The sequence below is a fragment of the Mesorhizobium qingshengii genome (genome assembly GCF_900103325.1).
GTDB classification, from domain to species: domain Bacteria; phylum Pseudomonadota; class Alphaproteobacteria; order Rhizobiales; family Rhizobiaceae; genus Mesorhizobium; species Mesorhizobium qingshengii.
In genome coordinates this window covers 1-115,343 of record NZ_FMXM01000016.1, presented here as the reverse complement: position 1 = coordinate 115,343, position 115,343 = coordinate 1, and the positions used below count along the sequence as shown (strand labels likewise).

General features: G+C 61.1%; 94 protein-coding genes, 2 tRNA genes and 2 pseudogenes (1 of these 98 running past the window's edge). 55 read left to right on the top strand and 43 right to left on the bottom strand.

Features of this window, described 5'->3' with window-relative positions; all coding sequences use genetic code 11:
* The 6 genes from BLS48_RS23450 to BLS48_RS23425 all read left to right on the top strand — a co-directional run.
* Nucleotides 1-233, top strand: the 3' portion of a protein-coding gene (locus BLS48_RS23450) for a helix-turn-helix domain-containing protein (RefSeq protein WP_091582782.1). The gene continues 1,210 nt to the left of window position 1, outside the view; 233 of the gene's 1,443 nt are visible here — the last part of the coding sequence; its start codon lies off the left edge, out of view; its stop codon occupies nucleotides 231-233.
* 135 nt (nucleotides 234-368) lie between these two features.
* On the top strand, nucleotides 369-1,322 hold the full coding sequence (locus BLS48_RS23445; RefSeq protein ID WP_091582779.1) for a DMT family transporter: 954 nt from the start codon (nucleotides 369-371) through the stop codon (nucleotides 1,320-1,322).
* 350 nt (nucleotides 1,323-1,672) lie between these two features.
* On the top strand, nucleotides 1,673-2,770 hold the full coding sequence (locus BLS48_RS23440) for a polyamine ABC transporter substrate-binding protein (RefSeq protein WP_091582777.1): 1,098 nt from the start codon (nucleotides 1,673-1,675) through the stop codon (nucleotides 2,768-2,770).
* An 83-nt stretch (nucleotides 2,771-2,853) separates the two neighbouring features.
* Complete coding sequence (locus BLS48_RS23435) at nucleotides 2,854-3,993, top strand: ABC transporter ATP-binding protein (RefSeq protein WP_091582774.1); 1,140 nt, start codon at nucleotides 2,854-2,856, stop codon at nucleotides 3,991-3,993.
* A gap of 9 nt (nucleotides 3,994-4,002) precedes the next feature.
* On the top strand, nucleotides 4,003-4,977 hold the full coding sequence (locus tag BLS48_RS23430; RefSeq protein WP_091582772.1) for an ABC transporter permease subunit: 975 nt from the start codon (nucleotides 4,003-4,005) through the stop codon (nucleotides 4,975-4,977).
* The gene (locus tag BLS48_RS23425) at nucleotides 4,974-5,792 is read left to right on the top strand and encodes an ABC transporter permease (protein ID WP_091582769.1); all 819 of its coding nucleotides are present in this window, start codon (nucleotides 4,974-4,976) and stop codon (nucleotides 5,790-5,792) included. Before BLS48_RS23430 ends, BLS48_RS23425 begins: the two co-directional genes overlap by 4 nt.
* Before the next feature lie 6 nt (nucleotides 5,793-5,798).
* On the opposite strand, the gene BLS48_RS23420 is transcribed toward BLS48_RS23425, so the two are convergent.
* The gene (locus BLS48_RS23420; protein ID WP_091582766.1) at nucleotides 5,799-7,652 is read right to left on the bottom strand and encodes an AsmA family protein; all 1,854 of its coding nucleotides are present in this window, start codon (nucleotides 7,650-7,652) and stop codon (nucleotides 5,799-5,801) included.
* Nucleotides 7,653-7,967: 315 nt separating this feature from the next.
* Here BLS48_RS23420 and BLS48_RS23415 point away from each other — a divergent pair, with 315 nt between their 5' ends.
* Nucleotides 7,968-9,926, top strand: coding sequence for an acetoacetate--CoA ligase (locus BLS48_RS23415; RefSeq protein ID WP_091582762.1), 1,959 nt, complete (start codon nucleotides 7,968-7,970; stop codon nucleotides 9,924-9,926).
* A 337-nt stretch (nucleotides 9,927-10,263) separates the two neighbouring features.
* On the opposite strand, the gene BLS48_RS23410 is transcribed toward BLS48_RS23415, so the two are convergent.
* Nucleotides 10,264-14,130: a PAS domain S-box protein gene (locus tag BLS48_RS23410; protein WP_091582759.1), complete on the bottom strand. Its 3,867-nt coding sequence runs from the start codon at nucleotides 14,128-14,130 to the stop codon at nucleotides 10,264-10,266.
* A 249-nt stretch (nucleotides 14,131-14,379) separates the two neighbouring features.
* On the opposite strand from BLS48_RS23410, the gene BLS48_RS23405 reads away from it, so the two are divergent.
* The 3 genes from BLS48_RS23405 to BLS48_RS23395 all read left to right on the top strand — a co-directional run bounded on the left by BLS48_RS23405 (nucleotide 14,380) and on the right by BLS48_RS23395 (nucleotide 15,708).
* Entirely contained in the window at nucleotides 14,380-14,838 is a 459-nt protein-coding gene (locus tag BLS48_RS23405; protein WP_091582756.1) for a phasin, read from the top strand.
* Between the two features lie 348 nt (nucleotides 14,839-15,186).
* Nucleotides 15,187-15,263, top strand: a tRNA-His gene (locus BLS48_RS23400).
* Between the two features lie 160 nt (nucleotides 15,264-15,423).
* Nucleotides 15,424-15,708, top strand: a complete 285-nt coding sequence (locus BLS48_RS23395; RefSeq protein ID WP_091582753.1) for a hypothetical protein — start codon at nucleotides 15,424-15,426, stop codon at nucleotides 15,706-15,708.
* 1,139 nt (nucleotides 15,709-16,847) lie between these two features.
* On the opposite strand, the gene BLS48_RS23385 is transcribed toward BLS48_RS23395, so the two are convergent.
* From BLS48_RS23385 to BLS48_RS23370, 4 genes and pseudogenes are all read right to left on the bottom strand, one after another.
* Complete coding sequence (locus BLS48_RS23385) at nucleotides 16,848-17,060, bottom strand: hypothetical protein (RefSeq protein WP_143019483.1); 213 nt, start codon at nucleotides 17,058-17,060, stop codon at nucleotides 16,848-16,850.
* 70 nt (nucleotides 17,061-17,130) lie between these two features.
* Nucleotides 17,131-17,351, bottom strand: a pseudogene (locus tag BLS48_RS23380) (DUF768 domain-containing protein).
* 868 nt (nucleotides 17,352-18,219) lie between these two features.
* Nucleotides 18,220-18,295 (bottom strand) — tRNA-Asn (locus tag BLS48_RS23375).
* Nucleotides 18,296-18,644: 349 nt separating this feature from the next.
* The gene (locus tag BLS48_RS23370) at nucleotides 18,645-19,595 is read right to left on the bottom strand and encodes a LysR family transcriptional regulator (RefSeq protein ID WP_091582746.1); all 951 of its coding nucleotides are present in this window, start codon (nucleotides 19,593-19,595) and stop codon (nucleotides 18,645-18,647) included.
* Nucleotides 19,596-19,686: 91 nt separating this feature from the next.
* Between BLS48_RS23370 and BLS48_RS23365 the strand changes: the two genes are divergently transcribed.
* The 10 genes from BLS48_RS23365 to BLS48_RS23320 all read left to right on the top strand — a co-directional run bounded on the left by BLS48_RS23365 (nucleotide 19,687) and on the right by BLS48_RS23320 (nucleotide 29,429).
* Nucleotides 19,687-20,550, top strand: coding sequence for a dioxygenase family protein (locus tag BLS48_RS23365; RefSeq protein ID WP_091582744.1), 864 nt, complete (start codon nucleotides 19,687-19,689; stop codon nucleotides 20,548-20,550).
* Complete coding sequence (locus BLS48_RS23360) at nucleotides 20,547-21,608, top strand: maleylacetate reductase (RefSeq protein WP_091582742.1); 1,062 nt, start codon at nucleotides 20,547-20,549, stop codon at nucleotides 21,606-21,608. The genes BLS48_RS23365 and BLS48_RS23360 overlap by 4 nt, the downstream gene beginning before the upstream one ends.
* 39 nt (nucleotides 21,609-21,647) lie before the next feature.
* On the top strand, nucleotides 21,648-22,928 hold the full coding sequence (locus tag BLS48_RS23355; protein WP_091582739.1) for an ABC transporter substrate-binding protein: 1,281 nt from the start codon (nucleotides 21,648-21,650) through the stop codon (nucleotides 22,926-22,928).
* 162 nt (nucleotides 22,929-23,090) lie between these two features.
* Nucleotides 23,091-23,810 carry an ABC transporter ATP-binding protein gene (locus BLS48_RS23350; RefSeq protein WP_091582881.1) on the top strand — a complete coding sequence of 240 codons (720 nt, stop codon included), beginning with the start codon at nucleotides 23,091-23,093 and terminating at the stop codon, nucleotides 23,808-23,810.
* Nucleotides 23,810-24,514 (top strand): ABC transporter ATP-binding protein, encoded by a 705-nt coding sequence (locus BLS48_RS23345; RefSeq protein WP_091582736.1) that lies wholly within the window; start codon nucleotides 23,810-23,812, stop codon nucleotides 24,512-24,514. Before BLS48_RS23350 ends, BLS48_RS23345 begins: the two co-directional genes overlap by 1 nt.
* Nucleotide 24,515: 1 nt before the next feature.
* Nucleotides 24,516-25,379, top strand: coding sequence for a branched-chain amino acid ABC transporter permease (locus BLS48_RS23340; protein ID WP_091582734.1), 864 nt, complete (start codon nucleotides 24,516-24,518; stop codon nucleotides 25,377-25,379).
* A 5-nt stretch (nucleotides 25,380-25,384) separates the two neighbouring features.
* On the top strand, nucleotides 25,385-26,473 hold the full coding sequence (locus tag BLS48_RS23335) for a branched-chain amino acid ABC transporter permease (RefSeq protein WP_091582731.1): 1,089 nt from the start codon (nucleotides 25,385-25,387) through the stop codon (nucleotides 26,471-26,473).
* Nucleotides 26,466-28,220, top strand: coding sequence for an FAD-dependent oxidoreductase (locus tag BLS48_RS23330; protein ID WP_091582729.1), 1,755 nt, complete (start codon nucleotides 26,466-26,468; stop codon nucleotides 28,218-28,220). Before BLS48_RS23335 ends, BLS48_RS23330 begins: the two co-directional genes overlap by 8 nt.
* Nucleotides 28,221-28,228: 8 nt before the next feature.
* The gene (locus tag BLS48_RS23325) at nucleotides 28,229-29,113 is read left to right on the top strand and encodes an intradiol ring-cleavage dioxygenase (RefSeq protein ID WP_091582726.1); all 885 of its coding nucleotides are present in this window, start codon (nucleotides 28,229-28,231) and stop codon (nucleotides 29,111-29,113) included.
* A gap of 94 nt (nucleotides 29,114-29,207) precedes the next feature.
* Nucleotides 29,208-29,429 (top strand): hypothetical protein, encoded by a 222-nt coding sequence (locus tag BLS48_RS23320; RefSeq protein ID WP_091582723.1) that lies wholly within the window; start codon nucleotides 29,208-29,210, stop codon nucleotides 29,427-29,429.
* Between the two features lie 108 nt (nucleotides 29,430-29,537).
* Here BLS48_RS23320 and BLS48_RS23315 read toward each other — a convergent pair whose 3' ends face one another.
* Genes BLS48_RS23315 through BLS48_RS23305 form a run of 3 tightly spaced genes read right to left on the bottom strand, consistent with a single transcriptional unit; the run spans nucleotide 29,538 to nucleotide 33,107 of the window.
* Nucleotides 29,538-30,359, bottom strand: coding sequence for an alpha/beta hydrolase (locus BLS48_RS23315; RefSeq protein WP_091582721.1), 822 nt, complete (start codon nucleotides 30,357-30,359; stop codon nucleotides 29,538-29,540).
* 11 nt (nucleotides 30,360-30,370) lie between these two features.
* A complete protein-coding gene (locus tag BLS48_RS23310) occupies nucleotides 30,371-31,858 on the bottom strand; it encodes an NAD-dependent succinate-semialdehyde dehydrogenase (RefSeq protein ID WP_091582718.1) in 1,488 nt (495 codons plus the stop codon).
* Between the two features lie 19 nt (nucleotides 31,859-31,877).
* On the bottom strand, nucleotides 31,878-33,107 hold the full coding sequence (locus BLS48_RS23305; protein ID WP_091582716.1) for an iron-containing alcohol dehydrogenase: 1,230 nt from the start codon (nucleotides 33,105-33,107) through the stop codon (nucleotides 31,878-31,880).
* Between the two features lie 174 nt (nucleotides 33,108-33,281).
* Between BLS48_RS23305 and BLS48_RS23300 the strand changes: the two genes are divergently transcribed.
* Nucleotides 33,282-33,980 carry a GntR family transcriptional regulator gene (locus BLS48_RS23300; protein WP_091582713.1) on the top strand — a complete coding sequence of 233 codons (699 nt, stop codon included), beginning with the start codon at nucleotides 33,282-33,284 and terminating at the stop codon, nucleotides 33,978-33,980.
* A gap of 168 nt (nucleotides 33,981-34,148) precedes the next feature.
* Entirely contained in the window at nucleotides 34,149-34,742 is a 594-nt protein-coding gene (locus BLS48_RS23295; protein ID WP_091582710.1) for a DJ-1/PfpI family protein, read from the top strand.
* 46 nt (nucleotides 34,743-34,788) lie between these two features.
* Here BLS48_RS23295 and BLS48_RS23290 read toward each other — a convergent pair whose 3' ends face one another.
* Nucleotides 34,789-35,685 (bottom strand): GntR family transcriptional regulator, encoded by an 897-nt coding sequence (locus BLS48_RS23290; protein WP_091582708.1) that lies wholly within the window; start codon nucleotides 35,683-35,685, stop codon nucleotides 34,789-34,791.
* A 169-nt stretch (nucleotides 35,686-35,854) separates the two neighbouring features.
* Between BLS48_RS23290 and BLS48_RS23285 the strand changes: the two genes are divergently transcribed.
* From BLS48_RS23285 to BLS48_RS23265, 5 genes are all read left to right on the top strand, one after another.
* Nucleotides 35,855-36,907, top strand: coding sequence for an ABC transporter permease (locus tag BLS48_RS23285; protein ID WP_244529802.1), 1,053 nt, complete (start codon nucleotides 35,855-35,857; stop codon nucleotides 36,905-36,907).
* Nucleotides 36,904-37,689 carry an ATP-binding cassette domain-containing protein gene (locus BLS48_RS23280; protein WP_091582705.1) on the top strand — a complete coding sequence of 262 codons (786 nt, stop codon included), beginning with the start codon at nucleotides 36,904-36,906 and terminating at the stop codon, nucleotides 37,687-37,689. The genes BLS48_RS23285 and BLS48_RS23280 overlap by 4 nt, the downstream gene beginning before the upstream one ends.
* 142 nt (nucleotides 37,690-37,831) lie before the next feature.
* Nucleotides 37,832-38,698: a sugar ABC transporter substrate-binding protein gene (locus BLS48_RS23275; protein WP_425284735.1), complete on the top strand. Its 867-nt coding sequence runs from the start codon at nucleotides 37,832-37,834 to the stop codon at nucleotides 38,696-38,698.
* 69 nt (nucleotides 38,699-38,767) lie between these two features.
* Entirely contained in the window at nucleotides 38,768-39,781 is a 1,014-nt protein-coding gene (locus BLS48_RS23270; RefSeq protein ID WP_091582878.1) for a zinc-binding alcohol dehydrogenase family protein, read from the top strand.
* 412 nt (nucleotides 39,782-40,193) lie between these two features.
* Complete coding sequence (locus BLS48_RS23265; protein ID WP_091582699.1) at nucleotides 40,194-40,625, top strand: hypothetical protein; 432 nt, start codon at nucleotides 40,194-40,196, stop codon at nucleotides 40,623-40,625.
* Between the two features lie 167 nt (nucleotides 40,626-40,792).
* Here BLS48_RS23265 and BLS48_RS23260 read toward each other — a convergent pair whose 3' ends face one another.
* The 3 genes from BLS48_RS23260 to BLS48_RS23250 form a co-directional block, all read right to left on the bottom strand.
* Nucleotides 40,793-40,960 carry an RraA family protein gene (locus BLS48_RS23260; protein WP_208604662.1) on the bottom strand — a complete coding sequence of 56 codons (168 nt, stop codon included), beginning with the start codon at nucleotides 40,958-40,960 and terminating at the stop codon, nucleotides 40,793-40,795.
* 124 nt (nucleotides 40,961-41,084) lie between these two features.
* The gene (locus tag BLS48_RS23255) at nucleotides 41,085-41,870 is read right to left on the bottom strand and encodes an SDR family NAD(P)-dependent oxidoreductase (RefSeq protein WP_091582696.1); all 786 of its coding nucleotides are present in this window, start codon (nucleotides 41,868-41,870) and stop codon (nucleotides 41,085-41,087) included.
* 13 nt (nucleotides 41,871-41,883) lie between these two features.
* Nucleotides 41,884-42,618 (bottom strand): FadR/GntR family transcriptional regulator, encoded by a 735-nt coding sequence (locus tag BLS48_RS23250; RefSeq protein WP_244529801.1) that lies wholly within the window; start codon nucleotides 42,616-42,618, stop codon nucleotides 41,884-41,886.
* A gap of 193 nt (nucleotides 42,619-42,811) precedes the next feature.
* Here BLS48_RS23250 and uxuA point away from each other — a divergent pair, with 193 nt between their 5' ends.
* Nucleotides 42,812-43,996, top strand: coding sequence for a mannonate dehydratase (uxuA, locus tag BLS48_RS23245; protein ID WP_091582693.1), 1,185 nt, complete (start codon nucleotides 42,812-42,814; stop codon nucleotides 43,994-43,996).
* A gap of 108 nt (nucleotides 43,997-44,104) precedes the next feature.
* Here the strand turns inward: uxuA and BLS48_RS23240 are convergent, their stop codons facing one another.
* Nucleotides 44,105-45,160, bottom strand: a complete 1,056-nt coding sequence (locus tag BLS48_RS23240) for an ornithine cyclodeaminase (protein WP_091582691.1) — start codon at nucleotides 45,158-45,160, stop codon at nucleotides 44,105-44,107.
* A gap of 2 nt (nucleotides 45,161-45,162) precedes the next feature.
* Nucleotides 45,163-46,095, bottom strand: coding sequence for an arginase (gene rocF, locus BLS48_RS23235; RefSeq protein WP_091582688.1), 933 nt, complete (start codon nucleotides 46,093-46,095; stop codon nucleotides 45,163-45,165).
* 136 nt (nucleotides 46,096-46,231) lie between these two features.
* Between rocF and BLS48_RS23230 the strand changes: the two genes are divergently transcribed.
* Complete coding sequence (locus BLS48_RS23230; protein ID WP_091582685.1) at nucleotides 46,232-46,672, top strand: Lrp/AsnC family transcriptional regulator; 441 nt, start codon at nucleotides 46,232-46,234, stop codon at nucleotides 46,670-46,672.
* A 94-nt stretch (nucleotides 46,673-46,766) separates the two neighbouring features.
* Here BLS48_RS23230 and dgoD read toward each other — a convergent pair whose 3' ends face one another.
* Nucleotides 46,767-47,915, bottom strand: a complete 1,149-nt coding sequence (gene dgoD / locus BLS48_RS23225) for a galactonate dehydratase (protein ID WP_091582682.1) — start codon at nucleotides 47,913-47,915, stop codon at nucleotides 46,767-46,769.
* Nucleotides 47,916-47,929: 14 nt separating this feature from the next.
* On the bottom strand, nucleotides 47,930-48,619 hold the full coding sequence (locus BLS48_RS23220; protein WP_091582875.1) for a FadR/GntR family transcriptional regulator: 690 nt from the start codon (nucleotides 48,617-48,619) through the stop codon (nucleotides 47,930-47,932).
* Nucleotides 48,620-48,877: 258 nt separating this feature from the next.
* On the opposite strand from BLS48_RS23220, the gene BLS48_RS23215 reads away from it, so the two are divergent.
* The 4 genes from BLS48_RS23215 to BLS48_RS23200 all read left to right on the top strand — a co-directional run bounded on the left by BLS48_RS23215 (nucleotide 48,878) and on the right by BLS48_RS23200 (nucleotide 53,284).
* Entirely contained in the window at nucleotides 48,878-49,870 is a 993-nt protein-coding gene (locus BLS48_RS23215) for an arabinose ABC transporter substrate-binding protein (protein WP_091582680.1), read from the top strand.
* A 70-nt stretch (nucleotides 49,871-49,940) separates the two neighbouring features.
* The gene (gene araG, locus BLS48_RS23210) at nucleotides 49,941-51,452 is read left to right on the top strand and encodes an L-arabinose ABC transporter ATP-binding protein AraG (protein WP_091582677.1); all 1,512 of its coding nucleotides are present in this window, start codon (nucleotides 49,941-49,943) and stop codon (nucleotides 51,450-51,452) included.
* A gap of 11 nt (nucleotides 51,453-51,463) precedes the next feature.
* A complete protein-coding gene (gene araH, locus BLS48_RS23205; protein ID WP_091582675.1) occupies nucleotides 51,464-52,414 on the top strand; it encodes an L-arabinose ABC transporter permease AraH in 951 nt (316 codons plus the stop codon).
* A gap of 90 nt (nucleotides 52,415-52,504) precedes the next feature.
* Entirely contained in the window at nucleotides 52,505-53,284 is a 780-nt protein-coding gene (locus BLS48_RS23200) for an SDR family oxidoreductase (protein WP_091582672.1), read from the top strand.
* A 104-nt stretch (nucleotides 53,285-53,388) separates the two neighbouring features.
* Here BLS48_RS23200 and BLS48_RS23195 read toward each other — a convergent pair whose 3' ends face one another.
* Nucleotides 53,389-54,294, bottom strand: a complete 906-nt coding sequence (locus BLS48_RS23195) for an SMP-30/gluconolactonase/LRE family protein (protein WP_091582670.1) — start codon at nucleotides 54,292-54,294, stop codon at nucleotides 53,389-53,391.
* A 116-nt stretch (nucleotides 54,295-54,410) separates the two neighbouring features.
* Here BLS48_RS23195 and BLS48_RS23190 point away from each other — a divergent pair, with 116 nt between their 5' ends.
* The 9 genes from BLS48_RS23190 to BLS48_RS23150 all read left to right on the top strand — a co-directional run bounded on the left by BLS48_RS23190 (nucleotide 54,411) and on the right by BLS48_RS23150 (nucleotide 67,401).
* The gene (locus tag BLS48_RS23190; protein ID WP_091582873.1) at nucleotides 54,411-55,115 is read left to right on the top strand and encodes a FadR/GntR family transcriptional regulator; all 705 of its coding nucleotides are present in this window, start codon (nucleotides 54,411-54,413) and stop codon (nucleotides 55,113-55,115) included.
* Complete coding sequence (locus tag BLS48_RS23185; protein WP_091582667.1) at nucleotides 55,112-56,314, top strand: mandelate racemase/muconate lactonizing enzyme family protein; 1,203 nt, start codon at nucleotides 55,112-55,114, stop codon at nucleotides 56,312-56,314. The genes BLS48_RS23190 and BLS48_RS23185 overlap by 4 nt, the downstream gene beginning before the upstream one ends.
* Before the next feature lie 25 nt (nucleotides 56,315-56,339).
* Complete coding sequence (locus BLS48_RS23180; protein WP_091582664.1) at nucleotides 56,340-57,317, top strand: sugar ABC transporter substrate-binding protein; 978 nt, start codon at nucleotides 56,340-56,342, stop codon at nucleotides 57,315-57,317.
* A 78-nt stretch (nucleotides 57,318-57,395) separates the two neighbouring features.
* Nucleotides 57,396-58,373: an ABC transporter permease gene (locus BLS48_RS23175; protein ID WP_091582661.1), complete on the top strand. Its 978-nt coding sequence runs from the start codon at nucleotides 57,396-57,398 to the stop codon at nucleotides 58,371-58,373.
* Nucleotides 58,374-58,376: 3 nt separating this feature from the next.
* Nucleotides 58,377-59,108, top strand: coding sequence for an ATP-binding cassette domain-containing protein (locus tag BLS48_RS23170; protein WP_091582658.1), 732 nt, complete (start codon nucleotides 58,377-58,379; stop codon nucleotides 59,106-59,108).
* Between the two features lie 16 nt (nucleotides 59,109-59,124).
* Entirely contained in the window at nucleotides 59,125-59,880 is a 756-nt protein-coding gene (locus tag BLS48_RS23165; protein ID WP_091582870.1) for an SDR family oxidoreductase, read from the top strand.
* Between the two features lie 16 nt (nucleotides 59,881-59,896).
* Nucleotides 59,897-60,766 carry an aldose 1-epimerase gene (locus BLS48_RS23160; protein ID WP_091582656.1) on the top strand — a complete coding sequence of 290 codons (870 nt, stop codon included), beginning with the start codon at nucleotides 59,897-59,899 and terminating at the stop codon, nucleotides 60,764-60,766.
* Nucleotides 60,767-61,253: 487 nt separating this feature from the next.
* The gene (locus BLS48_RS23155; RefSeq protein WP_091582653.1) at nucleotides 61,254-63,026 is read left to right on the top strand and encodes an adenylate/guanylate cyclase domain-containing protein; all 1,773 of its coding nucleotides are present in this window, start codon (nucleotides 61,254-61,256) and stop codon (nucleotides 63,024-63,026) included.
* A 139-nt stretch (nucleotides 63,027-63,165) separates the two neighbouring features.
* Nucleotides 63,166-67,401 (top strand): cytochrome P450, encoded by a 4,236-nt coding sequence (locus BLS48_RS23150; RefSeq protein WP_091582650.1) that lies wholly within the window; start codon nucleotides 63,166-63,168, stop codon nucleotides 67,399-67,401.
* 21 nt (nucleotides 67,402-67,422) lie between these two features.
* Here BLS48_RS23150 and BLS48_RS23145 read toward each other — a convergent pair whose 3' ends face one another.
* Nucleotides 67,423-68,109: a Crp/Fnr family transcriptional regulator gene (locus BLS48_RS23145; RefSeq protein ID WP_091582647.1), complete on the bottom strand. Its 687-nt coding sequence runs from the start codon at nucleotides 68,107-68,109 to the stop codon at nucleotides 67,423-67,425.
* Nucleotides 68,110-69,991: 1,882 nt separating this feature from the next.
* On the opposite strand from BLS48_RS23145, the gene BLS48_RS35100 reads away from it, so the two are divergent.
* A complete protein-coding gene (locus BLS48_RS35100; protein WP_143019482.1) occupies nucleotides 69,992-70,240 on the top strand; it encodes a hypothetical protein in 249 nt (82 codons plus the stop codon).
* Nucleotides 70,241-70,572: 332 nt separating this feature from the next.
* Here the strand turns inward: BLS48_RS35100 and BLS48_RS23135 are convergent, their stop codons facing one another.
* On the bottom strand, nucleotides 70,573-72,471 hold the full coding sequence (locus BLS48_RS23135) for a DUF4838 domain-containing protein (RefSeq protein WP_167365218.1): 1,899 nt from the start codon (nucleotides 72,469-72,471) through the stop codon (nucleotides 70,573-70,575).
* Between the two features lie 440 nt (nucleotides 72,472-72,911).
* On the opposite strand from BLS48_RS23135, the gene BLS48_RS23130 reads away from it, so the two are divergent.
* Nucleotides 72,912-73,127: a hypothetical protein gene (locus tag BLS48_RS23130; RefSeq protein ID WP_143019481.1), complete on the top strand. Its 216-nt coding sequence runs from the start codon at nucleotides 72,912-72,914 to the stop codon at nucleotides 73,125-73,127.
* A gap of 695 nt (nucleotides 73,128-73,822) precedes the next feature.
* On the opposite strand, the gene BLS48_RS23125 is transcribed toward BLS48_RS23130, so the two are convergent.
* Nucleotides 73,823-74,248 (bottom strand): hypothetical protein, encoded by a 426-nt coding sequence (locus BLS48_RS23125; RefSeq protein WP_143019480.1) that lies wholly within the window; start codon nucleotides 74,246-74,248, stop codon nucleotides 73,823-73,825.
* 235 nt (nucleotides 74,249-74,483) lie between these two features.
* Between BLS48_RS23125 and BLS48_RS35745 the strand changes: the two genes are divergently transcribed.
* The 5 genes from BLS48_RS35745 (at nucleotide 74,484) to BLS48_RS23105 (ending at nucleotide 79,172) form a co-directional block, all read left to right on the top strand.
* Nucleotides 74,484-74,654 (top strand): hypothetical protein, encoded by a 171-nt coding sequence (locus BLS48_RS35745; protein WP_167365217.1) that lies wholly within the window; start codon nucleotides 74,484-74,486, stop codon nucleotides 74,652-74,654.
* A gap of 156 nt (nucleotides 74,655-74,810) precedes the next feature.
* Nucleotides 74,811-75,227 carry a Ros/MucR family transcriptional regulator gene (locus tag BLS48_RS23120; protein ID WP_091582632.1) on the top strand — a complete coding sequence of 139 codons (417 nt, stop codon included), beginning with the start codon at nucleotides 74,811-74,813 and terminating at the stop codon, nucleotides 75,225-75,227.
* 199 nt (nucleotides 75,228-75,426) lie between these two features.
* Complete coding sequence (locus tag BLS48_RS23115; protein ID WP_167365216.1) at nucleotides 75,427-77,022, top strand: FAD-dependent oxidoreductase; 1,596 nt, start codon at nucleotides 75,427-75,429, stop codon at nucleotides 77,020-77,022.
* A gap of 483 nt (nucleotides 77,023-77,505) precedes the next feature.
* On the top strand, nucleotides 77,506-78,279 hold the full coding sequence (locus BLS48_RS23110; RefSeq protein WP_091582626.1) for a LuxR C-terminal-related transcriptional regulator: 774 nt from the start codon (nucleotides 77,506-77,508) through the stop codon (nucleotides 78,277-78,279).
* A 218-nt stretch (nucleotides 78,280-78,497) separates the two neighbouring features.
* Nucleotides 78,498-79,172 carry a Crp/Fnr family transcriptional regulator gene (locus BLS48_RS23105; protein WP_143019479.1) on the top strand — a complete coding sequence of 225 codons (675 nt, stop codon included), beginning with the start codon at nucleotides 78,498-78,500 and terminating at the stop codon, nucleotides 79,170-79,172.
* 40 nt (nucleotides 79,173-79,212) lie between these two features.
* On the opposite strand, the gene BLS48_RS23100 is transcribed toward BLS48_RS23105, so the two are convergent.
* Complete coding sequence (locus tag BLS48_RS23100) at nucleotides 79,213-80,409, bottom strand: acyltransferase family protein (protein ID WP_143019478.1); 1,197 nt, start codon at nucleotides 80,407-80,409, stop codon at nucleotides 79,213-79,215.
* 579 nt (nucleotides 80,410-80,988) lie between these two features.
* On the opposite strand from BLS48_RS23100, the gene BLS48_RS23095 reads away from it, so the two are divergent.
* The gene (locus BLS48_RS23095) at nucleotides 80,989-83,079 is read left to right on the top strand and encodes an acyltransferase family protein (protein WP_091582617.1); all 2,091 of its coding nucleotides are present in this window, start codon (nucleotides 80,989-80,991) and stop codon (nucleotides 83,077-83,079) included.
* Nucleotides 83,080-83,093: 14 nt separating this feature from the next.
* On the opposite strand, the gene BLS48_RS23090 is transcribed toward BLS48_RS23095, so the two are convergent.
* The 7 genes from BLS48_RS23090 to BLS48_RS23060 are packed head-to-tail and all read right to left on the bottom strand — an operon-like array spanning nucleotide 83,094 to nucleotide 89,970.
* Nucleotides 83,094-84,197 carry a NeuD/PglB/VioB family sugar acetyltransferase gene (locus BLS48_RS23090; protein WP_091582614.1) on the bottom strand — a complete coding sequence of 368 codons (1,104 nt, stop codon included), beginning with the start codon at nucleotides 84,195-84,197 and terminating at the stop codon, nucleotides 83,094-83,096.
* A 6-nt stretch (nucleotides 84,198-84,203) separates the two neighbouring features.
* Complete coding sequence (locus BLS48_RS23085) at nucleotides 84,204-85,136, bottom strand: alpha-ketoacid dehydrogenase subunit beta (protein ID WP_091582611.1); 933 nt, start codon at nucleotides 85,134-85,136, stop codon at nucleotides 84,204-84,206.
* A 3-nt stretch (nucleotides 85,137-85,139) separates the two neighbouring features.
* Nucleotides 85,140-86,147 carry a thiamine pyrophosphate-dependent dehydrogenase E1 component subunit alpha gene (locus BLS48_RS23080; RefSeq protein WP_208604661.1) on the bottom strand — a complete coding sequence of 336 codons (1,008 nt, stop codon included), beginning with the start codon at nucleotides 86,145-86,147 and terminating at the stop codon, nucleotides 85,140-85,142.
* Nucleotides 86,147-87,322, bottom strand: a complete 1,176-nt coding sequence (locus tag BLS48_RS23075) for a DegT/DnrJ/EryC1/StrS family aminotransferase (RefSeq protein ID WP_091582604.1) — start codon at nucleotides 87,320-87,322, stop codon at nucleotides 86,147-86,149. The genes BLS48_RS23080 and BLS48_RS23075 overlap by 1 nt, the downstream gene beginning before the upstream one ends.
* A gap of 22 nt (nucleotides 87,323-87,344) precedes the next feature.
* Nucleotides 87,345-88,022, bottom strand: coding sequence for a PIG-L deacetylase family protein (locus tag BLS48_RS23070; protein WP_091582601.1), 678 nt, complete (start codon nucleotides 88,020-88,022; stop codon nucleotides 87,345-87,347).
* Nucleotides 88,019-88,681 carry a sugar transferase gene (locus BLS48_RS23065; RefSeq protein WP_091582598.1) on the bottom strand — a complete coding sequence of 221 codons (663 nt, stop codon included), beginning with the start codon at nucleotides 88,679-88,681 and terminating at the stop codon, nucleotides 88,019-88,021. The genes BLS48_RS23070 and BLS48_RS23065 overlap by 4 nt, the downstream gene beginning before the upstream one ends.
* Nucleotides 88,678-89,970, bottom strand: coding sequence for a polysaccharide biosynthesis/export family protein (locus tag BLS48_RS23060; RefSeq protein WP_167365213.1), 1,293 nt, complete (start codon nucleotides 89,968-89,970; stop codon nucleotides 88,678-88,680). The genes BLS48_RS23065 and BLS48_RS23060 overlap by 4 nt, the downstream gene beginning before the upstream one ends.
* A 132-nt stretch (nucleotides 89,971-90,102) precedes the next feature.
* On the opposite strand from BLS48_RS23060, the gene BLS48_RS35095 reads away from it, so the two are divergent.
* Complete coding sequence (locus tag BLS48_RS35095; RefSeq protein ID WP_143019476.1) at nucleotides 90,103-91,416, top strand: glycosyltransferase; 1,314 nt, start codon at nucleotides 90,103-90,105, stop codon at nucleotides 91,414-91,416.
* Nucleotides 91,417-91,440: 24 nt separating this feature from the next.
* Nucleotides 91,441-92,613, top strand: coding sequence for a glycosyltransferase family 4 protein (locus BLS48_RS23040; RefSeq protein WP_091582586.1), 1,173 nt, complete (start codon nucleotides 91,441-91,443; stop codon nucleotides 92,611-92,613).
* Nucleotides 92,614-92,659: 46 nt separating this feature from the next.
* Here BLS48_RS23040 and BLS48_RS23035 read toward each other — a convergent pair whose 3' ends face one another.
* The gene (locus BLS48_RS23035; RefSeq protein ID WP_091582583.1) at nucleotides 92,660-94,951 is read right to left on the bottom strand and encodes a GumC family protein; all 2,292 of its coding nucleotides are present in this window, start codon (nucleotides 94,949-94,951) and stop codon (nucleotides 92,660-92,662) included.
* A gap of 349 nt (nucleotides 94,952-95,300) precedes the next feature.
* On the opposite strand from BLS48_RS23035, the gene BLS48_RS23030 reads away from it, so the two are divergent.
* Nucleotides 95,301-96,542, top strand: coding sequence for an O-antigen ligase family protein (locus tag BLS48_RS23030; protein ID WP_167365212.1), 1,242 nt, complete (start codon nucleotides 95,301-95,303; stop codon nucleotides 96,540-96,542).
* A 94-nt stretch (nucleotides 96,543-96,636) separates the two neighbouring features.
* Here BLS48_RS23030 and BLS48_RS23025 read toward each other — a convergent pair whose 3' ends face one another.
* From BLS48_RS23025 to BLS48_RS22985, 9 genes are all read right to left on the bottom strand, one after another.
* The gene (locus BLS48_RS23025) at nucleotides 96,637-98,085 is read right to left on the bottom strand and encodes a hypothetical protein (RefSeq protein WP_167365211.1); all 1,449 of its coding nucleotides are present in this window, start codon (nucleotides 98,083-98,085) and stop codon (nucleotides 96,637-96,639) included.
* A 20-nt stretch (nucleotides 98,086-98,105) separates the two neighbouring features.
* Entirely contained in the window at nucleotides 98,106-100,262 is a 2,157-nt protein-coding gene (locus BLS48_RS23020) for a nucleoside-diphosphate sugar epimerase/dehydratase (protein WP_091582572.1), read from the bottom strand.
* Nucleotides 100,263-100,512: 250 nt separating this feature from the next.
* Nucleotides 100,513-101,361, bottom strand: a complete 849-nt coding sequence (locus BLS48_RS23015; RefSeq protein WP_091582569.1) for a sulfotransferase family protein — start codon at nucleotides 101,359-101,361, stop codon at nucleotides 100,513-100,515.
* 37 nt (nucleotides 101,362-101,398) lie between these two features.
* A complete protein-coding gene (locus BLS48_RS36810) occupies nucleotides 101,399-102,595 on the bottom strand; it encodes a glycosyltransferase family 4 protein (protein ID WP_091582566.1) in 1,197 nt (398 codons plus the stop codon).
* Nucleotides 102,596-102,601: 6 nt separating this feature from the next.
* Nucleotides 102,602-104,533, bottom strand: a complete 1,932-nt coding sequence (gene cysN, locus BLS48_RS23005; RefSeq protein WP_091582563.1) for a sulfate adenylyltransferase subunit CysN — start codon at nucleotides 104,531-104,533, stop codon at nucleotides 102,602-102,604.
* Nucleotides 104,533-105,498 (bottom strand): sulfate adenylyltransferase subunit CysD, encoded by a 966-nt coding sequence (cysD, locus tag BLS48_RS23000; protein WP_167365210.1) that lies wholly within the window; start codon nucleotides 105,496-105,498, stop codon nucleotides 104,533-104,535. The genes cysN and cysD overlap by 1 nt, the downstream gene beginning before the upstream one ends.
* A complete protein-coding gene (locus BLS48_RS22995; protein WP_244529811.1) occupies nucleotides 105,499-106,872 on the bottom strand; it encodes a lipopolysaccharide biosynthesis protein in 1,374 nt (457 codons plus the stop codon).
* A gap of 376 nt (nucleotides 106,873-107,248) precedes the next feature.
* Nucleotides 107,249-108,067 carry a sulfotransferase domain-containing protein gene (locus tag BLS48_RS22990; RefSeq protein ID WP_244529810.1) on the bottom strand — a complete coding sequence of 273 codons (819 nt, stop codon included), beginning with the start codon at nucleotides 108,065-108,067 and terminating at the stop codon, nucleotides 107,249-107,251.
* A 23-nt stretch (nucleotides 108,068-108,090) separates the two neighbouring features.
* Nucleotides 108,091-109,284 (bottom strand): glycosyltransferase family 4 protein, encoded by a 1,194-nt coding sequence (locus BLS48_RS22985; protein WP_091582865.1) that lies wholly within the window; start codon nucleotides 109,282-109,284, stop codon nucleotides 108,091-108,093.
* 192 nt (nucleotides 109,285-109,476) lie between these two features.
* Between BLS48_RS22985 and BLS48_RS22980 the strand changes: the two genes are divergently transcribed.
* Complete coding sequence (locus BLS48_RS22980) at nucleotides 109,477-110,379, top strand: formyltransferase family protein (protein ID WP_091582555.1); 903 nt, start codon at nucleotides 109,477-109,479, stop codon at nucleotides 110,377-110,379.
* 96 nt (nucleotides 110,380-110,475) lie between these two features.
* Here the strand turns inward: BLS48_RS22980 and BLS48_RS22975 are convergent, their stop codons facing one another.
* The 4 genes from BLS48_RS22975 to BLS48_RS22960 form a co-directional block, all read right to left on the bottom strand.
* Nucleotides 110,476-111,504: an NAD-dependent epimerase/dehydratase family protein gene (locus BLS48_RS22975; RefSeq protein ID WP_091582552.1), complete on the bottom strand. Its 1,029-nt coding sequence runs from the start codon at nucleotides 111,502-111,504 to the stop codon at nucleotides 110,476-110,478.
* A complete protein-coding gene (locus BLS48_RS22970) occupies nucleotides 111,501-112,850 on the bottom strand; it encodes a UDP-glucose dehydrogenase family protein (RefSeq protein WP_091582549.1) in 1,350 nt (449 codons plus the stop codon). The genes BLS48_RS22975 and BLS48_RS22970 overlap by 4 nt, the downstream gene beginning before the upstream one ends.
* Nucleotides 112,851-113,111: 261 nt before the next feature.
* Nucleotides 113,112-113,813 (bottom strand): hypothetical protein, encoded by a 702-nt coding sequence (locus BLS48_RS22965; protein WP_143019475.1) that lies wholly within the window; start codon nucleotides 113,811-113,813, stop codon nucleotides 113,112-113,114.
* Nucleotides 113,814-113,848: 35 nt separating this feature from the next.
* Nucleotides 113,849-114,526 carry a hypothetical protein gene (locus BLS48_RS22960; protein ID WP_091582544.1) on the bottom strand — a complete coding sequence of 226 codons (678 nt, stop codon included), beginning with the start codon at nucleotides 114,524-114,526 and terminating at the stop codon, nucleotides 113,849-113,851.
* Between the two features lie 536 nt (nucleotides 114,527-115,062).
* Between BLS48_RS22960 and BLS48_RS22955 the strand changes: the two are divergent.
* Nucleotides 115,063-115,343, top strand: a pseudogene (locus BLS48_RS22955) (molybdate ABC transporter permease subunit); the annotation flags it as partial.

The following is a 115,343-nucleotide window of genomic DNA, read 5'->3' as shown; positions in this document are numbered from 1 at the left end:
CGGCGCTGCTGCTCGGTTGCGACATCGGCTTTCGTGACGACATCGTCTATGGCGCGGCACTTCCTGGCGCGGCAACCACCGCAAAGGCCGGCAACGTTGCGGCGACGCCGGTCGGACCTGCCTGCCGGCTTTGCGAACGTGTCGGCTGCCTGGCGCGCGCCGAACCGCCGGTGACGCGTCCACTCGGCCTCGACGAGATGGTGACGGGCTTGAGTGCCTTCGACTTCCAGTGACGCCGTGGCAGGGTGCCACAATTGTCGCCGGTCTCTGGCTCACCCCTGGCCGTCGCCTTTGCGTTACGCGAACAGGGTACTTTTCTGTCGTCCCTTGCGCATCGTCCCGTCCACAAAAGCTCGACAGTCGCGCCCATGACCGACACAGCATCATCGCCGAGCCTTGTTTCAGCGCCCGCCCCGCAGCGGGAGGAGCGGATCGGCTTCCTGCTGGTGTTCCTGTCGGCGCTGATGTGGAGTTTTGGCGGCACCATCGCTCGCTTTATCAGCGTCGACGACAGCTGGACCGTGGTGTTCTGGCGCTCCGTGTGGGCTGCCGCCTTCCTGCTCTGCTTCATGGTCTGGCGCGACGGCTGGCGCGGCACGCTGAAATTGTTTCGCGACATGGGCCTTCCAGGCCTTGCCGTGGGGTTCTGCTTCGCCACCGCATCGACCGCGTTCGTCGTGGCACTTGCCTACACCACCGTCGCCAACATCCTGTTGATGCAGGCCGGCGTGCCGCTTCTGGCGGCGCTCTTTGCCTGGGCACTGTTTCGCGAAAGGGTGACTGTCTCGACCTGGCTGGCGATTGCCGCAGTCATCACCGGGGTCGCCATCATGGTGTCGGAATCCCTTGACGGCGCCGTCTCACCGATCGGCGACGGGCTGGCGTTGCTGATTGCGTTCATGTTCTCGATCGCCACCGTCATCACGCGGCGGTTTTCAAGCGTGCGGATGACGCCGGCGACCTGTCTCGGCACGATCCTGGCGGCGGGCTTTGCCGCCTCGCAGGCTTCGACCTTCACCGTATCGGCCGGCGACATGGGCTTTCTCTTCGCTTTCGGCGTGGTCAATCTCGGCCTCGGCCTTGCCTTCTTCGCCACCGGCGCACGGCTGATCCCGGCGGCCATCGCGGCGCTGCTCGGCACGTTCGAGCCGATCCTCGGGCCGATATGGGTCTGGCTCATTCATTCCGAGGTGCCGTCCGGGCGCACCATCGTTGGCGGCGCGGTGGTGGTCACGGCGCTGCTCGTCCATATCGGGCTTGAGTTCAAGCGCCAGGCACGGCCCGAGCGCGCAGGGGTCACCGGAGTGCCATCGCCTAATTGACGCGGTCTGCAGCTTTGCCATTGACAACGTCGTTGCCGCGCGGGCAGGCTGGGAATACGGCAACAACAAGACAGGCGTATCTTGCCAAGTCTCCATGCCGGTCAGATCGAGGCCGGACCACATCGTCGTATCTCTGCCCACGCCACGGCGAAAGCCTCTGACGGCATCGGCACGCCACCCAGGTCGAGACAGGGGCACGGAGCCATCACCCGCCGCGCATCGAACCATCCCCATGGTGTCGGCAGTTCGCGCTTGTCGCCCCCTGGAAAGCCCAATAGTCTGAAACAAATGCCCGGTCGCGCGGGGTCCGCGACGAGCCGGCGAAGGAACACTCATCAAAGGAGAATAGCATGATCCGCAAAGCGCTCTGGCTTTCGGCAACCTCGGCATTTCTGACGCTTTTCACTGTCGGTGGTCACGCGGAGGACCGTGTCGTCAACGTCTTCAACTGGTCGGATTACATCGACAGCTCGATCATCGATGATTTCACCAAGGCAACCGGCATCAAGGTCGTCTACGACACCTTCGATTCCAACGAAATTCTTGAAACCAAACTGCTTGCCGGCGGCAGCGGCTACGACGTCGTCGTGCCCAGCGGCAACTTCCTTGCGCGCCAGATCCAGGCTGGCGTGTTCCAGAAGCTCGACAAGTCGAAGCTGCCGAACATCTCCAACATGTGGGATACGGTTTCGGAGCGAACCGCCAAATACGATCCCGGCAACGAATACTCGGTCAACTACATGTGGGGTACGGTTGGTCTCGGCTACAACATCAAGAAGGTGCAGGCCGCGCTCGGCACCGACAAGATCGACAGCTGGGATGTGTTCTTCAATCCCGACAGCCTGGCCAAGTTGAAGGACTGCGGCGTCTACGTGCTGGACTCGCCGGCCGACATCATTCCGGCGGCGTTGAAATATCTCGGCCTCGACCCGAACAGCACCTCGCCCGACGATATTGCCAAGGCCGAAGAGGCCTTGCTCAAGGTCCGGCCTTACATCAGAAAGTTCCATTCTTCCGAATACATCAACGCACTCGCCAACGGCGATATCTGCCTGGCGGTCGGCTGGTCGGGTGACGTCTTCCAGGCCCGCAACCGCGCGGTCGAGGCCAAGCAGGGTGTCGAGATCGGCTATTCCGTACCGAAGGAAGGCGCGCAGATGTGGTTCGATCAGATGGCGATCCCTGCCGATGCGCCACATGTCGCCGAGGCGCTCGAGTTCATCAACTACATGATGAAGCCGGAAGTCATCGCCAAATCGTCGAACTACGTGCTTTACGCAAACGGCAACAAGGCTTCGCAGCAATTCGTCGACAAGGCGCTGTTGGATGATCCTTCGGTCTATCCCGATGCCGAGACGATAAAGAAGCTCTATACGGTTTCGCCCTACGACCCCAAGACCCAGCGCGTCATCACGCGCACCTGGACCAAGATCGTCACTGGCCAGTAGGCAATCCGACACGGTCCCGGCAGCCACCTGCCGGGACCAATTCTTTTCCGGGGCAAGAAGCAAGAACAAGACGGAGTGGGGACATGAAATCGCTTGGCAGCATCCGCAGGGATTTCGCGCCATGGAATGATCCGAACGCCAAGCCATATATCCAGTTCGACAACGTCACCAAGAAGTTCGGGGACTTCACCGCCGTCAACAATCTGTCGCTGACCATCTTCGAGCGCGAGTTCTTCGCTTTGCTCGGCGCCTCTGGTTGCGGAAAATCGACGCTGCTGCGCATGCTCGCCGGCTTCGAGGAGCCGACTTCCGGCCGCATCCTGCTCGATGGCCAGGATTTGCGCGGCATCCCGCCCTATCGGCGGCCGGTCAACATGATGTTCCAGTCCTATGCCCTGTTTCCGCATATGACTGTCGAGAAGAACATCGCCTTTGGTCTCAAGCAGGAAGGCATGTCCGCGCCCGATATCGAAAAGCGCGTCGCCGAAATGCTCAGGCTGGTCAAGCTCGAACAGTTCGCCAAGCGCAAGCCGCATCAACTGTCCGGCGGACAGCGCCAGCGTGTCGCGCTTGCCCGCTCGGTCGCCAAGCGGCCGAAGGTGCTGCTGCTCGATGAGCCGCTCGGCGCGCTGGACAAGAAGCTGCGCGAGGAAACGCAGTTCGAACTGATGGACCTGCAGCAGAATCTCGGCCTGACCTTCGTCGTCGTCACCCACGACCAGGAAGAAGCCATGACCATGGCCGATCGCATTGCCATCATCGACAAGGGCGAGGTGATGCAGGTGGCAACGCCGGCCGAAGTCTATGAAGCCCCGACCTCGCGCTTTGTCGCCCACTTCGTCGGCAACGTGAACATGTTCGAGGGCAAGGTTGCCGAGCGGACGGCAAAGACAACACGCATCGCCGGTGCCAGCGGAGCCCAGATCGTCGTCGACAACGCCGTCGACACCGCCGCGGGCGCCGACATCGTCTTCGCCATCCGGCCGGAGAAGATCAAGATTTCGTCGAAGAAGCCGGTCGACGCCGTCAATGCGCTCGAGGGCGAGGTCTACGACATCGCCTATCTCGGCGACATGACCGTCTATCATGTCAGGCTCGACGACGGGCAGATGGTGCGGGCGAGCACGATGAACGCGGCACGCATCACCGAGGATCCGCTGAGCTGGAACGACCGGGCCTGGGTTTCTTTCCGGCCCGACGCCGGCGTCGTACTGACGCGGTAGGGGGCGATCATGTCGAACGCCGCCGTCACCGCCGCATCAGCCTCCCCGGCAACCAGTCCCGGAAAATCCATTCTGGCCAGATTGGGGGCGGCCTTCGTCAGCCGTCTGGTCATCATCATTCCCTATGTCTGGCTGCTGTTTTTCTTTCTCATCCCCTTCATCATCGTCTTCAAGATTTCGCTGTCGCAGACGGCGATCGCCATGCCGCCCTATACACCCGTGCTTGATTTCAGTGGCGGCATTTCCGGTTTTTTCGGCCAGTTGAAGCAGCTCAGCATCGATAACTACGCGTGGTTGACGCAGGACGCGCTGTACTTCAATGCCTATGTGACAAGCCTTATCATTGCCGCGATCTCGACGGTCCTGACGCTGCTCGTTGGCTACCCAATCGCCTATGGCATGGCGCGCGCGCCGGCAACGATCCGCCCGACATTGCTGATGCTGGTGATCCTGCCGTTCTGGACCTCGTTCCTGATCCGGGTCTATGCTTGGATCGGCATCCTCAAGCCCGAGGGCCTGCTCAACCAGCTGCTGCTCGCCACCGGCATCATCAGCCAGCCGCTGATCATCCTCAACACCTACACGGCGATCTTCATCGGCATCGTCTACTCCTACCTGCCGTTCATGGTGCTGCCGCTCTATTCGTCGCTCGAAAAGATGGATTATTCGCTGATCGAGGCGGCCAAGGATCTTGGCTGTCCGCCGACCAGCGCGTTCTGGAAGATCACCTTCCCGCTGTCGCTGCCCGGCGTCATCGCCGGCTGTCTGCTGGTGTTCATCCCTGCCGTCGGCGAGTTCGTCATTCCCGACCTGCTTGGTGGATCGCAGACGCTGATGATCGGCAAGACGCTGTGGAACGAGTTCTTCGCCAATCGCGACTGGCCGGTGTCGTCGGCTGTTGCCGTCATCCTTTTGCTGCTGCTGACCGTGCCGATCATGCTCTTCCAGCAGGCCCAGGCGCGTGCCCAGGAGCAAGACAAATGAACGCCACCTGGAGCCGCTTCAACATCACCTCGATCGTGCTGGGCTTTGCCTTTCTGTACCTGCCGATCGTCCTGCTTATTGTCTTTTCTTTCAACGAGTCGAAACTGGTCACCGTCTGGGGCGGCTTCTCGACCAAATGGTACGTCTCGCTGTTCCACAACCAGGGCCTGATGGACGCCACCTGGGTCACGGCACGCGTCGGCGTCATTTCGGCCACGGTGGCGACCGTGCTCGGCACGCTGGCGGCGTTGACCTTGACGCGCTACACGCGGTTCAGGGGCAGGGTGCTGTTTTCCGGCATGGTGTTTGCGCCGCTGGTCATGCCTGAGGTCATCACCGGCCTTTCGCTGCTGCTGCTCTTCGTGGCCGTCGGTCTCGACCGCGGCTTCCTCACCGTCACGCTCGCCCACATCACCTTGACCATGTGCTTCGTCGCCGTCGTGGTGCAGTCGCGCCTGATCAGCTTCGACCGCTCGCTGGAAGAAGCCGCGATGGATCTGGGCGCAACGCCGGTGAAGACCTTCTTCCAGATCACGCTGCCGGTCATCATGCCGGCGATCGTGTCCGGCTGGATGCTGGCCTTTACGCTTTCGCTCGACGATCTGGTCATCGCCAGCTTCACCTCCGGGCCTGGCGCCACCACGCTGCCGATGAAGATCTACAGCCAGGTTCGCCTCGGCGTGACCCCGGAGATCAACGCCGCCTGCACCATCCTGATCGCCGTTGTCGCGGTCGGCGTCATCATCGCTTCGGTGGCCAACAAGCGGCGCGAGGTGCAGCGTCAGCTCGACGAACAGGCCGCGCAACGCGGGTGATGCGGTCTATTCCCCCGAAACGCCGCGGCTGATCGGGGAAATGAACGGCGTGCTCCACGTCCCGCCGACGAAGAACGACGACTGGTTGGGGCCTTGCTGGCCATTGGCCTGCGCTGCCGCCTGGTCCGCCTGAATGACGCCGCCGGACAGGGCCAGTCCCCGTCCCGCGTAGGACGCGATCCCGGAAAGCCAGATCTTGTACTTCGCCGAATTGGCTTCGGCCTTGTCGATCCGCGCAACGCCTTTCGAAATGCTGGCCTTGATCTCGGCGCCGTCGATCGGCAGCGTTCCGTCGGAGACGTCGTCGAGCGCGAAGAACCCGCCTTGTTCGGTATGCTTGAGGAAGGCCGGCAGATTGAGCTTGCTCAACGCACCGGGTCCGAAGGTTGCCGTGACCGAGCCGTCGGCATTGTCGAAGATGGAGTCCCAGGTTCTGCCGGGTCCCTTGAGGATGACCGAGACGGTTCCCGTGCCGACCGGCACCAGCCGCGTCATCCCCGCCGCGGTGGCGAAAGCACCGCCGTCGATGTCGGAGGCCAGCAGCCGGATCTCGACCTGCGTGCCTTCCGGTTTGCGGTCGAAACGAAGGCTGCTCTGGATGTTGCCGCCGAAGGCCGAGGCATCGGAGATATCGAAGACGGAAAGCCCATCCTTGACCTGGGCGGTGGCGGCGACGTCGGCGAGCTGAATGGTGCCCGCCGTGGCGTGCGCCGCCGACAATCTGAGATCAAGGTTGATCCGGTCGGCGAAACTTGTGTCGATTTCGGCCTGACCGGCCCCAGCGGTTGGCGCCAGCGGCGTGAAGGCGGACAGGAACGACCTGAGGTCCAGTGTATCGAAGGCGAGCGTGCCCGAGACCACCGGTTGTGCCTCGCCGAGCGAGAGGTCCAGCGCCCCCATCCCCGGATTGTTGTCCAGGGAGAGCGCGGTGTCGTCGAACTTGACGCGCCCGGCCGTTGCCGTGACCTTGCTCGAAATGCTGACGGAGCCGATCGCGGCGCCCGGAGCGATGCCGGCCTGCGCCCATTCCAGAACCCGCCGCAACGACGGCGCCGAGAACTTCGCCTGACCATCGAAATAGGCGTTTTCGGACATGCTGGCGGTGCCGTCGAAAGAGAAGGTGGCGGGCGCTGCCTTGAAGGACAGCGTGAGCGGCGCCGTGCCGCCGGCAAACAGCACCAGAGGTTTCGGCGAGGCGACGTCCAGGGCGACGCTTTCGCCGCGCCAGATTCCGGTCGCCGACATCGTCGCATTGCTGTTCATCGCCGCCCAGGTCGCCTGGCCGGTCAGGCTGCTCAGGACCTCGACATCCTTGCCGCCGACGGAAGCCACCATGCGGCCGTCACGGAACTCAACGGTGCCGAAAGTGTCGGCCGGCAGCTTGTCGAGATCCGGCTTGGCGGGGTCGGCATTGACCACGCCGCGCGCCGTGTCGATGGAACGCGCGATGCGTCCGCCGGTCGGGACGGCGGGCAGGAAGAGGCCGGTCGCCATACGCTGGACCCGGATCGTCGGCCGCACCAGCCGCGCCGTCGAGAACACCACATCGCCGCGCAGTGCCGCCATCGCGGAGAGATCGACCTCGACCCGTTCGGCCTCGACGACCGGCGGTGCGTCGGTGTCCGTCCATTGCGAAAGCGTCACATCGGTCAGGATCGCCCGGAAATTCGGCCAGACCTCGATGCGGGGCGAGCCTTCGATGGCGACCCGGAAGCCGCTCCACGCACTCATTTCCCAGGCGATGCGGTCGCGCACGATACGGGTGGAAGCGATCAGCGGCAGCGCGGCAACGATCAGCGCGATGACGATCACGGCGGTGCCGATCGCCCATACGCCGCGCCGGATCAAAGGAGATGGCATCTCGCCTCGTATGCTTTCATTCCGACAAAATCGCCTGACGGGTGTAACCCCAGTCGTCACTACGACCTAGGGCTGACGCATTTCAAGTCTTTATGGCCCGGCGATGGCATTTGCGCACATCTGGCTGTATCGGCCGAACAAAATCTTGCTCTGCTGCGCTGCGATATGCATAAGCGATGCAGCCTGATGCATGTCGCCCAAAGCCTGCGCCGAGAGGGTTCGTGGCGGTTTTGGGACAGCGGCATGCCTAAAGCAGAGTTTAAAGCGCGTTGCATGGATTCTCTCAGACGCGACACGCTTTAAGGAGGAAAGATCATGGCTGCCGACGCACCACTCTGGACCCCGACACAAGACCAGATTGACGCCGCGCCGCTGACCGCTTTCATGGAGGCTGCCATGGCGAAAGCCGGCGGTACCTTCTCCTCCTACGCCGACCTTCACCGCTGGTCGGTCGACGATCGCGAGGCATTCTGGAGCCTGGTGTGGGATTTCTGCGGCATTGTCGGCGACAAGGGCGAACTCGTGCTCGCCGACGGCGACAAGATGCCGGGCGCCTCCTTCTTCCCTGACGCAACGCTGAACTTCGCCGAGAACCTGTTGAAGAAGACCGGGCCCAGTGACGCAGTCGTCTTTCGCGGCGAGGACAAGGTCGAACGCCGGCTGTCGTGGAACGAGTTGCATGCGCTGACCTCGCGTTTGCAGCAGCTTTTCCTGTCGCTCAAGGTGAAAAAGGGTGATCGCATCGCGGCTATGATGCCCAACATGCCGGAGACGGTTGCCGCCATGCTGGCCGCCGCCTCGATCGGCGCCGTCTGGTCATCCTGCTCTCCCGATTTCGGCGAGCAGGGCGTGCTCGATCGCTTCGGCCAGATCGAGCCTGTCGTCTTCATCGCGCCGGACGGCTACTGTTACAATGGCAAGGCGATCGAGGTCGCCGACAAGATCGCCGCGGTTGCGGCCAAGCTTGGCACGGTCCGCAAGGTTCTCGTCGTAGACTATCTCGGCACCTCGACCGATGTTGCCGCAACCATTGACAAGGCGGTAGCGCTGGAAGAGGCGCTGTCGCCGTTTGCCGTCAAGCCCGTCGGCTTCGAGCGGCTGCCGTTTGCGCACCCGCTCTACATCCTGTTTTCTTCCGGAACGACGGGCATTCCCAAATGCATCGTCCATTCTGCCGGCGGAACGCTGATCCAACATGTCAAGGAACACCGGTTGCACGCCGGGCTGATCGAGGGCGACCGCTTCTTCTATTTCACCACCTGCGGCTGGATGATGTGGAACTGGTTGGTGTCGGGCCTCGCTTCAGGCGCGACGCTGCTGCTTTATGACGGCTCGCCCTTCCATCCCGACGGCAATGTGCTGTTCGACTTCGCCGATGCCGAAAAGATGACCTTTTTCGGTACCTCGGCCAAATTCATCGATTCCGTGCGCAAGGCCGGTCTCAAGCCGATCCGCACCCATGATCTGTCGACCGTGCGGGCGATTTCCTCCACCGGCTCGCCGCTGTCGCCGGAGGGTTTCCGCTTCGTCTATGACGGCATCAAGAAGGATGTCCACCTGGCCTCGGTCTCCGGCGGCACCGACATCGTCTCCTGCTTCGTGCTCGGCGTGCCGACGCAACCGGTGTGGACCGGCGAGATCCAGGGTCCCGGCCTCGGCCTGGCCGTCGATGTCTGGGACGACGACGGCAAGCCGGTCAGGCAGGAGAAGGGCGAACTGGTCTGCACCAAGGCCTTTCCGGCGATGCCGATCGGCTTCTGGAACGACCCCGAGGGCAAGAAGTACCAGGCGGCCTATTTCGAGCGCTTCGACAACGTTTGGTGTCATGGCGATTTCGCCGAATGGACCATCCATGGCGGCCTGATCATACACGGCCGTTCCGATGCCACGCTCAATCCGGGCGGTGTGCGCATCGGCACGGCGGAAATCTACAATCAGGTCGAACAGATGCCCGAGATTCTGGAGGCGTTGTGCATCGGCCAGGATTTCGACAATGACGTGCGCGTCGTGCTGTTCGTGCGGCTGGCCGCGGGCGTGCGGCTGGACGATGATCTGGAAAAACGCATTCGCTCCAAAATCCGCACTGGGGCGAGCCCCCGCCACGTGCCGGCCAGGATCGTCGCCGTCACCGACATCCCGCGCACCAAATCAGGCAAGATCACCGAGCTGGCGGTGCGCGACGTGGTGCATGGCCGCGCCATCAAGAACAAGGAGGCGCTGGCCAACCCCGAAGCGCTGGAACTGTTCAAGAACCTGCCGCAACTGGCCGAGTGACCGGGCAGTCGTCATGGTTAACGAAACCTGTCGGTAGAATTTACCTAGATTTCATGAGTGGTACACATTCGTAAACTTTCCGCAGCGCCAGTAAGGAGTTGTTAAGGCCCGGCGGCGATAGTCGCATGTAACTTGAGGGAGAAATCCCGTTCCTCCACAATCCCCGGAGGATCTGAATTCGCTCAAGCCCCCGTTGTGACAGCAATCCCATCTCTTAAGGCGTCCTTTGGGCGCCTTTTCTTTTGCCGGGGCAATTCCAGGAAAAGTGCGAACGGGTTTCCGTCCGGAATTGCGTCCAGAATATAGAGATAGATCAAACTGTTGGAAGAGGGCGCGGTTATTCCGCGAGCACGCGGGTCGACGGAAACGCGACCTCGACCAGGGTGCCTTCGCCCGGCGTCGAATTGATGGTGAACCGGGCGCGGTTCGCCTCCACCATCGCCTTGGTCAGCGGCAATCCAAGCCCGGTGCCGTCACCGCGTCCGCGCTTCAGGGCGTTGATCTGCTTGAACGGCTTCAGCGCCTGCTCGATCTCGGCCTGGCTCATGCCGATGCCGGTGTCGCGCACCCGCATGACGACGTCGCCCGACGTCTCATAGGCGGTCGAGACGATCACCTGGCCGCCAGCCTGGGTGTAACGGATGGCATTCGACAGGATGTTGAGCGCGATCTGGCGCACGCTGCGCAGGTCCGCCACCACTTCCGGCAGTCGCGAAGCGAAGCTGGAGCGGATGATGACGCGTTCGCGGTTGGCCTGCGGCTGCATCATTGCCACCGTCTCTGCCAGCGTGTCGTTGAGCGACACCGCCTCGTAAGCCATCTCCTGCTGGCCGGCCTCGATCTTCGAGATGTCGAGCAGGTCGTTGACGAGGTCGAGCACGTGATTGCCCGAGCGGTTGATGTCGCGCAGATAATCGCGGTAACGGTCGTTGGCGACAGGGCCGAACTTCTCGTCGACCATCAGTTCGGAAAACCCGATGATGGCGTTGAGCGGCGTGCGGATCTCGTGGCTGATGCGGGCGAGGAAATCGGTCTTCTGCGAGGACGCGCGTTCGGCCACCGCGCGCGCTTGCGTCAGGTCCTCTTCGGCCCGCTTCCATTGGGTGATGTCGCGCACGACGGCGCAGAAGCCGCTGTCGTTGGGCAGTCGGCCGATGGTCATGAACAGCGGAATGAAGCGCCCTTGCGCCTCGCGCCCGATAACCTCGCGGCCGTCATTCATCACACTCGCCACGCCGGGCTCGGACAGTCCGTTGAGATAGTCGCGCGCCGCACGCTGGCTTTCGATGGCAAACAGCGAGGCGAACGGCTTGCCGGTCACCTCGTCGCTGTCGAAGCCGAACAGCGCTTCGGCCGGGCGGCTGATCGAGCGGATGGTGCCGTCACGGCCGATCAGCACGACGCCGTCGGTCGCGGTGTCGATGATGGTGCGCATCTCGGCGATGCGTGCCTTGAGCTCCGAAACGTCCGGCTGTGTCTGCTCGTCGCCGACCGCATGCGGGGCTGCCGGCGTGTCATCCTCGCCGGAGCGGCGCACGACCAGCATCAGCGCCTTGCCGTCGCGCCAGGGAACCGAGCGCAGGATGGCCTCGATCGGGAATTCCTCTCCGCCACGGGTCTTCAGCCGCAGCGCGCGATCGGTGCCGTCGGAGGCGCCGTCATCGGCGTAGGGGTCGGCAAACAGTGCGCCGAGACCGCCGGCATCCGCCAGGTCATCGAGCGCCTCGTAGCCGGTCAGGTCGAGGAATTCCTCGTTCGCATAGTGCAGCTGATCGCCCGAATGGATCAGCAGCGGCACCGGCAGCTTGCTGAGAAGCGAGGTATCAGGGCCCCGGTTTTCATCCCCGGCCGAAAACGCCGACGGCACGAACCCTTCGACCTTGAGCGGTGGCACCTGCAGGCGTGGCCGCTCGACGCGCGCCTCCAGGGCATCGCTCGCGTTGTCAGTCTCCTCGGCGGACGCAACGGCCTGTTTATCAGGCGCGGCGCCCTCGTCGGGCTGCGCCCAATCCTCATTGTCCTCGGCGTCGCGAAAATCCGCCGACGTCATACTATCGTCGTCCGCAGCCGGGTCGTTCGCCTGTGATGTGCTGCTGGCCGCCGGTTGCGCTTCAGCGTCGCGAGCCTCGGCTTTGGCTCGACCTTCCGTCGCTTCCGCAGATACCGGCGCATCGTCGCTGTTGTCGGCGACATAGGTCGGTTCATCGTCGCGGTCGGCAAGGTTGAGCAGCGAGCCCGAAGGACTGGACCGAACGGTTTCCTCTCCCGCCGTCTCATCCGGATGTTCGCCGTCGAGCCGTGCCAGATCCTTCTCGTCCTCGGCATCGATATCGGCGGGCTCGGCTGTGCTTGCCTCGTCCGCGGCGTCAGTTGCCGGCTCGAGGTCCGCATTCACTGGTCCAGCATTCGGGGTGGCGGCGTCCTCTGTCGAGCCGCCATCTTGCGTCGACAGGATCGTGCCGGCGGCCTCGGATTGCGGCTCTGCCTGGACTGCTGGCGCCAGCTCAGGCTTCTCGGCCTCTGGGGGCTCAACCGGGGAACTGTCCTTCTTCAGCCGTTCGCCGATCTCGCGGAACGCACTGCGTTCCAGCGTCGACAGACCCTTGTCGTTGGCTGGCTGCCGATGTTCGGCCAGCCGGATCACCTTGTCAGCAAAGCGCCGCTCCGGTTTCGGCACGATGGTCAGCGCCGGCACCTCGCCCTTGAAGGGGTCTGGCGTCTTCGGCGCCTCGGGCGCGGGTTCGACGGTTTCCGGTTCTTGCGCCGGCGCATCGCCATTGGGAACGAGCGCCATGCCGATGGCCTCGGGATCGACGACCGCGTCGCCGGTGCGGGCAACGCCGAAGCCGCGGAAACCCTCGAAGGCACGGCTGCGGCCATAGACGGGCAGGGCGGCCAGGTCGACAGGTATCTTGAGATCGGTACCGACGACCGGCCACAGCACGGAGCGGCCGGACCAGGTGTCGCGCCGCTCCAGCAGACCGGCGATCTCGCCGGAGGCATCGAGGCCGAAGGCTGCCGCGACATCCTTGAAACGCCGGCCGATGACGTCGGCAGCGGGCTTGCCGACGATCTCGGCGAATTCGGGCGACAGCGCGCTGAACTTGCCGTCGGCATCGGTACGCCAGACGAAGCGTATCGGCGCCGCGGCGCGGTCTATCGCCGGAGCGGCCGGCGTCGCGGTCGGCAAGGGGGTATGGACATCATTCCGCTTCGTGCTTTCCTCGGGGCTCTCGGGGACAGCCTCTTCGGCCCGCGCATCGGGTTCGGGCGGTCGGCGCACCTGTTGCCCCTCGTCCTCGTCGGTGTTGAAGTACCAATGATCGTGCTGCGCCGGCGTGTTCCCTGCCGCCGGAGCTTGCCCGGCCGCGTCGGCGACCTCATGCAGTTCCGATGCCGGGATAGCTTCGGCCGGTTGCGTGGCGCCCGGTTCGTCCGTCGCTGTCTCGGTGCGCAGGCTCGGCTCCGACTGGTCAACAGCGTCGCCAGCCGGCGCGGTCCCGGCAGTGGGTTCGGGGCGTTCGCCGGTTGTGGTCCTGTCGTCGAGTTGGTCCTCGTCGATCACCACCAGCAGATGCCGTTCCTCGGTCAATCTTGCGAGACCAGCCGGAAAGGAGGCAGTGCGGCCGGGCACGAGGCGCTTGACGATGCGGTCGCTCTCTGCTGCGACGTCAGCGACGAGGGCAGCCAGCGTCCCCGGCAAGATGCCCAGTGCCGAAAACCCTTCCGACGCCGCCTCGATGTTGCCCTTGGCATCGATGAAGGCGATGAAATGACCATCTTCGGTAAAACCGCTGATGGCGCGAGCGGCGATCTCGCCGGCACTGCGCGAGCCTGTCTGCGCCGCCGGCACCGCCAGCATGATCGCTTTCTCAGCGTCCGGCATGGTCACCGCGCTGGCCAGGAAGCCGACCGCGCGGCTGGTCATGCCGGTTGCCAGCCGCACCATGATAGCGCGGTCGCGGCCGATCTCGGGAAATCCGCTGGTCGCCATGATCTGGCGTCTCGCGATCAACGGCAACTGCGCCGAGGCGCCGATGATGGCCTCGATGTCGGGATAGCCGAACACCGCCGCACCTGGCCCGTTGGCCCAGATCACCTGCTCCAGATCCTCCGACAGGATCGCGATCGCGTCGCCGGCGGCAAAGCGCTGGCGGACCGCATCGAGCACGGCGACGTCGAGGAAGGAATATTCGGACGGCATGCGCTTGGCGAACCCTCACGGAGCGGCGAATTTGCAGTTAACGCTTTGTTAATAAAAGCCGGAGGCGCGAAGGTCCACAAGCCAGAACGTGCAAAGGTCGGAATTTGGGCTCTTGGTTAACGGCCGTGAAAAATTTATGGTGCACTGCAACAAAGATATTGCAATGCACAAAAATTGCCTTTATATTGCCATCATAACTGAACGAGACGGCTTTCTGTCAAAGCCGCTGCCGCTGAAAAGGATGGAAAAATGTCCAGGACCAAGACCGCCGAGACCATCGAAAACGTTGAATTCCCGAGCTTCGACGCTTCCAAGGCCACCGACCAGATCCGCGCTTTCGCCGAAAAGGGCGTTGAGCAGTCGAAAGAGGCCTATGCCAAGCTGAAGACCGGTGCCGAAGAGACCCAGAAGGCTCTGGAGTCGAGCTACGAGACCGCCAAGACCGTTTCCAGCGATCTGTCGCTCAAGACCATTTCCGCCCTGCGCGCCAATGCCGAGGCCGGCTTCTCGCATCTGGAAGCCCTGATCGGCGCCAAGTCGCTGTCGGAAGTCGTCGAGCTGCAGACCGCGTTCCTGCGCAAGCGCGTCGAGATGACCGTCGAGCAGGCCAAGGACTTCCAGACCGTTGCCACCAAGGCGGCCGAGGACGTCTCCAAGCCGATCAAGACCGCCTTCGAGAAGGCGATGAAGGAAATCAAGGTTGCCTAACATTTACGCATGATCGGAAGATGCAACAAAAGGTCGCATTTTCTTAAAAACGATCAGGCATATGATGGTAGCCATCAAGGAATACCCGGCAAGTGGAACCTCCTCCCTCTGCTCTCCGGGGTGACCAGCCAGCACCTCCTCCCGCTGGCTCGTAACAGGAAAAGGCCGGCACCTCCTCCCGCCGGCCTTTTTCTTTGTCCGACGAAAAGTCGATGCCGTTGTGGGGAAGAGACCTTTGCCGAGCAAAAGTCTTGAATTAAGATCCATTAGCCCGTAAGGACGCATCGCCGAACGACAGAGCGGATCATGGAGAGCGAACTTTCCACCTTGGTCTGGCTCGGCAAACGTGCCGTTGTAGCTCAGATGGTTAGAGCGCCGGATTGTGGATCCGGAGGTCGCTGGTTCGATCCCAGCCAACGGTACCACCACTTTCCCCAATAAAATCAAACACATATGCGGGTGACAAGTTGGCCGTTGCATCCTCCCATGTCGCGTCCATGTTGCAAGTGGCTACCGTTGATTTCCAAGGGTTCCCTGTCACACTCCGCTAGTCCATGCGACATGGATGCGACATGGGGACGATCTATGGAATTCGTGAAATGCAATGTCCCATATGCTGAGAACGGCGACATCCAAGATCAGTTTGAGCGGCTGTTTGTCGCTTACGGCTGCCCTGAGGAGATGGCTCTCATTTGCCGCACTACCGAAGATCGCAAGGCGGTTGTGTATCTTTTGACGCCGACTGCATCAGAACTGTACGGGCAAATTCCTGCGATATGGGAATCGGCGCACGACGTTGCCAATCACAGGTGGATGTTCCTCGCAGGCCATGAAAAGACGCGAATTGCATACGCCAGCCTCCAGAACTAGATGCCCGCCACCGTGCGGGTCTGAAACGGATGCGCCGAGGCGGCGCCCGTCAGCTTAAAATGCAACAAACATCATTATATCGCGTTGAGGCTCGTTCGAGATGGAGCTTCAAAGATGGATCCGACCTCTGCTGCAGTGATGGTTTTGCTCTCTTGCAGTCCCGGCCATGCTGTCTGCAAACCTTTCGAACCTTCACCGGCCAAGTTCGTATCCCTTGACGAATGCCAGGTAGCTTTGGCCAACAGGCTCGCAGGTGCCCCCAAACGGGGAAGTTCTCGGAAGATGCCGCTCGGTCGACCCGTCCGCTGCTGGTTCCCTCCCTGCCGGGTATAGGACGGTCGTCGTCACGCGGGGCACAGGGGTGGATGTGGTGAGCAGTCGGTATATCGTCCTGCACAAGGAATAAGCCCGCCACCGTGAGGCAGCAGGCTTGCGCTTGGCAAGAGCTGCCGGGAATATCTGGCTTCGAAGAATAAACCTACGACTTGACCGCCTGCCGGCATCCGTTTCGTCAAGCGCGCCCTTGCGGGGGCGGAGCTTGCGCGCGCGATGCTTCAACAATGAAAGCGATGCTCTGTTCGTTGGTGATGGCTGCGACAGTCTGCGCCGCGGGCGCTGAAACTACCAAGCGAGAAGCCTTCGAAGGCTGCCTTGGCGCCGGCATCGACAAATTCAAGGATTTGTGTGAACCGGCTGACCTGGTGGCACGGGCGATATTGTTCGAATGCAAGCCACAGCTTTACGACCGATCATGTCCGGGCCTTCGATGCCGCCGCCGTTGGATGCTCGCTCTTAGCAAGGGGTTTTCTGGACGTGCACGCGGCCACGCTATCCCGCACGTGATCGCGCCATAAACGCATTCCGCGACCACACAAGAGACAGCACGCTAGCGCTTCTTCGGCTTCGGCGTGATCTCCTCCACTCTCACCTTGTCGCCGATCTCCTTCGCCCGCCGCCCCATTCACGGCAGCGGCGGGCCGATCTAGGTGTTTAGACCCGATCTTCGGCAGACGAAACTGAGGGAGCATCGGCCGCCGCAAGCACAAACCTTTGTCGATCACTTACGTTCCAATGCACTTCGATCGAAGGTCGGCTTCCAGTCGCGATTCCGCTCCCGCTCTGGCCTTCGTAATCAGGAACTACCGTGAAGAAGACCGGCCGACGATCTCGGCCCGCGGCCTTGCAACTCGAGCAGCTGAAGAGCCCGACGAGATCCTGCCATGATCGGCGCCGAGCCGGTCGATCAGCGCCTGGATGTCGAGTTCAGTCGATTTGCAGCACATCGGATGCCCGCAATCGACGTACATCGTCTCACGGGCGGCCAACGTGTCGGCGAGGGTCTTTTGGGACATGGCGATCTCCATTGAAGGGGTCGCCGCAACGGAAGGACTATATTCCTCGTCTGGGGCTCGGTGGCAACGGCTATTCGGTCAAGCCAGGCTCGAAATGCACAATCGCGTCGAGGATCGTTTGATAGAGGCTGTCGACCTCCTCGTCGATCTCTTCTCGCTTGAGCCCGAGCGCCTTGGCGTCGGCAATCAGCTTATGCGTGAGCTCATCGACGGAGATGACATCCGCCTCCGTCGTCTCAGGGACGTTGTGGCAAGCCATTGATGGAGGAAGTTGATACCGCGTGTGCTCATGCGGCGATAAGCTGCGCGCGAATATTAGGTTCCAGATGCGGCTGCGCCAGCGCGCGTTTCTTGCTGGCCGCTATCCTCTACGCCGCCGAAGCGCCCCGCGCGTCCTGGCGCTTCCCTGTGGCCAGCGCCATGCACTGCTGTTCCGGTTCGCTGAAATCGTCAGGCGCGCCCTTGCGGGGTTCGATTCCTCTTCTGCCTGACCGGAAGGGATCCGTCATTAGCGGCACCGCTCGTTGAGTTTGCCGGTTTCGAGATCACCTGCCGAAAGAGAAGGGCGAAACGGTAGTCCCTTGACGGGACAGGTCGGTTGAGAGCACGCGAAAGTGCGTCCGCAGTGCGCTGGTCGAGTTCAAGCATCACGTTGTCGTACGTGTCGGAAACCCCGCAATTGGGGCAAGATAAGAGGTCAAGCCCGTGCGGCCTACTGACGTTGCAAAGTGGCCCTTTGCAACGATTGCAGCCGATTCGGGGAGCGCTTTCGATCATCTGAATCCATCTAATCCGAATGGCGCGCCTCGGTCTTGATGTAGATCAACGAACGTCGCATAGCCCCCAGCGAGCTCACGGCTCCGGCTTTCTGCAAGTCCATGAACTTTGCATGTCTTGCGCGTAGAAAAAGGGGGTGCCTTGGTCAAAGCGGCAGATTGCGGCCCCGACTTGCAAATCGGCGACGTTGCTCTTGCCTTTCAGATGCCGCCCGTCGGGGTCGATCTGATAGGGAGCGAGTCTAGTGCAGCGGATTGAAGTGGGAGATGTCGAAATACGGATCGCCAGGTCCAACATCAAACACCTGCAGACGCTCGCCACGGAGCAAGGCGGCTCTGGAGTGGAACCGCGTGCAAGCGGCGTTCGCAGTTTTGATCTGAAGTGGCTCCCCGGGCCGGATTCGAACCAGGCGACCAACCGGTTAACAGCCAGTTGCTCTACCGCTGAGCTACCGGGGAATAGTGGCTCGCATATATATGGCGCTGCTATAGCAAATTCGTTTGGCCTTGCAAAGGACAACGTCCTCGTTTCGAAAGATTTTTATACGGAAATCTGTCGAAATCAATGTCTATTGCGCTGGTCCTTGCAGGCATTGTTGTGGTTTCCCGCCGATTTTTGCAAAACGTGTCAAAAGATTTCAAAATGTTTCTGTATTGGTATGGAGAAACACTTTGTTGCCAACTTCGTGTTTGCAAAATTCCTCGGTAATGCCTGTTTCGGTGTTGGCTTATCAACTCGAGACGAGCAGCGATCCACGCTCGAAGGGCATGTTTTACAAAGAACAACCGGTCTAGATAGCGCCAGGCACTAAGCGCCCCAGACAACCGCCTGCTCATGGCGCTTGATCAGGTGCTTGAGGTTGTCGAAACCCAGACGGATGTGCTTGGCGAAGGCATCGACGGCCGGCGCACGTGGCGTATCGGCGAGCCTGAGCAGGCCGAGCGCCCGCTCGGGGTGCGGGATCGCGACCGGCAGTGCGGTGATCGCCTTGTCCTTGCGAAAGGCGAAGACCACGCTGTGCGGCAGCACGGTCAGCGCATCGGTTTCCTTCATGTAGTTGATGGCACTGGTCAGCGAACCGCCGGAATAGCGGATCTTTATCTCGGTGGCGCCAAGCGACAGCAGCAGGCTACGCATATCCTCCAGCAGCGGGCTGCCGGGCGGCGGCGCGATCCAGGGATAGTCGAGCAGGTCTCCGGTCTTCAGCTTGCGCCGCAGCAGCAACGGATGCGTTGCGCGACAGGCAACGACATTGCGGCCGGGCAGGATTTCGCGGAATTCCATGCCCGACCCTTCTTCCAGGATGTCGATCGGACACACGGCAAGATCGATGCGGTCGGCGTTGATCGCGGCGCGCAGATCCGAGAGATAGCCGTAGCTCTGGTCGACGCGCACATCCGGATAGGCGTTCTGGAAGTCGGCGATCATGCCGGAGATCAGCGCGTCCATGAAGAACGGCGTGCCACCGACTCGCACCACGCCGGAGCGGCCCTGGCTGAAATTGGCCACGATGTCGGAGGCTTTGCGCGATGCCGCCAGCATCACTTGGCCATGATCGGCCAGTGCCCGGCCGAGCGGCGTCGGCTGCAAGGGTCGGCGGCCTCTGAGAAACAGTGGTTCGCCCAGCCGCTTCTCCAGCATCGACAGCGTGCGCGACACCGCCGGCTGCGACAAGCCGACAAGAGCCGCTCCCTCGGTGACGCCGCCGGCCTGCACTACGGCCGCCAGCTGGATCAAATGCCTTTCGTCGAGCTTCATAACGATATGGTATATAAAACCAGGCAGAAATCATCATTTTTGTGTCCGGCCTGCGTTATTGTTCCTCCGTGAGATGAAACCGGGGAGGAACATGTCACAGACCGGCATACCGTCGTTCAACGAGGCCAACTCCGCCGAGATGGTCGCCCAGCGCCTGTCGAAGGCTAAGGCCGGGCCGTTGCCGCGCTTCCTGGCAACCGTCGTTGACCATCTCCATCAGATCGTCAAAGAGACCCGCCCCACAGCTTCGGACTGGCGCCAGGCAATCGCCTTCCTCACTGAAATCGGCCACGCCAGCGACGACAAGAGGCAGGAATGGGTGCTGCTGTCGGATCTGCTCGGCGTCACCGCGCTGGTCGAGGACATCAATTCCCGCCGCCCGAGTGGCGCCACGCCCAACACCGGGCGCGGTCCGTTCTATCGCGCCGATGCGCCAAGGCTGCCGCTCGGCACCAACATTTCGCTCGATGGTGTCGGTGCGCCGCTCACCGTCTCGGGGCGGGTCATCGATTTGGATGGCATGCCGATACCAGGCTCGACGGTCGAAACCTGGCAAGCGAATGCGCAAGGATTCTATGAAAACCAGCAGCCCGACCTGCAGCCGGAATTCAACCTGCGCGGCGTCTTCATCACCGACAGAGACGGCCGTTTCCACTACCGCACGGTCAAGCCGACCGGCTACGGCGTGCCCGATGACGGCCCGGTCGGGCAGATGCTTGGCCGGCTGAATTATCCGCTCAGCCGTCCGGCCCACCTGCATTTTCTCATCCGCGCCGACAATTTCGAGACGCTGACCACGCAAGTGTTCGAGCGTGGCGATCCGCGTCTCGGCGAGGATGCGCTGTTCGGTGTCAAACCGGAACTGGTCGGCGACTTCAAACGCGTCGGCGACGGCTGGTCGCTCGACTTCAGCTTCGTCATGGCGATGGCACGCAAGGGGAACTTGGCGGCATGACGAGGCAATTCACCTACTCAGGCAGCCCGGCACATATCGTCTTTGGCAACGGCGCGTCATCCGAGGTCGGCACATGGGTCGAGAAACTCGGCTGCAAGCGTGCGCTGGTGCTGTCGACGCCGCACCAAGCGGCCGATGGCGAGGCGCTGGCGAAGCGGCTTGGACCCCTGGCGGCAGGGGTCTTCTCGGGTGCGGCCATGCATACGCCGGTCGATGTGACCGAGGCTGCATTGGCCAAGGCGCATGATGTCAATGTCGACTGCGTCGTCGCACTCGGTGGCGGCTCGACCACGGGCCTCGGCAAGGCGATCGCGTATCGCACCGACCTGCCGCAGATCGTCATCCCGACCACCTATGCCGGCTCCGAGGTGACGCCGATCCTCGGCCAGACCGAGAACGGCGTGAAGACCACCGTGCGTGATGCAAAAATCCTGCCGGAAGTGGTGATCTACGATCCGGAACTGACCGTCGGCCTGCCGGTGGCGATGAGCGTCACCTCCGGCCTCAACGCCATGGCGCATGCCGCCGAGGCGCTCTACGCGCAGGACCGCAACCCGGTTTCGACGCTGATGGCGACCGAAGGGCTGCGCGCTCTGAAGGCGGCACTCCCGGTGCTGGTGAAGGAGCCGAGGAACCTCGCCGCACGGGGTGACGCGCTCTACGGCGCCTGGCTGTGCGGCACCGTGCTCGGCACGGTAGGCATGGCGCTGCACCACAAGATCTGCCACACGCTGGGCGGTTCGTTCGACATGCCGCATGCCGAGACCCATGCGGTCATGCTGCCGCACACGATCGGCTTCAACGCCGTCGCCGTGCCCGAATTGCTCGAGCCGGTCGCCGACATTCTTGGTAACAGCGCCGGTAGCGGTCTGTACGATTTCGCCAAGTCCGTCGGGGCGCCACTCACATTGCAGGAGCTCGGCTTCAAACAGGCTGACCTCGATCGCGCCGCCGAGATTGCCACCAAGAATCCATACTGGAATCCGCGGCCCTTCGACCGCGCCGCAATCCGCGCCCTGTTGCAGGACGCGTGGGAGGGAAGACGCCCGCAGGACTGAAGACGAACAAAGCTGAAGGCAACAAAGGGAGGAACAGCAATGATCACCAGACGCGAATTCATCAGGAATACCGCCGCGACCGGCATGCTTGCCGGCACATCCGGTTTAGCGATGCCGGCGATCGCGCAGAATGCGCCGATCAAGCTCGGCTATGTCAGCCCGCAGTCCGGCCCGCTCGCGGCCTTCGCCGAGGCCGACAAATTCATCATCGACGGCTTCCTGGCAGCCACCAAGGCGGCTGGCCTCAACTACGAGGTCGTGGTCAAGGACAGCCAGTCGAACCCCAACCGCGCGGCGGAAGTCGCCAAGGAGCTCATCGTCAACGACAAGGTCAATCTGATGCTTGTCGCCTCGACGCCGGAGACCACCAACCCGGTCGCCACCACCTGCGAAGCCGAAGAAGTGCCGTGTCTGTCTACCGTGGCTCCATGGCAGCCCTGGTTCATCGGCCAGCAAGGCAATCCCGGCGACCCAGCCTCGTGGAAGCCGTTCAACTACGCCTATCATTTCTTCTGGGGGCTGGAGGACGTCATTGCCGTCTTCACCAACATGTGGGCGCAGGTCGAGACCAACAAGAAGGTCGGCGGTCTCTTTCCCAATGACGGCGACGGCAACGCCTGGGGCGACGGCACGGTCGGCCTCCCGCCGGTGCTGGCCAAGGGCGGCTACGGGCTGACCGACACCGGCCGCTACCAGAACCTGACCGATGATTTTTCGGCGCAGATCAGCGCCTTCAAGGGCGCATCGTGCGAAATCATCACCGGCGTGATGATCCCGCCCGACTTCACCACCTTCTGGAACCAGGCCAAACAACAGGGCTTCACCCCCAAGGTGGCGTCGATGGGCAAGGCGCTGTTGTTCCCGCAATCGGTCGAGGCGCTCGGCAAATCCGGCCACAATCTGTCGTCGGAAGTCTGGTGGACGCCGAACCATCCGTTCAAGTCGTCGCTGACCGGCGAAAGCTCGGCGCAGGTGGCGCAAGGCTTCACCAAAGCCACCGGCCGCCAGTGGACGCAACCGATCGGCTTTGTCCATGCCCTGTTCGAGATCGCCGCCGATGTCATGAAGCGGGCGGGCGAGGCCGGCGACGGTGACAAGGTAGCGGCGGCGATCGCCGCGACCAAGCTTGACACGTTGGTCGGGCCGATCGCCTGGGACGGTGCCAAGCTTCCGCCCTTTGCCGCCAAGAACATTGCCAAGACGCCGCTGGTCGGCGGCCAATGGCGGCTGAAGGACAGCGGCGGCTACGATCTCGTCATCACCGACAACAAGACCGCGCCGACCATCCCGACAGGCGGCAAGATGGAAGTGATCGGGTGAGTGGGACGGCACTTTACCCTCCCCCTTGTGGGGAGGGTTGGCGAGCGAGCTTTGCAAGGCGGAGCGAGAAAGACGGGGTTGGGGGCCAAGGAAAAATGCTGGTGCGAAGCAACCCGATCGGCTTTGCCGATCGACCCTCCCGACAAGGGGGACGGTGAGCGCATGCCCATCCTCGCGCTTTCCAATGTCTCGAAACGCTTCGGCGCCCTGACGGTCGCCGATGCGGTTTCGTTCGAGCTGCGGCAGGGCGAGGCACTCGGCATCATCGGCCCGAACGGCGCCGGCAAATCGACGCTGTTCAACCTGATCACCGGCAACATCGCCGCAGACGCCGGCACCATCGTCTTCGACGGTCGCGACGTAACAAAACTGCCGCCAATGCAACGCTGCCTTGCCGGCGTCGGCCGCTCCTTCCAGATCCCACAGCCATTCGAGAAGCTGACTGTGTTCGAAAACCTGCTGGTCGCAGGCGCCTTCGGCGCGAAAAAGACCGAAGCCGAGGTTGGCGACCGCTGCGCCGAGATCCTGGTCGAGACCGGGCTGATCGGCCGCGCCAACCATCCGGCCGGCGGCCTGAGCCTGCTGCAGCGCAAGCGGCTGGAGCTTGCCCGCGCACTGGCGACCGAGCCCCGGCTGCTGTTGCTGGATGAAATCGCCGGCGGCCTGACCGAAGACGAATGCGGCATGCTGGTCGACACGATCCGGACCATCCACAGAGCCGGCATGTCCATCATCTGGATCGAGCATGTGCTGCATGCGCTGAACTCCGTCGTCGAGCGGCTGCTGGTGCTCAATTTCGGCAAGATCATCGGCATGGGCACACCCGATGCCGTCATGGCGTCACGCGAGGTCCGCGAAATCTATCTCGGGATCGAAGTCTGATGGCCTTGCTCGAGACAAAGGGGCTGACTGCCCACTATGGCGACTTCCAGGCACTGTTCGGCGTCGACATCGCGCTCGACCCGGGCGAGACCATCGCCATCATCGGCGCCAACGGTGCCGGCAAGACGACGCTGATGCGCTCGATTGCGGGCATTCTCACCAACCAGCCGAAAGCCGTGCTCTTCGACGGCGAGGAAATCGGCGCGATGCCCGCCCCCGACATCGTCGCGCGCGGCATCGCCATGGTGCCGGAGGGGCGAAAGCTGTTTCCTTCGTTGAGCGTCGAAGAGAACCTTCTCATTGGCCGCTATGGCCGCGCCGTTGCCGGGCATTGGAGCCTCGAAACGGTCTACGAGCTGTTCCCGATCCTCAGGGAGAGGCGCGCCAATCCGGGCACGGCATTGTCCGGCGGTCAACAGCAAATGGTGGCGATCGGACGCGCCCTGATGTCCAACCCGCGCGTGCTGTTGTGCGACGAGATCAGCCTTGGCCTGGCACCAGTCGTCATCAGGGATATCTACACCGCCTTCCCGCGCATCCGCGCGGCGGGTGCTTCGATCGTCGTGGTCGAGCAGGACATCGGCCAGGCGCTGAAAGTCGCGGACCGCGTCTACTGCATGATGGAAGGTCGCATCACGCTTTCCGGTGCCCCGGCTGCGCTGACGCGTGAAAAAATCCACGCCGCTTATTTCGGGGTGGCCTGACATGGCCTGGCTCGACACCATCATTCAGGGCGTTCTGCTCGGCGGTCTCTATGCCCTGTTCGCGGCGGGTCTCAGCCTCGTCTTCGGCATCATGCGGCTGGTCAATCTGGCGCATGGCGACCTCATCGTGCTCGCTGCCTTCCTGATTCTGATGCTGGTCTCGGCCCTCGGTCTCAATCCGTTCCTTGCGGCCCTGTTGGCGATGCCGCTGATGTTCGCCATCGGTTGGGCGTTGCAGTTCTTCCTGCTCAACCGCACGCTCGGCACCGACATCCTGCCGCCGCTGCTTGTTACCTTCGGCCTCTCGATCGTCATCCAGAACGGCCTGCTCCAAGGCTTTGCCGCCGACAGCCGCCGCATCTCGGTTGGCGGACTGGAATCCGTGTCCGTGGCGCTTGGCCCGATCAATGTCGGCGTCATGCCGCTGCTGACACTGGCCTCGGCCATCGCCGTGATCGTCGGCCTCAACCAGCTCTTCTACCGCACATCGCTCGGCCGCGCCTTTCGCGCCACCTCTGATGATCCGGTCACCGCCGGATTGATGGGCATCCAGCCGAAACGAATCTTCGCCACCGCCACCGGAATCGCCATGGTGGTGGTGACGATTGCAGCACTCTATCTCGGCACGCGCGCCAATTTCGATCCGACCATCGGACCGGCGCGGCTGATCTATGCCTTTGAAGCGGTCATCATCGGAGGCCTAGGCTCGCTCTGGGGAACGCTGTTCGGCGGCATCGTCATCGGCATCGCGCAGACTTTTGGCGCCGCGATCAACCCGGAATGGCAAATCCTGGCCGGGCATCTGGCCTTCCTGGTCGTGCTCCTTGTCAGGCCGCGCGGGCTCTTTCCAAGGGCAGTGGATTGAGCGCCATGACCGACCTCACACTCACACGCTGGAAGGTTGAAACGCGGACGAAAGCATCGAGTGCTTTCGCCATCGTCGCCGCACTCATCATCCTGCTCGCCTTGGCCGCACCGCTGTATCTCTCGCGCAGCGTGCTGCAGGATCTGTTCTTCATCCTCACCCTGCTGGTGCTGGCGCAGAACTGGAACCTGCTTGCCGGCTATGCCGGGCTGGTCTCGGTCGGCCAGCAGGCCTTTGTCGGCTTTGGCGCCTACGCCATGTTTGCCCTGGTGATCCTCGGCGGGTTCGACCCGCTGGCCGCGATCCTGCTCGCCGGTATCGCCAGCGCCCTGCTCGCGATCCCGACTGCCTTCTTCCTATTTCGCCTGCAGGGCGCCTATTTCGCCATCGGCAGCTGGGTCATCGCCGAAGTGGTTCGCCTGGCGCTGGCGCAATGGAAGATGCTGGGCGGCGGCACCGGCACCTCGCTGCCGCGCGAGGCGACCCGCGATATGCCGGCGCTGAAGCTCATCGGTGAGCTGTTCGGCGTCAAATCGTCGGGTGCCGGCGACATCCTCACCTACTGGCTGGCGCTGCTCTTGGCCATCGCCACCATCGGCCTCGTCTACCGCCTGCTGCGCTCCAAGCAGGGACTGGGGCTCGCCGCCGTGCGCGACAATCAGGAAGCAGCACGCTCGGTCGGCGTCGACGCGCGGCGCATGAAGACACTGGTCTATCTGGCCGCGGCCTTCGGCACCGGGCTCTGCGGCGCGCTGATCTATGTCCAGAAAGCCCGCATCTCGCCGGACGCCGCCTTCTCCGTCATCGACTGGACTGCCTATGTCATCTTCATCGTCGTCATTGGCGGCATTGGCACCATCGAAGGGCCGATCGTCGGCGTCATCGTCTTCTATATCCTGCAGAACCTGCTGGCCGACTATGGCTCCTGGTATCTTCTGATCCTCGGGCTGATCGGCATCGTCATCATGCTGTTTGCGCCGCGCGGCCTGTGGGGCCTGTTTGCCGAGCGCACCGGCATCCAGCTTTTTCCGGTCCGCCGCCGGCTGATCGGTGGACCTGTACCAGTAGCCAAAAAGGGAGGGCCGCATGGCTGACATTTCTACCGACGTGCTGACCATCGGCACCGGGCCCGCGGGCTCGGCGACGGCAGCGCTGCTTTCGACCTATGGGGTCGAGAACATGGTCATCAACCGCTATCGCTGGCTGGCCGCGACGCCGCGCGCGCACATCACCAACCAGCGCACCATGGAAGTGCTGCGCGACCTCGGCAAGGATGTCGAGACGGAAGCCTACATGCACGCCACCGAGCAGGATCTGATGGGCGAGAACGTGTTCTGCACATCGCTCGCCGGCGAGGAGATCGGCCGCATGCGCAGCTGGGGCAAGCACCCGCTCAGCCGCGCCGAGCATCTGTTGTCATCACCCTCGCACATGAACGACCTGCCGCAGACCTTCATGGAGCCGCTGCTGTTCAAGACCGCCTGTTCGCGCGGCACGCAGTCACGCATGTCGATGGAGTATCTGTCGCATGTCCAGGACGCCGACGGCGTCACCACAACCTGTCGCGACCGCTTGACCGGCAAGGACATCACCATCCGCTCAAAATATCTGGTCGGCGCCGATGGCGGCAATTCGTTGGTCGCCGAACATGCCGGCTTGCCCTTCGAAGGCAAGATGGGTGTCGGCGGCTCGATGAACATCCTGTTCAAGGCGGACCTTTCGAAATACGTCGCCCACCGCCCCTCGGTGCTCTACTGGGTGGTGCAGCCGGGCGCCGATGTCGGTGGCATCGGCATGGGCCTGGTGCGCATGATCCGGCCGTGGAACGAGTGGCTGATCGTCTGGGGTTACGACATCAATCAGCCGGCGCCCAAGGTCGACGACGCCTTCGCCAGGAAGGTGGCGCGCGACCTTGTCGGCGATCCGGAACTCGAGATCGAGATCCAGTCGGTGTCGACCTGGACCGTCAACAACATGTATGCCACGCAGACTTCCAAGGGTCGCGTCTTCTGCATGGGCGATGCCATCCACCGCCACCCGCCGTCGAACGGGCTCGGCTCCAACACCTCAATCCAGGACGGTTTCAACCTTGCCTGGAAGCTCGCCCATGTCCTCAAGGGCAAGGCCGGTCCGAAACTGCTCGACAGCTATTCGCAGGAGCGCGCGCCGGTCGCCAAACAGATCGTCTCTCGCGCCAACAAGTCGATCGAGGAATTCGGCCCGATCTTCAAGGCGCTCGGCCTGCTCGATTCCATCGACCCGGTGAAGATGCAGTCGAACATGGATGCGCGCTGCGACGACACGTCGGCAGCCGAAGCGCAGCGCGCCAGGATCCGCGAGACCATCGCCTTCAAGGTCTATGAATTCGACGCGCATGGCGTCGAGATGAACCAGCGCTACAAGTCGAACGCCATCGTCACCGACGGCCAGAAGGAGCCGGCCTTCGAGAAGGATGCCGAACTGCACTACCAGCCGACATCCTGGCCAGGCGCCCGGCTGCCACATGTCTGGGTTCACTCCGACAAGGGCGACAAGGTTTCCACACTGGACCTGACCGGCCACGGCAAATTCACCGTTTTGACCGGCATTGGCGGCCAGGGCTGGCTGGACGCCGCCAGGACGGTCGGCAAGGAGCTGGGCATCGACATCACTGGCCATCTCATAGGTCCGCGCCAGCCCTGGCAGGACTTTTCCGGCGACTGGGCGCGTGCCCGCGAAGTGCGTGACAGCGGCATTCTTCTGGTGCGTCCGGACCAGCATGTCGGCTGGCGCAAGGATGCGATCAGCAGCGACCCGGCAGCCGACTTGCGCCGGGCTCTGACGGCAATTCTGGACAGGTGAGGACCGATATGGAAGCGCACGAGAAAGGCTTCTTCACCGAAGAGAATTCGGTCGAGGTCGTCACCGGTCGCAACAAGAATGCAAAGAGCGAACGGCTGAAGACGGTGATGGAGGTCATCACGCGGAAACTGCACGAGGCCGTCAAGGAGATCGAGCCGACGCAGGACGAATGGTTCGACGCCATCCAGTTCCTGACCAGGACCGGGCAGCTGTGCACCGATTGGCGGCAGGAGTTCATCCTGCTCTCCGACGTTCTCGGCGTCTCGATGCTGGTCGACGCTATCAACAACCGCAAACCGTCGGGGGCTTCGGAATCGACGGTGCTCGGGCCTTTCCATCTCGCCGACGCACCGGAACTGCCGATGGGGGCCAACATCTGCCTCGACCACAAGGGCGAGGATATGTTCATCCATGGCCGCATCCTCGATACTGAAGGCAAGCCGATCGCCAACGCCGTGCTCGATGTCTGGCAGGCCAATGACGAGGGTTTCTACGATGTGCAGCAGAAGGGCATCCAGCCCGACTTCAATTTGCGCGGCGTCTTCCGCACCGGCGCCGATGGCCGCTACTGGTTCCGGGCGGTGAAGCCGAAATTCTACCCGATCCCCGACGACGGCACGGTGGGCAAGCTGCTCCATGCGCTCGGCCGCCATCCCTTTCGCCCCGCGCATCTGCACTACATCCTCAAGGCCGACGGCTTCGAGACACTGACCACCCACATCTTCGACCCCGACGACCCCTACATCAATTCGGACGCGGTGTTCGGCGTGAAGGAGAGTCTGTTGGCGCAGTTCAAGCGCATCGACGATCCGGCACGCGCCAAGAGCCTCGAATTCGCCAATCCTTTCTGGGACGTGGAGCACGATTTCGTGTTGGCGGCAGAAGGAGCCTAGACGGGGCACTTCCGCACAGCTTGGCGGTCAGGCCTTCTGCCGCCTCACTTGTTACAGAGGCGTGGATTTCCGGGGGCAGCACCGAGCTCCGACCGTGCCAGGCGTTTCGGCCTCATCCATTCGCCGCGCACCCGATGCGCATGACATCGGTCACTTGACCGTGGACATTCAAGATGTCAGCAGCGTGGGCTTCCAGAAGCAGCCGTTTGCCCTGCAGATCCAGGCAGGCCGGCGAAGAGAGCCAATATTCCTGGCCGTCGATCCAGAGAGCGTCAACCTGTTCGATCCTGGCAGCGAGCAGCGCGTCGATATTTAAGGCAAGCGGGGTAGCGGAACGACGTTGTCCAACATTCAGGCATAACAGAGCGAATGCAGACAGCTTGCGTCAGCCTGCATGGGTGGCGCCGACATCTCGGCAGGTGGCTCAGCGGTTGTTTGCAATGAGTTCCGCCAGGCAATCGCCAGCCTGGGTTCCCGGCACGCCTAGATCTCTGACACTGTCCATGTGATTGCGGTTCGCAAGAACGAGCGACTTTACTGGCGATCCCTGGCGCAGCAAGCTCGCCTTGAACCGATCGGCTTGATGATGGAAAGGCGGCGTCTCATTGGCTCCGACCAAAACCGTCACCTTGGTTTGAGCATCATGGCGGTAGGCAAGCGGCGTAAACGTGGCGACTTCCTCATCGGTGATTCCAATCTCGGTGGCGAGAAAGGAATCCTGGAGCGGTTTTAAGTCGTAGAGCCCACCAAGCAGAAGGGCGGCCTTCACATTAGAGGGGGTGTGCTCACTGTTGAACAGAAACGTCGCAAGATGCGCTCCAGCCGAATGCCCACTGACGGTCAGCTTTGCCGGGCTTCCGCCATGGTCGGCAATGTTGGCCAGGACCCACTGCTTGGCGCGGCGCACCTGGTCGACGATCGTCGCCATTCTGACCTTGGGCATCAAGGCATAATCGAGGATCACGGCAATGGCCCCGGCCTTGGTAATCGTCGTCGCGACGTATGAGTAGTCGCGCTTGGAGAACATCCTCCAGTAACCGCCATGGACAAACATGTGCACCGGCAGGGCCGATCTTTTGCCCGCGGGAAAGAACATGTCCATGGTTTCGCTCGGATCCGGTCCGTAGGACACCTCCGCTGTCATCGCAAGGGTGGCGCGGGCCGCCTCGCTGCGGTCAACGATGTCCTGCACGATTTCGTCAAAATCCGCGACATGGTCACGGATACGGAAAGGATCGGCTTGCATTCTTGCTCCGCTCAGATGCTGACGGCGATGTACTTCGCCTCCAGGAACTCGGCAACGCCGTGCTTCTGACCACCTTCGCGGCCCAGCCCGCTCTGCTTGACCCCGCCGAAAGGCGCCGCCGGATCCGACATCAGGCCGCGGTTCAGGGCGATCATGCCCGACTCGATCTTCGATGCCACACGCATTCCCCTGGCCAGGTCACGCGTGTAGACGTAGGCCGCGAGACCGTATTCGGTGTCATTGGCCTTGGCGATGGCATCCGCCTCGCTGTCGAAGCGCATGATCGGAGCCACCGGACCGAATATCTCCTCGTGTACCATTGCGGCGTCGGCGGACACGTCGCGCAGCACCGTCGGCGGGTAAAAGTAGCCTTTCCCTTCAGTGACCGCCCCTCCGCACAAAACCTTGGCGCCACGGGCAACCGCGTCCTGGACGAGGCGGTCGATCTTGTCCACGGCCTTCCTGGTGATCATCGGACCGCACTCGGTGTGCGAATGGGTGCCAGCACCCACGGTGAGGGCGGCCATGCGTTTGCTCAACCCATCCGTAAAGGCATCATGGATGCCGGCCTGCACGTATAGGCGGTTGGCGGCCGTGCAGGCTTCGCCGGCGTTGCGCATCTTGGCAATCATGGCACCGTCGAGCGCTGCTTCCAGGTCGGCGTCGTCGAAGACAATGAACGGTGCGTTGCCGCCAAGTTCCATGGAACAGGAGGTGACGTGTTTCGCGGCCTCGGCAAGGAGCACGCGGCCGACGCCGGTCGAACCGGTGAATGACAGCTTTCGCACGCGTGGATCGGCCAGCATGGCCGCCGTCACCGGCCCGGGGCTCGAGGTCGTCAGGACGTTGACGACGCCGGGCGGCACGCCGGCTTCCTCGTAGAGCGCGGCAAGCGCATAGGCCGTCAGTGGCGTCTCGCTGGCGGGCTTCAGGATAACGGTGCAGCCGGCCGCGAGCGCCGGAGCGATTTTGCGCGTCGCCATGGCGGCCGGAAAATTCCACGGCGTGATGAGCACGCAAATGCCGATCGGCTGGTAGTCGACAATGATCCGGTTCGCGCCCGAGGGCGCAAGGCCGAACTCTCCGCTGATGCGGACCGCCTCCTCGGCGTTCCAACGGAAGAACTCGGCGGCATAGGCGATCTCGCCGCGCGCATCGCGTAGCGCCTTGCCGTTCTCCAGCGAGATCAGCGCAGCCAACGTCTCCGCCCTTTCGGTCATCAGTTCGAAGCAGCGCCGCAGGATTTCCGACCGCCTGCGTGGCGGGGTCTCGCGCCAGCCGGCCGCTGCCTTCGCGGCCGCGTCGACGGCGGAGGCGGCGTCGGCGAGCGTGGCATCGGGAACCGCCGCGATCACGGCTTCGGTCGATGGATCAACCACTTCGATCACGCGGCCCTCCGACGAGGGCTGCCAGCGGCCACCAATGTAGAGACCGTGCGAGAACGTCGCGTAGTCGAACATATCTTGATCCTCATCGGATATGCCTGCGGAAATGTTCATTGGATGACCTCCTGGCCGATCACATCATGGTGGCGGACATGTCGCCGTCATAAGCAGCCCTGACCAGACGTCGCATCGCGGCGAGGTCGAACGGACGCGGATTGTTCTTGATCAACCGGTCGATGCCGAGCGCCTGCTCAGCCGTCCAGTCGATCTTGTCCTCGGGAAGCCCCAGTTTCGCCAATGTCGGTGTGATGCCGATGGCGCCAAACAGCCGGCTCACCTCCCGAATGGTGGCGTGTGCCAATGCATCGACATCGCGGCCGCTCAGAGGGGAAAGGCCGAGAGCAGTGCCGACTTCGGCAATCTCCGCGGCGGCGGCGGCAAGGTTGTAGTTCATCACATATGGCAGCATGGTGGCGACGCCCAGACCATGCGGAGTATGGGTTAGCGCGCCGACGGGATACTGCACCGCATGGGCGGCGGCCGTTCCCGCCGTGCCGAAGGCGCAACCGGCGGCCAGCGCTCCCATCATGACGTCGGCGCGCGCATTCTCGTCGGATCCGTCGCGATATGCCTTTTCGAGACTGCGGCCCAGCAGCCTGATAGCCAGAAGCGCGAAATGGTCGGTCAGGGCACTCTTGCCGACGAAGACATGCTGCTGCGGCAAATGAGGATCAGCGCCGCGTTTGGCCGCTGTGAAGGCCTCGATTGCGTGCGTCAGTGCGTCGGCGCCTGCGATCGCCGTCAGGAAAGGTGGACAGGTGGCGGTCAGATCCGGGTCGCAAAGCGCCACGGCGGCGATGAGATGAGGACTGGCAATCCCCACTTTCAGCGTCCGATCCGGGTCCGAAATCACGGCGACGGGGGTCACCTCGGAGCCTGTCCCGGCCGTTGTCGGCACTGCGATCACGGGAAGGGTAGGGCCCGGTACCTTGAACTCGCCGTAGTAATTCTCGAGCTTGCCGCCATGGCTGAGCAGAAGCGCGGCGCACTTGGCCATGTCGAGACAACTGCCGCCGCCGATTCCGATCACCATGTCCGGCTTGAAGGTCTTCGCCTCCGCAATGCAGGCGGCGACGCTGTCGCGGGGCACATCCGGCAGCGTTCGGTCGTAGACCAGCGTCTCTATCGTCGTGTCGTGCAAGCCAGCAAGAATTTCGGCGAACTGCGATGTCGCCGCGAAACGCTCATCGGTACAGACGAACGCGCGCCGGCCATATTTGGCGGCAACGGCAGGCAGCACGCGGCGCTGGCCTTTGCCGAACAGAATCTCGCGCGGCAGGCGCGCCGCTGCAAACAAGGTCATGAACGGGATCCTTCGAACGCGGATTGCAGGCCAGGAGATTTAAGTTCGTTCCAGAGACCAACCTCGACGCTCCGGGACATTCCCATTCGATATCCCCTATTAAATCGTATAGGATATAGGATTGAATTGCGCGGAGCATCGTGTTAGTGGGTGCTTCTGTCAAGAGGCAAAACAATGCAGAACCCGGACCTGACGGTTGACGACGAAGCCCGCCCGACCGGCCGTATCCAGCGCGCCAACAGTCTGGCTGGCGACGTTTACGAGGCAATCTTCGCGCAACTGATGTCTTTGAGAATTGCTCCGGGATCACGCATCACCGTCGACAATCTCGTCAAGGAATTCAACGTCTCGCATACCCCCATTCGTGAAGCGCTTGGCCGGTTGGAGGGTGAGGGGCTGGTGGTGAAGACCCACCTGATCGGCTATCGAGCCGCCCCGCAAATCACGCGCCGGCGCTTTGATGAGCTTTACGAACTGCGTCTTCTGCTTGAACCTGCTGCCGCGGCCAAAGCCACCGCAACACTGGACGACGAGCGCCTTGCCGTGCTGCAGGAAGCGGCTGGCGTCATGGCCCGGCGGGTGGGAAAAGACGAACGCCTGCGCTATTCGAACTTCGCCCGTCAGGATGCGATCTTCCACGACAAGATCGTCGAATTCGCCCAGAACGAGCTCATTCGCGAAACTCTGAATCACCAGCATACCCACTTCCATATCTTCCGCTTGATGTATCACTCGCGGGTAACCGAAGAGGCGCTCGACGAGCACGAGGCTATTCTCGCTGCCTTCTCCGCGGGCGATCCCGACGCCGCCGAAAAAGCCATGCGTGCGCACATCGAGAATTCGCGGGACCGGCTCCTGCCTGCGTTCGAGTAGCCATTGCGATGTCGCCTGTCCGGAGCACCGTCAAGTTCGACGCGCCGCTGGTCTCAAAGGCAAGCGCGAAGGATGTATTTTTCAAGTCCCCTTTGTCCCGATTTCGATCTCATGGAAAGGCGAGGCGCGAAGTGCGCCTCGCCGTGTAAAAAGCCGAGAGGAAGAGCCATGCCAGGCAAAAAAATACTTATGCTGACCGGTGAATTCACCGAGGAATATGAAATCTTCGTCTATCAGCAGGCAATGGAAGCAGTGGGGCACACCGTTCATGTCGTGTGCCCCGACAAAAGCGCCGGAGACCTGATCAAGACATCGCTGCACGACTTCGAAGGCGATCAGACCTACACCGAAAAGCCCGGTCACAACGCGCTTATCAACAAGACATTCTCCGACGCTGAGAAGCAGCTGAACCAATACGACGCGGTCTACTGCGCCGGCGGCCGTGGCCCCGAATACATCCGTACCGACAAACGCGTACAGGCGATGGTGCGTCATTTTTACGAGGCCAAAAAGCCAATCTTCACGATCTGCCATGGCGTGCAGATTCTGATTGCAGTGGACGGCGTCGTTCGCGGCAAGAAGGTGGCGGCGCTCGCGGCTTGCGAGCCAGAGGTGACGCTTGCAGGCGGCACTTACATCGACCTGTCACCAACCGATGCCTTTGTGGATGGTACGATGGTTTCGGCCAAAGGTTGGACGGCGCTTGCGGCGTTCATCCGCGAATGCCTCAAGGTGCTGGGAACGGAAATTCGCCACGCCTGAGCCTTTTGTCCCGACGCATTCCTGAGGGGATGCGTCGGTCGATCGATCATTCATCAAGTCCAATCAGCGAACGCATCAGCGTCGCTCTTGCCGAAGCCAGATGGGCTCGGCAGGCCCGCTCAATCCGTTCAGGATCGCGGCTTTCGAGCGCATCGATATAGGCGAGATGCTCAAGGATTGCAGCATGGTTGCGCTGCTCTTCATCCTGCTTGTTCCACTGGTAGTGGTAGTGAAAAATGAAACTGATAATATCGTAAAAATCGTCGATGAAGCGGTTCGGTGAAGCCTCGTTTATGAGCCGATGAAACCGGTTGTCGAGGCCGGAAAAGTCGTGAAAGCGGCTTTCGATTCGTGCCAGCAACTCGATATGCGCGATCTTGAGCGCGGCGAGCTTGTCCCACAGGGGCGAACTGTCGGGCTGCCGTGAAAACAGTTGCGCCGAGCGCAGCTCGAACATCACCCGGATCTCGAACAGCTCAAGTGCGAAATCCTCCGTGAAGCCCTTGAAAAGCCAGCCCGTATTCGGCCTTTTCTCGATCAGCCCAAACCGGCTGAAGCGGATCAGGAACTCGCGAATTCCGTTGGTCGCAACACCGAACTGCCGCGCGAGCTCGAGCTCGTTGATGCTGGTTCCGGGCTTGGTGTCACCCCGCAGCATCCATTCCATGAACTGTTGTTCGACATGCTTGGCGCGAGACGTTGTTTCGACGTCTGGATAGTAGTCGTAGTCGCCCACCGCGCGGCCCGTCGCCCTCAGGCCATCACGTTCGGTAATGAGTTCGCGATGAACAAGTTCTCGCAGAACCTTTCTGACCGTCGTGCGGCTGACGCACATTCGCCGTCTGAGTTCATTTTCGGACGGAAGTTCGCCGGCCAGTTGTCCGTCGCGCAGCATAGTTGCAGTTCGATTGAAGGCCTTCTTGTAGACGGTGTCGGTTCTCATCGGATTTCCCTTGGGAACAATACCTTGTCCTTTTTAGCATGAACTTTATCCATAAAAAACAACTTGACCCGACGCTGCAGGTTGTTTTTTATCGATAAGAAGAGGACCAGAAATACGACATGAGTTTTTGACGACGCGGCTTGCACAAGCTTCGGCGGGGAGGGGAATTTTGCCTGAAACAGGAAACACCGGCACCACTCTCGGCGACACCGCACTGCCAGCATCGAGGAAGCCGGAAGCCGTGCCCGGCCTTGCGCTTGGTTTGATGCTGCTCAGCGCTGGTCCGGTCGTCATCCTGATGCTGCTGATCGCAGTGCTGAGCTTCCTGTCACCCTATTTCCTGACAGGGCGCAATCTCAGCAACATCCTCGCCCAGACCGCCGTCATCTCGGTTGTCGCAATGGGGCAGCATCTGGTTATCCTGACGCGCGGTATCGATCTCTCCGTCGGCTCGAACGTCGCACTGGCTTCCGTCGTCGGAGCGCTCAGCTTTCATGCCGGCGCTCCCGCCATCGCGGTGATCGCGGTGATGGTTGGTTGCGGTGCGGCGGTGGGCGCCATCAATGGGCTCTTCTATGTCTTCGGCCGCCTGCCGCATCCTTTCATCATCACGCTGGCGACGTTGAGCATCGCCAAGGGATTGGCGCTCCAACTGGCCGACGGGCGCGCCATCCCCGGAATGCCGGACGCCATCGATGCGCTCGGGCGCGAGGCGGTCTGGGGTCTGCCCGGATCGGTTTTCGTCGTGGCGGGTGTTGCCGCGGTCCTTTTCGTCATGGCCAAGACGATGGTGTGGGGGCGCTGGATTTATGCCGTCGGCGGCCGGCCGGACGCCGCCGTGCGCATGGGCATTCCCGTGTCCTGGGTACTGGTTTCGGTCTATGTGATCTCAGGGCTGTGCGCTGGCATTGGCGCGGTCATACTTGCCGGCCGTACCGATGCTGGTTCGCCATTGTTCGGCAATCTGCTCGAACTGGATACGATCGCGGCGGTGATCATCGGCGGCGCCAGCTTTCTTGGCGGCCGTGGCCATCTTGGCCATGCCCTGATCGGCGCCCTCATGATCGGTGTCATCCGCAATGCGCTCAATCTGCTCAACGTCAACGTCTTTTTCCAGCTCATCGTCATCGGCGTGGTCATCGTCATAGCGGTCGAGTCCGATGTGCTGCGCAACTATCTCGAAGGGCGCGTGCGTGTCATGCAGGCCGGGAGGCAGTCATGAGCGCCATTGCGGCTAATGCCGATCACGCTGTCACCGCCGACCATCCGGTGCTGGCTGTCCGCGGTGCCACCAAGCGTTTCGGTTCGGTCCTGGCCCTGGACGATGTCAGCATCGAGGTACGGCGGGGCGAGATCGTTGGCCTGCTCGGCGATAATGGCGCTGGAAAATCGACGCTGACCAAATGCATCAGCGGCGTGCACCAACTCGATGCCGGCGCGATTCTATTGGACGGCGCGCCAACGCAGATACGCTCCCCTGCGGATGCGCGCTTCGCCGGCATCGAGACCGTCTATCAGGACCTGGCGCTGTTCGACAATCTGACGCCGGGACAGAACTTCTTTGCCGGTCGCGAGTTGGCCTGGCCGCAATGGCTTCCGCGCGGGCTGCGATTTCTGCAGCAGCGCAGGATGGACACCGAGACCCGCGTTCTTCTGGCAAATCTCAAGGTCACGTTGCCACGGCTGGATGCCGTCGTCGCCATGATGTCGGGCGGACAAAGACAGGCGATCGCCGTGGCCCGCTCGACTGTGTTTGCCCGCAAGGTCGTGATGCTCGACGAACCAACCGCTGCACTTGGCCTGCGTGAATCGCGCCAGGTGCTCAATCTGGTTGCGGCGCTCCGCGACCAGGGCAACGCCGTCATTCTGATCACCCACAACATGGAGCATGTCGTCGAACTCGCCGATCGCGCCGTGGTGCTTCGCCAGGGCCGCAAGGTCGGCGAACTGGTGCCGACCAAGGACAACAAGCAGGAGCTGGTTTCCATGATCGTTGGAGCCTGATCCGTTCGAAATTTGGGGACCGTACCGGTCCGCAAATGCCTGAAGCGTCTTCCGCCGGAAGACGCCTCAATTCCAAGGGAGGAATGGAATGTCAATAAACAGAAAATTATTCGCTGGGCTCACCATCGCCGTTGCGTTTGCGATGCCGGCTTCGGCCGCCGACAAGATCAAGGTCGGCCTGATTACGAAATTCCCGGTGCCGTTCTACTCGACCATGGAGGATGCCGCCAAGAAATACGCGGCCGCTCATCCCGAGATCGAACTCGTCACCGGCCAGGGCCAGGCGGCTACCGACATCGAGGGCCAGATCGCCCTGATCGAGTCCATGATCACGCAAGGCGTCAAGGGTCTGGCCATCACCCCGGTCGATCCGACCGTCGCACCGGCGCTCGACAAGGCGGTCGCCGCCGGCATCAAGGTCGTTCTCGTCGACAACAGCATTCCTGACTGGAAAGGTCAGACAGCGCTGGTTTCGACCAACAATCTCAACGGCGGCAAGATTGCCGGAGAGTACCTGAAGACCGTGCTCAAGAGCGGCGACAAGATCGGCATCCTGCAAGGCGTTCCGGGAGTGCCGGCTCTGGACGACCGTGTCACCGGCATGATGGAGGGGCTTGGCGACGTCAAGGTCGAAGTCGTCGGCAAGGGCGCAACCAATTGCACGCTCGAACTTGGCACGTCAGTGACCGAAGACATCCTGACCGCCAATCCCGATCTCAAGGCGATCTACTCGGCCTGCGGACCGCCAATCCCGGGAGCCGTCAAGTCGATCAGCAATGCCGGCATCGCCAACGACAAGATCATCCTGGTCGGTTTCGACGCCTGCTGCGGCGAGATCGAAGCGATCAAGTCGGGGGCGGAAGACGCCAGCGTCGCGCAATTTCCGGCAAAAATGGGCGAGCTTGGCATCGACACGGTCGTCAAGGCGATCGGCGGGGAAACCGTCGAAGCCAATGTCGACACCGGCGCCGGACTGGTGACGCTGCAGAACGTCAAAGACTTCGAATAGGCTCCACACCTTGGCCCGGCGGTCATCCCAGCCGCCGGGTTCTTTCTGGAGCATTTCAGGATGGTCCGCATGAAAGCGCTGGTATGCCGAAAGCCCGGCGAATTGATCTTCGAAGATCGCTCGGCACCTGGCCAGCCGGGCCATGGATGGGCGCTGGTCCGCATCAGCCATGTTGGCATCTGTGGCACCGACTACCACATTTTTGAAGGCAAGCATCCCTACCTGGCCTATCCGCGTATCATGGGTCATGAACTCTCTGGCACCGTAACCGCGGTGGGCGAAGGCGTCGCCATCGAGGTCGGTGAACGGGTCGTGGTAAATCCCTATCTTGCCTGCGGCAAATGCATTGCGTGCCGTCACGACAAGCCGAATTGCTGCGTATCAATCGAAGTGTTGGGCGTTCATCGCGACGGCGGCATGTGTGAAGAATTGCTGGTGCCTGCCGCCAACCTTTATCCAGTCGCAGGACTGTCGCTCGTCGATGCGGCAGCTGTCGAGTTCCTGGCGATCGGAGCCCACGCGGTGAGGCGCTCCAAGCTTGCTGCTGGCGTCCGTACGCTGGTCATCGGCGCCGGGCCGATCGGACTGGGCACGGCATTGTTTGCGCGTATTGCAGGCCAGACGGTGACGATCATGGACATGAGCAGGGAACGGCTCGACTTCGCCGAAGGTCAACTCGGATTTCCAGTCATCGATGGTGCTTCGGGGTCACCCGTCGACCTGGTGCGGGAGAGAACCGATGGCGATTGCTTTGACCTCGTTTTCGATGCGACCGGCAGCAAGGCCTCGATACAAGCCGCGTTCGGCTACGTGGCCCATGGCGGCGCCCTGATAATGGTAAGCGTCATCAAGGACGAGATCAGCTTCTCCGACCCCGAATTCCACAAACGCGAGATGATGTTGATCGGCAGCCGCAATGCGCTTCGCATCGACTTTGACCACGTCATGGCGGCAATGCGGGATGGCACCATTCCTGTGGCCAAGCTCATAACGCACCACACGACCCTTCAGAACAGTCCGCATGATATTTCTCGTTGGGCACATCAGAAATCGGGACTTATCAAGGCCGTGATCGCCTTTTAGCCCTCCGAAGGCCGGGCCTCTGCTTGGCGCCACACGTCTGGGATGACGACCTCAATCCGCTTGCTTGGCGTCACGTCTCGAAGAAAGTGAGAAGCTCGAGAAAGGCCCGTGCAGCGCCGTTGACGGGAGCCGACCCTTCACCGCGCAAGTTCGCATTCACCAGCGCAGCGCACATCAGGGTCTGCTCGATTGAAATGTCCAGGGCCTCAGGCCGTCTCTGCTTTGGAGCGCAGGCGTTCTGTCGATGACGCCAAGGCCGATTTTGGACTTGGTGCACTGGCCGACCGGCAGGACCAAGAAGAGTTTTCATCAGGCCGTGGGCTATGCGCGCCTTGCTGCTCTTGTCGAAGCCTCACCGCGCGATAATTCCCTTGAAGGCGTGGGTGCTTCTCCCTCTTGACAGGAGCCGACCATGAAACATCAGACACTCGATCAACTGCATGCGGTCGCCAAGATTGAATCTTCGGCTGCATATTCGGCAATGACACGGAACCAGCGTATCGAGCGCTGGGCTGAACTTCTCGAGCAATATCCCGAGCGATGCCTTGCAGCGTTTGCAGGTACCGAATATTTACCCCTGGAGGAACGTGCGGGCGTGCGTGGGGAAGGATCACCAATCGCTGTTGCCTTCGAAGACCCGGTGCTGCGCGCTGCGGGCCTGAAGGATGACACGTATGGCGAAGCCAAGCGTTTCTTCGAACTGAGCGATTGGCAACTGCACGAGATCGTCTGCGATTGCCATGCCGGTGCTACGATGAAAGCGCGCTGGGCTGCCGCGCGAGTCCGCGCAACAGTTCGAGGGAATGGATTCTTTGCATGGCTGAGGCAAAGGATCATGTACTGAATTGGCCGGCTTGAGGTGAGGATCGTTGCGTGTCTGTGACCGCGATATGATCCCGCTGACCCCGGTTTGCGAAGTGACAGTCGATGCATGCCCTTGCGCTCGCGGCCAATAAGCTCGCGGGCCCTTCAAGCTTATGCCTTGAAGTTCCTGGCTTCCTGTTCGACTTGTCACATCATGCCGAACGTCCCGTAGGCTTCGACCGCGCTCATGCCTTCCCGGATCGCCTTGGCGACCAGCCGTTCACCGCGCACTTTTTCGAGCACCAGCCGAACCACCTCTTCCTCCACTTGCCGTGGAATGACAATGACGCCTTCCTTGTCCGGCGAAAGCCTCATAGTCCAGCGCTCATCGGTGGAGCAGTCGCCCCAGCCTTCCTTTTCGCTGCCGGCGGAAAGAGAAGGGCCGCGGCCGCGAAAATGGTTGGTGAGATGGGCAACGATGTGGGTGGCGCCAGCCTGCCTACTTCACGCCAATGCCGGCGGTCAGGCCGCCATCGATCTTGTAGTCCGCGCCGGTGCAGAATCCGGCTTTCGCCGAACACAGGAAGGCGATGAGTTCCGCCACTTCTTCCGGCTCGCCGATGCGCCCGATCGGATGCGCTTCGCCGAAGCGCTTGTAGGCGGCCTCGACATCGGCATCGCTGCCATTGTCACCGCGCGCGGCCTTCTCCAGGATCGGGGTGCGGATCGAGCCCGGGCTGACGGAATTGACGCGGATGCCGGAGCGCGCATGGTCGAGGGCCAGAGCGCGCGTCAGCGTGTGGATGGCGCCCTTGGTCGTGGCATAGGCGGCGACGTTCTGCTGGCAGGCGAAGCCCTGCACCGAGGCCACGTTGACGATGGCACCGCCGCCTCGGCGGGTCATTTCCGGAATGCCGAAATGCGCGGTCAGGTAGATCGAACCGACATTGACCGACATCGCCTTGTTCCAGGTCTCGAAATCGGTGCTGGTCGCAGTTCCATATGGATGGACCGCCGCCGAATTGACGATGATGTCGAGGCCGCCGAACCGTTCGACGCCGGCCGCCAGCGCGTCGCGAACCTGATCGGGCACGGAGACGTCGGCGCCGATGACCAACGCCCCAGCTCCGGAGCCTTCCAGTTCCGCTTTCATCGCTGCGTTTGCCGCGCGGTCGATGCCGCAGGCGATGATCGCGGCCCCCCCCGACGCAAGGCGTCTGGCGGTTGCCAGTCCGATCCCGGTCGTCCCCGTCACCAATGCCACCTTTCCGTCGAACTCCTTCATTGTGGGAACTCCTTCATTGACGACCGGAAGCCGGCTCTTCCGGCAGGAAACGCAAGGCGAAATCGAGATGGCGGCTCATCAGGTAGGCGTAAGCCAGCCTGTCGCGCGCGCGCAGCGCCGCAATGATCTCGCCATGTGCAGCCCTCGTATCGGCCAGCACCGGACGCATTTCCTTGCCGATGGTCATGATCCGCAGGATCACGGGGGAAAGGAAGGAATACATGTCCGCCAGCATGCGATTGTCCGCCAGACTGATCAGCGCCATGTGGAAATTGAAATCGTTCTCGGCGGCCTCTTCGATCGAGCGGCTCGCAATGATCTCGGCGTTGATTTCGTCGAGTGCTTCGATCTGTTCGTTCGAGGCATGCAGGATGATATGGTCGCCGATGCCGACTTCGATGATGCGCCTGTAGCCCTGTATGTCGGCGAAGGACGAGCGCGAAATATCCATGTGCGCGGCGAAAAAATTCTGGATGGCGATGCTTTGCCCGTTGGCAAGGATGGCGCCGACGCGGGGCTTGGGCTCGATAAGCCCGTAGGTGCGGATGGTGCGCAACGCCTCGCGCACCGTATTGCGGCTGGCGCCGGTGAGTTCGCTGAGCTCTCGCTCGGTCGGCAGCACATCGCCGACATTCAGCTGCCGCACGCGGATGAGATCAAGAATCCGCCCGGCCGTCGTGTCGACCGCGGACCTGCCGCTGATGCGCCGCGCGGCGGCATTCTCGCGCACGGCTTGGGAGGCTTTCAACGTCACGGCTTCCTCTAATTGTTGGACCAGCATATTCTCAGACTTTGGAGAAAACAACCGATTTTGGCCTTTATTTCTGAGACTACGACCAGGATGAACCAAGAATCTCAAGGATTGGTGGTCGAATTTTTGGTTTGACTCTCATCGTGGTCCAACAATAAATTTGCCGACCTCTCGTAGAAGGATAGTCGCAATGGAACAGTGCTGGCGCTGGTATGGACCGGACGATCCGGTGACGCTCGATCATGTCAGGCAGGCAGGTGCGACAGGCGTGGTCTCGGCCTTGCACGATATCTATGACGGGCGCGCCTGGCCACTCGAGAGCATCCTGGAGCGCAAGCGGATCATCGAGGCGGCGGGGCTGACCTGGTCGGTCGTCGAGAGCATTCCCGTCCATAACTCGATCAAGATCGGCTCGGCGGAAAGGCTTCGCTATGTCGGCTGGTACAAGGAAACGATCCGTGCGCTTGCCAAGGCCGGCATCGCGACGATCTGCTACAATTTCATGCCGGTGGTCGACTGGACCCGCACGGATCTGGCCTATCGGCTTCCGACGACCGGTTATGCGCTGCGTTTCGATGCGATCGACTTCGCGGCCTACGACCTGTTTGTGCTGAAGCGCAGGAATGCCGAGGCCGGCTACACTGCCGCCCGTATCGCCGAGGCGGAATCGCGACTGAGGGAACTGAGCGGCGAAAAGATCGACAGGATCGAGCGCAACCTCATCGCCGGCTTGCCGGCGACCGAGCGCAGCTACAACCGTGACAGTTTTCGCGAGGCCTTGGCCGAATACGATTCGATCGGGCCGAAGGAATTGCGTGACAACCTTGCCTGGTTCTTGCGCGAGATCATTCCGGTGGCCGAGCAGGAGGGAGTGCGCATGTGCATCCATCCAGACGACCCGCCATTCTCGCTCTATGGCCTGCCACGCATCGTTTCGACTGCCGAGGACGCGCGGTTCATCCTCAATGCCGTTAACAGCCCGGCCAATGGCCTGACGTTCTGCACCGGCTCCTACGGCACGCGCGCCGACAACGACATTGTCGGCATGGTCAAGGAATTCGCCGACCGCATCCATTTCGTCCACCTGCGCAACATCACTATCGAGGATGACGGCTCGTTCCATGAAGCCGAGCATCTCGAGGGCGGCACCGACATGGCGCATGTCATTCTCGCCTTGATGCGGGAAGAGGCGCGCCGTCGCGGCGAAGGCCGTGCCGACTGGCGCATTCCGATGCGACCAGACCATGGCCATCTGCTCGCCGACGATATCGGCAAGACCAGGATCAATCCCGGCTATTCGCTGATTGGCCGGCTGAAAGGCCTCGCCGAACTGCGCGGCATCATGCGCGCCGTGGAGCGGTTCGGGCTGGCCTAGGGGCGCCAGGCAGACGAGGGGTCGCTGTTTTCGCCTCGTGTCGTGCTCTGTCTACGAAGGCCCCATCTCCAGCGATGTATGTGCCTGAGGGGGGCATCTGTTGGATCCTCATGCGGCAGGCTGCATGGCCGCCCTCAGCAGCATGCCGAACAGGTCGCGAGGCTCGTCGGGGTCAGCGAGCAGATCGAGTTCCTCATAGAGGCCTGTTGCTTGCAGCTGGTCGCGAACATACCGCAGTGCCGAAAAGTCCTCGATCGCGAAGCCGACTGAATCGAACAGTGTGATCTGCTTGGCGTCCCGGCGTCCTTGGGCTTTGGCGGCAATCACTTCCCAGAGCTCGGTCACCGGATGGTTGGAGTCCAGCTGCTGGATCTCGCCCTCGATGCGTGTCTGTGGCGGGAACTCGACGAAAATGTCGGAGCGCAGCAGGATGTCCTTGTGCAACTCGGTCTTGCCGGGACAATCGCCGCCGACGGCGTTGATGTGGACGCCGGAGCCGACCATGTTGTCGGTGAGAATCGTGGCGCACTGCTTGTCGGCGGTAACGGTCGTGATGATCCCGGCACCTTCAACCGCTTCCTGCCCGGTCCCACAGATGGTGATGTCGAACCCCATGCCAGCCAGGTTCCTCGCGCATTTCAGCGAGGCTGACCGGTCGATGTCGTAGAGCCTCAGCCGGTCGATGCCGGTCAGCGCCTTGAAGGCGATAGCCTGGAATTCCGACTGGGCGCCATTGCCGATGATGGCCATGGTGCGCGCGCCGCTCGGCGCCAGATACTTGGCCGCGACAGCGGACGTAGCGGCGGTGCGCAGCGCGGTCAGGATGGTCATTTCGGTGAGCAGCATAGGGTAGCCGCTGCCAACATCGGCGAGCACGCCGAAGGCAGTGACCGTCTGCAAACCCTGGCGCATGTTCTTGGGGTGGCCGTTGACATATTTGAAGCCATAGAGGCGTCCATCGCTTGTCGGCATCAGTTCGATGACGCCGTCGTGGCTGTGCGAGGCGATGCGAGGCGTCTTGTCGAAGAGCTCCCAGCGACGGAAGTCTTCCTCGATATAGTTGGCGAGCTCAGTCAGGAAGCGCTCGACACCGATGGCGATCACCAGCTTCATCATGCGGTCGACGCTGACGAAGGGGACGATGTTCAGTTTTGCCGTGGTCATGATCAAAAGCTCCCGGAATGGCTACGAGTCGGGCGTTCCATGATGCGACGTCCCATCAGGCTCGCCGTCAGGTCGACCATCAGCGTCGCGGTTCGGCCACGCTCGTCCAGAAAAGGGTTCAACTCGACCAGATCCAGGCTGGAAACGAGGCCGCTGTCGGACAGCATCTCCATCACCAGATGCGCCTCACGGAACGTCGCGCCACCGGGAACCGTGGTGCCGACCGCGGGCGCGATCGACGGGTCGAGGAAGTCGACGTCGAGACTGACATGCAGCAGCCCGTCTTCGGCAGATACCCGCGCCAGGAAGGCGCGCAGCAGTGGCGCGATGCCATGCTCGTCGATGGCGCGCATGTCGTGCACGGTGACCCCCGCCTGGTTGAGCGCGCTGCGCTCGGCCGGGTCGACGCTGCGCAGGCCCATGGCGCAGATACGCTTGGGATCGACCACTGCCGGCAGATCCGGGAAATAGCCACTGAAACCCGGCTGGCCGCTGGCATAAGCGAGCGGCACACCGTGCAGATTGCCGCTGGCGGTGGTGTCGAGCGTGTGGAAGTCCGGATGCGCGTCGAGCCACAGCACGAACAGCGGGCGTCCGGCCTCGGCGGCGCGGCGGGCGAGACCCGACAAGGTCCCGGCCGAGATCGAATGATCGCCGCCGAGAAAGATTGGCATGCCGTCCTTGCTGGCCACGTAGGCGGCCTCCGCAATGGCGGATGTCCAGGCCGATACCTCGGGCAGGGCCTTCAGCGCCAAATTGCCATGCACAACGCGCCGCACCGGAATTGCCTGGACGGCGCCCATATCCTCGACAGAGTGGCCGAGGCCGGACAGCACTTCTGCAAGTCCGGCGGTCCTCAGGGCACTCGGCCCCATCTCGCATCCCATTCTGCCAGCGCCGTCCTGCACCGGCGCCCCGACGATTCTGCAACGCATTGTTTTTTCCGCGGCTCAAGTTCGAATGGCCGCGAGGGAACCATGGCGAGCCGGCGATATGAACAGGCACAATTGGCAATTCGAAAAGCCTGCTTTATCATAATGGCATCACAACTGATCAGATTGGTAAGACTCTATGGATGCGCTGGACGAACGGCTCGTGACCTTGCTGCGGCATGACGCGCGTCGCAGCGTGTCGGACCTCGCCGTCGATCTCGGGGTCTCGCGCGCCACGGTCAGGGCGCGTATGGAGCGGCTGGAACGATCTGGCGAGATCATCGGCTACACGGTGGTGCTGCGCGCCGACGCCGTCGATCAGCGCATCCGCGGGATCATGCTGATTGAGATAGAGGGTCATGCCGCCGACCGCGTGGTTCGGGCGCTGGGCGGCTTCCCCGAAGTCTCGACCATCCATACCACCAATGGCCGCTGGGACCTGGTGGTCGAACTCGGGACCGCCTCACTGACGGATTTCGATGCCGTGCTACGGCGCATCCGGCTCATAGCCGGCATAACCGGCAGCGAAACGAGCCTGCTCCTGGCCACGCCGCGCACGACACGGGCACGACTGACCTAGCTGCTGCGAGACGACGAAGACTGACGGCCGACTCCAAAGCCGAACTCGGAGCCTATGGAATGCAATTCGGCTCCGAGCCGGCTCCGCTATGGGATCACCACTCGGCGAAGGAGCCGTCCTTGTGGCGCCAGATCGGGTTACGCCAGCGGTGCCCTTGCTTGGCGCGCTCCTTGACAAAGTCCTCGTCGATCTCGACACCCAGGCCCGGGCCATCGGGAATGGCGACATAGCCATCCTTGTAGCGGAAGACATCCTTGTTGGCGGCATAGTCGAGCAGGTCATTGGCACCGTTGTAGTGGATGCCGAGGCTCTGCTCCTGGATGAAGCAGTTATAACTGACCGCGTCGAGCTGCAGACATGCGGCAAGCGCGATGGGCCCGAGCGGGCAGTGCGGCGCCACGGCCACGTCATAGGCTTCTGCCATCGCCGCGATCTTGCGGCACTCGGTGATGCCGCCAGCATGCGACAGGTCGGGCTGGATGATGTCGACGACGCCTTCCTCGAAAACCGACTTGAAGTCCCAGCGGCTGTAGAGCCGTTCACCGAGCGCAATCGGCGTCGAGCCAAGGGCGGCGATTTCCTTCAACGCCTCGCGGTTTTCGCTGAGCACAGGCTCCTCGATGAACATCAGCCGATAGGGCTCCAGTTCCTTGACCAGGATGCGCGCCATGGGCCGGTGCACTCGGCCGTGGAAGTCGACGGCGATGCCGATGCTGGGGCCGACCGCCTCGCGCACCATGGCGACGCGCTCCACAGCGGCATCGATCTTGTCGTGGCTGTCGACGATCTGCAATTCCTCGGTGCCGTTCATCTTGAGCGCCAGGAAGCCCCGCGCCACCATTTCCTTCGCACCGGCGACGACCTCCGCCGGCCGGTCGCCGCCGATCCAGGAATAAACCTTGATAGAGTCGCGCAGCTTGCCGCCGAGCAGCTCATGCACTGGCACGCCGAGCGCCTTGCCCTTGATGTCCCACAGTGCCTGGTCGATGCCGGCGATGGCGCTCATCAGGATCGGCCCGCCGCGGTAGAAGCCGCCGCGATGCATCACCGTCCAGTGGTCCTCGATCAGGCGAGGGTCCCTGCCGATCAAATAATCGCCAAGCTCCTTGACCGCCGCCTCGACGGTCGGCGCCCTGCCTTCGACAACCGGCTCACCCCAGCCGGTGACGCCGGCATCGGTCTCGATCTTCAGGAACAGCCAGCGCGGCGGCACGATATAGGTGGTGAGCGAGATGATTTTCATGCGGTCTGTGTGTCTCAGTTGTTCTTGAGTTTTTTTGCGCTGACGAGATCGCGTGCCGCGAGGTCGAGAATTCGATTGGCCGCGCCGCGCGCCGCTTGGGCATCGCGCATGCGCAGCGCCTCCACCACCTCGCGGTGCGCCGCCACTGCTTCCATGCGCCGCTCGAGCGAAATAATCGCCGTCGCTTCCAGCGAGAATTTAAGCCCAGTGTCGATCAAATTGCCGATCTGGCGAAAGATCGGGTTATGGCTCGCGGCATAGACGATCTGGTGGAAGGCGATGTCGGAGCGCGAGAACATCGCGAGATCCTCGCCGGCGCTTGCCATGCCTCGCCAGGCCGCTTCGAGATCGGCGATCTCCTGCAGTGTTGCGCGCGTGGCGGCAAGCTCGGCGACCAGCGGCTCGATGGCGCGGCGTGTTTCGAGGATGGCGTCGAAAAGCTTGTCGTCCAGCGCATGCGGTGCGTGCCAGGCCAGCACCTGCGGGTCGATGATATTCCAGTTGTCCTCATTGCAGACGATGGTGCCGACACGCGGCCGTGACAGCACCAGTCCCTTGGCGGCCAGCACCTTCAGGGCTTCGCGGATGACGGTACGGCTGACGCCATACTCGACGCCAAGTTCGTTTTCGGTCGGCAAGGAGGACCCGGCCGGGTAGCGTCCGGAAAAGATGTCCGAAGCAATCGCCTTGGTCACATCGGGCATGACACGCGGGCGACGGATGACCGCTTCGCCCTGTGCCTTCTTCAAGATATCGGTCACCTCGGCCCTCCTCCAAAGGCGGCGAATCCGCTGGTTTCGCACAATCTGTCCGGCCTAACGGATGCAGATCAATTGCGCCAGAGATCACTGACCCGAGCATGTACATTAATTATCATACCAGATCAATTGACGGGTATGATAAAAGCGAATAAACACTCCGGCACCCGGGCTGAGCGCCCGGCCTATCGCTGGGAGGTAATCATGCGACTTTTAAAAACCGCGCTCGTCGCGGGTGCGCTTGCCGTGCTGTCCGTCACGACGATCGCTTCTGCCTATGCTCAGGACACCAAGATCGGTTTCATCGTCAAACAGCCCGAGGAGCCGTGGTTCCAGGACGAATGGAAGTTCGCCGACCAGGCCGCCAAGGAAAAGGGCTTTACCTTGGTCAAGATCGGTGCCGAGGATGGTGAGAAGCTGATGTCGGCGATCGACAATCTCGGCGCCCAGGGCGCCCAGGGTTTCATCGTCTGCACGCCGGACGTGAAGCTTGGCCCCGGCATCGTCGCCAAGGCCGCCGCCAACAAACTCAAGCTGATGACCGTCGACGACCGCCTGGTCGGTGCCGACGGCAAGGCGCTGGAAGAGGTGCCGCATATGGGCATCTCGGCGACCAAGATCGGAGAGGCCGTCGGCCAGGCGATCGTCGATGAAATGAAGGCGCGTGGGTGGAAGGCCGATGAGGTCGGCGCGATCCGCGTCTCCTATGACCAGCTGCCGACAGCGGTCGATCGTGTGGAAGGCGCCATCTCTGTGCTCGAGGCAAACGGCTTCAAGGCCGCGAACATTTTTGATGCCCCGCAGGCCAAGACCGATACGGAAGCCGCGCTCAACGCCGCGACGGTCGTGCTCAACGCCCATGCCGACATCAAGAAGTGGGTCTCCTTCGGCCTCAACGACGAAGCCGTGCTGGGCGCCGTGCGCGCCTCCGAAAGCGTCGGCATTCCGGCGGACAGCATGATCGGCGTTGGCATTGGCGGCGCGGATTCGGCAATCAACGAGTTCAAGAAGCCGACCGCCACCGGTTTTGTTGGCACGGTAATCATCTCGCCGAAGCGCCATGGTTATGAGACGGCGCTCAACATGTACGACTGGGTTGCCAACAACAAGGAACCGGAGAAGCTGATCCTGACCTCCGGCGCGCTGGCCAAGCGCGACGACTACCAAAAGGTCCGGCAGGGCCTCGGCATCGAATAATCCTCCCTGTACAAACAGGCGGCGGCTCATCCCGCCGCCTGTTTGCCATGGCACAAGAAGGATCGGCGCGGTGTCCTTTCTCGAATTCTCCCACATCACCAAGACCTATCCGGGCGTCAAGGCGTTGTCGGACGTTTCGTTCGGCGTCGACAAGGGCGCGGTGCATGGCCTGATGGGCGAGAACGGGGCGGGCAAATCCACCCTGATCAAGATTCTCTCCGGCGACCAGCATGCCGACGAGGGCGAGATCCGCATCGACGGCAAGGTCCAGGCCTATGCCTCGACCAGGGATGCTTTCGACAATGGCGTCATCGTCATCCACCAGGAACTGCAGCTCGTTCCCGAACTCACCATTGCCGAAAACCTCAGCCTCGGCCGTTTTCCAGCCAGCGCCGGCATCATCGCCGGCCGCCGGATGCTGGACGATGTCGGCGCGAAGCTGAAATCGGCCGGCATCGACATCGACATGCGCCGCAAGGTCAAGACGCTGTCCATCGGCGAACGCCAGATGGTCGAGATCGCCAAGGCGATCATGCTCGACGCGCGTGTCATCGCATTGGACGAGCCGACCTCGTCGCTGTCGTCGCGCGAAAGCGAAATCCTGTTTGCTCTGATCGATCGCCTGCGCGGCGAAGGCAAGGTCATCATCTATGTCTCGCATCGGCTCGACGAGGTGTTCCGCCTCTGCGACAGCCTGACCGTGCTGCGCGACGGCAAGCTCGCGGCGCACCACGTCTCGCTGAAAGGTGTCACCCGCGACCAGGTCGTCGCCGAGATGGTCGGCCGCGAAATCTCCGACATCTGGGGTTTTCGTCCGCGTCAGGCCGGAGAGGTTCGCCTGAAAGTCGACAGTGTCTCTGGGGCAAAGCTGAGGGCGCCGGCAAGCTTCGAGTCGAAGGCCGGTGAGATCGTCGGCTTCTTCGGGCTGATCGGCGCCGGGCGTTCGGAACTGATGCGGCTGGTTTTTGGCGCCGACTCGCGATCAAGCGGCACCATCAAGGTCGACGGCAAAATGGTCCGCGCCACCGATCCGCATGACGCGATCCGGGCCGGCATCGTGCTGTGCTCGGAAGACCGCAAGCATGACGGCATCATCCAGGGCCGTTCGATCGAGGAGAACATCAACATCTCGTCGCGGCGCCATCACGCGCGCTTCGGTGTGCTGAATCGCGCCAGCGAGATCGCGACCGCCGAGACCTTCATCAAGAAGCTCAAGGTGCGCACCCCCTCACGCAGGCAGGACATCATAAACCTCTCCGGCGGCAACCAGCAGAAGGTCATTCTCGGCCGCTGGCTGTCGGAACAGGGCGTGCGGGTTCTCATCGTCGACGAGCCGACGCGCGGCATCGATGTCGGCGCCAAATCGGAAATCTACGAACTGCTCTACCAGCTTGCCGAGGATGGCATGGCGATCGTCGTCGTCTCGTCCGAACTGCCGGAGGTGATGGGCATCTGCGACCGCATCCTGGTGATGTGCGGCGGGCGCATCAGCGCCGAACTCGTGCGTGACCAGTTCGCCGAAAAGGCGATCCTGGCCGCCGCTCTTCCCGACACGAAAACCCCCGACGCGATCGCATCCTGAGGACTTCTGCCATGACCGACCAGTTGAAGAAAATCCTGCTCGGCGAACAGGGGCTCGTCGTCATCTTCCTCGTCGCCTTCGCGCTGGTGTCGGCTCTGGTGCCGAACTTCCTCACCGACCGCAACATGCTTGGCCTTTTGCAGTCGGTGGTCACCGTCGGCATCGTCGCCTGCACCATGATGTTCTGCCTTGCCGCGCGCGACTTCGACCTCTCTGTCGGCTCGATCGTCGCTTTTGCCGGCATGGTCGCGGTGATGGCATCGAACGCCACCGGCTCGATCCTGCTTGGGCTTCTCGCGGCAATCGCCTGCGGCGCCTTCGTCGGCTTCATCAACGGCGTCGTCATCGCCAAATTCCGCATCAACGCGCTGATCACGACATTGGCCACCATGCAGATCGTGCGCGGCCTGGCGCTGATCGCGTCGGACGGCCGCGCAGTCGGCATCAACAGCCCGGATTTCTACCAGCTGGCGCTGTCGAAATTGCTCGGCATACCAACGCCGATCTGGGTGCTGGCCCTTCTGTTCGGGGTATTCGGCTTCGTCTTGAACCGCACAGTCTTCGGCAAGAACACGCTGGCCATCGGCGGCAATCCGGAGGCCTCGCGGCTTGCCGGTGTCAATGTCGACAGGACGCGCATCTGGATCTTCACGCTGCAGGGCGTCGTCTGCGGTATCGCCGGCATCCTGCTCGCGTCGCGCATCACTTCCGGCCAGCCCAATGCAGCGGTCGGGCTCGAGCTCTCCGTCATCTCGGCCTGCGTGCTCGGCGGCGTCTCGCTCGCCGGTGGCCGCGCCACGATGTCGGGCGTCATCGTCGGCGTGCTGATCATGGGCATTGCCGAAAACGCCATGAACCTGCTCAACATCCCGGCCTTCTACCAGTACATCGTGCGCGGCGTGATCCTGCTGCTCGCCGTGCTGCTCGACAATCTGCGCTCATCGGCACTAGGGCGGCGTTGAGAAAGGGGCAGGGCATGTCGGCCTGCAGCCGCGCTATAAACGGCGCACGGTGCAAGATGCGAATGACCGTCTTCGACTGGAGGGAGAACCATGACTGAGCGCCTGTCCGGCAAACGCATCTTCCTGACGGGCGCGGCGCAAGGCATCGGGCTGGCCCTTGCCGAGGCCTGCCTTGCCGAAGGTGCAAAGCTGTTCCTGGTCGACCAGGACGGTGCGTTGCTGGACAAGACCGTCGACGGCCTTGACGCGCCGCAGGGCCATGTCGGGCATGTTGCGGCCGACATCAGCGACGCCGTTGCTATTGCCGCTGCCGTCGGACGGGCAGCCGCCGAAATCGGCCCGATCAACGCGCTGATCAACAACGCCGGGATGAATGTGTTCTCGACGCCGCTCGATGCGACCGAGGAGCTGTGGAACCGCAATTTCGACGTCAACGTCAAGGGTGCCTGGAACTGCAGCAAGGCGGTGTTGCCGGGCATGATCGCAAGCGGCGGCGGCGCCATCCTCAACATCGCCTCGACGCACAGCTTCACCGTCATCCCGCACACATTCCCCTATCCAGTCGCCAAGCACGCGCTGCTCGGCCTGACCAAGTCGCTGGCGCTCGAATATGCGGGGCAGGGCGTGCGCGTGAATGCGCTGGCGCCCGGCTATGTCGAGACGCAGAAGGTCATCGACTATTGGAACAGCTTTGCCGATCCGGCCGAGGCGCGTGCCAAGACGATGGCGCTGCATCCCGGTGGCCGCATCGCCTCGACGCGCGAGATCGCCTTGGCCGCGGTATTCATGATTTCCGACGAGAGCCCGTTCATGAACGCGGCCTGTCTCGTTGTCGATGGTGGGCTCAGCCAGTTGCAGCACCCTGCTTGATTGCAGTCGAGCAACACACAATGGCCTGACGATCTCGCAACATCGCTCCCTCCCAGGGCCGCAATTGGTAAGGTCCACTGATGGCGCGTCGATCCACGGACATCTCATCCAAATCGGTTGGTCGGCGTGCCTCGGGCGCCTGTCCGAACCGCGAACAATCCGCCCTCGTGCGGGTTTGCCTGCAAGTGTCCAACGGTCATGGTAAATCGCGCCGACGTGACGAAGAGAGTATCGAGGTTCTCGCCACCAAATGCGCAACTCGTTGGCCAGCTGCAGGGCAGTTCCACGACTTTGTCGAGAACGCCATCGGGAGAAATGCGGACGAGGCAGCCGCCGCCCGCAACGCGACAATTCCAGACATAGCCCTCCGCATCCATGCACGACCCATCTGGCAGACCGCGCGGAAAACCTGAGAAGAAAGGGCGCCTGTCGGTTATTCGCGATTGCACCCTATCCCAGCGATAGCGGAAGATCTGGTTCTTCGTCGTGTCCGCCGTGACGAAGATGTCATCCGCCGTCCAGACCATCGTGTTGGTGATACCGAAACGATCGGTGCTGAGCGCCTCCACGATGCCTGTCGTGTCGACGCGATAGATCCGCCCCGCATCTCGCGAAATATCGAGGGGAAGATCGTCCGGGCCGATATTGTTTTCCATGGTCCCGACCCAGAATGAGCCGTCCGGGGCGACCACGCCCTCGTTCAACCGGGTGTTCGGGCTATCCGGTTCGATCTTCGCGATCATCCTGAAGGTTTCCCCGAAATCCCACAGCGCCACGTCCTTTTGCAGCCCGACGATTGCGCCGCCGTCATTGCACAGGCCGATCGAGGTTACGAGGTCCGGTGCTTGCCAGCTCTGGTGATCGAGAGTGTCCGGATCAAGCAGGTGGATACGCCGCCCGATGATGTCCACCCAGATCAGTGTTTTCCTGTTTTCGTCCCAGATCAGGCTCTCCCCGACGATATCCCGGGCATCGAACACCAAAATTGCCTGCGTCTCTTCGCGATCCATTCGCTCCCCGTTCGTGCCCTTGGTGGCTTCGCTTGACAGACAACATTTCACAAAGATATATGCATTTCAAGAAAACATATCATACAGGTTTGGGGCAAGTGGTGAGCGATCGCAACATGACGCAAGAGGAGACCAATCCCGGCCTGGTAAGCGCCGCCATTCAGGCCATCACTCAACATATTCGCGTCGAGGGACTTGGCCCTGGCGACCTTTTGCCAAGCGAAGCCGATATGACCCGCAAGCTCAGCGTCTCGCGGACTGTGGTGCGGGAGGCGTTTCGGTCGCTGTCGGCGATGCGCCTGATCGATATGAGCGCCGGTCGGCGCGCCAGCGTCGCCAAGCTCGACATTGGTGCCATGTCGATGGTGATCGAGCACGGCGTCACCACCGAACAGATCAGCGTCCACCAGGTTTATGATGTGCGCCGCACCATCGAAATGCGCACAGTGGCGCTCGCCGCACTCCGTCGGACCGACGCGGAGGCGGCAGAAATAGAAAAATACGCGCGGCTGATGCGTGAGAACTGTCGCTCGCCCGAGATCGTCATGGAGCACGACATCGCATTCCATGAGGCGATCGCGCAGGCCTCCCACAACCCGGTGTTCTCGTTGATCATCAATGCCTTCAGCGGTGTCACGCGACGCACCTGGGTGATCGGCTGGCGCACGCGTGCCACCGAGGAAGAGCAGATCAAGATGATCGAGGGTCACGGAGATATTGCTCGGGCGATCATCGCGGGGAATCCGCAGCTTGCCGCCGAACATATGGCCGCGCATTTCGACAAGAGCGTCAAGGCGCTGATCGATGCGGGGATCGCATGAAAATCCGCTCGATCGAGACCATTCGCATCGAAGAGCGGCCCAATCTGCTCTGGGTCGAGGTGCATACCGACGAAGGCATCACAGGCCTTGGCGAGACCTTCTTCATGGCGCGCACGGTCGCGGAATACCTACACGAATATGTTGCGCCACGCGTAATCGGCCGCGATCCTCTGCAGATCGATCTGCTTTCCGCGGATCTGGTTGGCTATCTCGGTTTCCGCTCAAGCGGCGCCGAGGTTCGCGGCAATTCCGCTTTCGACATCGCGCTCTGGGATATTTTCGGCAAGGCGACAAACCAGCCGATCGCGCAGCTTCTTGGAGGCTTTTCGCGACAGTCAATCCGTACCTACAACACTTGCGCCGGCACCGAATATATCAAGGACGGCAAGGGACAGACCACCGCGAACTATGGTCTCGGCGCAAGGCAGGGTTATGACGATCTGAACGGGTTCCTTCATCGCGCCGATGAATTGGCGGCGGAGCTCCTTGAAGACGGTATCACGGCCATGAAGATATGGCCCTTCGACCATGCCGCCGAGAAAAGCAGGGGGCAGGATATTGCCGCCGCCGACCTCAAAGCCGCGTTGCAGCCTTTCGAGAAGATCCGCAGGGCCGTCGGCGAAAGGATCGACATCATGGTCGAGTTCCATTCGATGTGGCAGCTCCTGCCCGCTATCAAGATCGCCAAGGCGCTCCGACCCTATGGCACATATTGGCACGAGGATCCGATCCGCATGGACAGCCTCGCCGATCTCAAGCGTTATGAGGCCGCGAGCCCAGCGCCGATCTCGGCGTCGGAAACTCTAGGCAGTCGCTGGGCTTTCCGGGATCTGCTGGAGACTGGTGCTGCAGGCATTGTGATGCTGGACATTTCCTGGTGCGGCGGACTTTCGGAAGCACGCAAGATCGCAGCGATGGCGGAGGCCTGGCACTTGCCAGTCGCCCCGCACGACTGCACCGGGCCAGTGGTTCTGGCGGCCTCCACGCATTTGTCCCTCAACGCGCCCAACGCACTCGTACAGGAGAGTGTGAGGGCATTCTACCGGACCTGGTATCGCGACCTTGTGACCGCGCTGCCGGAAGTCAAGGACGGCATGATCACCGTGCCACCCGGCCCCGGCCTCGGGCTGGAACTCAATCCCGACCTCGGTCGGGCCTACACCGTCCATCGCCGCGTCTCCGACAAGGCAGACATCTGAAGAACACTCAACGGGAGGAATAGTAATGAAACGACTGACTCCAACGCTTTTGCTCGCCACGACGCTGTTTGCCGCGCCTTCGATCGCCAGCGCCGACGGGCTCAATATCGTCTTTACGCACCATTCATCGGCCTCGAACACCTTCTGGCAGGCGGTGAAGAAGGGCTTTGACGATGCCTGCGGCAAGGTCGAGGCCAAGTGCAACATGATTTTCACGCAGACCGAAGGTTCGGTCGAGCAGCAACTCGCCAACATGCGCGCAGCACTTGCCGCCAAGCCGGATGCCTTGCTCACTTCGATCGTCGACAACAAGGCGTTCGACGACGTCATCAAGGAGGCGCGAGACGCCGGTGTCTTGGTAATTGCCGTCAATGTCGATGACACCGAAGGCGCCAAGGGCAATGCCCGGCAGGCCTTCATCGGGCAAGGTTTCGTGCCTGCGGGCTATTCGCTCGGCAAGGCGATTTCCGAGAGCTTCCCGAAAGAAGGGCCAATCAAGGTTCTGGTCGGCATTTCCGCACCAGGCCAGAACTGGTCGGAAAGTCGCGGCGCAGGCGTGATGAAGTTCCTTGAAGAGTACAAGGCGGCCCATCCCGACCGCCAGGTCTCATGGGAGCGGATCGACAGCGGAACGGACCTTGCGGTCACATCCGATCGTGTCGGCGCCTATCTCAACGCGCATCCCGACACCACCGCCTATTTCGACACCGGCTTCTGGTGCGCTGGCGTTGCGCGGTCCCTGCAGGATCGCGGTGTCGCGCCCGGCAAGGTCCTCCTTGGCGGCTTCGATCTGGTGCCGGAAGTCCTGCAGCAGATGCAGAAGGGCTATGTGCAGGCCCTGGTGGACCAGCAGCCCTACATGCAGGGCTTCATGCCAGTGATGGAGGCCTACCTGAACAAGAAGGTAGGTCTGGCACCCTCCGACATCGATACGGGCCAGGGCATCGTGCGCCCGGACCAGGCCGACGCGATCATGACGCTTTCCGCGCAAGGTCTGCGTTAGGCCTGCACGCGCACTGCGTTCACCCGGCGGCGCTCGCGCCGCCGGGTAGTCCCTCGCCTCGAATTCCTGGAGCCTGCCTTGAAACGCCTCTTCAAGACCTATCTGGAAAAGCCGGAACTGGCGGGACTGATCCTGCTTGTGCTTCTGGTGGTGATTTTCGAGATTCGCTCCGATGGCGTGTTCCTCAACCAGGACAACCTTCGTGGCATACTCGGCATTCTGCCCGAAACGGGCCTCGTCGCCATCGGTGTCACGATCTTGATGATTAGCGGCGAGTTCGACCTGTCGGTTGGATCGGTGTTTGCGCTGATGCCGATGTCCATGGCCGTCCTCATGGTCGAGGGGGTCCCTTTCCCTCTTGCCTTGCTGGCCGGCCTGGTCGTCTGCGCGGTGATCGGATTCATCAATGGCTACGTCACGATCTGGTTCGAAATCCCAAGCTTCATCACCACGCTCGGCATGCTGTTCATCGCCCGATCGCTGACGATCGTCGTCTCGGGCGGGTTTCCGCCCCTGCTTCCCGTCGATCTACCGAACTGGCTGTTCACCTCGTTTGTCGGTCCCGGCCACATGTTCCGCATGTCGTTCCTGTGGTTTGTCGGAATTGCCGTGCTGACTTCGCTGATGCTTTCCCGGACCAATTTCGGCAACTGGGTAAAGGCCACCGGCGGCTTCCATCCGGCTGCCGCCTCGATGGGCATCCCGACCGCCAGGGTGAAACTCGCATGCTTCATGCTTTGCTCGATGCTGTCCGGTTTCGCCGGCATGTTGCAAGTGCTGAGACTAGGCTCTCCTTTGCCATCCATCGGCGAGGGTCTGGAACTCCAGGCAGTCGCCTCGGCTGTCATCGGCGGTGTTTCGCTCGCGGGTGGCATCGGTACGGTCGCGGGCGGTATCATCGGCACGATCCTCATCCGCATCATCGACAACGGGCTTGTGCTCTCCGCCGTTGACGCGAACTGGTTCAAATTTGCGATCGGCTTCCTGACAATCTTCGCCGTCGTCGCCAACGCCTGGATGCGCAAGCGCGCCAAGGCGATCAAGATGGAGGGCTGAGGCATGGACGACGCAATCATCTCCGTCCGCAATCTTCACAAATGGTACTCCGGCGTCCATGCGCTGAAGGGTGTGAGCCTGAACTTCAAGCGGGGCGAGGCACTCGGGCTGATTGGCGACAACGGTGCCGGCAAGTCGACGCTCATCAACATTCTGTCTGGGGTCCATACAGCCGATGAGGGCGAGATCCTGGTCGATGGCAAGCCGGTGCGGATCGCCAGGCCGCGCGATGCGATGAACCTTGGTATCGAGACCATCTACCAATACAATTCCATGGTTCCCACCATGTCGATTGCCAGGAACCTGTTTATCGGCCGGGAACCCACGCGGTTTTCCGTATTCGGCGTGGGCATCCTCGATCAGAAGAAGATGGGCAGCGAAAGCATCAAGGCGATCGCCAATGTTGATCTGCATCTGCGCTCGCCCGATGCGCTGGTTGGTGAACTGTCGGGGGGCCAACGGCAGGGCGTCGCCATCGCGCGCGCCATGCACTTCAAGTCGAAGGTGATGATTCTCGACGAGCCGACCAACCATCTGTCGGTCAAGGAAACGCAGAAGGTGATAGGCTTTGTTCGTGGCCTGAAGGAGCAGGGTGTCACTGGTGTTTTCATCAGCCACAACATGCACCACGTTTTTGACTGCTGTGATCGTGTCGTCGCGATGGCGCGCGGCGAGATCGTGCTCGATAAGCGCATCGAGGAAACCTCAATCGACGAAGTCCACAACGTGCTTTGAGAAGCGGGGAATGGTGATGACGAACCTTTCCGGCAAAGTTGCGCTCCTGACGGGCGGTCTGGGTTCACTCGGCCGTGCGCAGGTTGCCGCACTTGCTCGGGCCGGTGCTCGCGTGCTTTTGCTTGACCGCCCTGAGAATGTCGAAGGACCCAGGATCGCAGCTGAATTGGCGGCGGCAAACAAGGGTGCGGTCGCCTATATCGGTTGCGACTTGAACCAGCTGGCCGAAGCCGAAGCGGCGGTCAAGGCGCTCGCCGACGAAGAAGGCGCGATCGATATTTTGATCAACAACGCGGCGCTTATCATCAACCGTCCGTTCGAGGAATTTTCGCTCGCCGAATATGAGGATCAGATCCGCGTGAACTCCTCGGCTGCCTTCGCGCTGGCGCGCGCCTGCGCTCCTGGCATGAAGAAGAAGGGCCACGGGAGGATTGTCAATTTTTGTTCGGTGACGCTGAACGGTCGCTGGGAGGGTTACGTGCCTTATGTCGCCTCGAAGGGCGCCATGCTGGGTCTCACGAAGTCGCTGGCGCGGGAATTGGGACCGCACGGCATTACCGTGAACGCCGTATCGCCGGGTGCCGTCGTATCCGAGGCGGAAGTGCGCGTTTTCGGAGAACGGCTCAAGGAATACAACGACTGGATTCTGACCAACCAGAGCTTGAAGCGTCGCATCGAGCCGCAGCATGTCGCCGATCTCGTGCTGTTCCTTGTCTCCGCAGCCTCGGACATGATCAGCGGCCAGAACATCAGCGTCGATGGTGGCTGGTAGCCGTGGCGTTCCGTCGATGACAAACAATGATGCGGTCGAGCTTGCCGACGGGCGCGCAAGCCTGGTGGTGAGCCCTCGCGAGGGCGCCGCCATCCTGCGCTACGATGCACTTCGACCCGGCCGGGCGCCCACGCCTCTCATCAAGCCATCGACGGGCCTGCTGAAGTTCGGGTCTCAACTGCTGGTTCCATGGTCGAACCGTATTTCCGGCGGGGGCTTCGAGTTCGAAGGGCGCTTCCATGCTATAGAACCCAATGTCGAAGGCGAGCCGTTCCCGCTCCATGGCGACGGTTTTCAAAGACCGTGGCGGCTGACGCGACGAAGCGGTACTGAAATGGAGCTGGTTTTGGCAAACGGGGCAATCGGGCCCTATCGCTACCATGCAAGCGTCCGCTACGCGCTGGAGGACGGCGCGCTGGCTGCGGTGCTGACCGTCGAGAACCGGGCCGCCATCTGCCTGCCCTACGGGCTAGGCTTCCATCCGTGGTTTCCGCGCAGCCCGCACACCTTGCTCCAGGCATCGGCGAGAAGGGTCTGGCTGGAGGACGAACGCCACCTGCCGACGGCGGTTGTGTCGCTCACCTCCCGCGCGGACTGGGATTTTTCGCAAGCAGCGCTCCTTCCCGACACCTGGGTCAACAACGCATTCGAAGGCTGGGACGGCCGCGCCTCGATCACCCAGCCGGATGATGCTGTCACTGTCACGGTCGACACATCGTCGACGCTGAACGTCTTCGTTCTCTATTCGCCAGCGCGAGATGCCGGTTTCTTTTGTTTCGAACCTGTCTCGCACACGGTGGACGCACATCACACCGGCGGCCTGGACCCACTCGAGCCGGGTGGATCGATAACCGCGCATATGCGTCTGGGTTGGGGTGAGCTGTAGCATCGGTCGGCAAGCGCGATGCGCTTTTCGACGCTATCAACCGGGTGCAGTTGTCACCAGACTGCCCGCACCGGACCTACGGTGTCAGCCATCCGATGCGCGAATTGGCGAAGGCAATACTGATCTGACGCGAGGATGAGGATGCGGGCGAGGCGCTGCGGTCTTGCCCCGCGTTCCCCAAGCACTGCCTGGCCGTCCAGATCGCCGACAAATCCCGTTGATTTTCGCGGGGGTCTCATGGGCTTGGCGGGTCAGCAACAATGGTCCATCATCGATAACCGGCAGCCAAGCGTGGACGATGCCGCGGCCAGCGACCTGTCGCTGATCATGGTAGAGCTTTTGCCGAGACCCTGTTAGAGTTTCCGATACGACAGGGCGGCATCGCGTCGCGCCTGCCGAGGATCTTCTCCCAGTCAAGCGGCGAAATGTTCAGGAGCGGATAGTTGCCTGGGCTGGGGCAGAACCAAAAGGGACCGGGGGCACGAACATGGCTGAACGGAATTACACCCGTCAGCTGGCGACAATCATTTCTATCGATGCCGTCGGATTCTCGCGGCTGATGGGTCTTGACGATGAATCGGCTGTCGCCGCATTCGAAGAACGGCGCGACATCATCGCCGACAGCTGCAGCACCTTTGGCGGCCGCACTTTCGGTGATGCCGGCGACAGCATCATGGCCGAATTCGGCAGTCCAATCGAGGCGCTGCGCGCGGCGTTCGATTTTCAGGACCGCATTGTCGCGCTCAATTCATCGGTCGCCGAAGCCATGCGCATGCCCTTCCGGGTCGGCATCAACACCGGTGATGTTATCGTTCGGGACGGCCGGCTCTACGGTGATGACGTCAACATCGCCGCCCGGATCCAGGAATTCGCGCCGCACGGTGGTCTAGCGGTCTCGGAAACGACCTGGCACCACGTCAAGGACCAGACGGCGGCCGAATTCACCGATCTTGGCGAATTCATGCTCAAGAACATCGCGCTGCCGGTGCGCGTTTTGATCGCGGGGCGCATTGGCAGCGGGTTGTCATCCGCGCCGTTGGTCGCGGCCGTGCCGCCCGACAATGGTCAGCAGAAGCTGTCGTCCAAAGGGCCGCCCGCGATCGCCGTGCTGCCGTTCCAGGGCGATGGAGGCGAGCGCGACGTCGGTTACATGGCCGACGGCATAGCCGAAGACATAATCTACGGCCTTTCCAACAGCAGATGGCTCTCGGTGATCGCCAAGAGCTCCAGCTTCCAGTTTCGCGATGACACTTTGGGAACGCGGGTAATCGGCAACGCCCTCGGTGCGCGCTACATCGTCAGCGGTACGCTGATGCGCAATGGCGGGCAGATCCGTCTGAGCACCTCGCTTGCCGACGTCTCAAACGGGCGATTGGTGTGGTCGCAGCGCTTCGATCGCAACCTGGTCGATATCTTCAGTCTGCGCGACCAGATCGGTGCGGAGATCGTCTCGATCCTCGACAAGGAGGTCGACCGCGCCGAACAGGCGCGGACCTTCCAAGTGCCGTGGGAAAGCCTGGAAACATGGCAATTGGTGCGGCGCGGACGCTGGCATATGAACCGGCGTACGCGCGGCGACACGGAAATCGCGCTGGAGTTCTTCGAAAAGGCTTACCGGGAAGACCCGAATTCGAGCGCGGTGCTGAATGAACTGGCATGGTGGTATTTCTGGCGGGCCTGGCTGCGGTTCGGCGACAGCGACGATCTGGACAAGGTCCAGCAATATGCGCGCAAGGCCTTGCTGATGGACAGCCTGGATGCCCGCCCGCACGCTCATCTCGGCGTCACCGACATCATGAGGGGACAGCCCGGATCGGCGGTGGATCATCTCGAGGAAGCGCTCCATATCAATCCGAGTTTCGCCTTTGCGCGCTCGGCGATGGGCAGTGCGCGCCTGCTGCTCGGCGATGCCGCCGGTGCCATACCGTTCTTTATCGACACGGAGCGGCTGAGCCCATTCGACCTCTACCGGTTCCACAATCTGGGGGAATTGGCCGCGGCTTACAGCTTCGTTGAGAACTGGCCGTCCGCGATCTCCACAGCGAACCGATCGCTCGATCTGTCGCCCGGCTATTTCTATGCCCGGGTCCTGAAGATCGGCGCCTTGGCAAGAAGCGGGCGCAAGGAAGAGGCCAAGCGGGAGATGGCCATATTCACGACCAGACATCCGGATTTTTCGGAGCAAAGGGTGCGCTGGATACCGTTCGCGGACAAGGCGGCAAACGAGTTTCTCATGGCCAATTTCGAACTGGCCAAATAACGTGCTGCGAACGGTGCGTAATCAAGGTGGCCGAAGAACGATAACTGTGAATATATTCACATACGCGGGACGGCTGCAAACCTAGGCCATGGGTAGCCGGCATCGCAATGACGTGGACAGCCGGGGGGCCTGAACGCGCATGATCAGGATAAAGTATTTCGATGCCATCCGCGCGGCAGAGAAGAGCCAGCGTCCGCTGTCTGAAATGCCGCCATTCGACTTGGGGCGTCTCCGCTCCAAGGGCGTTGCGTCGCGCATCGCTGGCTTTCTCTTCAATGATCCGCGCTGGGCGCTGGCGCTGCTGCGCCGGTTCTGGCCCAATCTCGCCATAGGCAATTTCCTGCTCGTGACCAGGAATGCCGACGTTCGCGACATATTGGAGCGCGGCGATGAATTCGAGACGCCTTACGGGCCGGAGATGACCGAGCTGGCGCGCGGATCGAACTTCATTCTCGGCATGCAAGACGGCGCCGACTATCGGCGCATGAAATCGTCGGTATTGAGCGCTTTCCCACCGGCGGAAATCGAGGCCCTGGTCAGACCGATTGCCGCGCGGCATTCACAAGAAATCATGACGCGCGCCGGCCCCGGCTTCAACGCCATCGCGGACCTGATGAAGATCGTTCCGGTGCGCATCTGCCGCGATTATTTCGGTCTTGAGATCGACGACGAATCCGAGTTCGCCGATTGGGCCATAGCATTGAGCGCGCTATTTTTTTCGGATCCGACGGCGAGCCCCGCCACGCGCCAGCTCGCGGTGGTGGCCGGCGACCGGCTGATCAAAGTCATCGACCGCTCCATCGGCGCGATCCAGGAGAGGGGGGCCAAGGATGAGCAGCCGCTGGCAAGGCTGGTCCGCCTGCTGGATCAGGATCGCCTGTCGCTGCCCGACATTCATTCGATCATGCTTGGCATGATCACCGGCTTTGTTCCAACCAATGTGCTCGCCGGCAGCAACTGCCTCGACGTGATCCTGTCCCGGTCCGATGCGCGGCAAGCTGTCGATGCGGCCCTGGCCAGCAACGACACAGGCAGGCTGGACAAGGCGATTTTGGAAGCCATGCGCTTCAAGCCGATCTGGGTTGGTCCCTGGCGCTACACCGCGCGCGACGCAACCATCGCCAGGGGCACGCGCCGCGAGCGCTTGGTGAAGGCCGGAACAGTGGTCATGCCATCAACGCTGTCGGCGATGTTCGATCCTGAGGCGGTGCAAAGTCCCAACCGCTTCGACACGTCGCGCCCGCATCGCGACTACCTGGTCTTCGGGTACGGTATTCATCAGTGCATCGGCGCTGAAATCGCCAGGATCCAGATCGGCGAAAGTCTTCGCGCCCTGTTCCAGAAGCACAATGTCCGCCGCGCGCGCGGCAAAGCCGGGAGGATGACGCAGGTCGGCGCTTACCCGGACAGCCTCAAGGTCGATTTCGATCGGCCCGCCCTTTGCAGCACGGTCACCCATTCGATGGTGACGGTGGTCTGCCCGATCACCCGGGCTGCGTCACTGGACGCCATCCGCGACAGGGTCGCCGCGCTCGGCAACCCGACCAGCGACGAGGTTCGCGCCGCGCTCGATACCGCCGGCACCATCCATTTCGCCAGCCTGGCTGTTGTTGCCACTGGTGAGGCCGACGACGCCTCCGGCGGTGAGGCGGGAGCGCTTGTTCTCGAAATCTCTGGCGACGGCAGCACCGAAGACGCCATCAACGCCATTACGCATGCCATCGGACATAGGCTGCAGCCGATCTTCAAGGACGTGTGCGACCTGCGTGACGGCGATGCGCTGGACAATTTCCTGCGCAAGCACAGTCTCGAGATATCACCGTCTTTCGGCAGCAACGCCGGACTGGTCTTTTCCGGCACACCGGGCCATTCGGTGCAGCGCATCCTGGCAGAAGCCGAGCTTGCCGATGCGGTTCGGCCCGTGGTCGAGCAGCCGCGCGCCACCAATGGCGGGGCGGCCGCCGTGCTTGACGAAGCCCGCCGGCACGTCCGGTCCCTGGGAAAGTTCGACTGGGCATTCGAGCCCGCCGAAAGCCTGCTCGAACGGCCACCCGGAAAATGGTGGCAAGCCATAACGACGACGCTGCTGGCGCCGGCCGTGCTGGCCACCGTCGCCGTGCTGGTGCTCGCCTGCTGGCGGATGACCTATGTGCTGGTGTTCGGCGATCCGGCCGGCGTCACCTTTGGCAACATTGTCATAGCCGGCACGGCGCTTCTGCTGACCGTGCTTGGAATTCTGGCGCTGGCAGCGCTGATCCTCGGCCTGTGCTTTCTCGCCTTGCGGCGCATGGAAGACATTGATCGCCCGCACAGCACGCCGGTCGACCTCGGCGCCCTCGACAAGATCCTGGCCCACGAGGACCAGCCTGGGCAAGCCCAGAACCATCTGACGGCGATCTCGACGATGAAGGTTGGAACGTTGCGGAGGCTGGCGCTCAGGCTGTCGTTCTACCTGATCTCGATCTCGGCGCAGAAGGTCTTCAAGCCGGGGTTCCTTGCCACCATCAACACCATCCACTTCGCCCGCTGGGTGCTTTTGCCCGGCACCAACAGGCTGATGTTCTTCTCAAACTATGGTGGCAGCTGGGAAAGCTATCTCGAGGATTTCATCGCCAAGGCTGCTGCCGGCCTGACCGGCGTATGGAGCAACACCGAGGGCTATCCGCGCACACGCTGGCTCTTCCTCGACGGCGCGCGCGACGGCGACCGTTTCAAGCGCTGGGCGCGCCGGCAGCAGATACCGACCCTGTTCTGGTATTCGGCCTATCCTGGTCTCAACACGACGCGCATCCGAGCCAATTCCAGGATCAGGCGCGGGATCGCCTCTGCAACGGGCCATGAGGCGCGCGACTGGTTGAGCCTGTTCGGATCGTTGCCGCGCCCGCAGGCCAGGAAGGCGGAGGCCGTCGGCCCCGCGGCGGCCTCACCGTTGCCCGTCGAACAACTGGAAACCGGCGAGATCCAGTCCTTGTTCTTCGGCCCGTTCGGATCGCTAGGTCATGCCCACATGCTGGCGATCGCCGTGCCGGAAAGCCTTTCCAGGGCTAGGCGCAAGGCCTGGCTGGAATTCATCGTCGAGCACACCAGCTTCGGGGACGGCGTGCCGCCTGCGCGGGCGATGACCGTTGCGTTCGGTCCCGATGGCCTTCGCCGTCTCGGATTGGAAGGCGGCGTCGACGACAACCCGCTTGACACATTCCCCGTCGCCTTTCGCCATGGCATGGGCAATCCCGAGCGCAGCCGCATTCTGGACGATCTCGGCGAAAGCGTGCCCCAAAAGTGGCAATGGGGTTCGCCGCAGAAACCTGTTGATGTGGTGGTAGTTTGCTACGCCGAAAGTCCGGAGAAGCTGAAGACCGAGATCGGTACCGCAAAGAGAAAGATGACGGCCGCGGGCATGAACCTCGTCTCGGAACTGCCGCTGGCGGTAAACCGCGACGGCAAGCGCGCTGTCGAGCATTTCGGCTTCGTCGACGGCGTCTCGCAGCCGATCGTCAGGGGAACCGCCCGCGCCAACATCGGTGCGGCGCCCATGCATCTTGTCGCGCCTGGCGAGTTTCTGTTCGGCTATCGCGACGAGCATGGTTTCTATCCGGCGTCGCCCTCCGTCGACGCGTCGCTCGACCGGACCGGCATCCTGTCGTCAGTGCGCCGCAACCGGCAGATACCAGGTCTGCCGCCGCCGCCGCGCGACTTTGGCCGCAACGGCACCTTCCTCGTCGTGCGCCAGTTCGAGCAACACGTCGACACCTTCCACGACTATTGCAAGGCGGCAGCTATGCAGGCGGCCAGCGAAACCGACAACCCGGCGATTACCCCGCGCTGGGTCGCCGCCAAGATGCTCGGCCGTTGGCCCGACGGCACCTCGCTGGTGCGCAATCCCGACGGCCGCCCGGGTCGCAGTGCCGATAATGATTTTGCTTTTGGCGTCGAGGATCCCCAGGGGCATCGCTGCCCGCTTGGCTCCCATGTCCGGCGGTCGAACCCCCGCGATTCGCTGGGCGAGGACCGCGAAACGCAGATCAGGATCGGCAAGCGCCACCGGATCATCAGGGTGGGCCGCAGCTACCAGAAGCAAGACAAGAAGGGCCGCAAGGTCGAAAAAGGACTGCTCTTCATGTGTCTCAACGCCGATATCGAGCGGCAGTATGAATTCATCCAGCAAACCTGGGTGTCGTCGACCTCATTCCAGGGGCTTGTTGCCGAAAAGGACCCGACGATCGGTTCGCGCGACGGCGCCGGCAGGTTCACCATACCATCCTGGGAGAAGGTCACGGTGCTGAAAGGCATCCCGCAATTCGTTACCACCCGGGGAGGCGGATATTTCTTCATGCCGAGCCGGTCAGCATTGCGCTTTCTGATTTCGCGACTCTGATTCGCCCCGGCGCCTGCGCGGTCAGTCGTCGTCCTGCGACTCGGCGATATGGCGAAGCGCGCCGGCGTCGGCTATGCGCAAGCCGCCGCGCTTGATGGCAATGATCTGCCGGTTGCGCCAGTCGTTGAGCGTCTTGTTGACCGACTCGCGCGTGGCGCCAAGGAACTCGCCCAGTTCCGACTGCGAGATCGGTATCCAGCCTGCGCCGTCGGCCAAGATGCCGCCCAGAAAGACCAGCCGTTTTGCCAGCCTCGCTTCGATGCCGAAGAAGGCCTGATCCCCGAGTTCGCCACTGACCCAGCGCAGCCGCGCGCACAAAAGTTCGATCATGGCGCGCGCCAGAGATGGGTTTTTCTCAATTCGATCAAACAGTTGTGTTCGGCTGAGCGAAACCAGCTCACATGCGGTAAGACAGATCGCGGTGGCCGTGCGCGGGCGTCCGTCAAGTGCTCCGATCTCTCCGACCAGGCTGCGCGACAGCTCGATATTGGCCACCAGCTTTTGGCCGCCAGGCGAATAGAGCGAGATTTCCACCGTGCCCTTCATCACACCGTAGATGCGGTCGGCGGCATCTTCCTGGACAAACAAGTGCTGGCCGGCGGCGTAGCGTTCGAGTTTGCAACCAGCGAAAAGAAGATCGAACTGGCGCGGATCGATCCGCGCCGGGCGCGGCAGATTATTTCTGTCGTTCGCGCTGGCGGTTGGCATGCGGCTTCCCAGTGTTGTTGTGACATGGACAACTGTAGGGCAACGGCGCGACCGATTAAAGCAAATGTGTTTTTGAGGCGGCGCTTCGAGGGTCCGACCTTTTCAGGCTCTTTGCAGATGGCGCCGCCCGAAAGACAACAAGGAGACACAACACCTCATCCCGGTCGGCGCCTACCCACTTTGGGCTGCCCCCTGTCAAAACCGTCGTTGTGAGGTTAACCACGTCGCCATCGGCATGGACCCAAAGCGGGCGTCGAACGTTTCCCATTCATGGAAAATCACCAACACAGATTTTATTGTCACATGGAGGCAGGCGGAACCTGGGCGGTTTGGGACCGCATCACCGATGCTCCGGCAAGCTTGGGAGGGCGTGACCTGCTTGGTTGCACATCCCAGCGGGCAAACGCCGCGGAAAGCGTGCTGACGCGTATCTATGACAACCGATTGGATGCGCTTGCCGTTCGCATATCTGGGATAGCGCACTCTCGACCCCACTGACGCTAGCTGCCCACCGACAATGGTACGACGTGCGGTTGGCGCGGTCCTTCCGCGATCGCACTATTTTGCATTTATTTAGAATCAACTAATTTTACACGGCGGCGGAGCCCAATCCCGCCGAAGGCCAGCGCGGGTTTCAGGCAACTGTCGATAGGTGCCGCGCTGGCCGCCAGGTGGCAGATAGCGCTAGTGCCTTTCCTTGGTCGTCAGCACCGTGCGCCAGTGCGGCTCTCGTATGCCATATGCGAACAGACCGACATCTATCTATCTGCGAGAAAGCAAGAAGCTCGGCGCACGTCGTTGATGCCAGAGCGCAACCGGGTCACGCCGGTGCGCCGGACCGTGGCTTAATTCTTCTTGGGTGGCGAATTTTCGGAGTTCACGGGTGCCCGCCCGCGGATTCCCCTGCCTTAAAACCGTGGACCCACATATCGGGTGGCTTCCATCCACAATGCAAGCGCGATTGCGGCGGAACGTCCCTTCACTTCGAACTCGCGGCCCCGATAGCTTCCTGCCGCAATCCACACGGTCTTTGAACGCTGATAGATCGTGATGCCCTGGGCACTCGCCCAATCACACAGTTCTTCGCCCTTTCGATACATTATGGCGCCGGCCCAGCTCGGTGTCCCTCGAACCGGCAATGCCGCTTCACAATTTGGCAAAAACCACACTCCGCCGACGCGAAAGCGATGCGCTCTCGGTCCTTCTTAGCCGCCACCATTTTTTCTGTCTCACCCTAACGTCCTTCAAGGATGTAGCGCGCGGCTTCTTCCGCCTATGAAGAACTTCACATTGTCAGGCAGCCTTGATGGCGGCTTCGTCGATGACGGCGCGGCCATCGACGGGCTGGCGAGATCAATCCCGATCATCCCACAGTTATCGGGCGCGCTCCTTCGGAACCATACGCCCTCAACTGAGCTTGCATCCTGATGGAAAGCGCCACGTCGAGCGCTGCGTGGCTACGCAAGGACCAACACCTTGTCAGATGGTTAACAAATCGTTGCTGGTGAACTCCAGGCGTTGTCAGACGCGGAGCAAGAATGCAGCGAACAGTCAAGCCGCCTCGATGACTGCAGCCTCGGAAATTCATAATAGATAGGCTAGTTTCTACTTTGCAGCGAGGCGCGCTAGACCTCTGGCCATCGCTGTCGATGCAGACGACTGTTGCCGTCTGTCACATTGAGTCGCAAATTTTAAATCGATATCTCAGATATAGCTAATATTCATATCTCAAAGAGGGAGTAAATAAATTTTCGTCTAAAATTTGTTTCATCAATTATAAAACGGTCTGATAACCTCGGTCTCGAACAAGACTCGATCTTCCCCGGAAAATACACCACAAGATTCTCGGGGGCTGATTGTCGCCCAGCTATGGAGGCCTATCATGATCATTCGCATTCTTACCGCAATTTCTCTCGCCGCGTCTGTCGCTTCCTTCTCGACGGCCAGCTTTGCTGAGTCTTTGGTCAAGGTTCCGTCCGTCGAGGCGGGCAAGTCGGGTGCCGCCGGGGAAACCGGTGGCAAAGCCGGTGGCGCTGGCGAAACCGGTGGCAAAGCCGGTGGTGCTGGCGAAACCGGCGGCAAAGCCGGCGGCGCCGGGGAAGGTGGCGGTAAGAGCGGCAAGGGCGGCTGATAGTCCTTGTAGTTTCTGCCAAGACAGGAAGCGCACCCCTGCTGGCGTCAATGCTGGCAAGGGTGCTTTCACCGCGTGCGAGAGTGCCGCCGCGCACGATTCAGGGCTGGCGCCCTCAAGGGGGGCGGGTTCAAAGGGCCTGAGGGGGCTTAAGGGCTTCGGCCACCTATTCAGGATGAGGATCCCAATCGAACAGTGATTGTCATGGCTCGGTTGCGGAAGGCTGGACCGATCAGCGCGATCGACACTGCGCCGAACGCCTTTGGCGTTGCCAGATGCAGGGATGACTGACAACCCGGCTGGCATCTTCGCCGCCAATTCACTGACGAAGATCATTCTGGACCGGGGTCCTGCGATTGAGCCGCGGCGCCTGGAAGGGTCCAACTGCTGCTCTCGACCCACGCACAATGATTCAAATTGGATATCCACATACGCTCGTGCGTGCGTCGAAATTCCAGCAGCGCTTGCAGTTCCGCCCCGCCCCGCTCGTAGCTGGATTCTGGATCACCGAGCGTAAGTTTGCTGGCGGCTTGCGAGCATAGCTTCGCGTGCTGCAGTCCCAATTGCAGGAAATTCACCCGCATGGAGGCTTCCTGGTCTCCCTTCGCAGAGGAGACCGCACTGTCGAGCAGGGCTTCGGCTGGCGCGAAACTCTCCTCCGGATAGATCACATGCGCAGCTTTCGCCCAGCTTCGCCAACGGGAGGCCCCAAGGGCCTCGAACGTGTCATGCAGCCGTGAGCGCCCATTCGACGTATACGCCTCCCAGAAATCGAAATATTTCTTTACGTCATCCGCCGCGGGTCCGAAGGCCGAATAATATTCTGACAAGATCGAGCTGGCGGATACATCTGGATGGATCTGCAGGCGCATCAACAGATAGATATTTGGACCTTGTGTCGCCCAATGACCGGTCAGGGAATCAAAATCAGTCCCGATCATTCCGTTACTTGATGCTTTTTGGAATTCGTCGGAGAATTGGCCTGTAAAGATATGTGGCATGCAATAGCCATCAAGAAAGTAGTTCGTCCTCATGAGAAGGCTTGCATCCGTCTCCGCCCATCCTTGCCACTGATCCTTGATCCAACCTTGCTCTTCATGACTTCTTGGATAAAACCAGGATGACGGGCAGAAACCGATTATGACATTCGAGCCCAGCTTTATGCCGGTGGTCGGCGCGGCGAAGTAGTTCATATAAGCGTAGCCCACGACGACCGCGTTCGAATTGTATTTCGCGGCGATCTGCTGGATCGCTTGCCATGAACGCGCGTACCGGTCGGACACGAAAGGCTTGCCGGCGATCTTCGACTTTGACGGAATGAACTCTCGATAGTTCGGCGGCTCAGGCCCATCCAGCGCCTTGCACGCGTCGCACTCGCATTGGCCAGGGATGTCATTCTCAACCGCGTTCACGAAAATTGGAGGGTGTTCCAGGGGCGCGCTTCCATGCTGGCGCCACTGTGAGACAATCTCTTCGCGCAGGCCCGGATTGGAAATGCACATCGAGAAGCGCCCCCAGGGCCTCGAAGGTCCCCGTTTGCCGTTGACCAACTGAAACCATTCGGGATGCTCTCCGCCATACTGTTGCCACCAATTGACGAAGGCATGCCCGTAGTTCGCCGGGATTCGGCGGCCCATGCGGTTGCGGCGCAGAAACGCAGCCTGTGCGCTCATGTATTCTTCAGCCGCAGCGGCGGTGAAGCCCATTTCGGGATGATCCTTAGCCCTCAAGCCCGCGGCTGAGCGCACATGACGCTGCACGAACCGAGGCGTTACGACACAATCTTGAGCAGGGACCACTACCGACTCTGCTCTTGGAACAAACGTTCCCAGTTCGCCTGGCCATAGCCATCGAACCGCGAAGTAGCGATCGAGAAGCTCGTATGCGCCGAAAAGTGTTCCCGCGGACGTGCTTTCATCGAGAGGGCTGCCGGTCGTGTCGTGTCCTGCGATACACAGGTGGCGGCCGATGGTCCGAATAGCGCACGACTCCGGCCCCAAAGCGTCAAAATTGATGCCGGCCTTTCGGGCAAAATGGGTATCGCCCAGAAAGATGTGGGCTTTGTCCAGGCTAGCCGAACTTACGTTGCTCTCCTTCACTATGGCAGGTTGGAAGCCGGTCGCTTTCTGAATATGCCAGCCGAATTCCGCGGCGGCATACCGTACGGAATCATTCGGCCTGTCCGATGTGACAAGTGTGAAGGCCGGTCTGCCTCCCGCCACCAATATCACGCCATCGCCTGGTTGATCGCGCGCGCCGGCTGGTTGATCATGCGCGCCAGCTGGCTCGCAAACGCCCAACCCGTGTAACAGGCTTAGGAGGGTTCCCTGGGCAAACGTCCTTCGCGACAATGCTCGCATGCCAAGATCTACCTACACGATCATCCAGGGAGGTAACCGCGTCAGTGTCGATGTCCTTGGCGGCTCGCGCATCGGTGCCATCCTGCAAAAGAGACCCGCCGCATCGTCTGGTGCGGCGGGCGATCAAGCGTTGCGCATCAAGCGGGGGTGGGTGCCTGGTGCGCGCAGATCATGACGTGAACGGTACCGCGATTAGGCGACGTGGTTCCAGATAGGTCTCTGGTCGTTCTCGTTAAACTTTTGGGTAGGGGCGAAGGATATCCTTGCTTTCAATGCTTCGACGCACGCTAGGCCAAGTGGGCGGTTGGCTCGTGTCCAGCGCCAAATCCGCGTGGCAGAGGTCCCAGATCCGCGTGGCAAAGGTCTTTGGCGGCTATGCGTCGCAAAATGATGGCGAACGTCAGAGAGCCTGGAGCAGTCAGGTCGATGTCGTTGTGGCAAGGCGGTTGGCGCTGGCCGAGCCGGCCGCAATTCTGGCCGGTGGTGTCCGATTCATCTTGATTTGCGTCAAGGCCGCGGCCGCGTGATCGCTGTAACAATGCGATGCGAGCAATCTCAACTGCCATATTCACCTTGCTCGGTGTTCTCGCAGCGGGGGTTGTCGCTGGCTGTTGCCGCAATAGCTGTTGTGGCCGGGGTCGAAGACAACGGTTTCAGTTGGTGGCCTCGCCCGAGGGAGGCCCAATGATGATGGGCCAATGGGTGGGCAGCCTGAAGGGGTAGGTGCGGCTCGGACCAGATGTCCGATCGAATTGACGACGCCCTGCAACGGAGCCCGAATGAATGCCTCGGAATTACGAAGAATGGCGGACGTTAGCTAGCGCTCTTGGCGTTACCGTCTACCAGCGTTCAAAGACCGTGTGGATCGCGGCCGGACCCTACCGAGGCCGAGATATCGAAGTGAAAGGCCGGTCGCCAACAATTGCGCTGGCTTTGTGGAAGGAAGCAGCGCGTTACACCGGCTTGGGCAGGTAGTTCGGAACGGCGAAAACAATACAGGGACGGTTATCCCGCCCCGCGCGAAATCAAAATTCAAAAGCGGCTTGCCTTAGGCCTGCCCAGAGGACGAGCCAAGCCACCGATGTCAAGCAGCCTGGTACCGCTTGCGAAATCATTTTGTTCGGGTGATTTCGAAGCTGACCGGCTGTCGAGTTTCAGCAGACAGATGCCGGCAGGCGAGCATCCGCGCGCCGGCATCCGATAAGCTTCAGATTTTGTCGGTCTAGCCAGCGCCTCCAGTCTTGCCGCCGGTTTCACCGGCGCCTCCGGTCTTGCCGCCGGTCTCGCCAGCACCTCCGGCCTTGCCACCGGTCTCGCCAGCGCCTCCAGCCTTGCCGCCGGTTTCACCAGCGCCTCCGGCCTTGCCGCCGGTCTCGCCAGCGCCTCCGGCCTTGCCACCGGTTTCGCCAGCGCCTCCAGCCTTGCCGCCGGTCTCGCCGGCGCCTCCAGCCTTGCCACCGGTTTCGCCAGCGCCTCCAGCCTTGCCACCGGTCTCGCCAGCGCCTCCAGCCTTGCCCCCGGTTTCACCGGACGAACTGACTTTGACACTGGGCTCGCCAACGGCGCCGGCATGAGAAATCCCGACCGTTCCCAGAGCAAAGAATGCCCCCACCAGCAACTTCGCCGTAGATGCAATTTTAGTGCTCATATCATCTCCTGATATCCGAGCCCCCCGCACAATTAATAATAGGATTCTCCCGGGAAGGTTATTCAAAACCTTGATCGAATTGGACACATTTAATGACAGTATGATACAAGTTTATCTTTTCCGTCATGCCGGTTTGATTGAGTAATTAAAAGATATGATTTATCATACGGTTCTGGTAGTTGTGTAGCAGTCGGCGGAAATAGCAACTTTGGCCATTTCAAAAGGCCAAATATATATGGAATATCTGATGATTTTTCACGCGCAAGCCGTGTTTGGGTTCAGCAATTTCCAAGAAAACGCCGAGCAAGCGCGGCACGACGCGCTTGGCAACCAGCGGACGGTGTACCTTGGCCGTCACGATCGGTTACCACTTTTGGCTGGATTCAATACCACCAAGGGCAATTGACAGAATTGGCACCCAGGGATGCCATTGGAGGCTCCAGATGCGGGGGATCGGGAGCATATGCTCCCGATTTGATGTTGGATAATTCGGCAAACGAGTGATCCAAAAGCTGCTCCGCATTTGCCACGGACGACAATTATCGTCAGTCGAGAGCGGATTATGGACTCAGACCCCGTCGATCATTTGGGATTAACCGTCAAGATCGTTTCGGCCTTTGTCAGCAGGAACCAGGCCTCCCGTTCTGATCTGGTTGATCTGGTCCAGAATGTCGGCCGCACGTTGCAAGCCCTCTCGGCAGGCGGGGAAAAACCCAAACCGAAACTCGTTCCCGCCGTGCCGATCAGCAAGTCGGTGACCCCCGATTTCATCATCAGCCTGGAGGACGGACGCAGGATGAAATCATTGAAGCGATACCTGGCTTCGATGGGAATGACACCGGCAGATTATCGCAGGAAATGGGGTTTGCCGCCGGACTACCCATTGGTCGCGCCGAATTTCACCGAATTGCGGTCGCAAGCGGCCAAGAGGATCAGGCTTGGACAACGGAATGCCAGTGATCAGACTTCCGCAACCTGACCAAATGGGCTGCCGCCTCAGGCCTCGACGGCTATGATAGCTTCGGTCATAGTATTGCAACTGCCTTATGCGAATTACAAATTCGATCCGCTGTCCGATACAATTCCAGGTAACAGCTGGATCGGGAGTGGGGGGGGGTGGAGATGGCCGCCCACCGTCTCGCAAGCCTGTTGCTGTTTCCCTCCCGATCGGCACCACCATGATTGAAGACTGCAAGGACTTTCCGGAAGGCGCCCGGCTGGAGACGGATTTGTGCATAGTCGGAGCGGGCGCGGCTGGTCTTGCGCTCGCCTCGCAGTTGGCGGGAACGCGGCATCGCGTCTGCGTCATTGAAAGCGGCGGCCTCAACTATGAGCATCGGCGTCAACGACTGTCGCGGGGTCAATCTGTAGGCAGGCCCTATGAGGCGCTGGACCTTTGCCGAACCCGCCAGTTTGGCGGCAGTACCGGCAGGACTGGTTGGGGCGGATGGTGCAAGATGCTCGATAGCGCCGATTTCGAGCATCGGCATTGGATCCCGATGAGCGGGTGGCCTGTCGATCGCAAGTCGCTACTTCCCCACTACGAATCGGCCGCCGACTTGCTGGGGATCAAGAACCTACTGGCTGACGAGCCGGCCTCCGCGGCTTTACGCACGAATGGACCACTTTTTTCCGAGCGCTGCTTTCTCAGCCCCGTCCCGGATCTCGGGGCAACGCTGCATACGAGACTACACACGGCAAGGAACGTGCAGGTTATCCTGCACGCCACAGCCCTTCGGCTTGACACCGACGATTCTGGGAGACGGGTTCGCTCCATCGAGGTAGCCAGCGCGCCGAACAATCGATTCCAGGTAGAAGCGCGTTTCTTTGTACTGGCCTGCGGCGGGATCGAAAACGCACGCCTCCTCTTGGTTTCCAACCGACAGATGCCGAATGGGATCGGCAACCAGCATGACCTGGTTGGCCGCTATTTCATGGAGCATCCGCGAGTAAGATGGGGGAGTCTGCGAGTCAGTCGACCTGACAAGACCGTCGCCCTTCACGTACCTTCTGTCGGGACTCGCATGGCTGATTTGTCGGGGCCCGCGGGCGGCGGCATCAACGATGCATTCGGGCTTGTGCTGCGCCCGGAGATCCGCGCAAGCGAATGCCTTCTCGGCTCCCGGACGTGGATCAAGCCGGGGCCTTGCGTCAACGATATGGATGGCTCCGAGGCCCTGCAGTATCTTGCCTTCTGGCTGCGCAAGGGTCGCCTGCATCGCGACCTTATCAAGAGTGGCCGTACGATCTTTCGGCATCCCGCGGGATCAATCTCGTCAGGCATCGAACGCATCTGGCACTCACGCCGGCGCGCCAGGCATTTTCACTTTGACACCATCCTCGAACAAGAGCCGGACCCGGAAAGCCGGGTTACTCTGGATACAAAGCGCGACGAATTCAATCTCCCGCGCGTGAAGCTGGAATGGAAGGTGGGACCTCTCGTTCGGCGCACACTTGAGCGTATGCAGACCATCATCACGGAAGAGATGCGGCTGCTGGGCCACAGAAGCGACGTCCAGGCTGGCACCATCGAGATCCCGACCGGCGGGGAAGACATCCCATACCGTTGGGTCAGGCACCATATGGGTACAACGAGGATGAGCAACGATCCGCGAACGGGTGTGGTCGACAGCAAATGCCAGGTGCACGGCCTCGCGAACCTTTTCATCGCCGGGAGCTCGGTCTTTCCGACCGGGGGAAACGACATGCCCACCCTGACCATTGTGGCACTCGCCATTAAATTGGGCCAGAACCTCCAACAATGTCTTGAGTAAAGATCAATTCCAGGTTGGCGGAGCGCCCAATTGACCTGTGGCGACCGTTGTTTGGAGACCGGACCGCGAGAATTTCCGAAGTTACCACTTTGCTCCACAATGGTACATTTGCAGCTTTGCTTGACCCGTTTGGAGATAGCGGCGAACGTTGCAGCTTTGAAAGTGGCAATGCATCAAATATCGGTCTACAATTTGGGGCATAGGCTGCATCCGGCTTAGCCGACTATCCATCCTGTTGACGGGTACGCCTTTCGGTGAGGTCGGTCCGACGCTTCGACAGCTGTCCGCCTCGGAACTGACCCTCACGAATACGCAATTATATTCACGCTGTGCGTTTTGTCACACCGCGCTCCCAATCCACAAGTTATTACTAATACCTTAAGAAGGTAGGTTCCTAAGGGATTAAGGAGGTGGCTCTCGAAGTCGAATTCTACGTTGGGGTGAATTCTACGTCGCAGTGAAAACTCGGGTTGGGGGTAAGCCATGACAATTCTGTCGAACAACGATCAGCCGATCAATACCGATCTGGCTCTCTATTCAGCTGTTGCCAATACCAATCATATGGGACCTGCTCCCTTACGGGAGGGGATGGAGATAGCGATCATCGACGATCGGCCGCTGATGTGCGACTGCTTCGCCAGAAGCCTCGAACTGATCGAGCCATCATTTCGCATCCAACGCTATCCGACCGTCGAAGCGTTCGACGCCGCGAGTCCGGAGGAGACCGAACGGGTTTCGACGGTCTTGCTGTGCGTCATGTGGTCGAATTCTCACGCGGACTATCATCTTTCACGGATTGCCCATCTCAAGGCAACCAGACCGTCTCTGGGAATCGTGATGCTGTCGGATATCGAGAACTTTGACGATATCGTCAAAGCGGTGGAAAGCGGCACGCGTGGCTACATTCCCACGAGCGTCAGCTTGCAGGTTGCCGCAAAGGCGATCCAGCTTGTCGCGGCGGGCGGGACCTTCATACCGCCCAGTGTTCTCTTCAGTTCGGGCCAGGCAATCAGGGACAGCCAACCAGCCAAGCAACCGCAGAGCGACAATGTTTTTACGTCGCGCCAGATGTCGGTGATCGAAGCGTTGCGTCGAGGCAAGGCAAACAAGGTTATCGCATACGAACTCAACATGTGCGAAAGCACAGTCAAGGTGCACATCCGCAATGTGATGAAAAAGCTACGCGCCAGAAATCGTACCGAGGTAGCTTATATCCTTAACACGACGCCATATGATGGTGTTACCATGCGGAATTGAGACATGGCTGCCGCCTCGGTCAAAGGGTGATGTTTTTTTGCCCGCGGCAACCATGCTGGATGGCTTTCTCAGGCCCACAACCTTGAGGGCCTGCGGGGATTTCAACATTTTGCAAGGGGCGAGGAAAGGTGAAACAGCCGGCTGAGCGATATTCCGTTCCGCGGACTGAGAGGGAGGCCGCTCCCGCGGCTGATCGGAACACGTTACAAAGCCTGGATTTGAGCGATATCGAACATTTCCACGCAGTTCGTCCATCCACGCTGGCCGAGATGAACCGCCGCTGTCATTGGTTCCATCTCGATGACGGTGATGTCCTGATCCCGGCCGGCGAAAAAGTCGATCGGGTTTTCTTTCTTCTGGATGGCGAACTCCGCTTCCCTGTTTACACCCGCACAGGCAAGATCGTGTGGCTCCCATCGGCGCACCAGGGATCACTCGTCAACGGAGCAGCTCTGAGCGGCGAACTTCCTCTGGTGCCTTATTCGATTGAAGCAGCGGGACCATGCACCATCGCTTCCATCGGAAGTCGGACCTTCCTGGATATAATCAAGAACGATCCCGAGGCGCTTCAGGCCCTCGTCCAAATGTTGGTCGAGCGCCAGCACCTGATTGTCGAGCATATCGTTGAACTCTCGACACTCAGCGTGCGATCGCGCGTTCATAGCGAATTGCTGCGCTTGTGTGCTGAAAATATCGAGACGGGCGGTTCGGCCGTCATTTCTCCCATTCCCACACACACGGATTTGGCCAATCGCATCGGTACGCATCGTGAAGCCGTGGCCCGCGAGCTCAGCTACCTGCAGAGTGTCGGAATAGTCCTGCGCCGCGCAAAGGAGCTTCTTGTGCCCGATGTGTCCCGCCTGACGGACTTGCTGGCAAGGTCCGACGACTAATCGGCCATGGTGGTTTCAAACCAGTGCTGCAGCGGCGCTCTTATCCCCGCAGCCAGGCGGATCTTTTGGTGTTCAAGGCCAGCCACAGCCGCGCGGCACTGGGTTGCGCTGTCGAGCGATAGATCTTCTGATGATAGACGAACTCATAGGGCCACAGTTCGAGGGTACGGTTCGCGAAGTGCGTGAGGATCCAGGTGATCGCCCCTGTCACGACAATGAAGGCGCCCATCGAGACTGCGACGTTGGCGGTGAAGAGATGAGCGTGCGAGAAGGCCGCGCGGGATAGGAAATACGTGTAGGGATGCACCAGATAGAGGCTGTAGCTGACCGTCCCGAAGTAGCGCAGGAGCCGGTTGCCGAGCAACAGCGCCGTCAAGCTGTTCCGCGATACCGCAAGGCAGAAGTAAAGCGCCGTCGCCGCAACCAGCAAGGGTACCTCGGCATTCTGGAAATCGGACCAATGATAGTCGTAGTGGCCGCGGGTCGAAAGAAAGACGCAGGCTGCGAGGGCCGCGCTCTCGGCAAGGCGGTGGTGACCACGACTTACCCATTCATATCGGTCGTGGGCGAGGCGGATCAGACCCCCCGCGAGAAAATACAGGGCGATCGGATACCTGGCGATAAAAAGCGCGGCAAGGAGGCTTAGGGCGGCCAGGCCAAGCTTGCTAGGGCGACGAACAGCCAGGAACACGAACGCTGCCATAAACACGTAGAACCAGACTTCGAAAGTCAGGCTCCATGCATTCGGAGTCAGCTGCTCGGTGCGGGCGAGAAGATTCAGGAATGTCAATCCAGCCAGAACCGACGTGAGATTGTTGGTTTCGGGATAAAGGTTCGTTGTGGCGTTCAGCAGGATGAAAAGCACGCTGAACGCGAAGAACAGAGGATAGAGTCGCATGAAGCGTCGGGCGGCAAACTCAGTTGGGCTGTAGCGTATCGCGCTCGGCAGGATAACGAAGCCGCTGATGACGAAGAAAAGACAAACCCCGAAAGTGCCGAAGTTCCAGAACGGCGTGATGCCGTCGACATAGGCCGCATTGGAGGCGTAGACGTGCTCTGCCGTGCCACCCAGGAGATGCGCGAAGAACACCATGAGCGACGCGATGCCGCGCAACCCATGCGCGGCTATATTGAACGAATTGTCGCCAATTGGCTTCGCGGATGGCTTCGCGGCCGCTTCAGCGGCCAAATGCTGGGTATCCGACAGTCTCACAGGGCTGGAATGGGTGGCAGCCATCTTGAGCTTCAAACCTGACCTTGGCAGATCGTTTCACCCTACAGCAGTCCATGTCTTGCAATCCTTGGGGAAATAGGCGGATACCCCCAGCCCAAAAGTGGGGGGCAGCCAGGAACAATTGACCGGAATGGTTAGCCAGGGTGGGCGGAAGCCGTCGACGGAAGATCCGGTCGAGACACGGATCAAGATCGTCCAGCGTCATGATCGCGGCATGCCTGATGGCGGTCGTCGGGAGCTGTTGCGAGATGGGGTGCGCTGCCGCCGCCGGATGTGGGCGGTGCCCCAACCGCGGCTTGGGCATTACAAAACCTTTCAGCGGATCGTCGGCCACGTAAACGCGGCTGACGCCCCACGGCTCTGCCCAGCTTTCGATCTTTTGAGAAGCAGGCGGATGTGGCTCGCCGAACCCGGATCCCAAGTGGCCCGTGCAGACAGTAAGTCAAATGCCTTCGAGAATGCGGGCTCCCGCCTGCGTCAAGAATGGCCAGCCGCCCTTCGCCCGTTTGTCCGATTTAAGGCACGTACTACCCCTTTATTGCGGGCGGGTATCAGCACGTAGGCGCGCTATACAGGGTCAGTATGCCAACCTACCAAGATCATAGGCCCAGCCTCGCTGCTGGTGTGATGTTGGACTCTCGGAAACTCCCGGGGTCGGCATCGCAACATGCAGCCCTGGCGGCTCCAGCCTACCGAGCCGACATTGATGGTCTACGCGCCATCGCTGTCGTTTCGGTTGTGCTGTTCCACGCCGGTTTCACCGTGTTCAGCGGCGGATATGTCGGCGTCGATATCTTCTTCGTCATCTCCGGCTACCTGATAACCCAATTGATCGCCAGGGATTTGCGAGCAGGCGAGTTCTCGGTCTGGCATTTCTATGAGCGGCGTATACGGCGCATTTTTCCGGCGTTGTTCGCCATGCTGGCGGTCTGTACGTTGGCATGCGCCTTCATCTTCCTGCCTGATGACTTCAGGCGCTTCGGTCGCAACTCCGTTACCACGGCCCTCTTCTCGTCCAACATCGGGTTTTGGCTGAAGACGGGTTATTTTGACGGGGAAACTTACGACCAGCCACTCATTCACACCTGGTCACTGGCGGTGGAGGAGCAGTTCTACATCCTGTTTCCACTGTTCTTGATATCCATCTGGTGGCTGGGAGTTCGCAATGTTCGCATCCTCCTGGCGAGTGCGGCAGGAATTTCGTTTCTCGCAACTGTCATGGTGATGCAGTACGACGCTACTGCCGCCTTTTACCTCACTCCGTTCAGGGCGTGGGAGTTGCTGTTGGGCAGCCTCCTGGCGCTTGGAATCTTCCCATGCCTCGCCAGGCGCTGGCAGTGCGAGGTGGCGACAGGGGCCGGATTGCTGCTGATCCTTGCTGCCGTGTTGCGCTATTCCGATGTGACGTCATTCCCCGGCGTCGCGGCACTCCTTCCATGCTTCGGCGCTGCCCTTGTCATTCACGGAGGAAGTGCTGCGAACTGCTCAGTCACACGACTGATTTCAACAAGGCCGTTCGTCGGCGTGGGTCTGATAAGCTACTCCCTGTATCTTTGGCATTGGCCGCTGATTGTTCTGGTTGGTTATCTGGCAATCGATCAGCTCAGTTCGCTTAAGTCTGCCGCCCTGGTGGCTGCCTCATTCACGCTGGCGTTCATGTCCTGGCGATACATCGAGCGCCCGTTGCGGGTACCGTCGCGGGTAGCCCGCCCCGTGCCAGTCTTGGCTGGAGGCGCTTTGGCCATCGTCGCCGTGGCAATGACCGGTTCGGTCATCTATCTGGACAATGGCTGGCCGACCCGCTTCTCCAAGGATGTGAATGTGTTGTCCAGCTATGCCTTGTCCGCCAATCCTGAAGCGGATGAATGCGCAAACGTGTCTCTTCAGCTGGCTGCGAATTCCCCCTGTACGATAGGCGCCTCCGCGAATGCCCGGATCTTTCTATGGGGAGATTCTCATGCGGGGGCGATGTTCGGTGCAATGTCGGAGCTGGCCGCGCATGGCGCAAGCACGGTCTACGGCGCGACCCCCCGTTGTCCCCCTCTCCTGGGCGTCGGAACGGACCGAAATTGCATCCGGGGAAACGATTTGCGGCTTAGATACGCACTCGGCCACCCGGAGTTGAAGACAGTCATAATCGCTGCCAGATGGTCCCTCTATCTCGAGGGCCGCGCGATCGAACTGGGACCAGCGGAACGAAACGGCAATCTACCGCAGTTGCAGGACCGGAATGGCGTTCAATTCGACCGCTTCTCCGTCGAGGCGCGTCAAGCTTTCGAAACATCGCTCAGGAGAACCGTGGGTCGACTCCTGCAAGCCGGGAAAAAGGTGGTCATCGTCTACCCTGTCCCGGAGGTGGGTTATGACGTGCCCTCCACGGCTGCCCGGCTCGTAGCGCAGGGCCATGCCTTGCGGGGCCATGCCCTGTCCAGCTTCAGCATACCAGAAAGCCTCTATCGGGAACGACAGCAGATTGCATTTGGTATTTTGGACAGGCTGGGCCGACATGTCGGCCTCATTCGCGTATATCCGACGCAAGTACTTTGTCCGCAGGACCGGTGTGTTGCCATAATGGATGGGAAACCGCTGTACTTTGACAGCCACCACCTCAGCATCCCGGGTTCCAGGACACTCGTGCCATTGTTTGCAAGAGCTTTGCAACGAGGCGCCTGACGCCTCGACAGGCACTAGCGGAGGTGTCGGCGACCCTGAGCGTCAACGATGGTATTGTCTCCGACGTTGGCGCTGATGTGCGCGCCGTTGTGGATCAGGCAGTCGGCGCCGATCTGGACGCCCAGCAGCACGGTTGCGCCCATTCCCACGACAGTCCTCGCTCCGACGCTCACGCCGCCGGCGAGGATGGCGCCCGGGGTCAGGTGCGCACTGTCCTGCACGATGCTATCGTGGCAGACTATGCTTCCCTGGTTGACGATGACGTTGTTGCCGATCGTACAGCGCGGACCGATGCTCGCGCCGGCCAGAATATGACAGCCATGTCCGATCCTGGTTGCCTTGGAGACGATCGCGGAAGGGTGGATCACAGGCGGCAGAACGAAGCCCATGGCCAGGGCGCGTTCAAACATCGCCCGCCTCACCTCGCTTGACTGCGCACCCCCGATGCCGATGAAGGCGTAGCGCGTGCCCTCGGCGAGCAAACGCTCCAGGCACTCTTCCGTACCGATCACCGAAATGCCGCCGCAGACGTGCTGCCCAACAGGCAGAGCGTGATCGGTGCAGCCGAGGATGTCGTATCCGGATCCATCGAGGGCATCGATCAGACAGGCGGCGTGGCCGCCGCCACCGATGATGACGGCCCGCCGCGTGGACCCGGAAGGAATGACGGGCTGGAACTCGTCCGGTCCTGCCACCATGGCCCCGGATCGGCGGCCGGCCGCCGCGCGCACCTCGGCTTCGCCGATGCGGCCGTTGGAGGGACTGACATCCGCAAGGTCGATCCCAAGCTCGGACGCGGCCTTGCGGGCTTTGGCCGTTATCGCGATCTCGTTGACGCCGACATTGGCCGTGCTGGTCGTACCGGATGCGGCATTCGCATTTTCGTCGACGATTTCGCACAGCACCGCGCCGACAGTGACGAAGTCACCGACCTTGCTGTCGAGCCGGCCGATAATCCCTGCCTCCGGAGCATAAACCTCAACCGCGGCCTTCGTGGTCTCGAGGACGAAGAGAATAGCCCCTTCCTCGACCCTCTCACCCTGCACGACCCTGATCTCGATCAGCTGAAGATTGTCCTCGTTGGCGTTAACCCGCGGGGCTTCGACAAGCACACTCATGAACGCTTAGCCTCTCGTGAACAGATCGATGCAGGCCGCCTGGATGGCGTTCACACCCGGCAGCAGATCGTCCTCCCATTCGCGGCTGGAGGGAATGGGGTGATCCGGTCCGGCCAATGCGCTGAAGTGCTTGACCCGGCCGATCAGGGCTCGGGCGCATTCGGATGCGAAGCCCCAGCCGGGAGAGCCTTCCTCCACGGCGATAACGCGGCTGCAATTGCCGACCTGGCTCAGGATATCCTCGCCAGGAAATGGCGACAGCTGTTCAACGGCCACCACGGCGGTCGCGATTTCTTCCTCTTCAGAGAGCTTGTTTGCGGCCGCAACCGCGTGCTCGACGCAACCCCCATAAGTCAGGATCACGATGTCTGCATCCGGAGGACGTGGAAGCGCGGCCGCGCCGAGCACGGGCCTCGAATACATGACCTTGTTTTCGATGATCAGGTGAGGGGATCGGGAAGCGAAGGCCCGATGCAATAGCGCACCCGGATCCGCATACTCATGCGTGGCAAGCACTGTAAGGCCGGGCACGCCGCAAAAATGCTTTTCCAGACTTTGCGAGTGCGTCGGCCCGTAGCCGCGCCGCCCACCCATGGGAGCGCGGATAATGATGGGGACCTCAACCTGATCGTTATACATCCAGCGGAACTTGGCAGCGTGATTGATGATCTGGTCGGCGGCAAGGGCGATGAAATCTCCGAACATCAGCTCGACGATCGCGGGCCTGCCTTTGAGGGCCAGCCCAGCCGCCATGCCGACAATGCTACCCTCGCTGATCGGCGTGGTCCAGACACGATCCCGATAGGCCGAGGAAAGTCCCTTGGTGACTTTGAATGCGCCGCCATAGGGATCGATAATGTCCTCGCCCAGTATCACCAGGCGCAGGTTGGCTTCCATGAGATCGTGAAGCGCGCGATTGATCGACTCGACGACACGCATGGGTCAGCCTCGCGCCATGGCAGCAGCGGCGGCGGATTCGACCGCGCGGTCCACGACAGATCGACAAAAGGCGTCGATCTCCTCGAAGTTCGCGACGCGCCGGCGCATCGGGGGGATCGGATCCCTGGCTCGAGCTTGCTCGAGGCGCAAGGCTGGCCGAGTGTCATCTCCCTTGCTGTGCGGACCAATCCGTTCGGTTCGCAAATAGAGCCAGCAGGGGCGGGATTCGGCGCGGACATAGCTTACCGCCTCTTGGGCAAGCTCGCATATCTCGACCGGATCGTTGCCATCATAGGCGAAGCTGCGGATACCGAACGGTTCGGCCCTGGCGACGATCGAACCGGAGACGGTCAGATTCTTGGGCGTCGTTTGCGCGATTTCGTTGTCCTCGATCACAAAAAGGACTGGGGCACCGAAAATGGCGGCGAGGTTCAAGCTCTCGTAAACGGCTCCCTCACCCATCGTGCCATCGCCCAGGAAGACCACCGCGACAGCGCCCTCGTCCTTTCGCGCCAGCGCGCTGCCAACCGCCACGGGCGCTATGCCCCCCTGGATGCCATTTGAGTGGAAGTTGCGGAAACACAGATGCTGACTGCCGCCGCGTCCCCCGCAAATGCCTGTCACTCGCCCCATGATCTCGGCTATCAGGCCTTCGACTTCGCCCGAATAGGCAATGAAATGACCATGGCAGCGGTGGTTGCTCCAAATAATATCGCGGTCCCGGTCGAGGGCGTTCACCACCCCCACCGCATTGGCTTCCTGTCCAATGGACGTGTGCGTCGTGCCGAACAGGAGCCCCTGGGAAAAAAGATCGAGCAAGCGCTCCTCGACGAGCCGGATGAGCATCATCTGCTGATAAAGCCGGACCTCGATCGGCAATTCGAACCCGAGCAGCGTATTGCCTGCCTTGGGAAGGGCAAGGTTCTGCAATGCCGAAGTCGTCACGATTCTCAGCTCTCCAAGGGAAGACGCTGGAACGTCTCTATCTTTCCTGATCGCATGCTCGTTCATCATGCCGCCTCGAGCTGGCGAGCGGCCCCTACCAGGATGGATCGCGCCGTCGATGCCGCCGCCGTCGTCTCCTCGGTCGTCCAGGACGGGTCGACCAGGAAGGCTATGCTTGTTTCCCCGAGCTGGCGCGCGACCGGAAGACGTTCGGGAGGTGCCACGCCGGCATCCGCGAAGGCATGTTCCAGATAGATCTCGGAGCAGCTTCCCGAGAAGCATGGAACGCCTGCCGCATTGATGGCCGCGATCAGCTCGTCACGCGACCATCCCGAGGAGAGCATCTCCGGCTTGATATAGAAATAGCATCGATACCAGGCATGCCGGTGCGCCGGATCGAGCCGGGGCGCGCGCAGCATCGGCAGATCGGCAAGCGTCCTCAACCAGATGTCGGCATTTTGCTCGCGCTGACGAACCCAGTCGGGCAGGCGTTCGAGTTGCCGCAAGCCGAGCACGGCCTGGATCGATGTCATGCGCCAGTTGGTGCCGATGCTGTCATGCAGCCAGCGAAACCCGGTCGCCCGATGTGGGGCAAAGACCAGATTGTAGTTCTTGCCGTGATCCTTGAGGCTCCAGGCGGCGAGCCACAATTTCCTGTCGTCCATTGCGACAAGCCCACCCTCGCCGCCGGTCGTGATGATCTTGTCCTGGCAGAACGAAAACGCCGCAATGTCGCCGAAGGAGCCGATTGGTCGTCCGTTGTATTCGGCTCCATGCGCCTGGGCGCAATCCTCGATGACCTTGATGCCGCTGCGCTTTGCAAGTGCCATGATCGGCGCCATGTCGCATGGCCACCCGGCGATGTGCACGACAATGACGGCCTTCGTTCGCGCCGTTATCTTCGGTGCGATCGTTTCAGCCGAGAGGTTGCCCGAGATCGGATCGACATCCGCGAAAACAGGTGTTGCGCCGGCAAACATGACGCAAGCAGCGGAGGCGACGAAACTGCGGGGCGTCACGATGACCTCGTCGCCGGCGCCGATGTGGAGGATTTTCATGGCAAGATCCAGCGCGAGCGAGCCATTGGCCAGCGCCACCGCATGACGTCGGCCGAGGCTGCGTGCATAGGCTCGTTCGAAGGTCTTCACATGGTCGCCTGTCCAGGCGTTCACCCGGCCCGATCGCAGAACCTCGACCACATCGGCTATCTGCTCTTCGTCATAGATTGGCCAGCGTTTCATCTTGGAACACTCCAGCTAGAACTCAGATGACATTTCTCAAAAGGACGAAGGCCTCGGCCGCCCTCAAATGGACGGCGGTGCCCCTGACAATCGCCAGCGCCCGCAAGGTTTCGATCGAGCGCTCGTGCGGGAAGGCCTTTATCTGCGAGGCGAACATCGACGCGGCTTCGAGTTTGCGGGCGAGCGTGGCTTCGATGTCCATGAAGACGTTCGGCACGAAACTCGGCGTCACATAGGGTGCATTCCAGTTCGTCTCGGACACGGTCTCGTAAGCCATGATCGTCCGCGGGTATTGGGCTTGGACGGGACGAGCCGCTACCAGTGACGACAGGAAGATCAGCTGGTGGTCCATGTGCACATCGCCGACGAAGGGGATAAGCAGCGTGTCCGGCATGACCTCCCGCAACAGGGTCTGCAGCGCCGTGTTGAGGGTCGTGTGCGGCGTCTCGGCGATCTGGGCTGCCGGCAGATCAAGCCAGTGCGTCTGGCGTACGCCCAAATAGGTATGGGCCGCCGTCGCCTCACCGCGAACCCGTTGCGTCATCTCCTCGGTGAAGGCCGGTGGGCAGCCTCGCGTAACCACGGCAACATGGACTTCCCCGCCTTGTGCGGCCACCCGGGCCATCGTGCCGCCACACCCCAGGACCTCATCGTCCGGATGCGGCGCGATCACCAGAACTCGACCCAGGGCAGGGCTCATGACCGAACCGTCCCGGCGGGCATCGCCTTCACTGCGTGGTCGACATGGCGGCGGTCGACGCGTTCGCCCAACAGCGCGACTTGCACGGTCAGGACCAGAATGCGCAGATCGAGCCACAGGCTGCGGTTGCGCACATACCAGAGGTCAAGCGCCAGCTTCTCGCTGTTGGTGAGGCGGGTGTTGCCGTTCACCTGCGCCCATCCCGACAAGCCGGGACGGACCGTGCCACGAATACGCCCCAGCTCGCCGAACTCGGCGATAGTGGCCGGGAGCAACGGGCGCGGCCCGATGAAGGCCATGTCGCCTCTGGCTATAGAGAGAAGTTGCGGCAGCTCATCGATGCGTATGGAGCGCATGAGCCGCGTGGCTGGAGTCTCACGCAAGGCGTCAGGGAGCAGCGCGCCATCCACATCTCGCCCCTCATGCATCGTGCGAAACTTGCAGATCACGAAGGGGCGAGCTCCCAGCCCGCTGCGGGACTGGCGGAAAAACAGTGGACGGCCCAGACTCGCCCAGACTATAGCGGCAGCCACGATCCATAGCGGCAGGCTGAGAACCAAAAGCACCACCGAAGCAATCCGGCTGGGCAGCGCCCGGCCGAGCGGCACTCGCGCAGCCCAGTCGGCGGAACGGGCTATCGGGTTGCTCAGGCCGATCATTGCGTCGGTCCGACCTGGACGGTGGATGGGGTGGCCGCCACGGTCGCGTCCAGACGGTTTGCCATGTCCAAGGCACCGTCCAGCCGGTTTATTGACACCAGGATCGTGTCTCCGGCCGCAACCGGGTCGTCGAGGGTCACAACCTTCGTGGCGGTCTGGCCATTTACCTTGCGGCGGATCTGGTACGTGAACGCGATGGTGTTGTTGGTGCGTGTCTGCTCCGCCGCCAGTGAGCTCAACAGCAGGATCTGTTCCTCCGTCGACTCGCGGACCGCGATCAGGCGTTCGATTTCAGAGTTGTGGGCTTGAAGATCCGTCAGTGCCGTGTGCGTCCAGGTCTGGGTGGCATCGTCCAGGTCACGTTGCAACTGGCTCAATTCTCGGCGCACGGTCGACGCCTGATTGTAGATTTCAAGCAGATGCGACTGCTGCGTGGTGGCCTCGCGCTCGGCGTTGGAGAGGTCTGTAATTGTGACGAGACCTTTCTTGTTGAGGGCCCTGATGCGATCGAGATCGGCTTGCGCCGAAGCGATCACCGTCTTCTGGATGTCCGAAAGCTGTTGAACATTGGCGAGGGCGACGTTCACTTCGTCGATCCCCTCCGAGAGCTGCTTGCGACGTGTGCTCAGCGCGTGTTGATCCGTTTCAAGGATGCGCTGCTCCGTAGGAAGCAGCGTTGCGATCAGATTGGCATTCATGAGGCCTTTGATCTTGGCCGGCAGATCCAGTTCCGAGATCTTGTCGCTGTTTGCCAATTGAGCCTTGATGCGCGCCGCGGCGATCGCTTCCTTGGCGATCTGCACCACGCTCTCATCAAGGGTTCCGCGCAGCCGGGCGCGCGTCACCACGCGGTCCTCGGCAGTGGCTCCGCCTGTCGACTGGCCGCCGGCAAGCGCCACCGCCTGCTCGACATTCAGTGCTGGCTGGTAAGGAAAAGAGCCTGGCGCCTTGACATCCCCAAGGACGAAAATCGGACGGAAGCTCACCACCGCCAAGGAGATCCGGGGATCGTTGAAGAACTGACGGTCAATGAAGGTCTTGCGAATCTGGCCCAGGGCTTCCGGCACTGTCAGGCCGGCGACCTCGAAACTGCCGATCAGCGGAATAATCACGGCGCCATCGCTGGCCACTGTCAGCTGTTCGGCAGGAAGCGTATCGTCAATGAAGTCAAACGACACTACGTCGCCGACCGAAAGCTTGTAGTCATCGCTGGCGGCGGCCCAGGCAGCAATCTGGGAACCCGCAAGGATCGCCGCAATCGCGAAAACCGCAATCCCTGCGTGCCCCAACGCTTTCGCGACGAATGTACTGGTCCAGGCGCCTATCGGCCGCCCGCTCCACCCGGCATTGCAACAAGATCCCATAGCAGCCCGCCACACAAATTTCCTGTGAAAGACCCTAGCGACACCTGCGCGAACGCAATGAGTCATACCTTTGGTGAAGCGGTGACAAATTTCGGTCTCGTGCCCACCCAATTTGGCCAACTGGATGTGAGTCGCAACCAACGTATGGTGCGGCTGGGTACCGTCGGCCGATTGAACGCTTCCTCTTGGCGTAGCGTTGCAGACAGCTGGGAAGCTTCCGTGCACACGAGTGTTCTTCACACAATAACCGGTCTCAACGTCGGCGGTGCCGAGATCATGCTTGCCCGTTTTCTAGGCAAGCTCGACCAAGATCGCTTCTCGTCTTCGGTTCTGTCCCTGCTTTCTCCTGGACCGTTGGCCGCACAGGTGGAGCATACAAAATCCAAGGTCATTTCGCTGGACATGGCGGAACGGCCGCGTCCAGGCGATGTCGTTCGGCTGACACGGTCGATAAGCAGGGCGGCGCCCGATCTCCTTCACGGCTGGATGTATCATGGCAACGTCGCGGCAATGCTCGGCTCGGTGCTAGGGCTCAATTTCTCACCGGTGATCTGGAGCATCCACCACACAATTCGCGATCTCGCCGACGAGAAACCGTTGACGCGCCAGCTGATCCGGCTTTCGGCCTGTCTGTCGAGTCGCACCAGCGCGATCTCATATTGCTCACGCGTCGCCGCTGCCGATCACGAGCGTCTGGGCTTTGATCCGCGCCGCAGGGTGGTCATCCCGAACGGGACCGATTGTGATCAGTTTTCTCCCTCGGCCGACGCCGGCGCGAAGCTGCGCCACCTGTTCGGTTTGCCGCCCGGACGGCTGATAATCGGACATGTGGCACGCTTTCATCCCATGAAGGACCAGGTCAGCCTGGTCCGGGCCATCGGCCGTCTGCTGGCGCTGGGGCACGACGTTCAGGGCGTGTTTATCGGAGACGGACATACCGACGGCCCGGTGCGGCTAGCCGCCCGCGAGCTCGGCATAGACGACCGTATTACAACGCCGGGCATTCGCGGTGACATCGCCGACCTCATGCCGGGCTTCGATGTCTATGCGCTTTGCTCGGCTTGGGGCGAGGCCTTTTCCCTTGCCGCGGGCGAGGCGATGGCGAGTGGCGTGCCGGCGGTGGTTACGGAGGTCGGCGACTCCGGCTGGCTGGTCGGCGACAGCGGAGTGGTCGTTCCGCCAGGGGATAGTGACGCACTGGCCGCGGGATTGATCAGGCTTGTCAAGCTTGAGCCGGCCGACCGTCGCGCTTTGGGTCAGCAAGCCCGTCGCCGCGTCATGGAGAACTTCTCTCTTCCGCTTTACGTCGGTCGGCACCTGGAACTCTACGACGCGGCTCTGGCGCGCCGTCACCATATCCCGGATCGATAGGAGCAATTGGTGGTTGCTGTGCATATGAATGGCCGAGATCATCCGCCGTCCGCCGCCGACAATGCGACGCGCCGCAAGCGGATCGTCGTGGTGGCGAGCCTGACGCGTTCGCTTGTCAACTTTCGCATCGAGCTGCTTAAAGCCATGGTCGCCGCGGGGCATGACGTCATCACGCTGGCCCCGGATGCGGATGAACAAGCGATCGCCAAGCTCCAGGAAATTGGCGTGACCTTCCGGCGAATTCCGATGGCCAGGGCAGGTACAAATCCGCTGGCCGATCTGCGAACGCTCAAGGCGCTCTACAGGCTGATGCGCCGCTTGGCCCCGGACATCGTCCTGGCCTACACGATGAAGCCGATCATCTATGGTGGGCTGGCTGCCCGCCTTGCCGGAGTACCTCGGCGGTTTGCACTCTTTACCGGGTTCGGCTTCATATTCAGCGGCAGCATGACGGGACTGCGCGCAACTGTTCTGCGCTGGTTGAGCATTGGTCTCTACCGCTCGGCTCTTGTCGGCTGCGAAGCTGTTTTCGCTTACAACGATGCCGACGCTTCCGACATCAGGCGCCATGGGATGGTCTCTGCGACGACGCCGGTGATCATGGTTCCAGGCTCAGGAGTGGACCTGACGCTGTTTGCCGCCAGCCGTCCACCGTCGGGACCTCCCGTCTTCCTTCTGATTGCTCGCCTGCTTCGCGAGAAGGGGATTGCCGAGTTTGCCGCCGCCGCGCGCATCCTGAAGACCAGGTACCGTACCGCCCGTTTCCAGATCCTCGGACCGTTCGATCCCAGCCCTCTCTCAATCTCGAAGGCCGAAATGGATGAGTGGACAAAGGAAGGCGCCGTGGAATATCTCGGCGAAACACACGATGTCGGCCCCTATCTGACTGCATCCACGGTGTTTGTGTTGCCTTCCTACTACCGGGAGGGCATCCCCCGCAGCGCGCTGGAGGCCTTGTCGACAGGCCGGCCAATAATCACGACCAACGCGCCTGGCTGTCAGGAAACGGTCATCGACGGTGAGAACGGTTTTCGGGTCGAGCCGCGAGATGTAGATGCTCTCGCCTCGGCGCAGCGGGCTTTTCTTGAAGATGAGCATCTCGCCGCAAAAATGGGCGCCAATTCAAGAAAGCTCGCGGAAGAACGCTTCGACGTTCACAAGGTGAACCATACCTTGCTCGAGGCTATGGGAATATAGCCGGTCGAGCGCGATCGGCTACGCGGCCATCGACAGTCACCGACAATCAAGCGGGGAAATAGCGCTTTATCTGCTGCCGTCTCATATAGGCCTTCCGCAGGGCGCCACGGGCCAGTTGGAAAGGGTCGACCCGATTCAACACCCAGCCGATCGATGGGCCGCCGGCGAACCGCAGGCGCTCGACAACCTGGGATAGAGCCTCTTGCGTGGTGCTGTCGCATGCGGCCACGACCACGATGGTGTCCACCGAGGCAGCAATCCTGATTGCGTCTTCGACAAAGAGCACGGGCGGTGCATCGATGATCACCACGTCGTACTCGAACCGGAATGCCTCCAGCAACTTGGCGAGTTGGCTGGAGTTGAGCAATTCAGGCGAAGTCAGGTCGTCGGCGGATGGCGCCAGCACATCCAGTTGCGGAATTTCAGGGAGCGTCTGAACGATTTCCGCCAGAGCGCAATCACCGTTCAGATAGTCGTTGAGTGTCTTGCTGGCGGAGCCAAGCCTCATGGCGCCGTGGAGGCTGCGGGTCCGCAGGTCCAGATCGATCAGCGCTGTCAGGGCGCCGTCCATTCCAGCTGCCATGGCAAGGCCCATTGCCGTCGTTGTCTTGCCTTCCTGCGGCAAGCCGGAGCTGACCAGGATAACATGTTTGCCTCGCCCGCCGTTCATCCGGGTGCAGGCACCGTAAAGCGATCGGAACGCGTCGGAAAAAGCCGACCGCGGTTGTGATAGCAAGGTTTCCAGAGGCGGCAGGGTGCGTTGCAGGAACTTCTGGGGCAACTGCGGAATTGACGCCAGAAGGGGAGCGCGGATCAGCTTCGATACCCGTCGCGAATCCCGTACCCGCACATCCATGCTTTCGAGGGTCAGCACAAGAATCAAGGCCAGGACAAGCGATGCGGTGAAACCGCCCGCAACCATCAAACGAAGCTTTGGAAAGGAGGGACTCGTCGGGATCTCTGCCGCGGAGACGGTGCGCACACCAGGCGCGACCGCTTCGGAAAACGGATCGAGGCTGCCGAGCCTGCCGGACACGAGGTCGTAGAGCTTTTGCTCGGTTGTCAGGTTGTTGTTGAGCTCACGCAGCTTTGCTTCCGCCAGGCTCCTTTGGCGCAGTTCTTCGTTGGAAGCCTCCAGGCTCTTGGTGAGCTGATCCACCCGGCCCTCGTCGACACGCACGTCATTTTCCAGGATGGCAATCGTGCGCAGCATCTCTTGAGAAATCATCGCACGGACGGCCGCTATCTTTGCATCGGCCTCCTGGACCAACGGATGATTTCGACCGTAGTTGCTGGCCAGTTGCGCGCGGTCCCTCATCGCGGTCGCTTCGTCGTTGCGCAACGACGTCAGAAAATCCGACGAGAGCAAGGGATCGACGTTGGCCCCGGTGTCGCCAGTCTTGGCCGCAAGCCTGACCTGGGCGAGGCGCGCTTGCGCTTGCGTGTACTCACCTCTCGCGGTGCTGAGCTGCTCATTGGCTTGCTGGATCGAGGCGCGCAGCAGATCATCGCGCGGATCGCTGGAGACACCATGTTCATTCGCGTATTTGGCGATCTGGCCTTCGATCGCGGCAATCCGTGACGCAACCTCGGTCGATTGCTGTCTCAAAAAGCCGACGGCGTCCTTGATGTCCTGCCGCTTGTTGTCACGAGACCATTCCACGAACAGCCTGGCCGTTGCATTGGCTATCTTGGCCGCGGTCGCTGCGTCGTCGTTGACGAACGAGATTGTCATCGCCGCGCTTTCGCCGGAACGGTCAACCGACAGGCTCGCCAGGTACAACGAAATCGCCCGGTCCTGCTGAACAGCCTTGGGCGGGAGAGACGTATCCTGTGTGTTGCCGCCGGTGACGAGAGCGAACATCTTTTGCGGTATCGAGGCGATCAAGCCAACGGCCTGCGACAGCAGCCCAGCGCCCGAAGTTCCACCGGCTGTGGCCGGCGGCAGATAGGTGTTGAAGTCAGGATCCTCGATGAGGTCGAGCCTGTCGACAACCAGGCTGGCAAATACGCGAGAGGTGATCAAATCCGCCTCGGTGTCCATCCGCGACTTGTCGGGCTGCTGGTTCGGCTGCGCCTGCGCGGTGTCGAGAGGATTGGGGTTGTCGGTTTCGACAACGATCATGGAACGAGCCGTATACGTCTTGGGAAGTTCGAGGGCGGTGACAAGCGCAAGGGCGGTCCCGGCAATGATGATCGCAATGATCAAGGGGAGGCGTCTGCGGAAGAGATTGTAGAGCTCCCGAACGCCGAATGTTCGTTCCTCCAATGGCTCGGACGAATCCTGAAGGAATGGTCCCAGTCGGTTCCACACGCTGTTTTCGTCGATCAAGCTCACAGATCACGCCCCTTAGATTTATCCTCGTCGGTCTCACCGGTCTTCCAAAGCCGAGTTTGGAGAGCCAACCCAAGCGACAAGTTTTTACCATGGATGCGCTGACGCGAGCGCGTTCAAGAGGCTTAGTCGCGGCAACGGAATTATCCGAAAGGATAGCGTGGTTGGCCAGGGGCCCATCTTGGCAGATACACCGAATTGCATGTCCATGAGGCTGGTGAAAAGAAGCCTCAAGTAGATTTCAGGAGTGAGGATGAATCACGCCGGGACTCCTCGCGGGTACTGGGCAAAGCCCGACCGCAGGCCGGCTGCCCCGCCCTTGCCAAAGGTGACTGGGAGAATCGGACTCTGGTTGGCCGCCGCGTCCGTTTTCCTCGCTCCCTTCAACATCCTGCGTGTCGACACATTCTACTTTACCGCCAGCGATGCCTTCGCTCTGGCGGCTGTCTTGGCGATGGTGCTCGGGAAATCCTTTCCGCTCGCCCCCTTGGCAGCAGGGACGCTTCTGTGGAACGCCGGGATCGCGCTGTTGTGTGGCATGCTGCTGCTGAGCAGCCTCGTCGTCGGAGATCCAGGGCGAGGCTTCGTCATCTCGGCGCAATATCTGTACGCCTACTTTCTCCTGGCCTTCATGCTCGTTTCGCGCCCCTGGGCCGAAACCGTTCTCTTGATAAAGGCGTTTACCTGCTCGATCGCCTTGATGTGCCTGCAGGGAATAGTGGTGATCGACGTCCTGAAGGGACAAGGCTCGAGTTTCGTCAGCGGCAATGGCCGTTTTATCGGCTGGGTCGAACGCGAAAACGAGTGTGCGTCGCTGATTGCACTAGCGGTTCCCCTGTTGTTGTGGATGGTGGCCTCGGGATGCGCGCGGCCTCGCTGGGCCTGGATCGGAGTGCCGCTCTTTGCGTATGGCATTGTTCTGACTGGATCCAACACCGGCCTGATTGGTCTCGTCTTCGCGCTCACCGTCTTCGTTGTCATGACGGGGTCGTGGCGCCGGATCATCTTGCTGGCGGGATCGTCGCTGGCCACGTTCTTTATCGTCATCACGTGGGGCCGCGACTTCCTGCCAGCCGTCTTCCAACGCCGTGTTTTGAATGCCTTGCAGAATGGCAACATCGATGAGGCTGGCACGTTTGCGGACCGTATGCGGCTTATCAATGAGGCCATTGGCAAAGCGGACAACAATTCGCTGCTCGGCATCGGTGCTGACCAGTATCGACTGGTCAGCGAACTGCATGCTCCTGTCCACAACACCTTTCTCTTGATATGGGTCGAGGCGGGGCTGCCTGGGTTGATCGGCTTTCTGCTCCTGCTGGTCGCCGGCATAATCGTCGGGATGCTCGCTGCCCGGCTTCGCGAAGGACGAATAGCCGCCATTTGCACGCTGGCGACGGTCCTCCTCTTCGCAGCGTTGGCCAATGCGCTGCCGCATCTTTACGGTCGTTTTTTTGTCGTGCCCCTCCTGCTTGGGATAGCGCCCAGTGTTGCGATTTTGCGCGACGGCCCAGCCCCAAGATCGGTCGCCCGCTTCCTTCGTCGTGCTCGCTCCGAGCGGGCTCGTTTGCAGCCTCCCCAACGCAGACCGATCTGAGGCACACCAACTGAGCTTGCCGAGTTCACAAGGTCAAATCGACGCTGACGGAAGAGCTGGATCAGGATCAGCAAGAGCGAGCGACGTGCAGAGACTACTTGCCCGATGGTGACGCTTCCGGGGAGATGAAACGAGCGAGAGCGAACACGCCGTCGACAAAGTCTTCTCCCTGGATAAGCCGACCAACAACCCAGCGTCCCTGGGCATCCTGGCTATCGATGAGTTGACGCACCTTCGAACTCAGTTCGTCAGCGCTCAACTCATCCGCGGCACTGATCCACAGCCGTTGATGGGAAGCTGTCAAGCCACGCTTGGCAAGCTCCAGCCGGGCGAAAACCGGCTCAATCTCGGCACCGGTTTTCATGCCGTAGTGTTGCCAGAGGTTCTTGTAATCGAAGGTCACCTTGCCGCCATCATCAATGTAAAGCGGCCGATTGGTGTTGAGTTCGTAGAAACGTGCCCATTTGCCATCGGGCAGGCGCGCCGCTTTCAGCCAGGTGGCCGCGGACACCGCCGCGTCAAGCAACCGCGCATCCTTGTCCTGTTCGTTCAACTCGATCAGGTAATCGATATTGCCGGCGGTTTCGCGCGAGACGACGCCTGGCGGCTCGAACTTGCGGCCCCATACTGGCTGCATCGAACGATCGTAACCCTGAGCCCAGCCCTGTTGTGGCTCAGGCAGCTGGGCCGCAAGGAGAAAATCACCGACCTTCTCCGCTGTCTTGAGATATGCTGGATCACGATATGTGCGGTAGGCGTTGAGAAAGAGACGACCCATATCGCGAGGAAGATTGTCATTGACGATGAAGTAGGGCGGACGGTCAGGCTTCTGCCATTCGTGAGACCAACTGGCGGGGATACTCGCCTTGGCTGCTGTCTCTACGTCCGCACCAGGCGCGGTTCCTGTGAAGAAGACTGGAAAGGCCCCATTCGGGTACTGGACTTTCATCAGTCGGCGGAGTGCCTTGTCGATGCAGGTACGCACGTCCGGATCCGAACCGCCGCTCGCCCGGTCGAACCACATCAGAAAATTCAGCACGCTCTGTGTGTTGTTGTCGTCGAGTACGGTCTCGTTGCGATGCGGATTGTCCTTGATATCGTGACAAGACTTCCCGCCCACCTTCAGTGCGCGGTAGCACCACGTCGCCGCCTTTTGCGGGTCGGTCTCGATCTTGTAGAACCATCCGCCGGACTCCAGCTGCGTATTCACCAGGGCCGTTGCAACGACCTGGGCAGACTGAAGCCATTGCTTGTCGCCGGTAACTTCGAAAATGCGCAGGAAGGCAGCTCCGACGGCCGGCGTGCCAGGCGGCTGCACCCAGCCAACACTCGCGGGCACGGCACCGCCTTCGCCCACCCTTTTTAGGCCATCGAGCGAATATTTCCATACATAGGTTCCCGCTACACCGAGATGATCGCGGAAGTAGGTGCCCGCGCGCTCGATCGCGCCCCGCGCCTCGGCCACAGTCGGTTGAGGTTCTCCGGCGAGTGCGGTACCGCACGACAGCGCGACAGCCAGAACCGAGGCGATATGTCTTGGCACGGCGACGCTCCCGCCGGGCATCAGGCGGCAGCGTCGCGTGGAGGCATGGCCGCCTTGGCCGAACCGCGTATCACATGAGGCACGAATGACGCCGAGGCGGCCGCCGCGGGTTTTGCCTCCCCTCTCCGGTAACTGGGGAGGAGCTCGGCAACAAGGTCTAACACTCCCGCGGTGTCGCCAGCCCTGGCCGAGCGACGCAATTGCGAAAATGCCTTGCGAAGCGTGTCAAGCGGCACCGGGTTGGGCACGGCGCCCAAGACCCCGGAAATCGGAACGTCGACACGTCTTTCCCTCTCGTCAAAAAGCTCCTCGAACAGCTTTTCACCAGGCCTGCAACCGACAATTTCGATCTTGATGTCTTCATCGGGCCGATACCCGGCGAGCTTGATCATGCGGCGCGCCATGTCGATGATCTTGATCGGCGCGCCCATGTCGAGAACGAAGATTTCTCCTTGGCCAAGTTTCTTTTCCAAGCCATGGGCCGATGCCTGCAAGGTCAGTTCGACCGCCTCCCTTATCGTCATGAAGAAGCGCTTCATCTCCATATCGGTCACGGTCAGCGGACCGCCGCGGGCGAGTTGGCGCTTGAACAGCGGGATCAGCGACCCGCTTGAACCCAGAACATTGCCGAAGCGGACAGTCATGAAGCGGACCGGGGTTTCGCTCGGGACAAAAGCGAGGTCCAGGGACTGGCAATAAAGTTCAGCCAAACGCTTGGTGGCGCCCATGACGCTTGTCGTGTTCACCACCTTGTCCGTCGATATCTGGACCATTGCCTTGGCGCCGCAGAGGCGGGTCGCTTCCGCCACGTTCATCGTACCAATGACGTTGGTAAGAATACCCTCGCAGGGATTCAACTCCACCATCGGCACATGTTTGAGCGCCGCCGCATGGAAGACCAGATCGATCTTATGCCGTTGGAAAATCTCGCCCAGGCGAACTGCGTCGCGCACGTCACAGATATATGGCTTCCGGCTCACACCCGGGAATTTCTCCGCCAGCTCCAGATCGATAGCGTAGAGATTGTACTCGCTGTTATCGATCAGGATCACTTCGGCAGGACCAAGCGCGGCAATCTGCTGTGTAAGCTCGCCGCCGATCGAGCCTCCGGCGCCGGTGACAACGATGCGACTGTTTTCGATCATTCTGGACAGCGCGCCTTTATCAAGCACCGCCTGCGGCCGCTCCAGCAGGTCGGTAAGTTCGATGGGGCGCAGTTCGAAGCGATTCTCGTGTTTGGGATTGCGCAGCTCCAGGACGGGGGCTGGGCGAGAAACGGCGATGCCCAGCCGTTCGGCCCGGTCGATCAGCGCGTCGAGTGCCGGGTCGACGAGACCAGGCATCCTTTCGGTGAAGATCACGTGCCTGGGCTTGATGCCGCGAGCCTCAAGATCGCTGACGACCGCGTCGAAGTCTTCAATGCTGCCCAGAACCGGCACGCCCCTCAGGAAATAGCCTTCTGTCGTCGCGCCCCTTTCGAGCAGGCCGACTGGCCAGTGGCGTGCATCCTGGTCCCGCTGCAGAGCACGAATGTAGAGGTCCGCCGCATCGCTTGCGCCAACCAGCAACACCGGTACCATATCGCGTCCATTGCCTGCTCTACTCGCTGCCGGACCAAATCGGCGTACCTCGAGGAGCTTGGAGCGGATCCGAACCGAAATGAGCATGGGCACCAGCAAGAGTGCCTCGATCACAATCACCGAGCGGGGAATTGAATCGAGCCGTGTCGCTACAAACATCACGAACACGAATGCCAGCGATGCAACGAGCACCGCGCGAACGATCCCGAACATGTCGCCGATAGACGCGTAGCGCCAGTTACGGGTGTAGAGGCAAGTCACCGGGAAAACGATGGCGCAGGTGAGAAAGAAGCAAGGGAGTGCGAAAAGCAGCGACTGGAAGCTCTCAGGATTGTTGACGTCGCCGTCGAGGCCCAACCGCATGAAAGAAGCGAATGACAGCGCCGCGAGAGCCATCGACAGATCGATGACGTACAGAGGAAGATTCTTGCCAACGGCCTTGGTGCGCCCGGTCAGACGTCGACGGAAATATGAAAGGACATGAAGGACTGTCCGCGGTTTGCTGACAAGACGGCCCAGAGCGATTGCGGAGGCTATCAAAAGGGACGGCCCCCCGAGCGGACCGACTGTTTCCAGTGGTTGATCTAACTGGCTCATTACCAGGACCTCGACAAAGCTTCGCCGTCGCGCGTCAAGAGAGCGCGCTAAAATGAACGGCTGTTGAATTCGCGGACACAGATCCACGCGTGCCAACTCTTGTTCATTCAAGAACAAGCTGGCCCGAGGTCATCTGTCTCCGAAGCGAACGACTTTATGGTTGCTATGGAAAGCCTTGCGGACCTCCGGCGCAACACCCGCTTTTGTCCATGGAGAAACTACCCAGGTCACAAGAGAGACTTTAGCGGGCTCAATCCAAAGAGGTACTTCCGCCAGCCTGACCCAGCCAGCCCGACAGGTCCTGCTGCACCAGCGCACCCAACTTCTCGACATCGGCCGCATAAAAATTGACAAGCCGGGATCGCAGCCTCGGGGTAAACGGCGGATAGGCAATCTGGCCGGCCAGGGCGCCCCGTGCGGCCGCGAAAACAGAACTGTCCCTGAACGGACGAACCAGCGGCTTTAATGGTTTCATGATCTTGCGCAACCGCGGCCCAATCATTGGTTCCCTGCGGTCTTTCACCTTTTTCGCGACGGGCATCGCCGTTGCGGCCGCGGGGAGACCCAGAAACTGCCTAACCTTGCTCAAATGCTCCACAGGCCTTGCCACCATTTCCTCGAAAAAGAGAACCAGCACCCGATCCTTCGGATAGAGATCGAGATAAGCCTGCAACTGCGCGCAGTAGAGGCCGCCGACAAGAAAGCGCCCCTGGGAGCCCATGCCCGCATCGAGATAGGAATCGATGTCACGACCGACCTCGCCGCGGCGATAGAGCATGCAATAGTCTGAATAGGCACGTTCGACCGGGTTGCGAAGCTGTACGATCAGCCTGACATGCGGCAGCAGGTCGTGGACCCTTTGAGGAGCCGAGGGGGTATCCAGGTAGGAATTCGACTTTTCGCCTACGAGTTGTCCTGCCTGAATCTCCGGAAACTGACGGAAGTACCAGTCGTCGCCTCGATCATGGAAGCGGCTGAAATAGTGCAACTCGGGATCTGGCATGCAGACGGCCGGATCTGCCTGCAGAGATTGCTGGAGCCAGGTCGTGGCACTTTTTGCCGCGCCGATAATAAGAAAGTCGATGTCTTGCGCCTGCATTTGTCAAACCCTTATGTGCCGATCTTGACTTGCAACGTCACGCGCCAGGCCGGTGCCGCGAAGGGGAGTGAAGCACCCCTTCGTAGATTTCCGTGACACTTTCGACATGCCGGTCGGTGCCGTATGAGACGAAGGCCTGGTCTCGTGCTGTCTGGCTGATCCTGGTCCAAAGGAGCGGGTCCGAGAGCAACCGCCATAGCGGCTGCATGAACCCCCCGGTGTCTTCGGGAGCAACCAGGAACCCTGTCCGTCCATTCTCGATTGCCTCCGGATTGCCTCCATGATCGGTCGCGACCACCGGCGTACCAAGAAACATCGCCTCGATCAGGGTCCTTCCAAAAGGCTCTCCAACGGCGGGAACGACGAGAACGTCTGTGGCCGCCAGGAAAGGCTCGATCGGGCTGCGAAAGCCCATGAGGCGGACCGTTCGACCGAGCCCGCGCTCGGCGCAACGTGCCATGGCGGCGGCTTCGAAATCCTGCGAGCCAGCCGGCGAAATCCCGAACACGCAACCGACAATCGGGATTTGAGGATACTCGCGCGCGAAACGTTCAATGATGTCTATGAAGAGAAGGGGGCGCTTTCGCTCGATCAGGCCGCCGATGAAGCTCAGGACTCGTGTGCCCGGCTCGAGGCCAAGCTCGTCCAGGAGCGCGGCCTTGGCGGCGGCCCTGTCAGGAATTGCCGATGGGTGATCGAAGGGGCTGTGGATGACGCTCAATCGTCCATTCAGGGATCTGATCGGATGTTTCGGCCGCGAAAATCGGGACACTGTCACCATACGATCCGCGATCAGCGGCCCAAGAACATTGGCGCCCTTCGCATCGGGATCGCCGCGATGATGCCAAACCAGCCGTGCGCCCGCCAGCCGTGCGGCGATGCCCCAGTTGACATGCGTTCTGCCATCGTTGGTATGAACGATGTCGAACCGTTGCTCCCTGATGAAACGGAGCATGCAGGGGAGCGTGGTGGTCAGGTAGTTTGCGATGTCGCCTAGGCTCGTTCCTTTCGCCGGCAGCGTTTTCGACAGCGGGAGCCCCGTGAAAGGTTGGCCTTGTCGTTGCAGAAAGGTCGCTAGGGGTCCGGTCGGCTCCTGCAGCACCAAGACCGGCTCGACCCGCGATCTGTCCAGATTCTGGATGAGCTTCAGTGCCGAGATGTGACTGCCCCCGACATCGTCACCGACAAATGGAAAGCAAACCCGTATCGGCTCCTGGCCAGCCCCGTCGCTCATCGCCCGCTACCCGGTTGCGCTTCCAAGATAACAGCCTCGGTCGAGATGGCTGACGATCAGCTCCGCGGCCTCATCGGCGCTCAGATCTGGCGTAATCGTTATATGTGGAGCTTCGGGGCGCTCATAAGGACTGCCAATGCCAGTGAAATTCTGGATCAACCCGTTTCGGGCGCGTTGATAGAGGCCCTTCGGGTCACGACCTTCCGCCACCTCCAGCGGCGTATCGATGAAGATTTCGATAAACTGTCCGGCGGCAAAGAGGTCGCGCGCCATCCGGCGTTCCGCCCGGAATGGTGAAATGAACGAAGCCAGCACTATCAATCCGGCATCGACCATCAGCTTGGCGGCTTCGGCCACACGACGAATGTTCTCGACACGGTCGGCGTCGGTAAAGCCAAGGTCCCTGTTCAGGCCGTGGCGAACATTGTCGCCATCCAGAAGATACGTGTGCTTGCCGATTGCATGAAGACGCTTCTCCACGAGATTGGCGATCGTTGACTTCCCGGCACCCGAGAGGCCTGTGAACCACAGCAGCGCCGGTTTTTGGCCTTTGGCGATCGCTCGCGCGTTCATGTTCACGTCCAGCGCCTGCCAATGGATATTGCTTGCCCTGCGCAGGCTGAAGTCAATCATTCCAGCCCCGACCGTGTGATTGCTTATCCGGTCGATGATGATGAACGCGCCGGTGTCGTGCACTCGGCAGAAAGGATCGAAAGCAAGCGGCGCCTGCGTCATTATATTGACGAAGCCGACTTCGTTCTTTTCAAGGGTTTTCGTGGCGAGCTTTGCGAAATTATTGATATCCACCCTGTGTTTTATATGCGTGACGCTAGCACCTACGGCGCTGGTGGCGAGCTTGATCAGATACGGACGGCCGGGGATCAACGGATCGTCATGCATCCAGAGCACATGCGCCGCAAACTGATCGGACACCTCCGGGCGTTCGGCCGCGGCCGCCAGAACGTCGCCGCGGGACACGTCGATCTCGTCTTCGAGCATCAGTGTGACAGCCTCGCCGGCGCCTGCCTCGGGCAGGTCTCCATCCTGGGTGACAATACGCTTCACCAAGGTTGTCACGCCTGAGCGTGCCACCGCTACGCGGTCTCCCGGCCTTACCACCCCGGCTGCAATGGTGCCGGCAAATCCGCGAAAGTCGAGGTTGGGACGATTGACCCATTGCACCGGCATGCGGAATGGGGCGGCGCGACGGTCGCTCTCCACCTCGATGGACTCCAAGTGCTCGATGAGTGTCGGGCCCTGATACCAGGGGAGTTTCGCACTTCTGGAAAGAACATTGTCTCCATAGCGGGCGGACAGGGGGATGGCCTGCAGCGAAACGAAGCCGAGCGGCTCCGCAAAACTTCGATAGGCCGTCTCGATCTCGTCGAATACAGCCTGCGAATAGCCGACCAGGTCGATCTTGTTGATCGCAAGAACAACGTGCCGGATTCCGAGCAGGGAAACGATAAAGGAATGTCGGCGGGTCTGGTCGAGGATTCCCTGCCTTGCATCGACAAGGATGATCGCAAGATCGGCGTTGGAGGCGCCGGTGGCCATGTTGCGGGTATATTGCTCATGCCCGGGCGTGTCGGCGACGATGAATTTGCGTTGCTCGGTGGCGAAGAAACGATAGGCCACATCGATCGTAATGCCTTGTTCGCGCTCACTGGCGAGGCCGTCAACCAGAAGGGCAAAGTCGAGATCGTCGCCAGTCGTGCCGTGCCGACGGGAATCAGCCGCAAGTGCCGCGAGTTGATCTTCCATCAGCAGCTGGGTGTCGTAGAGCAGCCTGCCGATCAGTGTCGACTTGCCGTCGTCCACGCTGCCGCAGGTGAGAAACCGCAACAGGCTCTTCCGCTCATGGGCATGAAGGTAGTGCGAGACGGTCTCGCAGTTCGACGAAGCTTCGAGTTCCTCGGTTTGAGCAAAACCCAGCATCAGAAGTACCCCTCACGCTTTTTCTTTTCCATTGATGCCGCCTCATCATGATCGATCAGGCGGCCCGATCGCTCGGAAGTCCTCGCGACAAGCATTTCCTGGAGCACTTCGGGAACAGTCGCGGCGGTGCTTTCGGTGGCCGCGGTGAGTGGGTAGCAACCAAGGGTGCGGAAGCGGACAGAGCGCATTTCGGGCACTTCGCCCGGGCGCAGCGGCAGACGGTCGTCATCCACCATGATCCACTGTCCGTCGCGCTCCACGACCGGGCGCTTTGCCGCAAAGTAGAGCGACACGAGGGGGATGCGCTCCCTCATGATATATTGCCAGATATCGGTTTCGGTCCAGTTCGAGAGGGGGAAGACGCGAACAGACTCCCCAGCCTTCAGCCGGCCGTTGTAGAGGTTCCACAATTCCGGACGCTGGTTCTTTGGATCCCAGCCGTGACTATCGCTGCGAAGCGAAAACACTCGCTCTTTCGCGCGGCTTTTTTCCTCATCTCGCCGCGCCCCGCCGAAAGCGGCATCGAAGCCGAACGAGGACAATGCCGATTTCAACGCTTCCGTCTTCATGATCTGCGTGTAGATCGATGAGTTGTGGGTAAAAGGCGTGATACCCTCGGCGAGACCCGCCTCGTTGCGACGCACCAGCAGATTCAAACCGAGCCGCGCGACGGTCTCATCGCGGAAGCGGATCATCTCCTTGAACTTCCAGGTCGTATCGATGTGGAGCAGGGGAAACGGCAATTGCGACGGGTAGAAAGCCTTTATCGCGAGGTGCAACATCACCGCGGAGTCCTTGCCCACGGAATACAACATCACAGGGTTACGCAACTCGGCCGCCACCTCTCGAATAATATGGATCGATTCAGCCTCGAGCCGCTGCAGATGGGTAAGGGACGGCGACGAGGGAGCGGGGCGTCGCTGTGCTATGGGCAAGGTGGCTGAAGCTTGAGGTGCAGGAGTCATCTAGATTGCCTTTGAGGAGGAAAGACTTGCCGGATTGAGGCTGTCCGCTGGCCGTATTTGCCTGTCGGTGTGAAGAGTCTTGAACGCCTGTTGCAATGAGAGCGCCAAACCTGTGGTCCACAGTATGCCCAAGACGATGTGGGCGATGTTGCCGCCCATTGCACCGATCCGCGGGATCAGCAGGAGTGCCGTCACGTGGAAGGCGACTGTCGCAAGGACAACGATTCGCAACACCTCGCGCTGCTTGCCCATGGCCAGCAGGGCGGATCGGGCGGCAGAGCCGGAAAGCACGAAGGCGACCGCCACCATCTGCACGATGACGAGGTTGGCTGCGCCGAGAAAATCGGGCCCTGCGGTCCAGACGAGCAGCGGCCGAATGAGCGCCGCGACAACCAGGATACAAAGGATTCCAAAGCCGAGCAGCATGGCTTCGGCCTGAAAGATCGCCCGCTTGAATTCCTTGATGCTTCCCTTCGCCCAAAGGCGGGCTACATCAGGATAGAGGACATTCTGCACCTGGGGGCCGACTTGCTGGCCGACGCGTCCTATGCGCTTGGCGATTTGGTACAGGCCCGCTGAAGCCGGGTCGGCGAGGAAACCGACCAGCAACGTATCGAGTTCCTGCGCGCTCACGCGCAAGGTGAGCGAAATGTTTGAAGACCACGCGAAATTCCAGATGCCGGGAAAGCGGCTTGTGATTCCCGCCAGGGGCGCGCGCAGGATGTTGTGGACGCCCTGTCTGTGCAGCGCCCTCATTGTCAACGTCAACAGCGTCAGGGAGCCGAGTATCTGGGTTCCTCCCCAAACCGCGGCGAAATAGGCGAGATCAGCTTTAAGCAGCACGCCGAGGAGGCACAGCAATACCCGCAAAACCGCGTTGAGCAGCTGTCCATAGGCCAGGAGGCGGAAGTTGCCGGCCATGCGCTGCACCGCGACCGGAACACCTGAGATCTGGAACAGCAGGACGCTGGAATACAGAACGAGAAGATGCACGATTTCTGCGGACCAACCGAAGAATGGTGCGACGAGAAGGGCGACGCCCACGGCGATGACCCAGGCGCAAACGGCGGCGCCAACATCGATAAGCAAGCCGAATTTCATGAGAATGCGCAGGCCATCGCGGCCCTCGGACGCATTCAGGCCCGCCGCATATTTGATGATTGGCTGCCACGATTGGAAACTGACAACGCGCTCGACGACCCGCGTGAACGCGATAATCAATGCGAGCTGGCCATAGCTTGCCACGCCAAGTGCGCGCGCCGAAAGCGTAAAGGCTACAAGCCCAAGCAATGAGCCGAGAAAATTGCCCGTCAAAAGGTGTGCGATATTGGCCAGGCGCGTGCGGCCGGCGCTCCTGTGTTTGAGGGCCTCCATCACACGTCGACCCAGTCCTCTGATCATCGCAATCGTTGCCAAACTCACCCCACACCCCGTCCTTGCGGAGCAACACAGATCCCAGATCCAGCCAGAGCACTGCTGACGTCTTCCATCATCGGCGGAAAAGAAGAACCCGCCACAACCAAGTTCGGCTCTGTTGCAACCTCAATCAGTCAGGACCCGATCATTGCTACGACTGATGGCCTAGCCCATTAGCGGTAAGGAATTCACGGCCCGCCGGACCTGGTCATGCATCTGAATTCAACCGCTTCCGTCACTCGCGCCGCGGGTCTGCCTGCTCGCACCGGATTGCCAGGACGATCGAGGCTGCGCGCATGGACCGCCCGCCAGGTTTCAATCCGATGGCAAGCCTTCAATTATACCGCGAGAAATGGGTTCCGCCGCGGCAAAGCAACTCCTTCGCGGCCGGGGTCAACCATTCGGTGCAGGTTCGCTCGATCAGCTCGGCCTGCGCGTCAGTGAGGTAGTCGGCGAAGCCTCCGACCTTCCCGCGACGCATGCGACGACTTTCCGCATCGCCACGGTCATACACATGCGCCGGCAGGCCCCCCGCCACCTCATGTTCACGCATCGCTTCAAAACGGGAAGCCTCGATAGCCTCCTTGAGGTCCGGCGCGGACGGGACATGCCCGAGAAACCGCAGGATGCGCGAGGATGTGCCGACAGGGTCGTCTGTCAGTTCTTCATAGCTCAACACGGCATGCCTGTGATGCGTCAGGCCCTTCGCCCAGTTGTTCAGATAGACAATGAGGGCGGGCAGACCTTGCCGGTAATCGTAGATGAAGGCATCCATATCGCCTTCGAAGCGATGCTTGTGGCGCGTTGCGTGGAAATAGGCTGATACGACCACGTCGCGCGGATCGCGAACCATGAAGATGACTGGCCGGCGGAAGAACAGCGTTCGCCTGTAGTCGAGATGCGAAACGAGGATGAGCGGCACCCGAGGGCGCTGTTCCGCGTAGCGGAAAGCAGGAATCCCGCGTTCCGGATCAAGGTCGAAGTTCGGAAGAACTTCAAACATGCGGAAGAGATCGACATTCCCGTCATGCGCTGTCCGGCTGAAATAATCCGATAGGATATGCCTGAACCAGGTTCGCCCCGATTTCGGATAGGAAACAAGGAATGCATCTGCCCCGGAGCCAGCCCAGGTCATTTTGATGCGTGTTTCCATCTTGCGCAAAGCGCGACCGGTGGTCAGCATGGCGAGAGCTCTTTATTGCCGCGCGACGCCAGGGCAGCGCGAATGACTTGGTCCCAGTTCTGCATTACATATTCGGGGGTGAACCTGGCGGCACTTACTCCCGCCGCCGCGCCTAGCTTCTGGCGCAGGCTTTCATCGCCTAGCAGCCGTCGAAGGCCGGCCGCGAGCGCATCGACATTTCCGCTTTCGACGAGAAGTCCATTCTTCTCATTTTCAACCATCTCCCGAGGCCCCCACTGACAGTCGAAGGATATGACGGGCAGGCCGGCTGCCATGGCCTCCAGCAGCACGATCCCCCAACCTTCGTAGCGGGACGAAAGCACGAAGGCATCGGCGGTTTCCACCCAGATGCCGGGCTGGCTGGTTATCCCGGGCATTTCAACGCAGTCGTGCAGGCCCAGGCGATCACGCTCGGCCTCAAGCTCGGCGCGGTCGGGACCCTCGCCCCAAATTACCAATTTCCATTCGGGGAAATCGCGGCGGACGTTGGCGAATGCCTTTAGCAGAAGGTCGAAACCTTTCTGGGGGACCAGACGGCCGACGGCGACGAGCAAGTTGCCGCCCCGGCGCGGTTTGCCAGCCGCGGGCAGATCGACCGGATTGGGAATGACCCAGCTTCGCTTGCGCATGGCAGGGCTGAAGTAATTCAGCGCTCCCTTGGTCATGGTGACCAATCCGAAGGCGGATGGATAAAGCGTCGCCCGAAGAAACCGCCAGATCGGGCCCACGTCCTGCAGGGCAGGATTGTTACGCTCCGAAACCACAACGCTAAGGCCGAGCCCTCGACTTGCCGCCAGCGACATCACGTTGGTACGCGTGAGAAAGCTCAGGGTCACATCCGGGGCCAACCTCCTGAGCGCTCGGCGCAGAAGAAATACCCTGCGAGTGCTTGCGACAATTGCCCCTAACTTCGATCGTTTCACCTGTGGCAATCCCAACCGCTCTATCCTGACCGCGGGATCGAAAGGATAGTAAGGCGGGGGACCGGGTGGCTCGAATGTGACCAAAGTCACGAGCCAGCCTCTTGCGGCCCACTGGTTGGCGAGAACGTTGACGACATGTTCGGTGCCGCCGGCGCCCAGTCCAGGTAGCACGATCAACACATGCGGCCGGCGCGAGCCAATGCGCAGACGCTCGGCCGCAACGGCATCGCCATCCGGAAGTGCCAAGCCGACGCCATAGTCCATCGACAGTTCCAATCCCAAAGCCCTGATCCCCCTACTATCCGGCCTTTTGTCTCCCGGAAGACTTGGACATTGGGATGCCTCAAAGAGGATCGGGTACCTCTAAAGGCGGACTTGGGCGTAGAAGCGAAGCGAACAATAGAAAAGAGGCGGCGTCCGCTGTCGCTTGCGGCCGTGAATTGGAGTCAGGATTTCATGCGCATAGCCTTTGTCGGCGCGGTGGAAGGATCACGCGTTGCGTTCGACGCCCTCGTCGAAGCGGGTATGACACCGTCGCTGCTCGTCACCCTTGCGGTCGACGCTTCCGCACGCCACTCCGATTTCGTCGATTTGGCAGGTCCGGCGCGCGCAGCGGGAGTAGAAGTCCACCTGACCAAGAATATCAACGCGCCCGATACAATCGCGAAGCTTCAAGAAGGTCGACCCGATTTGACGCTGGTGGTCGGCTGGTCGCAGATCTGCCGCGCCGAATTTCGTTCGGTGGCCCGCTTCGGCTCGGTAGGCTTCCATCCGGCGCCGTTGCCGCGCTTTCGAGGCAGGGCGGTGATCCCCTGGACGATCATCGCGAACGAGAAGGAGACTGGGTCGACATTCTTTCGGCTCGATGAAGGCGTCGACAGCGGTCCGATTGTCCTGCAGAAACTCTTTGCCGTCGCGCCGGACGAGACCGCGCGTTCGCTCTACGAAAAGCACAAGCGGGCCCTGATGGAGATGACCCCCCTCGTTGTGTCAGCGATCGCCCGTGACAACAGGGTGGGCGTTGCGCAGGACGACTCCCTCGCCAGCTACTGTGCCAAGCGTTCGGCGGATGACGGGATAATCGACTGGACGCAGACGGCCGAAAGTATTCTGCGTTTTGTTCGCGCTGTTGGCGATCCCTATCCGGGCGCCTTCACCCTCGATGGCGGAGCCAAAATCATCGTCGACGAGGCACGCATGTTTGCCGGGCGAGGGCGCTACATAGGGCTGACTGGCCAGGTGCAAACGCATACCGACAGCGGCTTTGCCGTGCTTTGCGGCGACGGAGCAACCATTGAGGTGTCATCCTGGCGCGGCGGCGCCAGACCGAAGATACACGCCAAGCTGATGTCGGCCTGACAGGGTCCCGTGTTGGCCCTTTCGTGTGCCACGGTCGCACGCGCGGAATCTAAGCAGCGCACTTGAGCGCCTGGTGATTCCGGTTGGCGATAGTCGCTAGGCGGCGATTGTCGGCCGCGATGGCCATTCTTCCAGATACCAACGTATGAAGGCAGCCACCCCGTCCTCTACGCTGGTCTTGGGGCGAAAACCGGTAAGGGCCTCCAGGAGGCGCGGGTCGGCATAAGTCGCCTGCATGTCGCCTGATTGCATCGGCAACATCTTGCGGATGGCACGTTTGCCGAGACAATTCTCGATGGTCTCGATGAAAGACAACAGCTCCACCGGCTGGCCAACGCCTATATTGACAACACGCCACGGCGCCACGGGTGACAGCGTGTCGACGACATCCGGGCCAGACACCGGCCGGCCGGCCACCGGCACACATCCGATGAGCCGGACGATGGCTTCGACAAGATCGTGAACATAGGTGAAATCGCGTTTCATCCCACCTTCGCCATAGACTTCAATCGGGCGCTCGTTCTCGATGGCGTCGACAAACTTGAAGAGCGCCATGTCGGGTCGACCCCAGGGGCCGTACACGGTGAAGAAGCGGAAGGATGTCGTTGGGATCTGGAAAAGATGCGAATAGGAGTGTGACATCGCCTCCACCGCCTTCTTGGTCGCCGCGTAGAACGTCAGCGGCCAATCGGTCTTGTCGGTCTCGACGAACGGGATTTGTTCATTCGCGCCATAGACCGAACTGGTGGAGGCAAGCAGCAGATGTCTTGGCTTCAGATCGCGAGCAAGTTCGAGGACGTTGAAGGAACCGACCAGATTGCTGTCGGTGTAGCTTCGCGGATTGTCGATCGAGTACCGCACACCAGCTTGCGCGGCCAGATGGACAATCACATCGGGCATGGCCGAGTCTGCCGTCCGCCGGAGGGCATCCATGTCTTCCAACTGCCCGATATGGAAGCGGAAGGCGTCGTACCGCTGCAGCAAGGCATGTCGGGAATGCTTCAGGGCAACGTCGTAGTATGGCGTCATCCCGTCGAAGCCGGTCACGGAGTGACCTTCATCCAGCAGGCGGCGCGCCAGATGGAAACCGATAAATCCCGCGGTTCCGGTGACGAGATACCTCATTCGGCGGCCGCGGCAAAAACAGGACTATCCCCTGCCACTCCCTCGCCGACGTTCACGTATTCAAATCCATGCTTGCAGATATCTTCCCGCCTGTAGATGTTACGTAGGTCGACCACGACCTGCTTCGACATGGTGCGCGACAGCCGTGCAAAATCCAGGGCACGAAACTGGTTCCACTCCGTGACAATCACCAGGGCATCGGCACCCTTGGCGCATTCATACGCTCCCTTCGCATACTCGACGCTCGCGCCAAGCATGAGCCGTGCTTGTTCCATGCCTTCGGGGTCATACACTCGAACATGCGCCCCGAAATCGATCAAGGCTTGGATAATCGAGAGGGAAGGCGCGTCACGGACGTCATCTGTGTTGGGTTTGAATGTGAGGCCGAGTACGGCCACTGTCTTTGCTCGAACATTGCCGCCGCAGGCGAGTACGATCCTGCGGGCCATGATGCGTTTTCGCTGGTCGTTCACGGCGACCGTCGTTTCGATTAGCCGTAGCGGCGCGCCGCTGTCTTGCGCCGTCTTGACGAGCGCCAGCGTATCCTTTGGAAAACAGGACCCGCCATAACCAGGGCCTGCATGCAGGAATTTCGGACCAATGCGGTTGTCGAGCCCGATGCCCCGCGCCACCTCCTGGACGTTCGCACCCACGTTCTCGCAGAGATCTGCGATCTCGTTGATGAATGTAATCTTGAGCGCCAGGAAGGCGTTGGCCGCATACTTTGTCAGTTCCGAGGTGCGACGCCCGGTGAACATGATCGGCGCCTGGTTGAGATAGAGCGGCCGGTAGACTTCCGCCATCACTTCACGGCTGCGTTCGTCCGACGGCAGACCGATAACGATCCTGTCCGGACGTTTGAAGTCGTCGATGGCAGCTCCTTCGCGAAGGAATTCCGGGTTCGACACGACTGCCACATCCGCGGCCGGATTACAGCCGCGAATAATCCGTTCGACTTCATCTCCGGTTCCCACTGGCACCGTGGATTTGACCGCGACCACCGTAAAGCCGCGAACCGCTGCCGCGATTTCACGCGCCGCCTCGTAAATATAGGAAAGGTCGGCATGACCGTCGCCTCGCCTCGAAGGCGTCCCGACGGCAATGAACACCACATCCGCGTCTGCGACTGCCGGCGCGAGCGCGCTTGTAAAGGCGAGCTGCCCTGTCGCGGAATTCTTGGAGACAAGGTCTTCGAGACCTGGCTCGTAGATCGGCATTCTTCCAGCTTGAAGATCGACGATTTTGGCCTCTGCCTTGTCGATGCAGACAACTTTGTGACCAAAGTCAGCCAAGCATGCCCCAGACACAAGACCGACGTAACCTGAACCAACGATTGCAATGCGCATGAGCTCGCCACTCTGATGATGATATCCTTCTTTGATTAAGCCAGTAGCGATCAAGAAAATGGAGCGCGAAATCGGATATGGCATTACCTCTTCCGAGACCGCCGCGCTCTGAAAACACCGGTAGGCGCCATTTGATTGCGCTAAATGCGGATAGCCTTCCAAAGGGGTTAGGCCCGCGCGACACCTCCCCGCCAAAACGCCAATGAAGGGTATGTGCCCGGATACCTTCAGCACTTGTTGGCAAGCGCTGAAGGAAGGTGCTCACTGGGCCCCGTTTCCGTCCAGCGCCTTTACGAGGCTGCATTGAGACGCGGGAAATTTCGCTGCGCTTGCGGCAGCAAACGCTTGATCTATCGCCGATTTCCGGCTCAGGCCATTGTGCAGGAACATTTGCCCTTTTTTTCGAAACAGATCTCGCTGCTCGCAAAAGACGGCAGCTGACCAACCCGGGCCGCTCCGATCAACCGAATTGGACACGTACGAACAATCGTCGGGCCGAGACGATTTCTTCTGGCATCCTGCCAGGGCTTTTTGGGCTGCCTCCACGCCGGAACGGTGTCCCCAAACAGCGGTCCAACTCCCGTCTATTGATCCGGATATCGCTTCCCAGGCGTGTTTGCCAGGATCAAACCGCATCAACTGATTGAACTCTTTCTTCGTCAAAGCGTTGGTCTGCGGCCGCTTCGTTTGTCTTTGCCATGCCCTTAAAGCGTCCAGTGTTCGCTGATCAATCTTGCCATCCGGAATGCGAGACAGGAAATTGCCCTCGAATAACTTCGCCTGGGCTTGATAGACCTCTGTTTGGTTCAGCTGGGACTGCGCGACGGAGCGCTCCGGCATCACCAAAAGCGCTAGGCAGAAGGCGGCGACGCTCGCACGGCGACTTTCCATCTCTCTCTCCGCTCTGGCTATATCGGTTGCAGCTGTGCCCTCATTGCCAGTGGCCGCAATGGAACCTGCCATCGAGCGAGGCTCCATTGCGGCGGAATGCCGGATAATCAAAATGCGTAGTTGGGCGCACGGTTTGTCTTCGAACCATCACCTGCAGCGGTGGCTGGTTTTGCGAAGAGGAAAGCCCCATCCCTGGAGACCAGATCCGCCGGCATCATCTGGAATTCGCGCTGCGAATGCGGCACATCCAATTCCCTGTCGACGATATGCCAGAGGTTGTCGAAGAACGACCCGTCGGCCAGCCGCAAACTCCCGCCCTTCAGCGGCTTCGTGGACGAGAAAACCGTTGCGGGATTGGCCCACATGTCGGCAATCGCCACGTCGTAGTAACCAGGATAGGCGGTGTTTGGCTTGATGATGGCGAAGGGCGTGTTCTTTTCAGGCCAGCCTATCCGTCCCACGGTCAGGCATTCGCCTGGCTCGGGCAATCTTGCCTTCACCAGATAGGCCAGTGCCGCATTGATGCCTCCGATTTCCGAAACGACGTGTGCCGTCAATCCCGCGCGGGCCAGCTGCATCAGCTCTCTGGCCTGTTGCTCGTAAATACCGGCCAATGTCAGAAAAGCCAGCCATTGCTGGTGCGGGCAGTCATCCTTGGCCTGGCAGAGAAGTCGCCCTGCCTCCAAGGCGGATTCGATCCTTCTTTTGTCCGCTTCCGCGAACGCTTCCCGCGCCGGACGAATGTGTTCGGCTAGCTCCATCAGTTCCTTTGAAATGTTCTTCATTTCCTCCCTCTCCCCGATCGATATCCAGCCAGCACCTTATTATTACGTTGGTTTGGCGTTGCGTAGAACTCGTCCAAGGGTACTGCGCGAGATGCTATCGAGGCTCAACCAACCTATTCTGTCGGGTATGGCTACACTTTCGGCTATACCTGCTTGTTGGCCTTCATGCCGACATTCGACTGCGGAACGCTGCATATCGGGCATTGTGAGTGCTGACGCGGCAAGCCGTTGCTTGGGATCGCGCCGCATATTTGTGCATTTATGCAGGCGCTTGTTCCCGGCGGAAGAGTATGAGCCGATTGAAATGAGGGCGACCGTATCATTTCGGCGAGGGTGCCTACCCGACCTGACCTAAATATCCGCGCATTAAGTGGTAGTCGCACGACCTCGGAAATTCCGAATGGCGACGAAGGACGAAACGCCACTGGGCGAATAGACGTAGTGGCAGGGATCGTTCAAACATCTTGCGCATACAAACCGCTTCGAGCCATAGCGGATGCAATCTTGGTTGAGTGAGAGGGACTTCCCTGAACTCGATGACCGCAGCATTCGTGACCATGGCACCGGCTCCGGCGGGGTGGCGGTTCAGACAGCCGAGTGTCATTCCGGGTTTCGGATTGACGCTCGGCTTCTCGCTTGCCTACCTCACGCTGATCATCCTCATTCCCTTGTCCGGGCTGGTCTGGCGCTCGGCGGCGCTCGGCTGGACCGAGTTCTGGGCCATCGCCACCGACCGGCGCACCGTCAACGCGCTGGAGATCAGCTTCGGCACCGCCTTCGTCGCGGCCGCCGTCAACGTCGTCTTCGGCACGCTCGT

Bases quoted from the DNA above. Each gene is read 5' to 3' on its own strand.
- BLS48_RS23370 (WP_091582746.1), bottom strand. From the start codon at position 19,595: ATGAAGCTCGACGAAAGGCATTTGATCCAGCTGGCGGCCGTAGTGCAG.
- BLS48_RS22960 (WP_091582544.1), bottom strand. From the start codon at position 114,526: ATGAAGAACATTTCAAAGGAACTGATGGAGCTAGCCGAACACATTCGT.
- BLS48_RS23325 (WP_091582726.1), top strand. From the start codon at position 28,229: ATGGAAGCGCACGAGAAAGGCTTCTTCACCGAAGAGAATTCGGTCGAG.
- BLS48_RS23260 (WP_208604662.1), bottom strand. From the start codon at position 40,960: ATGAGGCTTTCGCCGGACAAGGAAGGCGTCATTGTCATTCCACGGCAA.
- BLS48_RS23305 (WP_091582716.1), bottom strand. From the start codon at position 33,107: ATGACCTTGTTTGCAGCGGCGCGCCTGCCGCGCGAGATTCTGTTCGGC.
- cysN (WP_091582563.1), bottom strand. From the start codon at position 104,533: ATGCTGGGTTTTGCTCAAACCGAGGAACTCGAAGCTTCGTCGAACTGC.
- BLS48_RS23420 (WP_091582766.1), bottom strand. From the start codon at position 7,652: ATGCCATCTCCTTTGATCCGGCGCGGCGTATGGGCGATCGGCACCGCC.
- BLS48_RS23330 (WP_091582729.1), top strand. From the start codon at position 26,466: ATGGCTGACATTTCTACCGACGTGCTGACCATCGGCACCGGGCCCGCG.
- BLS48_RS23415 (WP_091582762.1), top strand. From the start codon at position 7,968: ATGGCTGCCGACGCACCACTCTGGACCCCGACACAAGACCAGATTGAC.
- BLS48_RS35745 (WP_167365217.1), top strand. From the start codon at position 74,484: ATGGAATATCTGATGATTTTTCACGCGCAAGCCGTGTTTGGGTTCAGC.
- dgoD (WP_091582682.1), bottom strand. From the start codon at position 47,915: ATGAAAATCATCTCGCTCACCACCTATATCGTGCCGCCGCGCTGGCTG.
- BLS48_RS23160 (WP_091582656.1), top strand. From the start codon at position 59,897: ATGACAAACAATGATGCGGTCGAGCTTGCCGACGGGCGCGCAAGCCTG.
- BLS48_RS23100 (WP_143019478.1), bottom strand. From the start codon at position 80,409: ATGGCTGCCACCCATTCCAGCCCTGTGAGACTGTCGGATACCCAGCAT.
- BLS48_RS23350 (WP_091582881.1), top strand. From the start codon at position 23,091: ATGCCCATCCTCGCGCTTTCCAATGTCTCGAAACGCTTCGGCGCCCTG.
- BLS48_RS23270 (WP_091582878.1), top strand. From the start codon at position 38,768: ATGAAAGCGCTGGTATGCCGAAAGCCCGGCGAATTGATCTTCGAAGAT.
- BLS48_RS23290 (WP_091582708.1), bottom strand. From the start codon at position 35,685: ATGAGAACCGACACCGTCTACAAGAAGGCCTTCAATCGAACTGCAACT.
- BLS48_RS23020 (WP_091582572.1), bottom strand. From the start codon at position 100,262: ATGAGCCAGTTAGATCAACCACTGGAAACAGTCGGTCCGCTCGGGGGG.
- BLS48_RS23115 (WP_167365216.1), top strand. From the start codon at position 75,427: ATGATTGAAGACTGCAAGGACTTTCCGGAAGGCGCCCGGCTGGAGACG.
- BLS48_RS22970 (WP_091582549.1), bottom strand. From the start codon at position 112,850: ATGCGCATTGCAATCGTTGGTTCAGGTTACGTCGGTCTTGTGTCTGGG.
- BLS48_RS23405 (WP_091582756.1), top strand. From the start codon at position 14,380: ATGTCCAGGACCAAGACCGCCGAGACCATCGAAAACGTTGAATTCCCG.
- BLS48_RS23065 (WP_091582598.1), bottom strand. From the start codon at position 88,681: ATGATCGGCCTGAGCAACCCGATAGCCCGTTCCGCCGACTGGGCTGCG.
- BLS48_RS23185 (WP_091582667.1), top strand. From the start codon at position 55,112: ATGAAAATCCGCTCGATCGAGACCATTCGCATCGAAGAGCGGCCCAAT.
- BLS48_RS22980 (WP_091582555.1), top strand. From the start codon at position 109,477: ATGCGCATAGCCTTTGTCGGCGCGGTGGAAGGATCACGCGTTGCGTTC.
- BLS48_RS23315 (WP_091582721.1), bottom strand. From the start codon at position 30,359: ATGCAAGCCGATCCTTTCCGTATCCGTGACCATGTCGCGGATTTTGAC.
- BLS48_RS23075 (WP_091582604.1), bottom strand. From the start codon at position 87,322: ATGAAACGCTGGCCAATCTATGACGAAGAGCAGATAGCCGATGTGGTC.
- BLS48_RS23425 (WP_091582769.1), top strand. From the start codon at position 4,974: ATGAACGCCACCTGGAGCCGCTTCAACATCACCTCGATCGTGCTGGGC.
- BLS48_RS23200 (WP_091582672.1), top strand. From the start codon at position 52,505: ATGACTGAGCGCCTGTCCGGCAAACGCATCTTCCTGACGGGCGCGGCG.
- BLS48_RS23335 (WP_091582731.1), top strand. From the start codon at position 25,385: ATGACCGACCTCACACTCACACGCTGGAAGGTTGAAACGCGGACGAAA.
- BLS48_RS23295 (WP_091582710.1), top strand. From the start codon at position 34,149: ATGCCAGGCAAAAAAATACTTATGCTGACCGGTGAATTCACCGAGGAA.
- BLS48_RS23410 (WP_091582759.1), bottom strand. From the start codon at position 14,130: ATGCCGTCCGAATATTCCTTCCTCGACGTCGCCGTGCTCGATGCGGTC.
- BLS48_RS35100 (WP_143019482.1), top strand. From the start codon at position 69,992: ATGATCATTCGCATTCTTACCGCAATTTCTCTCGCCGCGTCTGTCGCT.
- BLS48_RS23110 (WP_091582626.1), top strand. From the start codon at position 77,506: ATGACAATTCTGTCGAACAACGATCAGCCGATCAATACCGATCTGGCT.
- BLS48_RS23435 (WP_091582774.1), top strand. From the start codon at position 2,854: ATGAAATCGCTTGGCAGCATCCGCAGGGATTTCGCGCCATGGAATGAT.
- BLS48_RS22985 (WP_091582865.1), bottom strand. From the start codon at position 109,284: ATGGACTATGGCGTCGGCTTGGCACTTCCGGATGGCGATGCCGTTGCG.
- BLS48_RS23125 (WP_143019480.1), bottom strand. From the start codon at position 74,248: ATGAGCACTAAAATTGCATCTACGGCGAAGTTGCTGGTGGGGGCATTC.
- BLS48_RS22965 (WP_143019475.1), bottom strand. From the start codon at position 113,813: ATGGCAGGTTCCATTGCGGCCACTGGCAATGAGGGCACAGCTGCAACC.
- BLS48_RS23430 (WP_091582772.1), top strand. From the start codon at position 4,003: ATGTCGAACGCCGCCGTCACCGCCGCATCAGCCTCCCCGGCAACCAGT.
- BLS48_RS23340 (WP_091582734.1), top strand. From the start codon at position 24,516: ATGGCCTGGCTCGACACCATCATTCAGGGCGTTCTGCTCGGCGGTCTC.
- BLS48_RS22975 (WP_091582552.1), bottom strand. From the start codon at position 111,504: ATGAGGTATCTCGTCACCGGAACCGCGGGATTTATCGGTTTCCATCTG.
- BLS48_RS23190 (WP_091582873.1), top strand. From the start codon at position 54,411: ATGACGCAAGAGGAGACCAATCCCGGCCTGGTAAGCGCCGCCATTCAG.
- BLS48_RS23365 (WP_091582744.1), top strand. From the start codon at position 19,687: ATGTCACAGACCGGCATACCGTCGTTCAACGAGGCCAACTCCGCCGAG.
- BLS48_RS23385 (WP_143019483.1), bottom strand. From the start codon at position 17,060: ATGTCCCAAAAGACCCTCGCCGACACGTTGGCCGCCCGTGAGACGATG.
- BLS48_RS23070 (WP_091582601.1), bottom strand. From the start codon at position 88,022: ATGAGCCCTGCCCTGGGTCGAGTTCTGGTGATCGCGCCGCATCCGGAC.
- BLS48_RS23355 (WP_091582739.1), top strand. From the start codon at position 21,648: ATGATCACCAGACGCGAATTCATCAGGAATACCGCCGCGACCGGCATG.
- BLS48_RS23265 (WP_091582699.1), top strand. From the start codon at position 40,194: ATGAAACATCAGACACTCGATCAACTGCATGCGGTCGCCAAGATTGAA.
- BLS48_RS23015 (WP_091582569.1), bottom strand. From the start codon at position 101,361: ATGCAGGCGCAAGACATCGACTTTCTTATTATCGGCGCGGCAAAAAGT.
- BLS48_RS23360 (WP_091582742.1), top strand. From the start codon at position 20,547: ATGACGAGGCAATTCACCTACTCAGGCAGCCCGGCACATATCGTCTTT.
- rocF (WP_091582688.1), bottom strand. From the start codon at position 46,095: ATGCGTTGCAGAATCGTCGGGGCGCCGGTGCAGGACGGCGCTGGCAGA.
- BLS48_RS23395 (WP_091582753.1), top strand. From the start codon at position 15,424: ATGGAATTCGTGAAATGCAATGTCCCATATGCTGAGAACGGCGACATC.
- BLS48_RS23170 (WP_091582658.1), top strand. From the start codon at position 58,377: ATGGACGACGCAATCATCTCCGTCCGCAATCTTCACAAATGGTACTCC.
- BLS48_RS23280 (WP_091582705.1), top strand. From the start codon at position 36,904: ATGAGCGCCATTGCGGCTAATGCCGATCACGCTGTCACCGCCGACCAT.
- BLS48_RS23095 (WP_091582617.1), top strand. From the start codon at position 80,989: ATGCCAACCTACCAAGATCATAGGCCCAGCCTCGCTGCTGGTGTGATG.
- BLS48_RS35095 (WP_143019476.1), top strand. From the start codon at position 90,103: ATGAGTCATACCTTTGGTGAAGCGGTGACAAATTTCGGTCTCGTGCCC.
- BLS48_RS23440 (WP_091582777.1), top strand. From the start codon at position 1,673: ATGATCCGCAAAGCGCTCTGGCTTTCGGCAACCTCGGCATTTCTGACG.
- BLS48_RS23040 (WP_091582586.1), top strand. From the start codon at position 91,441: ATGAATGGCCGAGATCATCCGCCGTCCGCCGCCGACAATGCGACGCGC.
- BLS48_RS23150 (WP_091582650.1), top strand. From the start codon at position 63,166: ATGATCAGGATAAAGTATTTCGATGCCATCCGCGCGGCAGAGAAGAGC.
- BLS48_RS23145 (WP_091582647.1), bottom strand. From the start codon at position 68,109: ATGCCAACCGCCAGCGCGAACGACAGAAATAATCTGCCGCGCCCGGCG.
- araH (WP_091582675.1), top strand. From the start codon at position 51,464: ATGACCGACCAGTTGAAGAAAATCCTGCTCGGCGAACAGGGGCTCGTC.
- BLS48_RS23275 (WP_425284735.1), top strand. From the start codon at position 37,832: ATGCCGGCTTCGGCCGCCGACAAGATCAAGGTCGGCCTGATTACGAAA.
- uxuA (WP_091582693.1), top strand. From the start codon at position 42,812: ATGGAACAGTGCTGGCGCTGGTATGGACCGGACGATCCGGTGACGCTC.
- BLS48_RS23165 (WP_091582870.1), top strand. From the start codon at position 59,125: ATGACGAACCTTTCCGGCAAAGTTGCGCTCCTGACGGGCGGTCTGGGT.
- BLS48_RS22995 (WP_244529811.1), bottom strand. From the start codon at position 106,872: ATGGAGGCCCTCAAACACAGGAGCGCCGGCCGCACGCGCCTGGCCAAT.
- BLS48_RS23220 (WP_091582875.1), bottom strand. From the start codon at position 48,619: ATGCCCGATGTGACCAAGGCGATTGCTTCGGACATCTTTTCCGGACGC.
- BLS48_RS23090 (WP_091582614.1), bottom strand. From the start codon at position 84,197: ATGAGTGTGCTTGTCGAAGCCCCGCGGGTTAACGCCAACGAGGACAAT.
- BLS48_RS23445 (WP_091582779.1), top strand. From the start codon at position 369: ATGACCGACACAGCATCATCGCCGAGCCTTGTTTCAGCGCCCGCCCCG.
- BLS48_RS23155 (WP_091582653.1), top strand. From the start codon at position 61,254: ATGGCTGAACGGAATTACACCCGTCAGCTGGCGACAATCATTTCTATC.
- BLS48_RS23310 (WP_091582718.1), bottom strand. From the start codon at position 31,858: ATGAACATTTCCGCAGGCATATCCGATGAGGATCAAGATATGTTCGAC.
- BLS48_RS23195 (WP_091582670.1), bottom strand. From the start codon at position 54,294: ATGGATCGCGAAGAGACGCAGGCAATTTTGGTGTTCGATGCCCGGGAT.
- BLS48_RS22990 (WP_244529810.1), bottom strand. From the start codon at position 108,067: ATGGAAACACGCATCAAAATGACCTGGGCTGGCTCCGGGGCAGATGCA.
- BLS48_RS36810 (WP_091582566.1), bottom strand. From the start codon at position 102,595: ATGAGCGACGGGGCTGGCCAGGAGCCGATACGGGTTTGCTTTCCATTT.
- BLS48_RS23215 (WP_091582680.1), top strand. From the start codon at position 48,878: ATGCGACTTTTAAAAACCGCGCTCGTCGCGGGTGCGCTTGCCGTGCTG.
- BLS48_RS23085 (WP_091582611.1), bottom strand. From the start codon at position 85,136: ATGCGTGTCGTCGAGTCGATCAATCGCGCGCTTCACGATCTCATGGAA.
- cysD (WP_167365210.1), bottom strand. From the start codon at position 105,498: ATGACTCCTGCACCTCAAGCTTCAGCCACCTTGCCCATAGCACAGCGA.
- BLS48_RS23255 (WP_091582696.1), bottom strand. From the start codon at position 41,870: ATGAAGGAGTTCGACGGAAAGGTGGCATTGGTGACGGGGACGACCGGG.
- BLS48_RS23300 (WP_091582713.1), top strand. From the start codon at position 33,282: ATGCAGAACCCGGACCTGACGGTTGACGACGAAGCCCGCCCGACCGGC.
- BLS48_RS23080 (WP_208604661.1), bottom strand. From the start codon at position 86,147: ATGAACGAGCATGCGATCAGGAAAGATAGAGACGTTCCAGCGTCTTCC.
- BLS48_RS23345 (WP_091582736.1), top strand. From the start codon at position 23,810: ATGGCCTTGCTCGAGACAAAGGGGCTGACTGCCCACTATGGCGACTTC.
- BLS48_RS23120 (WP_091582632.1), top strand. From the start codon at position 74,811: ATGGACTCAGACCCCGTCGATCATTTGGGATTAACCGTCAAGATCGTT.
- BLS48_RS23230 (WP_091582685.1), top strand. From the start codon at position 46,232: ATGGATGCGCTGGACGAACGGCTCGTGACCTTGCTGCGGCATGACGCG.
- BLS48_RS23180 (WP_091582664.1), top strand. From the start codon at position 56,340: ATGAAACGACTGACTCCAACGCTTTTGCTCGCCACGACGCTGTTTGCC.
- BLS48_RS23240 (WP_091582691.1), bottom strand. From the start codon at position 45,160: ATGACCACGGCAAAACTGAACATCGTCCCCTTCGTCAGCGTCGACCGC.